General features: G+C 47.8%; 126 protein-coding genes, 1 tRNA gene, 1 riboswitch and 1 other annotated feature (2 of these 129 running past the window's edge). Of the genes, 103 read left to right on the forward strand and 24 right to left on the reverse strand.

What is annotated here, in order from left to right; translation table 11 throughout:
* The 22 genes from minD to SPTER_RS07220 all read left to right on the forward strand — a co-directional run.
* A protein-coding gene (gene minD, locus SPTER_RS07115; RefSeq protein ID WP_144349689.1) for a septum site-determining protein MinD crosses the window boundary here: on the forward strand, window positions 1-775 show its 3' portion. It extends 17 nt beyond the left edge of the window; 775 of the gene's 792 nt are visible here — the last part of the coding sequence; its start codon lies beyond the left edge, outside the window; the stop codon is at window positions 773-775.
* A 24-nt stretch (window positions 776-799) separates the two neighbouring features.
* Window positions 800-1,078 carry a cell division topological specificity factor MinE gene (gene minE, locus SPTER_RS07120; RefSeq protein ID WP_144349690.1) on the forward strand — a complete coding sequence of 93 codons (279 nt, stop codon included), beginning with the start codon at window positions 800-802 and terminating at the stop codon, window positions 1,076-1,078.
* 122 nt (window positions 1,079-1,200) lie between these two features.
* Complete coding sequence (gene rodA, locus SPTER_RS07125; protein WP_144349691.1) at window positions 1,201-2,307, forward strand: rod shape-determining protein RodA; 1,107 nt, start codon at window positions 1,201-1,203, stop codon at window positions 2,305-2,307.
* Window positions 2,308-2,445: 138 nt separating this feature from the next.
* The gene (locus SPTER_RS07130) at window positions 2,446-3,204 is read left to right on the forward strand and encodes a M23 family metallopeptidase (protein WP_144349692.1); all 759 of its coding nucleotides are present in this window, start codon (window positions 2,446-2,448) and stop codon (window positions 3,202-3,204) included.
* Window positions 3,205-3,216: 12 nt separating this feature from the next.
* Window positions 3,217-4,098, forward strand: a complete 882-nt coding sequence (locus tag SPTER_RS07135) for a M50 family metallopeptidase (RefSeq protein WP_144349693.1) — start codon at window positions 3,217-3,219, stop codon at window positions 4,096-4,098.
* Window positions 4,099-4,154: 56 nt separating this feature from the next.
* Window positions 4,155-6,014, forward strand: a complete 1,860-nt coding sequence (locus SPTER_RS07140) for a TIGR03960 family B12-binding radical SAM protein (protein WP_144349694.1) — start codon at window positions 4,155-4,157, stop codon at window positions 6,012-6,014.
* A complete protein-coding gene (locus tag SPTER_RS07145; RefSeq protein WP_144349695.1) occupies window positions 6,014-6,718 on the forward strand; it encodes a TIGR03936 family radical SAM-associated protein in 705 nt (234 codons plus the stop codon). The genes SPTER_RS07140 and SPTER_RS07145 overlap by 1 nt, the downstream gene beginning before the upstream one ends.
* 21 nt (window positions 6,719-6,739) lie before the next feature.
* A complete protein-coding gene (locus SPTER_RS07150) occupies window positions 6,740-8,179 on the forward strand; it encodes an Rne/Rng family ribonuclease (protein ID WP_144349696.1) in 1,440 nt (479 codons plus the stop codon).
* A 132-nt stretch (window positions 8,180-8,311) separates the two neighbouring features.
* On the forward strand, window positions 8,312-8,623 hold the full coding sequence (gene rplU, locus SPTER_RS07155; RefSeq protein ID WP_144349697.1) for a 50S ribosomal protein L21: 312 nt from the start codon (window positions 8,312-8,314) through the stop codon (window positions 8,621-8,623).
* Between the two features lie 9 nt (window positions 8,624-8,632).
* Window positions 8,633-8,953: a ribosomal-processing cysteine protease Prp gene (locus SPTER_RS07160; RefSeq protein WP_144349698.1), complete on the forward strand. Its 321-nt coding sequence runs from the start codon at window positions 8,633-8,635 to the stop codon at window positions 8,951-8,953.
* 22 nt (window positions 8,954-8,975) lie between these two features.
* Window positions 8,976-9,269 carry a 50S ribosomal protein L27 gene (gene rpmA / locus SPTER_RS07165; RefSeq protein ID WP_144352792.1) on the forward strand — a complete coding sequence of 98 codons (294 nt, stop codon included), beginning with the start codon at window positions 8,976-8,978 and terminating at the stop codon, window positions 9,267-9,269.
* A gap of 254 nt (window positions 9,270-9,523) precedes the next feature.
* Window positions 9,524-9,739, forward strand: a complete 216-nt coding sequence (locus SPTER_RS07170; RefSeq protein WP_246105518.1) for a Spo0B domain-containing protein — start codon at window positions 9,524-9,526, stop codon at window positions 9,737-9,739.
* 214 nt (window positions 9,740-9,953) lie between these two features.
* Window positions 9,954-11,225, forward strand: a complete 1,272-nt coding sequence (obgE, locus tag SPTER_RS07175) for a GTPase ObgE (protein WP_144349699.1) — start codon at window positions 9,954-9,956, stop codon at window positions 11,223-11,225.
* Window positions 11,226-11,236: 11 nt separating this feature from the next.
* Window positions 11,237-11,545: a ribosome assembly RNA-binding protein YhbY gene (gene yhbY / locus SPTER_RS07180; protein ID WP_144349700.1), complete on the forward strand. Its 309-nt coding sequence runs from the start codon at window positions 11,237-11,239 to the stop codon at window positions 11,543-11,545.
* A gap of 20 nt (window positions 11,546-11,565) precedes the next feature.
* A complete protein-coding gene (gene proB / locus SPTER_RS07185; protein ID WP_144349701.1) occupies window positions 11,566-12,693 on the forward strand; it encodes a glutamate 5-kinase in 1,128 nt (375 codons plus the stop codon).
* 16 nt (window positions 12,694-12,709) lie between these two features.
* Window positions 12,710-13,963 carry a glutamate-5-semialdehyde dehydrogenase gene (locus SPTER_RS07190; RefSeq protein WP_144349702.1) on the forward strand — a complete coding sequence of 418 codons (1,254 nt, stop codon included), beginning with the start codon at window positions 12,710-12,712 and terminating at the stop codon, window positions 13,961-13,963.
* A gap of 263 nt (window positions 13,964-14,226) precedes the next feature.
* Window positions 14,227-14,841, forward strand: coding sequence for a nicotinate-nucleotide adenylyltransferase (gene nadD / locus SPTER_RS07195; RefSeq protein ID WP_144349703.1), 615 nt, complete (start codon window positions 14,227-14,229; stop codon window positions 14,839-14,841).
* Window positions 14,842-14,950: 109 nt separating this feature from the next.
* Window positions 14,951-15,202 (forward strand): RNA recognition motif domain-containing protein, encoded by a 252-nt coding sequence (locus SPTER_RS07200; protein WP_144349704.1) that lies wholly within the window; start codon window positions 14,951-14,953, stop codon window positions 15,200-15,202.
* Window positions 15,203-15,341: 139 nt separating this feature from the next.
* Entirely contained in the window at window positions 15,342-15,926 is a 585-nt protein-coding gene (yqeK, locus tag SPTER_RS07205) for a bis(5'-nucleosyl)-tetraphosphatase (symmetrical) YqeK (RefSeq protein ID WP_144349705.1), read from the forward strand.
* Between the two features lie 33 nt (window positions 15,927-15,959).
* On the forward strand, window positions 15,960-16,952 hold the full coding sequence (locus SPTER_RS07210; RefSeq protein ID WP_144349706.1) for an LCP family protein: 993 nt from the start codon (window positions 15,960-15,962) through the stop codon (window positions 16,950-16,952).
* Window positions 16,953-17,090: 138 nt separating this feature from the next.
* Entirely contained in the window at window positions 17,091-17,441 is a 351-nt protein-coding gene (rsfS, locus tag SPTER_RS07215) for a ribosome silencing factor (protein WP_144349707.1), read from the forward strand.
* A gap of 8 nt (window positions 17,442-17,449) precedes the next feature.
* Complete coding sequence (locus tag SPTER_RS07220; RefSeq protein WP_144349708.1) at window positions 17,450-18,334, forward strand: CvfB family protein; 885 nt, start codon at window positions 17,450-17,452, stop codon at window positions 18,332-18,334.
* A gap of 215 nt (window positions 18,335-18,549) precedes the next feature.
* Here the strand turns inward: SPTER_RS07220 and SPTER_RS07225 are convergent, their stop codons facing one another.
* Entirely contained in the window at window positions 18,550-18,741 is a 192-nt protein-coding gene (locus SPTER_RS07225) for a hypothetical protein (protein WP_144349709.1), read from the reverse strand.
* A gap of 384 nt (window positions 18,742-19,125) precedes the next feature.
* Between SPTER_RS07225 and SPTER_RS07230 the strand changes: the two genes are divergently transcribed.
* Window positions 19,126-19,314 (forward strand): hypothetical protein, encoded by a 189-nt coding sequence (locus tag SPTER_RS07230; protein WP_144349710.1) that lies wholly within the window; start codon window positions 19,126-19,128, stop codon window positions 19,312-19,314.
* An 89-nt stretch (window positions 19,315-19,403) separates the two neighbouring features.
* Here the strand turns inward: SPTER_RS07230 and SPTER_RS07235 are convergent, their stop codons facing one another.
* The 3 genes from SPTER_RS07235 to SPTER_RS07245 form a co-directional block, all read right to left on the reverse strand.
* The gene (locus tag SPTER_RS07235) at window positions 19,404-20,651 is read right to left on the reverse strand and encodes a hemolysin family protein (protein WP_246105519.1); all 1,248 of its coding nucleotides are present in this window, start codon (window positions 20,649-20,651) and stop codon (window positions 19,404-19,406) included.
* Window positions 20,652-21,015: 364 nt separating this feature from the next.
* Window positions 21,016-21,603: a YqaA family protein gene (locus SPTER_RS07240; protein ID WP_144349711.1), complete on the reverse strand. Its 588-nt coding sequence runs from the start codon at window positions 21,601-21,603 to the stop codon at window positions 21,016-21,018.
* A gap of 297 nt (window positions 21,604-21,900) precedes the next feature.
* Window positions 21,901-21,976: transfer RNA gene (locus SPTER_RS07245), tRNA-Ala, on the reverse strand.
* Window positions 21,977-22,161: 185 nt separating this feature from the next.
* Here SPTER_RS07245 and SPTER_RS07250 point away from each other — a divergent pair.
* The 5 genes from SPTER_RS07250 (at window position 22,162) to SPTER_RS07270 (ending at window position 26,610) form a co-directional block, all read left to right on the forward strand.
* Window positions 22,162-23,355, forward strand: coding sequence for a metal-dependent hydrolase family protein (locus tag SPTER_RS07250; RefSeq protein ID WP_144349712.1), 1,194 nt, complete (start codon window positions 22,162-22,164; stop codon window positions 23,353-23,355).
* Complete coding sequence (locus tag SPTER_RS07255; protein WP_144349713.1) at window positions 23,348-23,536, forward strand: SemiSWEET family sugar transporter; 189 nt, start codon at window positions 23,348-23,350, stop codon at window positions 23,534-23,536. The genes SPTER_RS07250 and SPTER_RS07255 overlap by 8 nt, the downstream gene beginning before the upstream one ends.
* A gap of 101 nt (window positions 23,537-23,637) precedes the next feature.
* Window positions 23,638-24,510 (forward strand): AAA family ATPase, encoded by an 873-nt coding sequence (locus SPTER_RS07260; protein WP_211367512.1) that lies wholly within the window; start codon window positions 23,638-23,640, stop codon window positions 24,508-24,510.
* A complete protein-coding gene (locus tag SPTER_RS07265; RefSeq protein ID WP_144349715.1) occupies window positions 24,507-25,877 on the forward strand; it encodes a VWA domain-containing protein in 1,371 nt (456 codons plus the stop codon). The genes SPTER_RS07260 and SPTER_RS07265 overlap by 4 nt, the downstream gene beginning before the upstream one ends.
* Window positions 25,878-25,959: 82 nt before the next feature.
* Window positions 25,960-26,610: a TerC family protein gene (locus SPTER_RS07270; RefSeq protein WP_144349716.1), complete on the forward strand. Its 651-nt coding sequence runs from the start codon at window positions 25,960-25,962 to the stop codon at window positions 26,608-26,610.
* A 14-nt stretch (window positions 26,611-26,624) separates the two neighbouring features.
* Here SPTER_RS07270 and SPTER_RS07275 read toward each other — a convergent pair whose 3' ends face one another.
* Window positions 26,625-27,593, reverse strand: coding sequence for a metal-dependent hydrolase (locus SPTER_RS07275; protein ID WP_144349717.1), 969 nt, complete (start codon window positions 27,591-27,593; stop codon window positions 26,625-26,627).
* 97 nt (window positions 27,594-27,690) lie between these two features.
* Window positions 27,691-29,025, reverse strand: a complete 1,335-nt coding sequence (locus SPTER_RS07280) for an amino acid permease (protein ID WP_246105520.1) — start codon at window positions 29,023-29,025, stop codon at window positions 27,691-27,693.
* A 542-nt stretch (window positions 29,026-29,567) separates the two neighbouring features.
* Here SPTER_RS07280 and SPTER_RS07285 point away from each other — a divergent pair.
* Both SPTER_RS07285 and SPTER_RS07290 read left to right on the forward strand, forming a co-directional pair.
* Window positions 29,568-30,251, forward strand: a complete 684-nt coding sequence (locus SPTER_RS07285; RefSeq protein WP_144349718.1) for a TerC family protein — start codon at window positions 29,568-29,570, stop codon at window positions 30,249-30,251.
* The gene (locus SPTER_RS07290; RefSeq protein WP_246105521.1) at window positions 30,178-31,329 is read left to right on the forward strand and encodes a sugar diacid recognition domain-containing protein; all 1,152 of its coding nucleotides are present in this window, start codon (window positions 30,178-30,180) and stop codon (window positions 31,327-31,329) included. The genes SPTER_RS07285 and SPTER_RS07290 overlap by 74 nt, the downstream gene beginning before the upstream one ends.
* A gap of 103 nt (window positions 31,330-31,432) precedes the next feature.
* Here SPTER_RS07290 and SPTER_RS07295 read toward each other — a convergent pair whose 3' ends face one another.
* The 3 genes from SPTER_RS07295 to SPTER_RS07305 form a co-directional block, all read right to left on the reverse strand.
* Complete coding sequence (locus SPTER_RS07295; RefSeq protein ID WP_144349719.1) at window positions 31,433-32,755, reverse strand: (Fe-S)-binding protein; 1,323 nt, start codon at window positions 32,753-32,755, stop codon at window positions 31,433-31,435.
* 1 nt (window position 32,756) lies between these two features.
* Entirely contained in the window at window positions 32,757-34,139 is a 1,383-nt protein-coding gene (locus tag SPTER_RS07300; protein WP_144349720.1) for an FAD-binding oxidoreductase, read from the reverse strand.
* Window positions 34,140-34,308: 169 nt separating this feature from the next.
* A complete protein-coding gene (locus SPTER_RS07305) occupies window positions 34,309-34,965 on the reverse strand; it encodes a response regulator (protein ID WP_144349721.1) in 657 nt (218 codons plus the stop codon).
* Window positions 34,966-35,774: 809 nt separating this feature from the next.
* Here SPTER_RS07305 and sdaAB point away from each other — a divergent pair.
* From sdaAB to SPTER_RS07320, 3 genes are all read left to right on the forward strand, one after another.
* Window positions 35,775-36,440, forward strand: coding sequence for an L-serine ammonia-lyase, iron-sulfur-dependent subunit beta (gene sdaAB / locus SPTER_RS07310; protein WP_144349722.1), 666 nt, complete (start codon window positions 35,775-35,777; stop codon window positions 36,438-36,440).
* A gap of 15 nt (window positions 36,441-36,455) precedes the next feature.
* Window positions 36,456-37,343, forward strand: coding sequence for an L-serine ammonia-lyase, iron-sulfur-dependent, subunit alpha (sdaAA, locus tag SPTER_RS07315; RefSeq protein ID WP_144349723.1), 888 nt, complete (start codon window positions 36,456-36,458; stop codon window positions 37,341-37,343).
* A 61-nt stretch (window positions 37,344-37,404) separates the two neighbouring features.
* On the forward strand, window positions 37,405-37,785 hold the full coding sequence (locus SPTER_RS07320; RefSeq protein WP_144349724.1) for a RidA family protein: 381 nt from the start codon (window positions 37,405-37,407) through the stop codon (window positions 37,783-37,785).
* 99 nt (window positions 37,786-37,884) lie between these two features.
* Here SPTER_RS07320 and lgt read toward each other — a convergent pair whose 3' ends face one another.
* Window positions 37,885-38,679 carry a prolipoprotein diacylglyceryl transferase gene (lgt, locus tag SPTER_RS07325; protein ID WP_144349725.1) on the reverse strand — a complete coding sequence of 265 codons (795 nt, stop codon included), beginning with the start codon at window positions 38,677-38,679 and terminating at the stop codon, window positions 37,885-37,887.
* A gap of 202 nt (window positions 38,680-38,881) precedes the next feature.
* Here lgt and SPTER_RS07330 point away from each other — a divergent pair, with 202 nt between their 5' ends.
* Window positions 38,882-39,415, forward strand: a complete 534-nt coding sequence (locus tag SPTER_RS07330; RefSeq protein ID WP_144349726.1) for a TlpA family protein disulfide reductase — start codon at window positions 38,882-38,884, stop codon at window positions 39,413-39,415.
* Window positions 39,405-40,109 (forward strand): cytochrome c biogenesis CcdA family protein, encoded by a 705-nt coding sequence (locus tag SPTER_RS07335; protein ID WP_144349728.1) that lies wholly within the window; start codon window positions 39,405-39,407, stop codon window positions 40,107-40,109. The genes SPTER_RS07330 and SPTER_RS07335 overlap by 11 nt, the downstream gene beginning before the upstream one ends.
* 5 nt (window positions 40,110-40,114) lie before the next feature.
* On the opposite strand, the gene SPTER_RS07340 is transcribed toward SPTER_RS07335, so the two are convergent.
* Together SPTER_RS07340 and SPTER_RS07345 are read right to left on the reverse strand one after the other, a co-directional pair.
* On the reverse strand, window positions 40,115-40,807 hold the full coding sequence (locus tag SPTER_RS07340; RefSeq protein ID WP_144349729.1) for a metallophosphoesterase: 693 nt from the start codon (window positions 40,805-40,807) through the stop codon (window positions 40,115-40,117).
* A gap of 205 nt (window positions 40,808-41,012) precedes the next feature.
* Entirely contained in the window at window positions 41,013-44,306 is a 3,294-nt protein-coding gene (locus tag SPTER_RS07345; protein WP_246105522.1) for a DEAD/DEAH box helicase, read from the reverse strand.
* A 122-nt stretch (window positions 44,307-44,428) separates the two neighbouring features.
* Here SPTER_RS07345 and SPTER_RS07350 point away from each other — a divergent pair, with 122 nt between their 5' ends.
* Window positions 44,429-45,805: an aminotransferase class V-fold PLP-dependent enzyme gene (locus SPTER_RS07350; RefSeq protein ID WP_144349732.1), complete on the forward strand. Its 1,377-nt coding sequence runs from the start codon at window positions 44,429-44,431 to the stop codon at window positions 45,803-45,805.
* Window positions 45,806-45,875: 70 nt separating this feature from the next.
* Here the strand turns inward: SPTER_RS07350 and SPTER_RS07355 are convergent, their stop codons facing one another.
* Window positions 45,876-46,280, reverse strand: a complete 405-nt coding sequence (locus SPTER_RS07355; RefSeq protein WP_144349734.1) for a hypothetical protein — start codon at window positions 46,278-46,280, stop codon at window positions 45,876-45,878.
* Window positions 46,281-46,389: 109 nt separating this feature from the next.
* Window positions 46,390-46,600, forward strand: a binding site (T-box leader).
* Window positions 46,601-46,653: 53 nt separating this feature from the next.
* Here SPTER_RS07355 and leuS point away from each other — a divergent pair.
* The 18 genes from leuS (at window position 46,654) to SPTER_RS07445 (ending at window position 65,322) form a co-directional block, all read left to right on the forward strand.
* A complete protein-coding gene (gene leuS, locus SPTER_RS07360) occupies window positions 46,654-49,137 on the forward strand; it encodes a leucine--tRNA ligase (RefSeq protein ID WP_144349735.1) in 2,484 nt (827 codons plus the stop codon).
* A 27-nt stretch (window positions 49,138-49,164) separates the two neighbouring features.
* Window positions 49,165-49,488, forward strand: coding sequence for a thioredoxin (gene trxA / locus SPTER_RS07365; protein WP_144349737.1), 324 nt, complete (start codon window positions 49,165-49,167; stop codon window positions 49,486-49,488).
* A 413-nt stretch (window positions 49,489-49,901) separates the two neighbouring features.
* Window positions 49,902-50,984 carry a radical SAM/SPASM domain-containing protein gene (locus SPTER_RS07370; protein WP_246105523.1) on the forward strand — a complete coding sequence of 361 codons (1,083 nt, stop codon included), beginning with the start codon at window positions 49,902-49,904 and terminating at the stop codon, window positions 50,982-50,984.
* 4 nt (window positions 50,985-50,988) lie between these two features.
* Window positions 50,989-51,981, forward strand: coding sequence for a putative heme d1 biosynthesis radical SAM protein NirJ2 (gene nirJ2, locus SPTER_RS07375; protein ID WP_144349740.1), 993 nt, complete (start codon window positions 50,989-50,991; stop codon window positions 51,979-51,981).
* Between the two features lie 273 nt (window positions 51,982-52,254).
* On the forward strand, window positions 52,255-53,385 hold the full coding sequence (locus SPTER_RS07380) for a hydrogenase small subunit (RefSeq protein ID WP_144349741.1): 1,131 nt from the start codon (window positions 52,255-52,257) through the stop codon (window positions 53,383-53,385).
* A gap of 22 nt (window positions 53,386-53,407) precedes the next feature.
* Window positions 53,408-55,300, forward strand: coding sequence for a nickel-dependent hydrogenase large subunit (locus SPTER_RS07385; protein WP_144349743.1), 1,893 nt, complete (start codon window positions 53,408-53,410; stop codon window positions 55,298-55,300).
* A gap of 204 nt (window positions 55,301-55,504) precedes the next feature.
* Window positions 55,505-56,227, forward strand: coding sequence for a Ni/Fe-hydrogenase, b-type cytochrome subunit (gene cybH, locus SPTER_RS07390; RefSeq protein WP_144349745.1), 723 nt, complete (start codon window positions 55,505-55,507; stop codon window positions 56,225-56,227).
* Between the two features lie 11 nt (window positions 56,228-56,238).
* A complete protein-coding gene (locus SPTER_RS07395; protein WP_144349746.1) occupies window positions 56,239-56,721 on the forward strand; it encodes a HyaD/HybD family hydrogenase maturation endopeptidase in 483 nt (160 codons plus the stop codon).
* A gap of 25 nt (window positions 56,722-56,746) precedes the next feature.
* On the forward strand, window positions 56,747-57,070 hold the full coding sequence (locus SPTER_RS07400; RefSeq protein ID WP_144349748.1) for a hypothetical protein: 324 nt from the start codon (window positions 56,747-56,749) through the stop codon (window positions 57,068-57,070).
* Window positions 57,071-57,155: 85 nt separating this feature from the next.
* Window positions 57,156-57,515, forward strand: coding sequence for a chorismate mutase (gene aroH, locus SPTER_RS07405; protein ID WP_144349749.1), 360 nt, complete (start codon window positions 57,156-57,158; stop codon window positions 57,513-57,515).
* 149 nt (window positions 57,516-57,664) lie between these two features.
* Window positions 57,665-58,624 (forward strand): glycosyltransferase family 2 protein, encoded by a 960-nt coding sequence (locus SPTER_RS07410; RefSeq protein ID WP_144349751.1) that lies wholly within the window; start codon window positions 57,665-57,667, stop codon window positions 58,622-58,624.
* A gap of 98 nt (window positions 58,625-58,722) precedes the next feature.
* Window positions 58,723-58,859, forward strand: a riboswitch (cyclic di-AMP (ydaO/yuaA leader).
* 4 nt (window positions 58,860-58,863) lie between these two features.
* Window positions 58,864-59,532 carry a C40 family peptidase gene (locus SPTER_RS07415; protein ID WP_144349752.1) on the forward strand — a complete coding sequence of 223 codons (669 nt, stop codon included), beginning with the start codon at window positions 58,864-58,866 and terminating at the stop codon, window positions 59,530-59,532.
* Between the two features lie 117 nt (window positions 59,533-59,649).
* Entirely contained in the window at window positions 59,650-61,374 is a 1,725-nt protein-coding gene (locus SPTER_RS07420; protein ID WP_170233188.1) for an ABC transporter ATP-binding protein, read from the forward strand.
* Window positions 61,375-61,574: 200 nt separating this feature from the next.
* Window positions 61,575-62,306 carry a metal ABC transporter ATP-binding protein gene (locus SPTER_RS07425; RefSeq protein WP_144349755.1) on the forward strand — a complete coding sequence of 244 codons (732 nt, stop codon included), beginning with the start codon at window positions 61,575-61,577 and terminating at the stop codon, window positions 62,304-62,306.
* Window positions 62,307-62,320: 14 nt separating this feature from the next.
* Window positions 62,321-63,166: a metal ABC transporter permease gene (locus SPTER_RS07430; RefSeq protein WP_144349757.1), complete on the forward strand. Its 846-nt coding sequence runs from the start codon at window positions 62,321-62,323 to the stop codon at window positions 63,164-63,166.
* Between the two features lie 67 nt (window positions 63,167-63,233).
* Window positions 63,234-63,803, forward strand: a complete 570-nt coding sequence (locus SPTER_RS07435; RefSeq protein ID WP_144349759.1) for an HDIG domain-containing metalloprotein — start codon at window positions 63,234-63,236, stop codon at window positions 63,801-63,803.
* 68 nt (window positions 63,804-63,871) lie between these two features.
* Window positions 63,872-64,468 (forward strand): spore protease YyaC, encoded by a 597-nt coding sequence (yyaC, locus tag SPTER_RS07440; RefSeq protein WP_144349760.1) that lies wholly within the window; start codon window positions 63,872-63,874, stop codon window positions 64,466-64,468.
* A gap of 395 nt (window positions 64,469-64,863) precedes the next feature.
* On the forward strand, window positions 64,864-65,322 hold the full coding sequence (locus SPTER_RS07445; protein ID WP_144349761.1) for a sigma-70 family RNA polymerase sigma factor: 459 nt from the start codon (window positions 64,864-64,866) through the stop codon (window positions 65,320-65,322).
* Between the two features lie 16 nt (window positions 65,323-65,338).
* Here the strand turns inward: SPTER_RS07445 and SPTER_RS07450 are convergent, their stop codons facing one another.
* From SPTER_RS07450 to SPTER_RS07465, 4 genes are all read right to left on the reverse strand, one after another.
* Window positions 65,339-66,814, reverse strand: a complete 1,476-nt coding sequence (locus SPTER_RS07450) for a recombinase family protein (RefSeq protein WP_246105524.1) — start codon at window positions 66,812-66,814, stop codon at window positions 65,339-65,341.
* A gap of 418 nt (window positions 66,815-67,232) precedes the next feature.
* Entirely contained in the window at window positions 67,233-67,685 is a 453-nt protein-coding gene (locus SPTER_RS07455; RefSeq protein WP_144349765.1) for a hypothetical protein, read from the reverse strand.
* A 5-nt stretch (window positions 67,686-67,690) separates the two neighbouring features.
* The gene (locus SPTER_RS07460; protein WP_144349767.1) at window positions 67,691-68,023 is read right to left on the reverse strand and encodes a hypothetical protein; all 333 of its coding nucleotides are present in this window, start codon (window positions 68,021-68,023) and stop codon (window positions 67,691-67,693) included.
* Window positions 68,024-68,174: 151 nt separating this feature from the next.
* Entirely contained in the window at window positions 68,175-68,567 is a 393-nt protein-coding gene (locus SPTER_RS07465; RefSeq protein WP_144349769.1) for a helix-turn-helix domain-containing protein, read from the reverse strand.
* A gap of 184 nt (window positions 68,568-68,751) precedes the next feature.
* Here SPTER_RS07465 and SPTER_RS25850 point away from each other — a divergent pair, with 184 nt between their 5' ends.
* Entirely contained in the window at window positions 68,752-68,931 is a 180-nt protein-coding gene (locus SPTER_RS25850) for a helix-turn-helix domain-containing protein (RefSeq protein ID WP_425474360.1), read from the forward strand.
* A 2-nt stretch (window positions 68,932-68,933) separates the two neighbouring features.
* On the opposite strand, the gene SPTER_RS07475 is transcribed toward SPTER_RS25850, so the two are convergent.
* Together SPTER_RS07475 and SPTER_RS07480 are read right to left on the reverse strand one after the other, a co-directional pair.
* On the reverse strand, window positions 68,934-70,313 hold the full coding sequence (locus tag SPTER_RS07475; protein ID WP_144349771.1) for an MFS transporter: 1,380 nt from the start codon (window positions 70,311-70,313) through the stop codon (window positions 68,934-68,936).
* 319 nt (window positions 70,314-70,632) lie between these two features.
* Entirely contained in the window at window positions 70,633-70,860 is a 228-nt protein-coding gene (locus SPTER_RS07480; protein WP_144349772.1) for a helix-turn-helix domain-containing protein, read from the reverse strand.
* 539 nt (window positions 70,861-71,399) lie between these two features.
* Here SPTER_RS07480 and SPTER_RS24630 point away from each other — a divergent pair.
* The 13 genes from SPTER_RS24630 (at window position 71,400) to SPTER_RS07540 (ending at window position 77,881) form a co-directional block, all read left to right on the forward strand.
* Window positions 71,400-71,540 (forward strand): hypothetical protein, encoded by a 141-nt coding sequence (locus tag SPTER_RS24630; RefSeq protein WP_170233189.1) that lies wholly within the window; start codon window positions 71,400-71,402, stop codon window positions 71,538-71,540.
* Window positions 71,541-71,567: 27 nt separating this feature from the next.
* Window positions 71,568-71,924: a LysM peptidoglycan-binding domain-containing protein gene (locus tag SPTER_RS07490; RefSeq protein WP_144349775.1), complete on the forward strand. Its 357-nt coding sequence runs from the start codon at window positions 71,568-71,570 to the stop codon at window positions 71,922-71,924.
* A 99-nt stretch (window positions 71,925-72,023) separates the two neighbouring features.
* Window positions 72,024-72,338, forward strand: a complete 315-nt coding sequence (locus SPTER_RS07495) for a helix-turn-helix domain-containing protein (RefSeq protein WP_144349777.1) — start codon at window positions 72,024-72,026, stop codon at window positions 72,336-72,338.
* A 64-nt stretch (window positions 72,339-72,402) separates the two neighbouring features.
* A complete protein-coding gene (locus tag SPTER_RS07500) occupies window positions 72,403-72,633 on the forward strand; it encodes a hypothetical protein (protein WP_144349779.1) in 231 nt (76 codons plus the stop codon).
* Window positions 72,578-73,510 (forward strand): YqaJ viral recombinase family nuclease, encoded by a 933-nt coding sequence (locus SPTER_RS07505; protein ID WP_144349780.1) that lies wholly within the window; start codon window positions 72,578-72,580, stop codon window positions 73,508-73,510. The genes SPTER_RS07500 and SPTER_RS07505 overlap by 56 nt, the downstream gene beginning before the upstream one ends.
* Window positions 73,511-73,522: 12 nt before the next feature.
* On the forward strand, window positions 73,523-74,410 hold the full coding sequence (locus SPTER_RS07510; RefSeq protein WP_246105525.1) for a recombinase RecT: 888 nt from the start codon (window positions 73,523-73,525) through the stop codon (window positions 74,408-74,410).
* Complete coding sequence (locus tag SPTER_RS07515; RefSeq protein WP_170233190.1) at window positions 74,403-74,747, forward strand: hypothetical protein; 345 nt, start codon at window positions 74,403-74,405, stop codon at window positions 74,745-74,747. Before SPTER_RS07510 ends, SPTER_RS07515 begins: the two co-directional genes overlap by 8 nt.
* Entirely contained in the window at window positions 74,716-74,940 is a 225-nt protein-coding gene (locus tag SPTER_RS25855; protein ID WP_425474361.1) for a DUF6011 domain-containing protein, read from the forward strand. The genes SPTER_RS07515 and SPTER_RS25855 overlap by 32 nt, the downstream gene beginning before the upstream one ends.
* A 15-nt stretch (window positions 74,941-74,955) precedes the next feature.
* Window positions 74,956-75,198 (forward strand): acyl carrier protein, encoded by a 243-nt coding sequence (gene acpP / locus SPTER_RS07520; RefSeq protein ID WP_144349784.1) that lies wholly within the window; start codon window positions 74,956-74,958, stop codon window positions 75,196-75,198.
* A complete protein-coding gene (locus tag SPTER_RS07525) occupies window positions 75,195-75,467 on the forward strand; it encodes an AbrB/MazE/SpoVT family DNA-binding domain-containing protein (RefSeq protein ID WP_144349785.1) in 273 nt (90 codons plus the stop codon). The genes acpP and SPTER_RS07525 overlap by 4 nt, the downstream gene beginning before the upstream one ends.
* Before the next feature lie 68 nt (window positions 75,468-75,535).
* Window positions 75,536-76,669, forward strand: a complete 1,134-nt coding sequence (gene dnaN, locus SPTER_RS07530; protein WP_144349786.1) for a DNA polymerase III subunit beta — start codon at window positions 75,536-75,538, stop codon at window positions 76,667-76,669.
* 34 nt (window positions 76,670-76,703) lie between these two features.
* Entirely contained in the window at window positions 76,704-77,717 is a 1,014-nt protein-coding gene (locus SPTER_RS07535; RefSeq protein ID WP_211367515.1) for a hypothetical protein, read from the forward strand.
* A 20-nt stretch (window positions 77,718-77,737) separates the two neighbouring features.
* On the forward strand, window positions 77,738-77,881 hold the full coding sequence (locus SPTER_RS07540; protein WP_144349789.1) for a DUF4428 domain-containing protein: 144 nt from the start codon (window positions 77,738-77,740) through the stop codon (window positions 77,879-77,881).
* Here SPTER_RS07540 and SPTER_RS07545 read toward each other — a convergent pair.
* On the reverse strand, window positions 77,878-78,489 hold the full coding sequence (locus SPTER_RS07545) for a hypothetical protein (RefSeq protein WP_144349790.1): 612 nt from the start codon (window positions 78,487-78,489) through the stop codon (window positions 77,878-77,880). The two genes, SPTER_RS07540 and SPTER_RS07545, sit on opposite strands and share 4 nt — an antisense overlap.
* A 117-nt stretch (window positions 78,490-78,606) precedes the next feature.
* On the opposite strand from SPTER_RS07545, the gene SPTER_RS07550 reads away from it, so the two are divergent.
* The 6 genes from SPTER_RS07550 to SPTER_RS07575 all read left to right on the forward strand — a co-directional run bounded on the left by SPTER_RS07550 (window position 78,607) and on the right by SPTER_RS07575 (window position 81,679).
* A complete protein-coding gene (locus SPTER_RS07550) occupies window positions 78,607-79,380 on the forward strand; it encodes a DnaD domain protein (RefSeq protein WP_144349791.1) in 774 nt (257 codons plus the stop codon).
* A 76-nt stretch (window positions 79,381-79,456) separates the two neighbouring features.
* Entirely contained in the window at window positions 79,457-79,972 is a 516-nt protein-coding gene (locus SPTER_RS07555; protein ID WP_144349793.1) for an ATP-binding protein, read from the forward strand.
* A 21-nt stretch (window positions 79,973-79,993) separates the two neighbouring features.
* Window positions 79,994-80,350 carry a RusA family crossover junction endodeoxyribonuclease gene (locus tag SPTER_RS07560; RefSeq protein WP_144349795.1) on the forward strand — a complete coding sequence of 119 codons (357 nt, stop codon included), beginning with the start codon at window positions 79,994-79,996 and terminating at the stop codon, window positions 80,348-80,350.
* 2 nt (window positions 80,351-80,352) lie between these two features.
* On the forward strand, window positions 80,353-80,658 hold the full coding sequence (locus SPTER_RS07565) for a hypothetical protein (protein ID WP_144349796.1): 306 nt from the start codon (window positions 80,353-80,355) through the stop codon (window positions 80,656-80,658).
* Window positions 80,659-80,815: 157 nt separating this feature from the next.
* Complete coding sequence (locus SPTER_RS07570) at window positions 80,816-81,151, forward strand: hypothetical protein (RefSeq protein WP_144349798.1); 336 nt, start codon at window positions 80,816-80,818, stop codon at window positions 81,149-81,151.
* Between the two features lie 72 nt (window positions 81,152-81,223).
* Window positions 81,224-81,679: a sigma-70 RNA polymerase sigma factor region 4 domain-containing protein gene (locus tag SPTER_RS07575; RefSeq protein ID WP_144349800.1), complete on the forward strand. Its 456-nt coding sequence runs from the start codon at window positions 81,224-81,226 to the stop codon at window positions 81,677-81,679.
* 124 nt (window positions 81,680-81,803) lie between these two features.
* On the opposite strand, the gene SPTER_RS07580 is transcribed toward SPTER_RS07575, so the two are convergent.
* Together SPTER_RS07580 and SPTER_RS07585 are read right to left on the reverse strand one after the other, a co-directional pair.
* The gene (locus SPTER_RS07580; protein WP_144349801.1) at window positions 81,804-82,238 is read right to left on the reverse strand and encodes a type II toxin-antitoxin system HicB family antitoxin; all 435 of its coding nucleotides are present in this window, start codon (window positions 82,236-82,238) and stop codon (window positions 81,804-81,806) included.
* Between the two features lie 26 nt (window positions 82,239-82,264).
* Entirely contained in the window at window positions 82,265-82,459 is a 195-nt protein-coding gene (locus SPTER_RS07585) for a type II toxin-antitoxin system HicA family toxin (protein ID WP_342787123.1), read from the reverse strand.
* 549 nt (window positions 82,460-83,008) lie between these two features.
* On the opposite strand from SPTER_RS07585, the gene SPTER_RS07590 reads away from it, so the two are divergent.
* The 27 genes from SPTER_RS07590 (at window position 83,009) to SPTER_RS07715 (ending at window position 113,095) form a co-directional block, all read left to right on the forward strand.
* A complete protein-coding gene (locus tag SPTER_RS07590; RefSeq protein WP_144349803.1) occupies window positions 83,009-83,299 on the forward strand; it encodes an anaerobic ribonucleoside-triphosphate reductase in 291 nt (96 codons plus the stop codon).
* A gap of 37 nt (window positions 83,300-83,336) precedes the next feature.
* The gene (gene terS, locus SPTER_RS07595; RefSeq protein ID WP_144349804.1) at window positions 83,337-84,203 is read left to right on the forward strand and encodes a phage terminase small subunit; all 867 of its coding nucleotides are present in this window, start codon (window positions 83,337-83,339) and stop codon (window positions 84,201-84,203) included.
* A 1-nt stretch (window position 84,204) separates the two neighbouring features.
* The gene (locus SPTER_RS07600; protein ID WP_246105526.1) at window positions 84,205-85,479 is read left to right on the forward strand and encodes a PBSX family phage terminase large subunit; all 1,275 of its coding nucleotides are present in this window, start codon (window positions 84,205-84,207) and stop codon (window positions 85,477-85,479) included.
* 13 nt (window positions 85,480-85,492) lie between these two features.
* Window positions 85,493-85,741, forward strand: coding sequence for a hypothetical protein (locus SPTER_RS07605; protein WP_144349807.1), 249 nt, complete (start codon window positions 85,493-85,495; stop codon window positions 85,739-85,741).
* A 15-nt stretch (window positions 85,742-85,756) separates the two neighbouring features.
* Window positions 85,757-87,838 (forward strand): portal protein, encoded by a 2,082-nt coding sequence (locus SPTER_RS07610; protein WP_144349809.1) that lies wholly within the window; start codon window positions 85,757-85,759, stop codon window positions 87,836-87,838.
* A complete protein-coding gene (locus SPTER_RS24635) occupies window positions 87,831-87,974 on the forward strand; it encodes a hypothetical protein (protein ID WP_170233191.1) in 144 nt (47 codons plus the stop codon). The genes SPTER_RS07610 and SPTER_RS24635 overlap by 8 nt, the downstream gene beginning before the upstream one ends.
* A gap of 35 nt (window positions 87,975-88,009) precedes the next feature.
* Window positions 88,010-89,086 (forward strand): hypothetical protein, encoded by a 1,077-nt coding sequence (locus SPTER_RS07615; RefSeq protein ID WP_144349811.1) that lies wholly within the window; start codon window positions 88,010-88,012, stop codon window positions 89,084-89,086.
* 36 nt (window positions 89,087-89,122) lie between these two features.
* On the forward strand, window positions 89,123-90,085 hold the full coding sequence (locus SPTER_RS07620) for an SU10 major capsid protein (protein ID WP_170233192.1): 963 nt from the start codon (window positions 89,123-89,125) through the stop codon (window positions 90,083-90,085).
* 63 nt (window positions 90,086-90,148) lie between these two features.
* A complete protein-coding gene (locus SPTER_RS07625) occupies window positions 90,149-90,448 on the forward strand; it encodes a hypothetical protein (RefSeq protein WP_144349814.1) in 300 nt (99 codons plus the stop codon).
* Between the two features lie 2 nt (window positions 90,449-90,450).
* Entirely contained in the window at window positions 90,451-90,996 is a 546-nt protein-coding gene (locus SPTER_RS07630; protein WP_144349816.1) for a hypothetical protein, read from the forward strand.
* Window positions 90,997-91,011: 15 nt separating this feature from the next.
* The gene (locus SPTER_RS07635) at window positions 91,012-91,503 is read left to right on the forward strand and encodes a hypothetical protein (protein ID WP_144349818.1); all 492 of its coding nucleotides are present in this window, start codon (window positions 91,012-91,014) and stop codon (window positions 91,501-91,503) included.
* A 2-nt stretch (window positions 91,504-91,505) separates the two neighbouring features.
* The gene (locus SPTER_RS07640; protein WP_144349819.1) at window positions 91,506-94,019 is read left to right on the forward strand and encodes a tail fiber domain-containing protein; all 2,514 of its coding nucleotides are present in this window, start codon (window positions 91,506-91,508) and stop codon (window positions 94,017-94,019) included.
* A gap of 13 nt (window positions 94,020-94,032) precedes the next feature.
* Window positions 94,033-94,716, forward strand: coding sequence for a hypothetical protein (locus tag SPTER_RS07645; protein ID WP_144349820.1), 684 nt, complete (start codon window positions 94,033-94,035; stop codon window positions 94,714-94,716).
* A gap of 15 nt (window positions 94,717-94,731) precedes the next feature.
* Window positions 94,732-96,180, forward strand: coding sequence for a hypothetical protein (locus SPTER_RS07650; protein ID WP_144349821.1), 1,449 nt, complete (start codon window positions 94,732-94,734; stop codon window positions 96,178-96,180).
* A 2-nt stretch (window positions 96,181-96,182) separates the two neighbouring features.
* The gene (locus SPTER_RS07655; RefSeq protein ID WP_144349823.1) at window positions 96,183-97,241 is read left to right on the forward strand and encodes a hypothetical protein; all 1,059 of its coding nucleotides are present in this window, start codon (window positions 96,183-96,185) and stop codon (window positions 97,239-97,241) included.
* Window positions 97,234-97,932 (forward strand): collagen-like protein, encoded by a 699-nt coding sequence (locus SPTER_RS24640; protein ID WP_170233193.1) that lies wholly within the window; start codon window positions 97,234-97,236, stop codon window positions 97,930-97,932. The genes SPTER_RS07655 and SPTER_RS24640 overlap by 8 nt, the downstream gene beginning before the upstream one ends.
* Window positions 97,933-97,937: 5 nt before the next feature.
* Window positions 97,938-98,891 (forward strand): hypothetical protein, encoded by a 954-nt coding sequence (locus tag SPTER_RS07665; RefSeq protein ID WP_144349824.1) that lies wholly within the window; start codon window positions 97,938-97,940, stop codon window positions 98,889-98,891.
* A 13-nt stretch (window positions 98,892-98,904) separates the two neighbouring features.
* Window positions 98,905-99,612 (forward strand): hypothetical protein, encoded by a 708-nt coding sequence (locus SPTER_RS07670; RefSeq protein ID WP_144349826.1) that lies wholly within the window; start codon window positions 98,905-98,907, stop codon window positions 99,610-99,612.
* A gap of 42 nt (window positions 99,613-99,654) precedes the next feature.
* Window positions 99,655-99,963 carry a hypothetical protein gene (locus SPTER_RS07675; protein WP_144349828.1) on the forward strand — a complete coding sequence of 103 codons (309 nt, stop codon included), beginning with the start codon at window positions 99,655-99,657 and terminating at the stop codon, window positions 99,961-99,963.
* Window positions 99,953-100,642: a hypothetical protein gene (locus SPTER_RS07680; RefSeq protein ID WP_170233194.1), complete on the forward strand. Its 690-nt coding sequence runs from the start codon at window positions 99,953-99,955 to the stop codon at window positions 100,640-100,642. The genes SPTER_RS07675 and SPTER_RS07680 overlap by 11 nt, the downstream gene beginning before the upstream one ends.
* On the forward strand, window positions 100,643-100,963 hold the full coding sequence (locus SPTER_RS07685) for a hypothetical protein (protein WP_144349832.1): 321 nt from the start codon (window positions 100,643-100,645) through the stop codon (window positions 100,961-100,963). It begins immediately after the preceding gene.
* A complete protein-coding gene (locus tag SPTER_RS07690) occupies window positions 100,963-101,544 on the forward strand; it encodes a hypothetical protein (RefSeq protein ID WP_144349833.1) in 582 nt (193 codons plus the stop codon). Before SPTER_RS07685 ends, SPTER_RS07690 begins: the two co-directional genes overlap by 1 nt.
* A gap of 13 nt (window positions 101,545-101,557) precedes the next feature.
* On the forward strand, window positions 101,558-103,087 hold the full coding sequence (locus SPTER_RS07695; RefSeq protein WP_144349835.1) for a hypothetical protein: 1,530 nt from the start codon (window positions 101,558-101,560) through the stop codon (window positions 103,085-103,087).
* 9 nt (window positions 103,088-103,096) lie between these two features.
* Entirely contained in the window at window positions 103,097-111,265 is an 8,169-nt protein-coding gene (locus tag SPTER_RS07700) for a MuF-C-terminal domain-containing protein (RefSeq protein ID WP_144349836.1), read from the forward strand.
* Window positions 111,266-111,344: 79 nt separating this feature from the next.
* On the forward strand, window positions 111,345-111,938 hold the full coding sequence (locus SPTER_RS07705) for a phage holin family protein (protein ID WP_144349837.1): 594 nt from the start codon (window positions 111,345-111,347) through the stop codon (window positions 111,936-111,938).
* Window positions 111,939-112,009: 71 nt separating this feature from the next.
* The gene (locus SPTER_RS07710; RefSeq protein WP_144349839.1) at window positions 112,010-112,573 is read left to right on the forward strand and encodes a GH25 family lysozyme; all 564 of its coding nucleotides are present in this window, start codon (window positions 112,010-112,012) and stop codon (window positions 112,571-112,573) included.
* 93 nt (window positions 112,574-112,666) lie between these two features.
* Window positions 112,667-113,095, forward strand: a complete 429-nt coding sequence (locus tag SPTER_RS07715) for a hypothetical protein (RefSeq protein ID WP_144349841.1) — start codon at window positions 112,667-112,669, stop codon at window positions 113,093-113,095.
* 134 nt (window positions 113,096-113,229) lie between these two features.
* Here SPTER_RS07715 and SPTER_RS25860 read toward each other — a convergent pair whose 3' ends face one another.
* Window positions 113,230-113,352, reverse strand: a complete 123-nt coding sequence (locus tag SPTER_RS25860; protein WP_144352800.1) for an arylamine N-acetyltransferase — start codon at window positions 113,350-113,352, stop codon at window positions 113,230-113,232.
* A gap of 21 nt (window positions 113,353-113,373) precedes the next feature.
* Here SPTER_RS25860 and SPTER_RS07725 point away from each other — a divergent pair, with 21 nt between their 5' ends.
* Both SPTER_RS07725 and SPTER_RS07730 read left to right on the forward strand, forming a co-directional pair.
* The gene (locus SPTER_RS07725; RefSeq protein WP_170233195.1) at window positions 113,374-114,243 is read left to right on the forward strand and encodes an Abi family protein; all 870 of its coding nucleotides are present in this window, start codon (window positions 113,374-113,376) and stop codon (window positions 114,241-114,243) included.
* 181 nt (window positions 114,244-114,424) lie between these two features.
* Complete coding sequence (locus SPTER_RS07730; protein ID WP_144349844.1) at window positions 114,425-114,670, forward strand: hypothetical protein; 246 nt, start codon at window positions 114,425-114,427, stop codon at window positions 114,668-114,670.
* Between the two features lie 52 nt (window positions 114,671-114,722).
* On the opposite strand, the gene SPTER_RS07735 is transcribed toward SPTER_RS07730, so the two are convergent.
* On the reverse strand, window positions 114,723-115,343 hold the 3' portion of the coding sequence (locus tag SPTER_RS07735; RefSeq protein ID WP_144349846.1) for a helix-turn-helix domain-containing protein. Its footprint extends 9 nt past the window's final position; 621 of the gene's 630 nt are visible here — the last part of the coding sequence; its start codon lies off the right edge, out of view — the gene reads right to left on this strand; its stop codon occupies window positions 114,723-114,725.

Raw genomic sequence — 115,343 nt, forward strand, 5'->3', positions numbered from 1 at the left:
TATTACATCAGGCAAGGGTGGCGTAGGCAAAACAACGACAACAGCCAATCTTGGCACTGGTTTTGCCCTGCAGGCCAAAAAGGTGGTCCTGGTAGATGCCGATATTGGTCTGCGTAACCTTGATGTAGTCATGGGGCTTGAGAACAGAATTGTGTATGATTTAGTGGATGTAACAGACGGCAACTGCCGTTTAAAGCAGGCACTGATCAGGGACAAGCGGTATGAAACGCTCTATCTGCTGCCGGCGGCTCAGACCAGGGACAAAAATGCCGTAACGCCCGATCAAATGCAGCAGCTTTGCAAGGAACTGGCCCAGGAATTCGATTATGTTATCATCGATTGCCCGGCCGGTATAGAGCAGGGCTTTAAAAATGCCATTGCCGGCGCTGACCGGGCTATTATCGTTACCACACCGGAAGTATCTGCCGTCCGGGATGCAGACCGAATTATTGGTTTGCTGGAATCTGCAGGCAAACATAATCCCAAGCTGATTGTTAACCGCATTCGGCCCCTGATGGTTAAAAAAGGCGATATGATGGATATTGATGATATTATTGAAATCCTGGCTGTTGATTTACTGGGGGTAATTCCGGAAGACGAGTATATTGTTATTTCGACCAACCGGGGTGAACCGGCAATCGCCAATACGACAGCCCTGGCCGGTATTGCTTACCGCAATATCATCCGGCGGCTGATGGGGGAAAACGTGCCGCTTATGTCGTTTGAGGTTAATGACAGCTTGTGGGGTAAGTTTAGAAAAGTGTTAGGGTTTTAAATAGTGTCAGGGAGGGGAACAAAGGTGTTTGAGCTTATACAAAAACTGTTTGGCAGAGAGCCTCAGGGATCGAAAGACATTGCCAAAGAACGGCTCAGATTTGTGCTGGTACATGATCGTGTCAATGTATCGCCGCAGTTTATGGAAGCCATTAAAGATGACATGATAAAAGTAATTTCAAACTATATGGATATCAATGAAACCGATATGGAAATCAGCCTGACCAAGACCAATACACAGGTGGCTCTGGTAGCTAATATTCCGGTCAATCGCATGAAGCGGGGGACCATGGCAGGCGAGTAAATTTATGAAAGCAGAGTAGAACAAAAGTACTCTGCTTTTTTCTTTAGGTCCGCAATACTGGACGCAGGCGGGAAATACTATTATAATATATAAGACATTGTTTAGAGAGAAGGATGGTCTGTATGCTTAACCAGCGCCTGTTGCGGAACCTGGACTTTATACTTATTGGTGTTACAGTCCTCCTGGTCCTTATTAGTCTGGTTATTATTGGCAGTGCTACTCACATTAACGGACCGAGCGAGGACCGCTATTGGTATGTTGAACGCCAGGGGCTGTTCGCTTTGGCGAGTATTATTATAATTTTTTTCATACTCAATTTTGATTATCGGTCACTAGAGAAATTTGCCGGCTTTCTTTATATCTTCAACCTGATCATGCTGCTGGCGGTTATGTTTGTCGGCCAATCAGCTCTGGGGGCTCAACGCTGGATTCAGATTGGCCCGATTAGTCTGCAGCCGTCAGAGTTCTCTAAATTGATTATGATTATTGCCCTGGCGCAGGTCCTGGACAAACGTACAGGCCGGCTTAACAGCTTTAAAGAGATTATCCCGGTGTTTATTTTTGTCGGGATACCCTTTTTCCTGGTGTTAAAACAGCCGGATTTGGGAACTTCGCTGGTATTTTTGGCAATATTATTTGGCATGATTTTTGTGGCTGGTATAAGTACCCGCCATTTACTGTCAATTATCGGCGCTGGTCTTGCGTTCCTGCCAGTTTTCTGGCACTTTTTAAAAGATTATCAAAAAAAGCGCTTAACCGTATTTATTGATCCGAATGTTGACCCCTTGGGGTCCGGCTACCATATCATCCAGTCCAAGATTGCCATTGGTTCCGGTATGTTGTTTGGTAAAGGCCTGTTTAATGGCACTCAGAGCCAGCTAAACTTCCTGCCGGAAAACCATACCGATTTTATTTTTGCAGTTATTGGCGAGGAACTGGGTTTTGTCGGCGCAACCCTGATTTTGCTGTTTTATTTTATTTTACTTTATCGGGGGATAAAAATTGCCGGGGCTGCCCGGGATAATTTTGGTATGCTTGTAGCAACAGGTATTACATCGATGCTGGCTTTCCATCTCCTGGTTAATGTGGGTATGACAGCAGGTATTATGCCTGTTACCGGCATTCCGCTGCCACTCATGAGCTATGGTGTAAGCTCACTGACGACTAATCTGGTCAGTATCGGCATATTGTTAAATATTCATATGCGAAGGCAAAAGATTTTGTTTTGACTGCAGCGAGCCGAGGGCTCGCTTTACTTTTTTTATTGCTTTTATTGGATTACATATAGTTATAAATAGTTATAAATCTGCAGTTTTATCATATATATTCCATAAGATACTTTAGCCGGTGTTTATGGAGGGCTTAACATGACGACAAGGCTGTGGAACCGTTTGAAAAACCGCTGGCAACTCAGCCGGCGGAGCCGCAATAATGAAAAAAACTGGCAATTATATTATGAAGACACACCTGATTATACCTGGCTAAAAAAGACTGTTGCCGCTTTGGCGCTGTTTGTCATGATTTATGGTGCGCATGTGTCAGACACCCGGATTGGACAGGAAGTCACAGGTGCTGTGCGGAAATTGCTGACAACACAGACTGATTTTGTTTACTATTCGGTGAAAACAATAGATTATATTAATTCCTATTGGCCCAATGCCATTCAACTTTCAGAAATTCCGGTGCTTAAACAAGTCCAGGCCACTGTTTCCCGGCCGGCCGACCCTTTAATGTATATGACGAAACCTGTGGACGGTCAGGTGATGAGCGGGTATGGCTGGCAAACAAATCCAGAGCTGCAGAAGGATCTTTTACGGGAAGGCATTGATATTGCTGCTCCGGCCGGGAGCAGTGTGCATGCTGCCGCCGCCGGCAGGGTCAAGATAGTTACAGATAGTACTCAGTTTGGCAAGATATTAATCATCGACCATGGACAGGAGGTTGAGACCTTTTACGGGCATTTAGCCGATGTTTTAGTGAAAGATGGCGATTTGGTAAGTCAGGGACAGGTAGTCGGACGGGTTGGCAAAACAGGTGCAGCTGCGCCTGTACTATATTTTGAGCTGAGAGAAAACGGCAAGGCCATTGATCCTCTCCCCAGAATAAAAGGTGAAACTGTGAAATAAAGGATGTGAAATATGCGGGCCGGTAAAGTGGCAGGGGTCGAGATTATTTTTAACAATTGGTTTTTAGTATTGCTTGCTTTGTTTACGGCTGCCGGTCTTGGTGGCAAAATACTGCTGGTGTTCAGTGCGGTATTATTGCACGAACTTGCCCATATGCTAATGGCCGGCGGTTTAGGCTACAAGGTTAAGCAGGTCGAATTGCTGCCTTTTGGCGCAATGGCACGGGTTGAGCGCCTGGCTGATGCCGGCGCGGCCAGTGAAATAATGATCGCAGCCGCCGGACCGATGGCAAGCCTGGTTCTGGCGGCTTTATGTTATGCCCGATTGAATGAAGCCGGTGCCTGGCAGGAGGTAGTACGTTTCTATGGTGAAGTAAATCTTACCCTGGCTCTGTTTAATCTGCTGCCGGCTTTGCCGCTGGACGGGGGGAGAATTTTACGGGCCCTGCTGTCCCGGCGCCGTGATTATCGTGAGTCTACGGCAATTGTTGTCACTATCAGCCATATCATTGGCTGCTTACTGATACTATTGGCCGGGCTCGAATACTGGCTGCAAGGCATTATCAACCTGACAATGCTGATAGCAGCAGGTTTTCTATTTATTACCGCCCGGGCCGAAAACAACCTGGCCGGGCTGCGGGGCATGAGGATTCTGGCCGGCAAAAAAGCAGAACTGTCAAGTCGTGGCGTTATGCCAACCAGCCACCTTACAGCGATGGAGAATACTGCCGTGAGTGACGTTATCCGGCTGTTAGGCCCAGAACAATATTATGTGATCCATATTGTTGATCGCAATTTCCATCTGAGCGGAGCTCTTACCGAGACTGAGGTGTGGGAAAAGCTGCTGGAGCGGGGAATTAAGGGAAAAGTAAATGATTTTATAAATAAAGCTTGATATTTCCCCTGGAAAAATACATAATATTTTTTATAGCTATTCATTTGGAGGTACATATGCATTTCTTAGATCCTGTCAGTCCTGCTATTCTGAGCAAGGTAATGAAACCAGCCCGTTATACCGGTTATGAATGGAATAGTGTGGTTAAAGACCTCAAGCCGGCTATGGTAAACTTTGTTCTGGCTATGCCTGATGTATATGAAGTCGGCATGTCTAATCTGGGGCTAAAAATATTATATCAGATCCTTAATCAACGTGCAGACACGTTTGCCGAACGTACCTACGCTCCCTGGGTAGATCTGGAAGCCGAGATGAGAAATGCCGGTATTCGGTTATATACACTGGAAACAAAGCGGCCCGTAGCTGAGTGTGATATTATCGGTTTTTCTTTACAGTATGAACTAAGCTATAGTAATGTGCTTAATATGCTCGATTTAGCCGGTATCCCCCTGTTAGCGGCTGAACGTGAGGCAACACAGCCCCTGGTGGCCTGCGGCGGACCCTGTGCTTTTAATGCGGAGCCTATGACCGACTTTGTAGACTTCTTCATTCTGGGCGAAGCGGAAGAGGTTATCAGCGAGGTTGCGGCGGCCATTGCCGATTGGAAATTATCTGGGAAATTAAATGGTAAAGCAGGTATTTTACGACAGCTTGCCGAATTACAGGGTGTTTATGTGCCGGGTTTTTATGAGGCAGAATATGATGCCGCCGGCCGGTGGGCCGGTATCTGTACAGATATTCCCGAAGCTAAACAGACCATTAGCAAACGTGTAATCCCTGATCTTGATCAAGTGATGTTTGCGACCAAGCCCATTGTTCCGTTTATTGAAATTGTTCATGACCGTATCATGCTGGAGTTATTCCGGGGCTGTACCCGCGGCTGCCGTTTTTGTCAGGCCGGTGTACTCTATCGGCCTGTACGGGAGCGTAACATAGAAACACTGTTAGGCTACGTCCAGGCGCTTATCGATAACACCGGTTATAATGAGATATCCCTGGTATCTTTAAGTTCAGCTGATTATTCATGTCTGAGCCCTCTGATTAACCGCCTTACCACCCGCTTTAAACCGCAGGGAGTAAGTGTGTCGCTGCCGTCTCTCAGGATTGACAGCTTTTCTATTGATTTGGCCAATCAGGTACAACAGGTAAGGAAAAGCGGTTTGACTTTTGCACCTGAGGCCGGGACGCAGCGGCTGCGGGATGTAATTAATAAAGGGGTTACTGAGGCCGACCTTATCGAGGCGGTAAGCGCTGCTTTTAGAGCAGGCTGGTCAACAATTAAACTCTATTTTATGATCGGCCTGCCGACGGAAACGGATGAGGATATAGCCGGTATTGCCGCCTTGGCCCAGCAGGTTGCCGATCTTTATAAACAGATAAAAGGCCGCAGGGGGGCAAAAGTCACTGTCAGTGTATCCTCGTTTGTGCCTAAGCCGCATACTGCTTTTCAGTGGTTTGGCCAGAATTCTGTTGAGGAAATCGAACGCAAACAAAGGCTTTTACGGTCCCTTATTAAAGACCGCAGCCTCTCGCTTAGCTGGCATGATGCCCGCACCAGTTTTCTGGAGGGGGTATTTTCCCGAGGTGACCGCCGACTGGGCAAGGTGCTCCTCCGGGCGTGGCAGAATGGCGTAAAGTTTGACGGTTGGTCTGACCATTTTAGATATAATATATGGATGGACGCTTTTGCCGCTGAGAATGTTGATCCTGCAGCTTATGCCAGTCGTAACCGGGATATAGATGAGGCTCTGCCCTGGGAACATTTATCATCAGGCGTGGACAAGTCTTTTCTGGTACGGGAATGGCAGGCTGCGCAGCAGGGGGCTTTTACACCTGACTGCCGTCATAAAGAGTGCGGTGCCTGCGGCGTTTGCCGGAATCTTGACGTTAAAGTCGTAGACTGGGGGCAGGCATAATGGCAAAGCTGCGGCTAAAAATAACTAAGGGCAATGAAATACGCTATGTGTCACATCTGGATTTTGCCGGCACAATTGAACGGGTTGTCCGCCGGGCCGGGCTGCCGGCCGCCTATTCTGAAGGCTTTAACCCACACCTGAAAATGGCCTTCGCATCAGCGCTGGCGGTGGGAGTGACAAGCGAGGCCGAATATCTTGATCTCGAACTGACGGCAGCGCCGGATGTTGCCGGTATTGAGGCCCGGCTTAAGGCGCAATTGCCCGCAGGGATCGAACTTAAAGCTGCCAGGTATGTGCACACTCCCAGTCCGGCCCTTATGGCAGTTGTTAACCTGGCCACCTATGATATTATGGTTCCTTTAATGCCGGCGGCTACCTTGGCGGCGGCAATGACGAGTCTCAGCAGTTTCAACAGTGAAGTCGAAATCCTGTATATCAAAGAATCACCCAAGGGCCGTCGCGAGATTGATATTACAGAATTTCTTGCTGGCCCGGTTACTGCCAGCCTTGCCGCAGATAATCAATCATTAACAGTACGCCTAGCCATTAGGATTACCCCCAGCGGCAGCGTCAAGCCTGCTGAGGTGCTGGCCGTGTTAACAGGTCGTTATGGTTTACCTGCTGATGGCGGCAATGCGCTTATTCACCGCACCGGGTTGTTTGTCTGGGACGGACGGGGGCAGAGATCACCGCTTGAACTATAATTAATGATAAAGGAAACAGGTATGAAAAAGAGTATTATTGCCAATGTTATGCCGGAAGAAACCCGGGTTGCGGTCCTGGAAGACAGCCAGCTTATGGAAATAGCGGTGGAACGCAGCGACAGCGGACATTTGGTCGGCAACATTTATAAAGGGAAAGTTAAAAATGTTTTACCAGGCATGCAGGCTGCCTTTGTTGATATCGGGCGTGATAAAAATGCATTTTTATATATGGGTGATGCCGGCCGCCAGGCTGCCTGCCGGCATTTAACGGTTGGCCAGGACATCCTGGTACAGATCGCCAAAGACGCGATGGGGGAAAAAGGGCCACGGGCCACCATCAGCCTGACCTTGCCAGGACGATATATCGTATTTATGCCAACTGTTGATTATATTGGCATTTCACGCCGCATTGAAGATGAACCGGAACGGGAAAGATTAAGGCAGCTGGCTGAAAAAATACGACCGGCCGGGATGGGGGTCATTGTCAGGACGGTGGCTGCAGGCAAAAGCCAGGAAGAACTGGTCAATGATATGGCCTATCTGACCAATATGTGGTCAAGCCTGAGCGCCCGGGCTAAACGGATTCAGGCCCCGGCGCTCATTTACCGGGATGCTGACCTTGTCGTGCGGATTGTCCGCGATTACCTGACCAGTGATATTGCGGAATTTATCATCGACAGCCAGGAAGCCTATACCCGGGTTATTGATTTATTGAAGTATACATCACCTGAGCTTGCTGGGTGTGTCAGGCTGTACGAGCAGGCCAGCGGACCGGACAATGACCTGTTCAGCCGCTTTAATATTGAGGCGAAGCTGGAAAGCCTGCGTAACCGGCGGGTAGAACTGGCCTGCGGCGGCTATCTTGTTATTGACTATACGGAAGCATTGACGGTTATTGATGTCAATACCGGCAAGTTTATCGGCAACACTAATCTGTCTGAAACCGTATTTCAGACCAACCTGGAGGCGGTGGCCGAGATTGCCAGACAGCTTAGGTTAAGAGACATTGGTGGTATTATTATTATTGATTTTATTGATATGGCCAAAGCCGAGCAGCGGTCAGCGGTATTAACAGCGCTGGAGCTTGAACTCAAAAAGGACCGTACGAAATCAAATGTTTTAGGAATAACCAGCCTGGGGCTGGTTGAAATGACCCGGAAAAAGGCCAGACAAAATATTAATGGCATGCTTTATGACCAGTGCCCGTGCTGTTGGGGGAGAGGCCGCATAAAATCACCGGCCACTGTTGTTATCGATATCAAACGAGAACTGAGAAAACTGAACAAACGGCCCCGGACGGGCGGGAGGCTGGTCATTCAGGTTCATCCCCAGGTAGCCCATTTTTTAAACAGGCAGGGAGAGCTGAAAAGGCTGGAGCAGGAAACGGCCAGAGCCCTTGCTGTCGAAGCTGCTCACACGCTGAATCCGGAGTTGTTTTCATTGCTTTGGAAACCGGATTGACAAACTATTACCATTATGGTAAAATTTTATGATGTAGGCATTAAGTCTATTGTAACCGCGCGGAGAGGTCTTAAAACAAACTGTGCTTTGTTACCGTATCCGGCGAGTCCTAGGCAGGGGAGGTGCAATATTATGTACGCTATTATTGAAACAGGCGGTAAACAATACCGTGTTACTGAAGGCGATGTTCTTAGTATCGAAAAAATTGACGTGGCTGAAGGCCAGACTGTTGATTTTGACCGTGTTCTGACTGTAGTCAAAGACGGTGAGGTTGTTATCGGCAAACCGCTGATAAGTGATGCTAAAGTTACTGCTGAAGTAGTGTCTCATGGCAAGGGTAAGAAGATTTTGGTTTTTAAATACAAAGCAAAATCCAATTATCGCCGCCGTCAGGGTCATCGCCAGCCTTTTACAAAAGTCCGCATTGACAAGATTTTTGCTTAAGGTCCAATAATGATTACGGTTACATTAATTCGTGATAACAAGCAGGCAATTACCGGGTTTATGGTAAACGGACATGCCTACGCCGCCCCGCCTGGTCAGGACATTGTTTGTGCAGGCGTATCTGCTCTTACTCAGTCCGCCGTCATGGGAATTGAACGCCACTTGCGGCGGGAAATTGACCTGGTGCAGGACCGCAGCGGGCTTATGGTTGAGCTTATCAGCCAGCCTGATAGTCTTACGACGGCAGTCTTTGAAACCATGCTGCTCGGTTTAACTGAAATTGCCAGACTATATCCTAAGCGTGTGCGGATTATTGAGCACAGGAGGTGAAAGCAACATGGAAAAATTTAAACTGCATTCTTTTGACTTACAGTTATTTGCACATAAAAAAGGCGTGGGTAGCACCCGTAATGGCCGTGACAGTGAGGCTAAACGCCTGGGCGTTAAACGTCACGCCGGCGAAGTGGTTACTGCAGGCAGTATTCTGGTACGCCAGCGTGGTACTCATTTCCATCCAGGTAACAATGTCGGCATTGGCAAAGACGATACTTTATTTGCCAAAGTTCCCGGCAAAGTCGCTTTCGAGCGCAGAGGTCGTTATGACCGGCAAGTAAGTGTGTATCCTGCAGCTGAAGAAGCTATCTAATGAAATGCCTGCGGCCCACAAAGCCGCAGGTTTTTCTAACCCTATCAGAATTTACAAAGTTCAATGTTATGATTTGCGGCGGGATAAAAAAATCTTTACTTTAAAGGGCACAGGCGGCTTGTGCCGGCGGCCTAAAGGACTTGGCAGAAGCCAAGTTTTTCTAATTTTTGCCCGACCTGTCGAAAGCCGACAGGTATTTTGGCTGGCCGGGGCGAAAGACATATCATTCTGCAGTATACCGGAAGGATGATTGTATGACAAACACAAGCTGCTCTGAAGTAATGACATGTACTGACCTAGTCAAGCTGCTCCGTATTCAGCGTCATGATTTCTTAAACCACCTGCAGGTTATTCACGCGATGATTCAATTGGGACGTGGTGAGAAAGCAATACAATATATAGAAAAACTTGCGCATGATCCTGAAATGATATCAAATGTGCTGGCTGCTTATCAAAATAAACACCTTTGACCTTAGCTAGCCAACAGCTTACTAGTTAACAGGCCACTGGTCAGAAAAACTTGGCTTCTGCCAATCCCTCAGGTTGCCGGTAGCAGCCGCCTGGGTCCTTTAGGGTAAAAGATTTTCTCTAGCCCGTAGATCATAGCTTTGAATTTTTATAATTTGCTGGGGTAAAAAACGGCGCGGCAGCGCATATTACTTATAAAACGCAAGGGGATTTTCTATGTTTATCGACAGAGCTAAAATAACCATAAAAGCCGGCAGCGGCGGCAATGGCATGTCCGGCTTCCGCCGGGAGAAATATGTTCCCAAAGGCGGACCAAGCGGGGGGGACGGCGGCCGGGGGGCCAATGTTGTCTTAATTGGTGATGCCAGTCTCAATACCCTGATTGATTTCCGTTATAAACGGCAGTTTAAAGCCAATAGCGGCGCCCACGGGCAAACCAGCAATATGCATGGCCGGGGCGCGGAAGACCTGCTGATTAAGGTGCCGCCAGGAACCCTTATCAAAGATGAAGCCACCGGTCAGGTGCTTGGTGATATTACCGAGCCGGGGCAGACAGTCGTGGTGGCTAAAGGCGGCCGGGGTGGCCGCGGCAATGCCCGCTTTGTTAACAGTGTCAACAGGGCTCCTACTTTCGCCGAATTAGGCGAACCGGGTGAAGAGCGCTCGCTACTGCTGGAACTGAAGCTGCTGGCCGATGTTGGCCTGCTGGGCTATCCCAGTGTAGGCAAGTCAAGTATTTTATCTATGGTATCGGCAGCTAAACCCGAAATTGCCGCCTATCACTTCACTACCTTATCGCCGGTTCTGGGGGTTGTTAGTATTGCCGCAGGACAGAATTTTGTGCTGGCTGACATTCCCGGGCTCATTGAGGGAGCCCATGAGGGCGTAGGGCTTGGGCATGATTTCCTCCGCCATGTGGAACGTACCAAAGTTCTTATTCATGTACTTGATGTCTCCGGTCTGGAAGGCCGTGACCCGATTGATGATTTTCATAAAATTAATAATGAGCTCAAATTATATAATGAACGGTTGTTTAAGCGCCCCCAAATCATTGCCGCCAATAAAATGGATTTGCCTGAGGCCCAGGCCAACTATCAGCGGGTGGCAGAATATATGACTGGCTTAGGTCATGAAATCTACCCTGTTTCAGCGGCAACCGGTGACGGCTTAACTGCCTTGATGCAGCGAGCCGTACAGCTTTTGGCGGAGTATGTGGAAGAACCGGCGGAAATTGAGGCCGCCAAGGTATACGAGGCCAGGCCGGAAGAGGCATTTGCTGTTAAACGGGATGTTGACGGTGCCTTTGTTGTCGAGGGCGAAGGAATTGAAAAGCTGGTGGCGATGACCCGTTTTGGCGATGAAGAAGGGTTGCGCCGGTTTCAGTCGATCTGGCGCAAACTGGGAATTGATGCCGAACTGAGGACCCGCGGCATTCAGGAAGGGGATACTGTACGGATTCATGATATGGAATTTGAATTTAGGCCATAGGAGGAAAGATTTTGCTAGCAAAGGAAACTACACTAACAGGTAAGCAAAAGCGCTTTTTAAAAGCCCTTGGGAGCACGCTTGAACCTGTTGTTCAGATTGGCAAAGGCGGTGTACCGGCTTCCGTCATTGAGAGTACCGTACAGGTGCTGGCTGCCCGTGAGCTTATTAAGGTCCGGGTATTGCAGAACAGCCCGGAAGAACCGAAAACAGCCATTACCGCCCTGGCCGGAGCCACTGGTGCCGAACTGGTCCAGGTAATTGGCCGCAACGGCTTACTATATAAGAAAAATGAGGAAAAGTCTAAGATCGAACTGCCGTGAACTATGGGGGAGTCATCATTATGCTTACCAGAGAAAATTTGGGCAATGCGAACCGCATAGTGGTTAAGGTTGGTACCAGCACCTTAACTCACGCCACCGGCAAACTTAATCTTTTGCGAATAGAAAAGCTGGTCCGTGAATTATCGGATCTGGCCAATCAGGGAAAACAGATTATTCTGGTTACCTCCGGTGCTGTTGGTGCGGGGATAGATCGACTGGGGCTGAAAGACAAGCCAAAAACAATTCCGGAAAAACAGGCTGCTGCTGCGGTTGGTCAGGGAATCCTGCTCCATATTTATGAAAAATTGTTTGGCGAATATGGCCAGATTGTTGCCCAGGTGTTACTGACCCGGGCTGACTCTGTTAACCGCAAGCGCTATACCAACTCCCGCAATACACTCATGGCGCTCCTGAACCAGGGCGTCATTCCCATTGTTAATGAAAATGATGCTGTGGCTATTGATGAACTGAAAATTGGTGATAATGACACCCTGTCAGCAATGGTCGCCAGCATCATTGATGCTGACCTGCTCATCATTTTATCTGATGTGGAGGGTGTCTATACGGCTAATCCTCAGACTGATCCGGAAGCCGTACTGCTTAGTGAGATTACCGATATCACCCCGGAGATCGAAGCTTTAGCCGGAGGCCCGGGTACCCTGCGGGGAACAGGCGGTATGTATACCAAAATTCAGGCGGCAAAAATTGCTGTCAATTCCGGCGTGGCCATGGTGATTGCTTCCGGCGGCCGGGATGGTGTGGTACGGGATGTATTGCAGGGGCGTAAAGTAGGCACCGTTTTTGTCTCCAAAGAAAACCGCCTGCAAATCAGGAAACGCTGGCTGGCTTTTGGCGTGAGCGTGAGTGGCCGGGTAACCGTAGACAAGGGCTGTGAACAAGCTCTCTTGAATGGCGGTTCCAGTCTGTTAGCGGCCGGGATAACTGCAGTTGAGGGGAACTTTGAATTAGGCAATACGATTAGTATAAAAAATGCTGCCGGCCGGGAGATGGCCCGCGGCATCACTAACTACAGTGCGGAAGATATACAGAAAATCATGGGGGCCCATACCCCTGAAATCAGCAATATATTAGGCTCTAAGCCTTATGATGAGGTTGTGCATCGCGACAATCTGGTACTTTTAGTGTAGGAGAGGAGAGGGGAGTATGGACTGCATAACTGAACTTGCCGGCAAAGGCGCGGCCGCCAGGCAGGCCGCACGCCGGCTGGCTACGCTGTCAACCGCTGTTAAGGACAAGGCTTTGCTGGCTATGGCTGATGCTTTGGAACAGGAGCAGGCTGAAATTATGGCCGCTAATGCTACCGATGTTGAGCGGGCTGCGGCTAATGGAATGGCTAAGCCACTGATTGACCGGCTGCTGTTAAATGAGGCCAGGATTGCATCCATGGCTGCCGGGTTACGGCAGATTGCAATGCTGCCTGACCCTGTTGGCGAGGCTGCAGCCGGCTGGATTCGTCCTAATGGTCTTGCCATTACGAAAGTACATGTGCCGCTGGGTGTTATTGGTATTATCTATGAAGCACGGCCCAATGTTACTGTTGATGCCGCCGGCTTGTGCCTCAAAGCTGGTAATGCTGTAATCTTGCGCGGCGGTTCGGAGGCCATCGCCTCTAATACGGCGGTTACGGCGGTTATTGCCAGGGCGGCGGCTGCTGCCGGTATACCGGCAGCAGCCATCCAGCTTGTTGAAACAACAGACCGGCAGGCCGTTACGGCTATGTTGAAGCTGAATCAGTATCTGGATGTAATTATCCCCCGGGGCGGGGCCGGCCTTATCAAGACTGTTGTTGAGAACAGCACCGTGCCGGTGATTGAGACCGGTACAGGCGTTTGCCATACCTTTGTAGACGCCAGTGCTGATCTCGTGATGGCCGGAGATATCGCCTTCAATGCTAAAGTGTCCCGCCCTGGTGTGTGCAATGCAATGGAGACTTTGCTGGTACATAAGAGGATTGCGGCTGCATTCCTGCCGGCTCTGTTAGAGCGCTATCATCAGGCCGGTGTTGAGCTGCGGGGCTGTCCTGAGGCTATGAAATATCATCAGTCCGTCAGGCCGGCGAGCCAGGAAGACTGGGCGGCCGAGTTCCTGGATTTGATTCTGGCCATTAGAGTGGTAGACGATTTTGATACTGCGCTTGCGCATATTGCGGCCTATAGTACCCGCCATTCTGAAGCCATTGTCACTAGCGAGTACAATAATGCCAGGCGCTTTCAACAGGAAGTTGATGCTGCTGCGGTTTATGTTAATGCCTCAACCCGTTTTACCGATGGCTTTGAGTTTGGCTTTGGCGCTGAAATCGGTATCAGCACCCAAAAGCTTCATGCCAGGGGGCCGATGGGCCTGCGTGAGCTGACCAGTATTAAATATTTGGTAAACGGCTCCGGGCAAATCAGGTAGTCATATCTGCCATGCTGAGTAAAATGAAACTGATAACAGGTTATTGCTTTGCTGTCAGGAACTATTTGCGCACGCCTAAAGGCAGCCACGATGCTGGCGACTATGCCCGGGCAGCGGTTATCATTGCTGGTGCTTGCCTTTTTGTGTGGTTCACTGCAAGTTTATTGTCAACACCCTGAGGCGGCGTTTCCTATTAAGAGGCATTTGTTATAATAGTAGAAAAGTTATGGAATATTTTGGATATTATTGAAAGGCAGATCAATATGGCACAGGCAAAAGCTAAAGTTGGTATTATGGGCGGGACATTTGACCCCATTCACATCGGTCATTTAGTCACAGCCGAAGCTGTCCGGATTGAATACAATCTGGATAAAGTCTTATTTATTCCGGCCAGTAACCCGCCGCATAAACTGCAGTCCCTGGTTACACCGGCCATTCACCGCTATATTATGACAATACTGGCCACTTATTCCAACCCTTATTTTCTAGTGTCCGCCCTTGAACTTGAGCGCTCCGGTCCCTCCTATACGGTAGATACGGTCAGGGCCTTAATTGACTGTTATGGTGCCAGCACAGAGCTTTATTTCATTACCGGCGCCGATGCGGTTAAAGACTTACCCAGCTGGCAGAATATTGACGAGTTGCTGGAATTGTGTTTTTTTGTGGCCGCTACTCGGCCAGGCTCTATCAGCTATATTGATCAGGTAATCAAACAATTCGGTACCAAGGGGCGGCACAGTATTCAGCGACTGGCCACGCCGGAGCTGGAGATCTCTTCCACTGATATTAGAGAACGGGTAAAAAAGGGCCGTTCTATCAAATATATTGTACCGGAAAGCGTGGAAGACTATATTTATAAAGAAGGCTTATACCGGTAAGTACCAAATAAAGGCAAGCCGGGGGAAGCATAAATCTTCTGTTTTTGCAGATAATGTTAACGTAAAACTTGTTTTGGTTAGTATCCTGATGTAACGGAGGTGATTCCCTATGGCAAAAACACTCTATGTCGGTAACCTGCCCTGGAATACTACAGACACCGCGCTTGCGGATGCATTTAGCCCGCATGGTTCTGTGATATCAAGCCGGATCATTACAGACAAAGAAACAGGCCGTTCCCGTGGTTTCGGTTTTGTGGAGGTTGAGGACGCTGACGCCGAAAAAATGGTTGAGGCCATGAATGGCTCGCAAATTGCAGGCCGGCAGATTGTCGTTAATGAAGCTAAGCCGCGCCAGGATTAATCCCAGTGGCGTTGAGCGTGTAAATCATACATGTTTTTGATGTACTCACCTCCTAGCTTTAGGAGGTTTTTTATTTTATATAAAAAAGGATATCCTCATAAATTGACGAATTTTAGTAGTAAAGAGCAGGTGATGTAAGATGCTGGATCTTAGCCAGCTTACCGAAAAACTGTCGCAAAATTTATCAGCAAAGCGATTTCACCACTCCCTTGGTGTAAGCGAAACTGCGAGCGATTTGGCGGCCCGCTACGGCGCCGATATAGATAAAGCCAAACTGGCCGGATTACTTCATGATTGCGGCCGGGCAATACCCAGCAATAACCTATTGCCAACAGCAGCGGCTTTTGGTATAGTGGTGAGTGATGTTGAACATTGTCAACCAGTGCTGCTGCATGCTCCGCTGGGAGCCTGCATGGCCCAAACCGAATATGGGATTACGGACCAGCAGATTCTTAAAGCCATTGCCCTGCACACTACCGGCGGGCCCAATTTATCAAAGCTGGAGAAGATAATTTATTTAGCTGATTTTATTGAACCAGGCCGCAGTTTTCCCGGCGTGGACAAGCTCCGCCGCCTGGCTGCTGCTGATTTGGATGCGGCGATGATTGCCGCTTATGACGAGTCTGTTACCTATATGCTTGAACAGGGAATGCTTATCCATCCGGCCTCAATTGGCGGGCGTAATTTTTTACTATTACAAAGACAAAAAACTCAATGTAAATAAAGGGTGTTGTCTTTCGGGAGAGGAGATGATACCATGAGCGAACCGCAACGGCAGTCGCGCAAGGTACGCTGGGACAGGGTTCTGCTGCTGCTCATTTTGTTGCTTATTGCCGTAGTTGCCTTAGCCGGGGCTACCGTGTATGCTTACCTTAATATTGTTCGCAGTGCGCCGGTAGCACCGGTAGTTAAGCAGAGTGAACGGCCGCCGGAAACATTAAGCAACAGGGTCAACATCCTGCTCCTGGGGGTGGATGACAAAGATCATGAGAACCCCAATGACCTGGCCAGACGATCAGATACGATGATGGTGGCAAGTATCAACCCCCAGCAGGGGACGGTTAATATCCTGTCATTACCCCGTGATACCAAGGTTACTATTCCGGGCCGTAAAGGCTATGACAAGCTTAATCACGCGTATGCTTATGGCGGAGCCGAACTGGCCCGCAGCACAGTGGAGCAGTTTTTGCATGTGCCGATCAATTACTATGTGGTTATTGACTGGCAGGCGTTTATAAAGGTGATTGACATTTTGGGCGGCGTAGACCTTTACGTTGAACATAACATGAATTACAGAGACCCTTATGCTGACCTTGAGATTCATATTAAGCAGGGCTATCAACACCTTGATGGTGAAAAAGCCGGGAAGTATGTCCGTTTTCGCAGCGATGAACTGGGGGATATCGGCCGGGTGCAGCGCCAGCAGCGATTTATTAAAGCGTTGGCCAAGGAAACGCTGCAGGTAGGTACTATTTTGAAAGTACCGGCTCTGGTGAATACCCTTAACGAGTATATCGAGACCGATATGTCGGCAATGACGATGGTTAAGGTTGCCAATAGTCTTAAAGGCTTCAACTCCGAGGACCTGTATGCGGAAATGCTGCCTGGTGATTTTGCTACAATCGAGGGGCTGAGTTATTGGATTCCTGATAAGGAAATGACAAAACAACTTGTTGAAACCATGTTTATTGCTACAACCAAAGTGAGCGGGATATACCAGGAGGGGCCCGGTTCCACCCGGAAAAATTAAAAATACCGGAGCAAAGCGTATTTTATTGCGCTTTGCCTTTTTTTTTGCAGGATAATTGCCAGCAAAGTCCGAATAAAATAAATCCGGAAAGAAAAAGATAGTTTATAGAAGCGGATTCCAGGAGGTATTTTTTAACGAATGATTCAAACTGACAACAATTTAGCAGAATCAGTGGCCAAGGCTGCCAGCGATAAAAAAGCAGGCGATATTGTAATTATGGACTTAACCGGCATTTCACCGGTGACTGATTATTTTGTTATTTGCAGCGCTAACTCAATCACCCAGGTCCAGGCAATTGCCGATAACATTGAAGAACAACTCAGCGAACAGGGGATCAGGCTGTTGCGCCGGGAAGGCTATCGTGACGCCCGATGGGTACTTCTTGATTACGGCAATTGTGTAGCTCATATTTTTCTTGATGAAGACCGTCAGTTTTATAAGCTTGAGCGTTTGTGGGGCGATGCCAAACAAGTAGTATATCAAGGTTAGGTGTAATAATGGATAACCGTAAGCACAATTATCAGCCCGGTGATGTAGTTGACCTGACTGTAGTCCGCAAAAATGAAATGGGAGCATTTCTGGATGCCGGTACAGGCAATACCAGTGATGATATATTACTCCATAAAGCGCAGCAGGCTGAAGAAGTAACCATAGGCCAGACGCTCAAGGTTTATCTTTATAAGGACCCTAAAGGCCGGCTGACAGCCAGTATGCGCCTGCCACAGATGCGGGAAGGGCAGGTGGCCAGGGTGGAAGTGATTAATACCACACGGGACGGAGCCTTTGTTAATATCGGGGCAGAACGGGGTGTCTTTATGCCCCATGCCGGCAGACGGGGCCTACCGCGCCGGGGCGAGAAAATATGGGTTAAGCTGTACCGTGATAAATCAGGGCGCCCTGCAGTTACGATGGAGGTTGAAGATGAGCTCAGGCAAGCTTCAAGGCCGGCAGAAGGCCTAAAAATCGGCGACACTGTCGTTGGTTCAGTATATAATTATAGCGATCAGGGGGCTTTCCTTTTTACTAAAGAACGGTTTATTGCCTTTCTGCATAATGATGAAATGACTGAGCGCCCCCGGGTTGGCGCCGAACTAGAGGCCCGGGTTACCTACCTGAGAGAAGACGGCCGGCTTAATGTGTCGATGCGTCCTGTCAAAGAAGCGGCCATGGATACTGACACGGAAAATATTCTGGCGGTGCTCCGGGCCCGCGGGGGCCAAATGCCGTATAGTGATAATTCCCCGCCCGAAATTATTAAGGAGAAGTTTAATATCAGTAAAGCTGCTTTTAAGCGCGCTCTGGGTCGTCTGCTTAAGGACCGGCGAATCGAGCAAAAAGAGGGCTGGACGTATCTGAAAAAAGAGGCTGAAGACGGTGAATAAGCCGCCTTCAGCTCTTTTACACTTTAACTGTCTATCATGTGGGGAGTGAATTTTTGCAGGGCATATTCTTTTTCTGGTCGCCTGCATTCCCATGTTTTTCGGTATCGATGTTTGCTTTCTGTTTGTTTTTTTTGTCTTTGTTAGCCATATTATCACGCCTCCCTAATTTTGATTGCAAGCGAACTAGCTGCTTAGTGTCCAGATGTCAGCCGCTGTTATTTCGTTTCCTTGCCCGTCGCTTTGACAGCCGGCTGGAGGTCTGCGGCTGCGAGGGTTTCATTGCTCACTTCATACTTTGCCTGGCTGGACGTTGTCCGCGGGCCTTCGGCAATTAAGTTCTGGGAACCTGCTTGTGATTCACCCGCAAAATTTTTCCCATTCCAGAAAGCAGATTTTTTGCTTGTCATAGTATCACCTCCCCTGGTGAATCATAATGCGAGTACCGTGCGTCACCGAAAAGTTTGGCTTATATTGCGGTCTTTTGCCGCCCTGCTTCGTTGTCGGCGCCTTTGCCTATATCCGATATGCAAGGCCCGCGCAAGTAATAAGAGATCCATCATCTGCCGGTTCATTAAAGCAGATTTTAATGAATCAATTAGCGTCTCGCCTCGCAGGACAAAAAATTCTCCAATCTAATCGCAAATTTTTAAGCGGCGCACGGTACTAGTTTTCCCGCATGAATGCTTCACATGAGCGGCAATGATTGCTAGCTTTTTACGTATGGGCGGCCAATACATGATTTTCAGATTTTAGTGGTACACTATAAAAAACATGAGTGGGAGGTACACTGCGTGGATCAACAGTTACAGACTATTACCCAGCAAGTTGCAGCGCTTAGACAACAACTGAGCGACCTTATGCAGAATTCTAATTCAGCTGATGCCGAGCTTATAACAGCCAGCAGTACGCTGGCTGCCCAGCTTGAGGATTATGCACATACAATCGCGGAAAAACGCATACCGTCAATGCGGACCTTCTAAGCACAACACCGCTTGGGGACGGGACCTGGCCAGCATTACATTTTATAAATCTAAAGAAAAAAACCTGCGGAGGTTTATCCGCAGGTTTTTTATTCAAACTCAATGCTATCGTCCATAACCAGCCGGGTAATAAGGACTTTGTCAACCCGGGCCTTATCCATATCGACAACCTCAAACCGGTAACCATTCCACTCAAAGCATTCGGCAGCAGTGGGAATATGACCGAGATAAGAGACCATAAAGCCGCCCAGGGTTTGGAAATAGCCTCTTTCATCACCGGGGAAATGGTCGATGTCGAGCAATTCTTTCAATTCTTCCACTGACAGCATACCGTCGACCAGCCAGGAACCATCTTCTCTGGCGATTACATCGGGATCGTCATCTTCACCCAGGTTAGGCATGTCGCCCACAATGTGCTCAGCAATATCATAAAGGCTGATTAACCCGGAAATACCGCCATACTCATCGACGATCAGGGCTACATAAACTCCGGTTTCGCGAAATTTTTCCAGCACTTTAAGGGCCGGCGTATGTTTAGGGATGTAAAGTGGCTGGCGGGCCGTCTGCTCAAGCTGCAGCGGACTGCCAGCCACATAGTTAGATAAAAGCTCATTCGAATAAACAACACCGATTATATCATCCAAACTGCCGCGGGCCAGGGGGAAAAACAGATGATGGGTATTTCTGATGATGCGGAGATTATATTGGTCGTTATCTTCAATATCAAGCCACTTGAGCTGGGTACGGGGGGTCATCAGCGCACCTACACGCATATCGCCGAGCACAAATATATTCTCAACCATTTCCCGTTCAGCCTTTTCAAACACTCCATGCTGTGCACCCTGGCCGATTAACACCCGGACCTCTTCTTCTGTAACCGGCGGCTCTGACGCTGGTTTAGCCCCTATAAGCTTCATGACCACATTAGTGGAAGCACCAAGCAGCTGAACCAGCGGCCGGTTGATACGCACAAAGGCTGTCATCGGTATGGCAACCGTTGCCGCAATTTTTTCCGGATTATTAAGGGCCAGTTTTTTGGGGACCAGTTCGCCGATGATCAGTGACAGGTAAGTAATAGTGCCGACGACGATAGCAAGACTGACAGCCTCGCTGTAACCCCTGAACAAGGGAATCGTATTCAGGAAGGACGCCAGCAGCATGGAGATGCGGGCGCCGCCGAAAGCACCGGTGAGAATACCGATCAGCGTAATGCCAATCTGAACGGCAGATAAAAGCGGCGTCGGTTCTGCGGTCAATCTTAGTGCTGCCTTGGCCCCTTTACTGCCGGAAGCGGCCATGTTCTCCAGCCGGCTCTTCCGGGAGGACACAATAGACATTTCTGTCAAAGCAAATAACCCATTAGCAAAAATTAGGGCAAAAATAATCATGATTTCGGTACTAATCGAGGGTGTATCCAAGGTTACAATAACACACTCCCTGTAATAAATTGTATAATTTAATGATTATATCATATCCTGTTAGGCCGCAAATCAAACTCGTGGCCGGTACATACATAACACCAATGAGTGCAATCAGGCCGCCAATCATGCCAAGCTTGCGCGGTGTTGCGTTTTCAACTACGGCACAATAAAAACACCGCCATATGCGGTATAACCGGCCAAGGTTCGCTGTCGGCAGCACAGGGCAGGAGGAACCTCCGCAAATAAATTGCCTGCTGGCAATAAAGCAGCAGGCAATATGTCATAATTTATCGGCCACGGTCTCCGTTTTTCTGCTTTTTTTTATAACATACGCAATTAGTCCGACAACTGTTATGAGGATCAGGGAGATAATCAGCAGATCATCCTTATGCTGGGTAAACATTTCTACCGCCTGAGGGCCAAAATAGAAAATCAGTATCCCTTCAAGTAAAAAGCGTTTACCCCGTCCCAGAAAAGAAATGAGCAGAAATAGGGGCAGATTTATTTTTAGCGCTCCGGCGGTTATACTGATAAACTTATAGGGGATAGGTGACAAGGAAGCCAAAAATATGGCCCATAAGGCATTTTCTTTAACTACACCGTAAATTTTATCTATATAGCGGGCAGGTATAAATCTGCGGGCGGCCGGCAAGCCAATCTTGAGTCCGAGCACGTAGCCGATCAAACCGCCCATTACGGAGACCACAGTTGCAGCTAAGCCATAATAGATAGCATTTTGCGGGTGAGTCAAGGCCAAGGGTATGAGAAGCAGGTCTGGTAATACCGGCGAAATAAAAGACTCTGTGAAGGCCGCAATCAGCAGACCGGTGAGCCCCCATTCCAAAAGTATTTCTACGATTGCGTCCATTGCCACGCTCCCTCTAGTATCGTTTGCTAACGATTTCTATATAATACTAAATAAAAAGCGAAACACTTTAGCATGGTATAGTCAAGCCATACTAAAGGTCTCGCTAATTGGCTGATACCAATGGCCGGGCCAGGCAGATGCCGTGTGTTGACCCAGCCTTACAAGCTACTCCCCTTTAGAAAACAACGCGAGTTGATTCTAGTTTAGCGCACCGATGGTATATCAGTCAAGTTATTGTATGCGATTAAGAACAGATTTACACAAATAAAAATAGAACTTATTTATAAGTTCTATTTTTGGTGGAGATAAGCGGGATCGAACCGCTGGCCTCTTGAATGCCATTCAAGCGCTCTCCCAGCTGAGCTATACCCCCATAGGCAGACTAAACATACTATATTAGCAATTATACTTAGATAGTGACATCATGTCAAGAGCGGGGGCGGCAACAGGTTGTAAATTTTCTATCCTGATTTGGCAGGTACTTACAGGTTTTATGCAGAATATTTCTGCATAAGCTCTGTAGTCGTGGAGAACTAGTGAAAGAAGGAACCTGACATTATGCTTATAAAAACCGGGTTATTGATTGATGGTACAGGGCGGGACGCTCAGGCAGCCTGTTACCTGGCCGTTAAAGACGGCTTCATTGCCGGGATTGGCAAAGCAGAGGATTTTGCTGTTGATCAGGTGAACGCAGCGGTTGATTATTCTACTTGTACGGTTATGCCCGGTTTGCTTGATCCCCATGTACATTTATTTCTGGAAGGTATTTCTGATCTTAGGACCCGTTCGTTAAGGTGGAAAGAAGATAAAGATATTACGCTGATCAGAGCGGTCAGGAACCTGGCTCTGACACTAAGCAAGGGCGTCACTACGGTTCGCGATTTAGGCGGGCCCTATGGGGTAAATTCTCTTTTAAAAAAAGCTGTCAGGCAGAAAGTAGCACCTGGTCCGGGGGTGTTGAGTGCCTGTCAGGCTATCTCCGTCACCGGCGGTCATTTTCATTATGCCGGCGGGCGGGAAGCCGACGGACCGGGAGAAATGCTCAAGGCCGTACGCGAGCAGGCCAAGGCCGGTGCCGACTGTATCAAAATTATGATGACAGGCTGTGTGAATTTTGTTCGTCAGGATGCCGGCATTGTTGAGTTATCCCCGGCCGAGGCGCAGGCGGCGGCCAACGAGGCGCAGCACCTGCAGAAACCGCTTGCGGCTCATGCCAATGGTGTGGCTGGTGTACGCCAGGCATTAACTATTGGGGTTACAACCCTGGAGCATGGCGCCCTTATCGATGAGGCTACGGCGGATTTAATCGCCGAAAAGGGGGTATATTGGATACCAACCCTGGTACCCTTTGAACGGATGCTGGCTTATGGCCGTCAGCATCAGACCCGGACTTTGCCGCCGGACGGGATTGAGGCCGTATACTGCCGGCACCAGGCCATGGTAAGGCGGGCATACCAGGCCGGCGCCAAAATTGTTGCCGGCACCGATGCCGGCGCTCTTGGTGTTGAGCATGGGGATGTGTGGCGGGAAATTTGTTTATTGGTGGAATGCGGCTTGCCGCCGTTGGCAGCTCTCCGGGCAGCGACCGGGCTGGCGGCTGAGGCCATGGGTTTAGGGCAGGAGCTGGGAACGCTCGAAACCGGCAAAAAGGCGGATTTCCTGATACTGGCAGGCAACCCGTTAATAGATATAACCAGTATCAGGAATATTGTTAAGGTAGTTAAAGAGGGGGCGGAGTACCCGGATGCTTGAAGTTATTGGTAGCCTGGCCGGAATTTTTACTACCATGTCTGTTTTCCCGCAGGTATATAAAACAATTAAAACTGGCTCGGCCGGGGATTTTTCGACTGCCGGGATGATTATGATGACTACCGGCGTGTTTTCTGATGGTATACGGTTATTATATCAACAGTATGCCTGTAGTTTTTGCTAATATGGTAACTTTTTTTTGTTTGGCGGTATAGTCCTGGATTAAGTTCCCCTGCCGGCAGGATGTTAGGCTGGCAAATAAGCACAGTGATGGAGCTGGTGACAATGAATGAGGCAATTGCTGCAATAAATGACTGTCAGACCGGGTTGTCTGCCAATGGCTATCTGGCCGACGAAAAGCTGGCTGCCGCCCTGTATTTGGCGGAAAGACTGGAAAAGCCGCTGTTGCTGGAAGGTCCGGCCGGTGTTGGCAAGACCGAACTGGCCAAAGCCTGGGCCCGGTGGCGCGGCTGCCCGCTGATTCGCCTGCAGTGTTATGAAGGCCTTGATGAAAGTAAAGCCTTATATGAATGGAATTACCAAAAGCAACTGCTTTATATCCAGATAGAAGCCCTGGCGCAGCAGGGCTGGAATACTGGGCGGCAACAGATTTTTGAGCAGGAATTTTTGTTAAAACGCCCATTATTAACAGCCCTTACCAGCTCTGAACCGGTCGTGTTGTTAATTGACGAAATTGATAAAAGCGATCAGGAATTTGAAAGCTTTCTGCTGGAGGCTTTATCGGACTGGCAGGTGACAATACCCGAGCTGGGTACGATAAAGGCGGTGGCCCGTCCCCATGTTGTGCTGACCTCCAACAGTACCCGGGAGCTTGGCGATGCCTTGCGCCGCCGGTGTTTGCATTTTTATATTGATTACCCTGATTTTGAGCGGGAACTTGCCATTGTCGAACTCCATGTGCCTGGTATTGACCGTGTTTTTGCCAGTAAGCTTGTCGAGTTTATTCAGAATATCCGTAAACAACCGCTGAAAAAGCCGCCCAGTGTTACTGAAAGTATTGATTGGGTACAGTCCATAAATATGCTGGGAGGTGAGTTGAGTATTGAGGCGGCCCGGCTTACCTTAACTGCTCTGCTTAAATACACTAAAGACCGTGATCTTGTTACCGACAAGCTGACCTATTTACTCAAGCCATGAAGCAAATGATCGTTGATTTTGTCCGGTTGTTGCGATCAGCCGGGCTAACGGTAACAACAATGGAAGCCGCTGATGCCCTGAAGGCAGCTGAAATTACCGGATTTTCGCCGGTACTGCTGCGGGGTGTATTGGAGGCAACTCTTGTTAAGAGCCTGTGGGAGCGTCCGGTATTTACGGCGTTATTTGATTTATATTTTGACCTGGCGTCACCGGCAGAATTGACCGGGACTGAGCCGGATCTGCTGATAATCAAGGGCGCGACCGCTGATGGCAGCGGCCGGAGCGCCGCCGGTGCCGGCGGCAGTGCCGAACAACTGCTGGAAACAATCGATAGCCAGCCGATAGCTGTTTTAGAAGCGCTGGCCAGGGAAATTACCGCTTCAGTGCAGCTTGACAATGCGCAGCCTGAGGAAATTTCCGGCAAGCTTCGCCAGCTGCAGGTAAAGTTTAGCTGGTTTGAGGCTGTCAACAAAATCGAGCGCAGTTATGTAACTCAACAAATTACAGAAAACGCTTTTCAAAAGTGGCAAAAAACCTTTGCCCAGTTGAAAGCGCTCCTGCGGCGGGAGCTGGAACGAAAGGCCGTCAGCCGGTTTGGCCGGCAGCATATCGTTAAACTGGCGGAATATGCCAATATCCGCCGCCGTGAATTTGACTGTCTGGCAACAGCTGAGATTGCTGCCGTTGAACAAGAGATTGCGAAACTGGCGAAGAAACTGGCTGAGCGTCCGGGAATACGGCTGCGCCGGGCTAAAAGCGGCACCCTTGATATGCGGCGTACTTTTCAGGATGTGGTGCGGACAGGCGGCTGGCCCCTGCACCTCAAATACCGGGATAAAGTTAAAAGTAAAGTGGATTTGTGGCTGCTGTGTGATGTTTCTAATTCCGTAGAGCGCTTCAGCCGGTTTATGCTGCAGTTAGTGCAGGCCGCTCACCGGCGTTACGCCAATATTCGCTCCTTCGTCTTTGTTGATGAGGCGGTGGAGGTTACCGACTGGTTTAAAACCCAGGACGTTAATGCCTTTTTAGAGGCCCGGCACCTGCGGGAACGGTTTAACCGCCGGGTGGGGCTGTCGCGCTATGATTTAGTGTTTGAGCAGATTGCCAGATATGAGTCAGCCGCAATTACGGCCCGGACCAAGCTGATTATTTTAGGGGACGGCCGCAATAACTGGCATCCGGGCGGGGCGGAGGAATTAGCTAAACTTGCAGACCGGGCCCAGGCCGTTTATTGGCTGAATCCCTTGCCGGCCGATAAGTGGCTGGAGGGTGATTGTCTGATGCAAGAATATCAGCGTTTTTGTAATCAGGTTTTTGAATGCCGCAATCTAGAGCAGCTGACAGATGTAGCCAACCGGATTTTGTAAACCGGTTGGCTACATCTGTCAGGCACAATTATCGCAAATCCGGTAATACTATCAATGTATAAACCATAATTGAGGTGAAGCTGTGGAGTGGGCAGTAGCGCTTATCGGTATTATTACTGTTAATCTGCTTTTAAGCGGTGATAATGCATTGGTTATTGCTTTAGCCAGTCGCAAACTGGCACCGGCACAACAGAGGCAGGCGATCCTCTGGGGCGGGGCCGGGGCGATCGGTATGAGAATAATTTTAACTTTTGCCGCCATAGTTTTGCTCCGGATTCCTTACTTGCAGCTGGCTGGCGGCCTGGCTCTCTTCGGGATTGCCATAAAACTCCTGGCCGGCGAAGAAGAGCCTAAAAAATTAGAGGCCAAAAGCAGCCTGGGCGATGCGGTGAAAACAATTATTATTGCCGATATGGTGATGAGTATTGATAATATTATCGCTATTGCCGCAGTTGCGAAAGGTAATATAACTCTGCTGGTTGTGGGGCTGGCAATCAGCATCCCGATCATTATCTGGGGCAGCAAAGTGATTCACGCGCTGATGGACCGCTGGCCGGTCATTATCACAATCGGTGCCGCTTTTTTAGGCTGGACTGCCGGTGAGATGGCCATTGCCGATAAAAAAATTTTCCCATTACTTGCCCCCTATGCATGGGCCTACTGGGCAATACCTGCTGGTCTTGCAGTTGGTGTCATCCTTGCCGGTTCACTGCTTGCCGGCCCAAAAAAATAAATCAGGAAAAAATACTAACCGGTAAGCGTCTTTTCGCCGCAGGGTATTTTAATTATGCGGCCATAGGTCTGAATGTATGAGTCACATGGCTGCTCATCCTGTCCGTAGATTATTGTGGCGCTATGGAGGAAGCTATGATTAAAGAAGTAGCGCAAATCATAAATACGTACAAGTTTTGCCTGTTGTTCTGTTGCCTGGAATTCAGTGAAATAGCTAAAAGGTGTAAATGCTGAAAAAAATTCGCCCAATACTGTCTTGTGGGCACCTGCCAGTGCCGGTGACAATCTTTGTTTCCGGAGTTTGGTATGAAGGGTTAATGCGGGCTGGAGGGTACCAATGGAGCCGACAAAATAATTGCTTTGGGTCTCAATTACGAAATCCCAGTAGAGTACACTCTTAAGCGAGGGCATAACCAGGGTGCGGATGATGTCGCTTTTCGTAAAGTAGTGCCCAAGAATAACTATTGTTCGCAGTTTGAGCAGATACCGCAACAGGATGTACATACCGGTTGTTGTGAAAAACAGCAGCGCTGTCGCCTGTGGTGCCAGCCCCTGCATGAACACCGTCAGCATAATTGTCAGCAGTACCGGGTCAAAAACATTGAGCAGGCTGAAGCTTTTGCGTTCCCGGCTAAACGGGAATAAAACCGCTGCCCCGTGCGCGTTAAAGAAGTCAATACAGATATGGGACAGGCCGCCTAAAAATGACCAGAAAAAAATCTCGATGATTGAGACTGCGGGCAGGTACACAAAAAAGCCGGCGGCAATTAAACCTGACCACATAACAAGACCGGAGAGGGAATGAGAAAATGCCCGGTGTTGCCTGAGGTAGGAAAAATTGCCGCGAAGTTGGGCAAGTATGTCCAAATCAGGCGCCTGAGCGCCGATCATACTTGCTATATACAGCGGATCGCTCATGCTAAACGGGTGCCCTGATAAACCGGCAACAGCAATGCCCACTAAAGCATGTGTCAAAGTATCCATAGAGAAAAAAGCCTCCCCGCTAGGTGACATAACATATCATACCTGATAATTATATCACACCAGCCGGGGCGGCGGTCTAATGGTAATTGGTGGACTGTTAACGCAGCGGCAGCGCGTTGTTGTGCTGCCGTTTATCCAGAAAGAGCCGGTAATAAGCATAAATGCCAAACAAAATAGGAAACCCGGTGTAGATTACAATCCGTTGTGATTCATCAAAATAGAGGCTGACAATTACGATCAGATTAAGAGCAAAGGCGACAATCGGGACCAGGGGGTAGAAGGGGGTTTTAAAGCCCAGAGCTTCGATTTTTCCGCCTAACTTTATGTATTCGCGGCGGAAGTTGATCTGGCACCAGGCGATGATCATCCAGATTAAGCAGCCTGTTAAACCTGTGCTGGACATAAGCCACAGATACACGGTATCAGCGGCAAAGCTTTCGGTCAGGAGCGACATACAGGCCAGCAGCAAGGTGATTAAGACACCGTTGTACGGGACACCGCCCGCATTCAGCCGGCCGAGCCAGGAGGGGGCCTGCCTATCCTGGGCCATTGACCAGAGCAGCCGCGAACAGGCATATAAGGCGGAGTTGCCGGCCGATAAAGCCGAGGTTAGTACAACAAAACTCATAATATCTTTGGCAAAGGGGATGCCGGTTTTCCCGAAAACATGGGCAAAGGGGCTTTCCAGCACACTGGCTTCCGCAGCCGGGATATTGCCGGCCAGGACAATCATGGCCAGTACATAGAACATAATAATCCGGATGGAAATGCCTTTGATAACCCGGGGGACATTTTTGCCGGGTTCTTTGCATTCACCGGCGGCTATGCCGACAAGTTCAGCGCCCTGAAAAGAGTAGATAACCGCAATCATCGTCAGAAATACGGCGCCGAAGCCATGCGGGAATAAACCGCTGCCGGTGTTGAAATTAGAAAAACCGAGTCCGGCTTGTCCGCTGCTAAAACCAAAAATTAAGCCTGAACCGGCAATAATAAAGGAGACAATGGCAGCAACCTTAATGCTGGCAAACCAAAATTCAGTTTCACCGTAGGCCTTAACTGACAGCAGATTAAGCCCGGCCAGGGCAATCGCAAATACTGTACACCAGATCCAGACCGCGACGTCGGGAAACCAGTTGTGCATAATGATGCCGGCAGCGGTAAAGTCGGCGGCTATGCAGATCGCCCAGTTGAGCCAGTACAGCCAGCCGGTGGTAAAACCGGTACCGGGGGAAATAAACCGGGTAGCATAGCTTTGAAAAGACCCTGATACCGGCATGGCGACAGTCAGCTCTGCAAGGCATAATAATACCAGGTACATAATAAGCCCGCCGACCATATACGCCAAAATGGCGCCAAACGGGCCGGCCTGATTGATTGTCTGGCCTGAACCCATGAACAATCCGGTGCCGATTGTGCCGCCAATAGAAATCATAAGCAGGTGGCGGGATTTCATATCACGCTTAAGACCTTGCTTTTCCGGGCACAATTGTGCTAAATTAACGGGGTGGCTTGATATTAAAGTTCCTCCTATAGCGATCAAATTTGAAAAATGTCCTCTATCATAATACTCCATGGCATTAGGATTAGCAAGATTATTAGACAGTAGTGGGAATGTTACCATAGGATAATTTGTATTGACTGGATACAATTTCTATACTATGATAAGCTATATAGTCTATTACGGTTTTCGCATAGTTAAATATAATATAAGTACCCTAAGGGGGAGTAACTGACAGGCACTGTCAACAATCCTGCATTCCCGTGCATGGCTGTGCCATTGGCATAGTCCAATAGTGAGACCTTTGGTATATCCCTACTATATACTACACAAGGTTTTATTGCCATTTTACTCGGAAAGGACCTTGCCGTTGCTGCGGACAGGTCCTTACTTATTGAAAGGGGGCTGGCAGAATCACAAGAGGGGTTGAATAAACGAAATATCAGCAGGCAATCTATTTTTAGGGGGTTATTTCGATGGAACTATTGATAGCGTTAGGTAGTATTACTCTTATCAACCTAATACTAAGCGGTGATAACGCTGTTGTCATAGCTCTGGCTAGTAGAAACCTGCCCCAGGATCAGCGGAAAAAGGCTGTATTGTGGGGAAGCGCCGGAGCTGTTGTATTGCGGATTTTACTTACTATGGTGGCTGCGCTTCTACTGAAAATTCCTTACGTACAGTTTCTTGGCGGAGTAGCTCTGGTATATATTGCGGTCAATTTGCTTGGTGATGAGCATAAGGAAGTTTCCCTGGAAGGCGCCAATAGCTTTGGGGAAGCATTAAAAGTTATTATTTTTGCTGATTTGATTATGAGTCTGGATAATGTACTGGCCATTGCCGGTGTCGCTGACGGTCAGCTGGGACTATTAATCTTTGGTCTTGCCCTCAGTATACCGTTAGTGGTATTTGGCAGTCAGCTGCTAATGAAGCTCATGGATAAATACCCGGTTATTATTTATGTGGGGGCCGGAATTCTTGGCTGGACAGCCGCTAAGATGATGGTTGCCGACGCTGTACTTGGTGTCTGGTTTAAACCCTATTCGCTGCTGCTCGAAGCAGCTGTAACCCTGGCAGTTCTGGCTATTGGCTATTGGCGTAAAAATCGTGGCCGGCAGGAGGCTGCCGCCCAGTCCGGTGACAAAAATCATGGAGCTTGACCCACGGTTTGCCCAGTCTTTAGTTGATATTGTAGCAGCAGAGCTTAATAAAAATGTTAATATTACCGACAATCATGGCGTTATTATTGCTTCTTTCAGCAAAGAGCGTGTGTCTCATATTCATGAGGCGGCAGCCCGGATGCTGATCAGCGGCCCGATCCGGGAATTTTCGGTTACCGCCGAGCAAGAGATGCAGCTAAAGGGAGTCAGGCAGGGTTTTAATGTTCCGATTATGACCGGTGCCGGCTGTGTGGGGGTTATTGGTGTTTCCGGCGCTCCTGATACCGCAGCTCCTTATGCCCGCCTGGCCGCTAAATTTGTGGAGGCCGCTTTAGAATCGAACGCCAGGCAGGAAAAATTAGTGCGGGCCCTGAAGGAAAAAGAAGAACTTCAGTCCATTCTGCTCAATAAAATGATTAGCGTCCAGGAAGAAGAACGGAAGAAAATCTCCCGGGAGCTTCATGACGAAACCAGTCAGGCTCTGACGTCTATCATTGTTGGTCTCAGGGTATTGTCCGAACATGTTCATAGTGAGAGCGAGCGGGAAAAAATCCTGGCGATGCGGGATTTGGCTGTAAAAACACTGGAAGATGTTCATCACTTGGCTGTGCAGCTCAGACCGGCGCTGTTAGACGACCTGGGACTGGTGGCTGCTGCTCAGAAATATGTGGAGAATTACTCCCGGCAATATAGTATTACTGTGGATCTTAATGTCGTTAATCTGTCACGCCAGCGGTTTTTACCGGAAATTGAGATTACGTTATATCGTATTTTACAGGAAGCTTTAACCAATATTGCCAAGCACGCCAAAGCTACCCAGGTCAGAGTGCTGCTTAAAAAGCAGCGCGATAAGCTTGTACTCACTATCAAAGATAACGGGATTGGGTTTGATGACGATATTTTAAACGGTGTCGGCAGTGATACCTGTCTTGGTATCCATGGCATGCACGAACGGATCGCGCTGTTGTCAGGTGAATTTTATATTGATTCAGCGCCAGGGAAAGGCACAGTGATTACTGTAGAGATACCACTTGACCGGCGTAAAAAAACAGAAAGCGGTTTGGGACAGGCCCATTAACCGCTTTCTGTTTTTCATCAAAGGAAACTGCCAGCTTATTGCCTGTAAGAAGTATGGGGGTGAGTCAGACCATCCCAGCCATCTCAAGCAGCAGTAGTAAAAATCACTTCTTTTGGCCTGCTTTATAAGCCTTATCCAATAACTGAATCACATGCACAACATCCTGATTCTGATTGTTTTGGACTAGACCGTCAGTGATATGCATCCGGCAGGTACCACAGCTGGTAGCTACCGTGTCAGCTTTAGTTGCAGTAATGTTTGCGATTTTACGGTCATTGATCTTGCGGGAGAGTTCATAATTGCCCAGGCTGAAGGAGCCGCCTGAACCGCAGCAGCGGTCGGCTTCTTTCATTTCCACAAACTGTAATCCGGGAATGGATTTCAGCAGCTGGCGCGGCTGCGCCGTAACCTTGATACCGCGGGCCATATGGCACGGGTCATGCATGGTAACGGTGGCATTAACCGGGCCAAGTTTATTTTTGTCAATTTTAACAACATCAACTAAGAATTCGCTGATTTCATAGGTTTTTTGGGCGAGTTTTTCGGCCCGGGCCTTCATGGCCGGGTCATCATGGAATAGTTCAACAAATTCAATTTTCCAGGCTTCCGTGCAGGAGCCACAGGCCGCAATGATATAATCGACTTTATATTGCTCAAAAACCTCAATATTGTGTTTGGCCAGGAGTTTGGCGGCCTCCACATCACCGGACATGTAAATTGGCGTACCGCAGCAATGCTGCAGGGCGGGAATTACAATTTCAATGTTGTTGGCTTTCAGGACATCAATGACAGCCTGGCCAACATCGGTATAGATATAGTTGATGGTGCAGCCGGTAAAGAAGCCAACCTTAAGTTTTGGTTTATCGGCTTTAATGACCTCGGGATGCCGGTTTCTTAACGGCGAGGCGGCAAAAGGGGCCGTTACCCGGCGTTTATCAAGTCCCGGCATCGGAAAACGGGCTACGGCCGCCATCGGCCGGGGAAGTTTTTTAAAGCTGAGCGGACCGAACAGTCCGGCCAGCCGCAAGGCTAAGTCAAACATAGTCCGGTTTTTCAGCAGCTTAAATACATAGTTTTTAACCGGATGCAAGCCGCGTGCTTTGACGGCAGCCTGGCGGCCGCGCACAATAAGTCCATCGGCCGGTACGCCGCAGGGACATTTTACAGTACAGGCTTTACAGGACACACATTTACTCATCCATTTATCAAAGTTTTCGCTAATCGGAATTTTGCCGCTTAAGACGGCCTCCATCAGCGCCAGCTTACCTCTGGCAACTGCGGTTTCGGTGCCCAATTCTTTATAAATGGGGCAGACCTCCATACAGTTGCCGCACTTCATACAGTTGGCAAGCGCGTCCTGGAGATCGGCTAACAACTCTTTATCGTGCTCGTTAATTGCTTGCGCAGTAACAAGTTTATCACTCATTTTAACACTCTCCCACTAGTTTACCAGGATTCAAAATGAGATTAGGGTCAAGGGCGCGTTTGATACTTTTCATAGCTTCCAGCGTGACCGGGCCAAACTGATCTTCCATATATTTAAGCTTGCCCAGACCAATACCGTGTTCACCCGAAAGGGTGCCGCCCAGCTTGATGGCCGTACTGAAGATTTCGTCCATAGCTTTATACACACGCTCCATCTCTTCCTTGTCGCGAATATCGCAAACAATGGTGGGATGCATATTGCCGTCGCCGGCATGACCAAAGGTGCCGATGGTCACGTTGTATTTCCTGGCAGTTTCGTTTACTGCACGAATCATATCAGGTACTTTGTTACGGGGAACAGTAGCATCTTCGACAAAGGTGGTCGGACGGAGTTTGGCCAGTGCCGGCAGTGCAGCCCGGCGGGCAGCCCATAACTTATCACGTTCGGCTGCGTCTTTGGCCAGCTTGACCTCGTCGGCCTGATTGGCCGTTAAGACCTCCATGACTTTAGCCGCTTCTTTTTCCACAACCTCCGGAATCCCGTCAACCTCAATCAGCAAGACCGCTTCCGCATCAACCGGCAACCCCACTTTGGCATAATCCTCAACAGTGCGGATGGTGGGATTGTCCATGATTTCCAGGGTAGCGGGAATAATCTTGGCGGCAATAATTGCGGCAATCGCCTGGCCGGCATGATCAAGATTTTTAAAAATAGCCATCAGACTCTTTCTGGCCTCGGGGGCGGGAACCAATTTAACAACAATTCTGGTAATTACCCCTAAAGTACCTTCAGCACCGGTAAAGAGCTTAGTCATATCATAACCGGACACATCTTTTACATTTTTTCCGCCAACATTCATAACCTGGCCGTTGGCAAGGACAACCTCAAGACCCATTACATAGTGTTTGGTTACCCCGTATTTGAGTCCGCGCAGCCCGCCGGCATTTTCAGATACCGTGCCGCCCATCGTTGCTGTAGTAACTGTGCCGGGATCAGGCGGATAAATGAGGCCGTAAGCCTCGACTGCTTTATTAAGGTCAGACACAATAAGACCGGGTTCAACCACAGCCACCAGGTTTTCCGTGTCGATTTCAATTAGTTTGTCCATCCGGGTCATAAGCAGGACAATACCGCCTTTGGTGGGGACAGTGCCGGCGCTCAGATTGGTGCCTGAGCCACGGGTATATACGGGAATCTTGCCAGTGTTGGCCAGGGCTAATATTTTGGCAACCTCTGCTGTGGTTGCCGGTTTAACCACCACATCGGGCATGTGAGAAAAGCCGGGAGTAGCGTCATAAGAATAGCAGTGCAGGTCTTCCACACTTGTCAATACGTGTTCATCACCAACAATCGTTTTGAGCGCATCAATATGCTGCTTTTCCATTTGCTCAGGCTCCTTTAATTTTTTAAATTTTCACAACTTATCGGATATAGTACTTTATCATTATTCTCGCTAAATTTGGCGTAAATGTAAATCAGGTACTTACCTTAAAATAAAGTAAGAAACTGCCGTAAATAAATGTAGGATATCCTCCGACAAGAAGTGCTATGTTTCACGTGCTGATCAATTTGTACTGCAAGGCATAGTTTACAAGCTCTGATTTTTTTCGTACATTCAATTTATTCATGATGCGTGAGCGGTACGTATCCACTGTCTTGGTGCTCAGCGACAGGTGCTCTGCAATCTCGCTGTTAGTATGTCCTTGAGCCAGCAGCCTAAGCACTTGCCGTTCCCGGCTGCTTAGTAAAATATAGGGGTCGCGCTGGTCGCTTTTCTCATTATTTATCCGCAGGAGACTGGTTAACAGCGTTTGCGACATGGTTTCATTCAGATATTTTTTCCCGGAATGGATTTTTAGAATGCCTTCGACAAGCTCAGTATCGGCCGATTTTTTTAAGACATAGCCATCAGCGCCGGCGCGCATAACTTCTTTAATATATTCATCATCATCATACATTGTGAGGACAAGAATACGGCAGGACAGTCCTCTGGACTTAAGTTCTTTAATACAATCGACACCGCTCATGACCGGCATGGATATATCGAGCAGCAGCACGTCAGGACGCAGTTCCTCAACCATAGCAACCGCCTGTTGTCCGTCACCGGCTTCACCTATCACCTCAAATAACGGCGAACAGTTCAGCAGAGCCTTAAGTCCGGAACGTAACACGGCGTGGTCGTCGGCGATAACAATACGAATTTTTTCCATTGCGTATTCTCCCTTTTTAAATGATAATATCCTCATTATATAAATTTGCGTTTTCTTCCATATAGTACATTATTATGTTACAATGAGATCGTATTAAATATCAATTATTATTTGTAAAAACAGACTTGGCTTGTGCCAAGTTCTTCAGGACGACGGCAGAGGCTATAATCGTTCTTGAGTTATCAGCAAGGGACATACTTTCTGATAATGCAAAAAGGCTTTGCTGCTGGTGGCCACAGCCTGCTGGCTGCCTGTAACACAATAGTCACTATGGTGCACATGGAATGGCAGTGCCGGCGGTCCGGCGATTCTATGTGCAATTTCTATTCTTGGCCGGCAAGAGGGTTTCCACTGAATGAGTGATTAGACCGGTAAAAGGGGATACTAGTACCTTGACAAAGTCAAATGTTAGGTTATACAACGCATCTTTTCCCGCACTGCTTCGTTGTCGTCGCCTTACAGATTGCCGATCTGCGCGGCCCGTGCAAGTAATAAGAGGCCCCTATCATACAGGATCATTAAAGCAGATCTTAATGAATCAGTTAGCGTCCTCCGCCTTGCATTGCGAAAAAATCTACATTGTCTAAAACTAACATCTAACTTTGCCAAGGTACTAGTACCTTGGCAGCCCTAATCCCGTGAATAATGACGGTCTATTTTCCGCAACCCTTCGTTGTCGTCAGTCGGCATACGTCCGGTATGCCGCCCTCCTCCGCCTTGGTTTGCGAAAAATAGCCTCGCCATTATTCTACCGTTTTAGAGCTGACAAGGTACTCGCCAAGGCTGACTGAAGAGGAGGTAATGTAAGCATGAACATTTTTGATATTATCGGACCGATAATGGTCGGACCGTCAAGTTCACATACCGCCGGCGCGGTGCGACTGGGAAATGCTGCCCGGGCTATTTTGGGTCAGCCAGTGGCCAAGGCTGTGATTGGGCTGCATGGTTCCTTTGCCCAGACCGGCCGGGGCCATGGCACCGACCTGGCCCTGGTGGCAGGCCTTATGGGCTGGGCGACTGATGACCTGAGAATTCCCCAGGCCTTTGCCTTCGCCAGGGAAGGCGGGCTGCAGTATTCTTTCCGCACCATTAATGCCGGTGATGCTGCCCATCCTAACTTTGTCCGGTTTTGGCTGTCCGGACAGGCTGGGGCCGAAAGCCAGATTGCCGGCGCGTCGATTGGTGGCGGGCGAGTGGTAATCAGTGAGGTGGACGGTTTTCCGCTGGAGTTTACGGGCGATTTTCCCACCATTCTCACCCTGCATGAAGACCGTCCCGGTGCAGTGGCAGAGGTAACCGGTATCTTATCCAAACGGGGGGTTAATATTGCCCAGATGCGTGTATTCAGAAGAAATAAAGGTGGTTTGGCCAGTATGGTGCTTGAGACTGACCAGCCGGTGGACGGGGCGGATATCTCAGCGGTAGCGGGGTTGCCGATGATTAAAGCGGTGCGCAGCATTACGGCCATCGGCTGACAAGGAGCGATAAATATGTCATTAGATAAGTTATCTCTTGAAGAATGGATTCGGTTTGCTGATGAACAAGCAGTTTCTTTTGCCGACTTTTGTGCGGAATTTCAGTCTTGTCAGCTGGAGGTGACGGCGGGTGAGATAATCACGCGCATGGCAGCAATACTTGATGTTATGGAGGCATCAATAGCTGCCGGGCTTACAGGACCGCGTTCCAAAGGCGGTCTGGTTGGCGGTGATGCCCTCCGGCTGCAGCAATATAGCCAAGGGCAAAAAAAGACCGTCTTGGGGAGTTTTCTCGGTAAAGCTGTGGCTTATTCACTGGCTGTCGGCGAGGCCAATGCCGCCATGGGCCGGATCGTGGCTGCGCCCACGGCCGGTTCAAGCGGCGTATTGCCGGCCATCCTGTTTACCCTTAAAGAGGAATTCGCCCTTAGTCAGCAGGAACTGGCTAAAGGGCTGGTTGTTGCCGGTGCGATCGGGATGGTTATCGCTTCACGGGCCTCTTTGGCCGGAGCCGCCGGCGGCTGTCAGGCGGAATGCGGCTCAGCCGGGGCCATGGCTGCCGGGGCCATGGTAACACTCCTGGGCGGTACCCCGGTTCAGACCGGTCATGCCGTCGCCATTACCATAAAAAATATGCTGGGGCTGGTGTGCGATCCTGTGGCCGGGCTGGTTGAGGTGCCCTGCGTTAAGCGCAATGCCGGGGCTGTGGCGCAGGCCGTTGTCGCGGCGGAAATGGCGCTGGCCGGTATTGCCAGTGTTATTCCGGTGGATGAAGTGATTGATGCGATGGAGTCGGTTGGCCAGTCCATGCATTGTTCACTGAAAGAAACAGCGCAGGGAGGTTTGGCAGTTACACCTACCGGCTTAGCCTTAACAGAAAAAATTTTTGGTGATAGTAAATAGGCAGGTTTTTACCAAATAATATAGAATGTCCTAGAAAACAAGATAAAAAGGAGGCTGCAGCATGAAAGCAGTTGTTAGCTCTGACCGTGCCCCGCAGGCCATCGGACCCTACTCACAGGCCATCAAAGCCAATGGATTTTTATTTGTTTCCGGCCAGATCCCTCTTGACCCTGTTACCGGCCAGATTGTTTATGGCGGCATTGAGAATCAAACCCATCAGGTATTGGCTAACCTGCGGGCTATTTTGGAAAAAGAGAACCTGACCTTTGCTCATGTGGTAAAAACATCAGTCTTTCTGAAAGACATGGACGATTTTGCGCTAATGAACAATGTCTATAGTCAGTATTTTACGGAGGCACCGCCCGCCCGGGCTTGTGTCCAGGTCGCAAAACTGCCGCGTGATGTCAGTGTGGAAATTGAACTGATTGCTGTATATCCGTAAATGATAAAAGCCGAAACCTCTATGGTTTCGGCTTTTCCAGTATATCGGCAATGTTTTGGCAAGAAATCTCAAGCGTTGGTCCCGGCAGGATATGGCTCGTTACTTATTCTGTCCGGCAAGGCCGATGCGTTCGGCATAGTAGCCCTGCCGGATGAACAGGATTAAGCCAATAACGATAATGGCCAGGCTGGTAAACTGGGCAGATTTTAAACCAAACAACAGTGTGCCGTAATCCCCGCGGAGAAACTCGAGAAAGAAACGGGCTGTCGAATACAACACAGCATACAGGATAAATACCTGGCCTTTGGCATGATTGGTGGTCCTAAAGATCAACAGGAGAACAAAGATGATAACATCAATTTGGCCTTCCCAAACCTCAGCCGGCCACAGCGGTTGATCGCCATATACCTGATAGGCCAGGGTGGTTGAAGGATAAACAATCCCGAAGTTGCCGCCGGTAGGATGGCCAAAAGCATCGCCGTTCATTAGATTAGCCATCCGGCCGATTGCCTGGCCGATAATAACGGCCGGGGCCGCAACAATATCAGCAAAGGCCCAGGTATCAATTTTATGGATTTTGGTATAGATGATCCCCGCAACCGCCCCTAACAAAACGCCGCCCTGGATGGCCATCCCGCCCTGCCAGACAAACGGGATCTCCAGCAGGTGATGCTGGTAATATTCCCAGTCAAAGAAGAAAACATCCCACAGGCGGGCGCCGACAATACCGGCTAAGCCACAATAGATGCCCATGTCCGGCACATGCTGATGCCAGCGGCCATCCTGCCTGGCCAGAAAATAGGCGGTGCCTGTCGCCAGGATTATGCTCAGGCTCAAAATCAACCCATACGCCCTGATAGGAAAATCACCGATAAAAAAGAGGTACTGATGCATAGTGTGTTGAACCTCCACAATTAAATAATATAATACTAAGAAAAGACTTGGCTTGTGCCAAGTCCCTCAGGACGCCGGCAGAAGCCGCCTGTGCCCTTTGGGTATAGGCGTTTTTACTCATGATCAGAAAATGATATACTTTCTGATCATGTTAAAAAGCAGTAAAACATATATCTGTTATATCAGGTGAGAGGAGACTGTCATGCCGAAAAGACTTATTATTTTGGCAATAACCGTAATTGCGATGACGATTGCGATTGGTTTTGTTGCCATGCAGCCTGCTAACGTGCTTCCCCCTGAGACCAATAAACCAGCAGTGGATACCGGTGTAATTGTTGGCAAAGTCCTGCCGGGATTTACATTGGCCGCGGTGGATGGGAAGCCGGTAACCGTTACCCCGGCCGGCCGGATTATTGTCCTGAATTTTTGGGCAACCTGGTGTCCGCCCTGCCGGGAGGAAATGCCTGAGCTGAATGCTTTTTCCGAAAAACATGGTGGCAATGTATCCGTCTATCTTGTTAATGTGCAGGAAAGTCAGGCGACGGTGGCCAATTTTTTAAACCAGAACCAGTATAATATGAGCTGCCTGCTGGATACTGACGGCACCGTAGCGAAAACCTTTCGTATTAATGCGATACCCACAACCCTGGTGGTCGATAAACAAGGGCTGATTAAATACCGGAAGTCCGGCCCGGTCACCATGGCCGAACTGGAAGGAGTGTTGAATGGATTATAACCTTACCCTGGTAACTGTCTTTGGTGCCGGTGTAGTCTCTTTTTTATCCCCCTGCGTACTGCCGCTGCTGCCGGCCTACACCGCCTTGCTGGCCGGCAGCCGGGAGCAGAGCACGGCCGATTCGGGGCGGCGGATCTTCATGATTAACGCCATCAGCTTTCTTAGCGGCTTTACCTTAGTATTTGTGGCTATGGGGGCAACGGCTTCTTATATTGGCGAGCTGTTTTTTGAGTACCAGGAGCTGATCCGCAAGGGCGGGGCGGTTTTTATGGTGCTTATGGGTTTGCAGATTGTTGGTGTGCTGAAAATTCCCGGCTTGGCGCGGGAATTCCGGCCGTTCCTGCAGGGCAACTTTGCCGGTCCCCTGGGGGCTTTTCTGTTGGGGCTGGCTTTTACTGCCGGCTGGACACCCTGCACCGGCCCGATTTTAGCGACTGTGCTTATGTATGCCGGGGCGATGGCGACGGTTGGCCAGGGGGCCTTGCTGCTATTTATTTATGCAATGGGTTTTTGCCTGCCTTTTTTAATCATGGCCATTGTAATCAACCGTTATTGCAATAAGATTCAGCGGGTGTACCGCTGGCTGCCGCTTATTCAGAAGGCGGCGGGGGGCATATTGATTGCCGTCGGCCTCCTGATTTATTTCGATCTGCTGGCAAAGGGCATGGGTGTGATCTGGGGCATTTTTGGCTAAGGCCGTTATATAAGCTGCCTGACCTTAAAGTTTAGGGCATCACAGGATACCAGATAGTGAGCGGCACCGTTAATCATACCGGTAGCCGCATTTTTTATTGACTCGCCATGGAGGTGACCATAAATGCAGATCGCAGCCTTATATTTAGCAATCAGGCCGGCAAAGCCTGTCTCGGTATTATGGTCATAAAAAGGCGGAAAATGCAGCATCAGGAGTATGCGGGAAAATCCGGCAGTGCGGGCCGCCGCCAGGGAAGCCTCAACCCGCAGCAGCTCCCGGTTAAAAATAGGCTGATCGGCAGTCTTGAACAGCGGGTCCTCCGGGCATGTCCAGCCCCGGCTGCCGCAGATAGCCCATTCACCGGCGCCGGCAAAGCTATTATTGAGAAACTCAATTTTACCCTCTACGGCTTTGGTCATTTTGCTTACCGACTGCCACCAGTAGTCATGATTGCCGCGCACAACAATTTTTCTTCCCGGCAGGCCGGCGATGGCATTCAAATCAGTCAGGGCCTCAGGCAGTTTCATGGCCCAGGAGATGTCACCGGCAATCAGGACAACATCTTCCGGTGCTACCTGCTCCTGCCAGCTTGCTCTGATTTTATCCCAATGGCCTTCCCAGTGCCTGCCAAAAATACTCATTGGCTTCGCCGGCGGCAGGCCTGACAAATGGGTATCGGCTATGGCAAATATCTTCATAATTACAGCTTCCTCGCGTTTATCTTAGTTGATAGTCAAAAGACTGCCGCTCCTCATAGGCCGGAGTGGGCTTTCCCTTCTGAATTTCAGCTATGCTGAAACGGTTCGTTTGTGGCAACACCTGGAATTATTGTATCCAATATTGGTGTGAATAGCAATGCAGAACGCAATAAGTCCGATAAATTGCCCACAGCGGCAGCTTGGCCTAAAGACTGAACAGATCCCGGATCTCGGTTTCATTCATCTTGGTTAGGAAGTTTTCTCCGGGCTTGATCAGGCTGTCAATCAGCTCTTTCTTTTTTTGTTGCAATAGATATATTTTTTCTTCAATTGTATTTTTAGTAATGAGCTTATATACCTGTACCGAATTTTTTTGACCAATCCGGTAGGCCCGGTCTGTGGCCTGATCTTCAACCGCCGGGTTCCACCAAGGGTCATAATGAATGACCATATCGGCCCCGGTCAGATTTAGCCCTGTGCCGCCGGCTTTAAGCGAAATCAGGAAAACTGATTTTTCACCACTGTTAAAAGACCGGACCAGATTGAGTCTCATATCAGCCCTGGTGGCACCATCTAAATAATGGTAACTGATTTTCATGGTCTCCAGTTCCTGCCTGATTAACGACAGCATGCTGGTAAACTGTGAAAATAACAGGACCCGGTGACCGCCGGCTGTTGCATCGCGAATTAATTCCTGCACCATCTCCAGCTTGCCGCTGCCGCCCTGATAGTTTTCAATAAATAAAGAGGGATGACAGCAGATTTGCCTGAGCCTGGTCAGCAGTGATAAGATCTTAATTTGACTCTGTTCAAAGCCATGGACGCTGACCTCGGCTTCAAACTCGGTCTTGGCTTGCAAGAGCCAGGCCGCATATAACCTGGCCTGGGCCGCAGTCATTTCATTCACCATTTTACTCTCGATTTTTTCCGGCAGTTCTTTTAGCACCGCCTTTTTCATGCGCCGCATGATAAATGGCTTAATGTGGCGGTTTAGTTCCTGCAGTGCTTGTTGGTCATTATCTTTGACAATGGGAATTTCGAAGCGGCTCATGAAGGCTTTGTGGGTACGCAAATAGCCGGGCATTAGAAAATCAAAAATTGACCATAATTCTGTCAGTGTGTTTTCAATGGGGGTTCCGGTGAGGGCAAAATAATTTTTAGCTTTAATTTGTTTTACTGACTTAGCATTTAAGGTATTCGGATTTTTTATATGCTGGGCTTCATCAAGGAAGCAATAGTTGAATGTGCGCTGTTGGTATATATCGATATCCCGTTTGATAAGGCCATAGGAGGTGATGACGATATCGGCGTTGTCAATATTCTTAAACTGTTCTAACCGCTCGGCCGGTTGGCCGGCAATTACGGCCGCCTGCAGGCTGGGGGCGAATTTCATTATTTCTTCCCGCCAGTTGTATACGAGTGAGGTCGGGGCAATGACAAGTGACGGACCGGCGGCAGTTTCTTTTTCGGCCAGGATAAAAGCAATCACCTGTAAGGTTTTGCCTAAGCCCATATCGTCGGCCAGAATACCTCCCAGTCCGTAATTTGCCAGCGATTTAAGCCATTTAAAGCCTGTTTTCTGATAATCCCTGAGTTTGCCCTGGATACCTGGCGGTATTGGATACTCAATATCCTGAGGTTCACGAATATCCTGAACCATATGCCGGAAGGCGCTGCTGCGCTCAACCGTAAAGTCCGGCGATTCGCGGGCCAGGCTGTCCAGGTATAAGGCCCGGTATTTTGGCAGTTCCACAACCTGATTTTCCAGGTCAGCCGGACTCAGGCCCAATTCAGTAATCAGGCTGGCGGCTGTTTGGAATTCGGGAACATCAAGGGGAATGAAAGAACCGTCCGGGAGGCGGTGATAGCGCTTCTTTAACCTGTAGGCAGCCAGCAAATCAATTAATTCCTGAGTAGATATATCTTCAAGCTGGAGGGAGAATTCCAGCATGTCTGTTGACTGATTGAGTCTGACGCCGGCGGTAATTTTACCGGCCGGCTTAATTTTAGGCTGGTGCAAGTCCGCGGCATACAGGATCTCGGCCCTGCTCTGCAGTTCCGGCAAGGCCTGATACAAAAAGGTATAAGCAGACGCTTCATCAGCCAGCACCAGCCGGTCGGCCGACCAGGTAAAACCGTACTGCTGAAAAGTATTCAATATTTCTTTTTCCTGGGCGGTAGCGCGGAGCAGCCATTTGCCGGCAAGCGTAGCGTCACCCGGTCCGGTGTCGCCAAAGGGATTTATCATGGTGTCGCCATACCAAAACTCAAGCCGGGCGCTGATGCCGCTGCCGAACCGGTCCAGGTAGATACGTTTTTCCAACTGCTCTTTGTGGAACTTAGCGTAAATGGAATCATCTACTTTTATCGTGGCAATTGTTTCCAGAGCAGGCAGTGCGCCTGACATAAAATCTGACACGGTAGCGGCCGGGATGTGCATTTCAGGCTTTCTGTTTTCGTTAAAACAGTTTAATAACCGCTTGACATAGCTGGCAAACAGAGCATCAACATGGTAAATTGTCTGGCTATGATAGATATACCGGAAATCGGCATCAAGCCCGTAAAATACATCGCCGGCCAGATTCATCGACAGCCGTAAGCCGCCCTCGGCCGCCTTAACCGCCAGGTCAACCGGTGGCCGGCCATGCTGAAGGGTAACACCGGGGATTGTCTGATCATTAATTACGGCTGTAAATGGCTGAGACTGCATGATTTCAAAAAAACGCACAAGACTTGAAGAGAGCAGTTTAAAGCGGCGGGGTTCACTGAGGGCAGAATTGGCGTGAAGCCCGGAGTAGACATGGAAATTCCAGGCCGAACGCTGCTTCTCTTCCTCATAGACAGAGGTAAGCAGGCTGACCAGGGCCGCCGATACCTCATCGAACACAACCTCGTCCGGCTTTAAGGCAAAATTTTTGCCGAAAACTATTGTCTGCCGCGAGTGTAAAGCAGTAAGCAGTTGCGGGATATCCTTCAGAACATACATCCGGTCTGTGCCAATCATGAATTCAAGATAACTTGTCTTTTTATTATTGGCCAAATAAAAGTGATAGACCGGTAATATTTTTGTCAGCGCTGCTTTACCCGGTTTGGCTGTTAGGATATTCTTGCCGGTACCTTGGAAAAAATCCAGAAATTCCCTGAGGGAGCGGGTTAACGTCATAGGGCCGGGAGTACTGAAATATTGCTGCCAGGCGTGCTGGATTTTTTTTAAAACAGCGATAATATGTTTACAGGCACCGTCACAATTATAAAAGGCCGGGCAGTCACAGGCATAATGTTTAATTTTCTGCTGTGGTGAGAACGTCACCGCGACACTATACAGGTGCTGGCCGGCAACCCGGGCGGCAAAAGTACTGTCTTCAGGCAAAAAATTTAGGGTTTTAACCCGGTTACTATGATGATAATGACAACCCCTGATATAGGAGGCGTGAGAATCTGCTTCCGCTTTAATTTTTTCTTCTGTTAACATCCTGGCTCCTTTCCACTTTTTTTGCATCTACTATTAAATTATCTTAATAACGATAAAAATCCTGCCGAGTGATTCCGCTGGCTGGCCGGCAGGCATAGATTATATCGACGGCGTATTCGCTTAGATTATTTGTAAAGCGGGGGTGAACTATGGTTTATCGTAACTCAGGCAGCAGTTTCCGGCAGTTAGTAGCCGGCACTGATGCTAAAGTACCATTAGCAAATGGGAAGTATGTCAGGGGGATTAACTTTGACAATGCGGCCACCACGCCGCCGCTTTGCGCAGTATTAAGTGAGATTAATCAATTTGCTCCCTGGTATGCATCTGTTCATCGTGGCAAAGGCTATAAGTCAATTATATGCTCCGAGCGTTATGAACAAGGCCGCGAGGTTGTCAGGGAGTTTGTCAATGCCGGCCAGCAGGATGTTGTGATTTTTACTAAGAATACGACCGAATCAATCAACATGCTGGCGTATGCCTTAGCCGGCGAGCGAGATCAGGTTGTTTTAACGACCGATATGGAGCATTTAGCCAATGACATGCCCTGGCGGGATAAATTCACTGTCGATTATATCGGTTTAACCAAAGCAGGCAGATTATCTTTACAAAGTCTCGAGTCAAAGCTGCAGCTGCATGCAGGTAAAGTAAAGCTAGTCGCTGTTACCGGCGCTTCCAACGTTACCGGTTATATCAATCCTATTGCAAAAATTGCCCGGCTGGTCCACCAGTACGGCGCCGCAATTTTTGTGGACGGCGCTCAGTGGGTACCGCATATTGCCGTTAATATGCGGCCGCCGGATGCAGCCGAGCATATCGATTACTTAGCATTTTCGGGACACAAAATGTATGCGCCCTTTGGTACCGGGGTTCTTATCGGGCCACAAGCGGCTTTTGCTAAGGCTGTTCCGGTATACCAGGGCGGCGGGGCGGTTGGTTTAGTGTCGCAGGCAACGATTGAATGGGACGCGCCACCGGCCAAATGGGAGGCAGGTACGCCCAACATGATGGGCGTGTTGGCTCTGATTACGGCCATCGAGACTTTGTCCAAGCTAAATCTTAATACGATTCACCGTTATGAACAGCATTTGATTGATTATACCATTGACGGATTACGCACTATCCCCGGGATCACGCTATACAGTATCAGGGACGGGCGGGAAGCCAGGGTAAGTCTGGTATCTTTCAGTCTGGAGGGGCTTCATCACAGCCAGGTGGCGGAAATTCTGTCACAACAAGCCGGTATTGCTGTGCGCAACGGTTTGTTTTGTGCTCACCCTTATGTGGAAAAACTGCTGCGGCTGAGTGCGGAAGAGATCAAATATTATCAAACCCATGATGATAAAAGCCTGCCAGGGTTAGTAAGGGTTAGTTTCGGCCTGTACAATACAATCAATGAAATTAAGATATTTCTGGCAATATTAGCTCATATTGCCGGCCACCGCCAACACTATGCCGATAAGTACAGCTACGTACTGGCACCTAACCGCCCGGGCGATAAAGGCCAACGGGAATATCCCTACTGTTAATGACAAAACCACTTAGATTCCGGTTGGCGGATTCTGAGTGGTTTTGTTGTTTAGCTAACGGAGCATTCATTTACGTATTAGGACTGGCTGATTTAATCCATTCCTCTAACTTGGTCAGGACTTCCGTACGGGCTTCGTCTACCTCTAGCCCGCGCCATTCCTGTCCTGTCTGGCCATCAAACCATAACTCTTTTTGTGAAAAAGTCCCGGTGGGATAGAGTTTTTCTCTGGCCGCATCCATAATCCCATCAAACATGCTTTGTTTGATGTTTTTCCTGATCATGCGGCAACCGGCCTTTTCGGTACTGTCAACCTCTATGCCGTCCGGACCGGCACTAAGCACAACATGGGAAAGCAGCTTGCCCTGCTGGCCGGCGGCGGAAATAGCCTGCTTGGCATATGCGGCGGCCTGCTCCCGCTTAATGCTGTCGTCATTTACGGTGACTCTGACATTGCCGATAATAAGCTTATACATGACACACCTCCTTATGAACTATTGTATGACTGTTTGCCTGATATAGAACAGTTTTTGTCAATACCGGCATAAGTTGACTTTTCAAATGTATTGCTATATAATGGAACATGCAAATCTGGAGAGGCAGAATAGTAAGCCTATATGTACAGTCCAGAGAGCTGGCGGCTGCTGGGAGCCAGTCTGTACTATACCTGAACTCACTGCTGAGGAGCGATTGTGAACTAGTTGCAGCGGTCGTCGCAGGCCTGCGTTACAGGCTAAGGAGTGGATGACTAACAGTCATCAAGCAGGGTGGTATCGCGAGAAATCTCGTCCCTGGCGTTAGCCACGGGACTTTTTTTTACTATCTGTCCAAGGGGGATTGAATTACTCGATGAATGAAAAATATTCGCCGCGCGAGATTGAGTCCAAGTGGCAAAAATTCTGGGTTGACAATGCTGCATTCAGCACTGCTATTAACCGTCAGCGTCCGGAATACTATGTTCTGGAAATGTTTCCTTATCCTTCAGGCAACCTGCACATGGGGCATGTACGTAATTACTCAATTGGTGATGTTGTTGCCAGATTTAAGGTAATGCAAGGCTATAATGTGCTGCATCCTATGGGCTGGGATGCTTTTGGCATGCCTGCTGAAAACGCCGCTATCAAGCATGGCATTCATCCATCGTCCTGGACATGGGACAATATTGCCAACATGCGCCGCCAACAGCAAGAACTGGGTTTATCTTATGACTGGGACCGGGAAGTGGCTACCTGCCATCCCCATTATTATCACTGGACCCAGTGGTTGTTTTTGCTGTTCCTGGAACGGGGACTGGCCTATAAGAAGAAGGCTGCTGTAAACTGGTGTAATGACTGTAATACGGTATTGGCCAATGAGCAGGTTGTTGATGGCCGCTGCTGGCGCTGTGACTCGGTTGTTATCAAAAAAGATCTTGAACAATGGTTCTTTAAAATAACAGATTATGCCGATCGTCTCCTGGCTGACCTGGCTGACCTGAAGGGCTGGCCTGAGCGTGTTAAAACCATGCAGGAGAACTGGATCGGCCGCAGTGAAGGGGCTGAATTCAGCTTTGCCGTGCCTGAGATTGATGAGAAAATTTCTGTATATACGACCAGGCATGACACGGTTTTCGGTGTAAGCTATATTGTCCTGGCACCGGAACATGCGCTGGTGGACAAGCTGATCGCAGGCAAAACGGAAGCCGCGGCTGTTAAAGCCTTTATTGAGCGGGTCCGGGGCCAGAGCGAGATTGCCCGCACCTCCAATGAAACGGAAAAAGAGGGAATTTTTACCGGCGCCTACGCACTCCATCCCTTTACCGGCGAGCAAGTGCCGGTCTGGGTGGCAAACTATGTCCTGGTTGAATACGGCACCGGCGCTGTTATGGGGGTACCGGCTCACGACCAGCGCGACTGGGAGTTTGCCGGCAAGTACGGATTGACCAAAAAGGTGGTCGTTCAGCCAACCGGCAAAGAGCTTACCCTGAGTGAAATGACCGGGGCGTTTGACGGCCAGGGCACGATGGTGAATTCCGGCGAGTTCAGCGGTCTGGATAACGAAGCAGGTAAGGTTAAAATTGCTCAGTGGCTGGAAAAACAGGGGATTGGCAAACGCCGTGTCAACTACCGGCTGCGGGACTGGCTTATTTCCCGCCAGCGTTACTGGGGGGCTCCCATTCCGGTTATTTATTGTCCGGTCTGCGGCACAGTACCGGTGCCCAAAGACCAGCTGCCTGTTTTATTGCCGGAAAACGTTGATTTCTCCAGTGGATCTGTATCGCCGCTGGCCAAAGCGGAAGAGTTTATCAACTGTACCTGCCCTAAGTGTGGCGGCAAGGCGCGGCGGGAAACAGATACCATGGATACTTTTATTTGTTCCTCCTGGTATTATTTCCGCTATACCAGCCCGCATAGCACCGATGAACCGTTCAATCCGGACAAAGCCAATTACTGGATGCCTGTGGACCAGTATATCGGCGGTATTGAGCATGCTATCCTGCATCTTTTATACTCGCGCTTTTTTACCAAGGTATTAAAGGACGCCGGTTTGGTTAATGTCAATGAACCGTTTAAGAACCTGCTGACCCAGGGGATGGTTATTAAAGACGGGGCTAAAATGTCGAAGTCCAAAGGCAATGTTGTTTCACCGGAGGAGATTATCGGCAAATACGGTGCCGACACGGCCCGTTTATTTATTCTGTTTGCGGCGCCGCCGGAACGTGATCTGGAATGGAGTGACCAGGGGGTTGAGGGGGCGTACCGGTTCCTGGGCCGGTTATGGCGGATTGTCGGCTACTATGCACCGCTGGTTAAAGCGGAGGCAGAAAGTGCCTATGATCCGAAGCAGCTCGGCAAAGAAGAGAAAACCCTGCGCCGTATCCTGCACACAACCATCAAGCGGGTAACCGAAGATATTGGACAAAGATTTAATTTCAATACCGCGATTAGCGCCATTATGGAACTGGTCAATGCGATGTATGCGCTAAAAGAGCAGGGCGTACCCCCGCAACCGGGTCTGGCCCGGGAAGTTGTGTCAGGACTCCTAAAAATGCTGGCGCCGTTTGCACCGCACATAACCGAGGAACTGTGGCTCGAAACCATAGCTGAGGGCAGTGTGCACAAGCAGACCTGGCCAACCTTTGAGGCGGCAGCCCTGGAAGTGGAAGAGGTAGAAATAGTACTGCAGATCAACGGCAAGGTTCGTGACAAAGTTGTTGTTCCGGTCGGATTGAGTGCTAAAGACCTGGAAAAAACAGCCCTTGGACAGGAAAAAGTGCAGGCGCTTATTGCTGGCAAGCAGGTGGTTAAAGTAATATCCGTGCCGCAGAAACTGGTTAATATTGTTGTAAAATAGCAATAATAATATGAGGAGGCGGAAAAGATGAGTGAATTAACGATTACCAGTACCGGGCAGTTTAATGATGCCGTGCTCAAAGCGGACAAACCTGTGCTGGTGGATTTTTGGGCACCCTGGTGCGGCCCCTGCAAAATGGTAGCCCCGGAAGTGGCGGCAATTGCCCAAAAATTTGCCGGCCGGGCTGTTGTCGCCAAAGTAAATATTGATGAACAGCAAGCGCTGGCCAGTCAGTACAATGTTATGAGTATTCCTACTCTGATCATTTTTAAAGCCGGCAGTGAGGTCGGCCGGATTACCGGTTTCCGCCCGCAAAAAGATATTGGCGATATGCTGGAAAAAGTATTATGAGATGCCTTGAAACTCCCGGACTGCAGTCCGGGAGTTTTCCTGATTCCATCAGAATGTTAGGCATTCAATGCTATGTACCAAGGGCTAGGAAAAATCTTTATTCTAAGGGGGACGGGCCGCTTCTGCCGGCGGCCTGAGGACTGGCTAGAGGTTTTCTATTCTACAGGCAATTTGTATTTGGGAATAAAAGCCCACAAGGGTAAATCCGGTAGCGCCGAAACTGATTTTGCAATACTATGAAAATTTTCATGCCGGCAGGTAAGATTCCCCGGTATGTCGAAAATATCACTGCAAACTTAATTGCGAAGGAGACATAAGTAAAGATGATAGGTTGCACTAAATTGCTTTGCGGCACAGCTACAGTGTCGGATATCGTAAAATATGGCCGCAGCTCTCAGCACTTACCGCCGCAGATGCTTCAATTTTCCTCAGACGCAACCCCGATTGTGGTATGGAACTCGACTAACCGCTGCAACCTGAATTGTCAGCACTGTTATATTTGTGCTGAAGACCGGGATTATGCCGGTGAATTTACAACCGCAGAGGCGAAGAATTTTATTGATGACCTGGCAGCCATGCGGGTGCCGGTATTGCTGTTTTCCGGTGGTGAACCGCTGGTCAGGCGCGATCTGTTTGAACTGGGGGCCTATGCAATAGAAAAAGGAATTCGCCCGGTAATTTCAACAAATGGTACTTTGATTACGCCTGAGCTGGCGAAAAGAATCAAAGCTACCGGCTTTCAGTATGTTGGTGTCAGCATTGACGGCAGCGAAGAAGTGCATGACTATTTCCGGGGCAAAGCAGGCGCATTTAAGGAAACCCTGGCCGGTATTCGTAATTCCATTGCGGCCGGTAATAAGACCGGGATCCGGTTTACTGTCAATAAACTCAACTATCATACGCTGCCGGCTATTCTGGATATTGTTGAGCGTGAGAAAATCCCCCGTTTCTGCATGTATCATCTGGTATATGCCGGACGGGGGCGGGAAATGGCCGCGCTTGATACCACGGCGGAGCAGAAGCGCCAGACGATTGAGCTGTTAATTGAGCGCACGCTTGATTTCCACAAGCGGGGTATCGAAGTGGAGATTCTTACGACTGATAATCATGCGGATGGTATTTATATCCTGCAATATTTTGAGCGTACCCAGCCTGAACGGGTGCCGGAGATCAAGGAACTGCTGTCGATGCATGGCGGCTGCTCCGCCGGCCAGAAAATGGCAAATGTTGATCCCCAGGGCGAGGTACATGCCTGTCAGTTTTGGGGGCATAAATCGCTGGGTAATGTTCGTAAACAGCCATTTAGCGAAATCTGGCATAATAAACAGGATAAATTTTTGTGTAAACTGCGTGATAAACCAAGTTATGTGACCGGCCGCTGTGGTGAATGCCGGTACAAGGGCTTCTGCGGTGGCTGCCGGATACGGGCCGAAGCCGTATCCGGCGACCTGTGGAGTGAGGACCCAGCCTGCTATCTTACTGACTACAAGGAGTAACTACATGATCATCTCATGGAATACCACCCAGCAGTGCAACATTAACTGTGTACACTGTTATCGTGATGCCGGTGCCAAGCGGGCAGACGAATTAAGTACAGCCGAAGGCAAAAAACTACTTGGCGAGATCGCGCAAGCCGGCTTTAAGATTATGATCTTTAGCGGCGGGGAGCCTATGCTGCGGCCTGATATTTATGAATTGATCAGCTATGCGGCTTCCGTTGGCCTTAGACCTGTACTCGGTACAAACGGTATTATGCTTACCGGTGATGTGCCCGGCAGGCTTAAGGCGGCCGGATTGATGTGCGCCGGTATCAGTGTGGACAGCCGCGACCCGGAGCGTCATGATATTTTCCGCGGCCTGCAAGGGGCCTGGCAGCAGACGATGGCGGGGATAAACAGCTGCCGGGAGGCCGGGCTGCCTTTCCAAATCCATACCACCGTCAGCAACTGGAATGAGCATGAAGTGACAGAGATCACCGACTTTGCTGTTGAACTTGGGGCAGTGGCCCATCACATTTTTTTTCTGGTACCGGCTGGCCGGGGGAAAGATATTGAGGACACGACATTAAAAACAGCCCAGTATGAAGCGCTGCTGACCCGCATTCTTGATAAGCAGGCGAACACACCTATTGAGTTAAAGCCAACCTGTGCGCCGCAATTTATGCGTATTGCCAAAGAACGGGGTGTGCCGATGCGCTATAGCAAAGGCTGTCTGGCCGGAACTACCTATTGCGTAATCCTGCCGAATGGTGATGTTCAGCCATGCCCGTATCTGCCGCTGAAAGTCGGCAATGTGCGGGCAACCACTTTTGATGCCATCTGGCAGGACAGCCAGGTATTTAAGAAACTCCGCCATGAGCCGCTTAAGGGCGGCTGCGGTTCCTGTGGCTTTGACAGTTTATGCGGCGGTTGCCGGGCCAGGGCCTATTATTACTCGGAGGGGGATTATCTGGCCGAAGAACCCTGGTGCAGCCGGGGCCGCAGAATACCTTAACCCTGAAGAGCGTGTTTTGTAGAGGCTGTTGACCTGGTCAGGCTGCATAAACTTTTGCCAACAGGCTAAGCGAATAGAAAATAATGAGCAGGATTGTTTTATACCATGCACTGACTAAGAAGCCGGGCCAGTGCCTATGCTATAACGAACGATCCTGCTTATTAATAAATAATATTAACTATTATCCGGAACAAGACAGGAAAAGCAGCTTGAAAACAGAATACTTAAACAAGGATTAATTTACCATACAATTATTTTTTAAGGGGGGGGACTATGGAAAAGCGGGATACCCTTTGGCAATTGTTTCAGAAAAAAAATGTCAGCCGCCGCGATTTTCTCAAAACGTGCGTGGCCCTGACCAGTATCATGGGTTTATCCACTGAATTTATACCCCGGGTTATTGAAGCAGCAGAGAAAAAACCGTTGCTGCCGGTTATTTGGCTTCACGGCCATGAATGTACTGGCTGTGATGAAACCTTTATCCGCTCGCAGACACCACTGGCATCTGATCTGGTATTGAACATGATTGCTCTTGAATATATGGACGTATTAGCGGCTACCGGCGGCGACCGGTTGGAACACCAACTGGAAGAGACCATTAAAAACTATCCGGGCCAGTATGTCCTGATCTTTGAGGGGGCTGTGCCTATTGCCGAGAATGGGATATACTGTATGGTCGGCGGCAAACCAATCCTGGAGACCGTTAAACATGTTGCCAAAAATGCGGCAGCTATTATTGAAAATGGCTCCTGCGCGGCCTGGGGCGGTATTCAGGCTGCCAGACCCAATCCTACTAAATCAGTGGCCGTCAGTGAAGTGGTGAGCGGCAAGCCGATAATCAAAGTACCCGGCTGTCCGCCAATTCCGGAGGTACTGACAGGCACGATCATGCATTATGTTTTATTCGGCCAGTTGCCGCCTGTTGATAATCAGGGGCGTCCGAAGCAGTTTTTTGGCAACCGGATTCATGATACCTGTTACCGGCGTCCGTTTTTTGATTCCGGTATGTTTGTCGAGAAGTTTGACGATATTGCCAGTAAGGCTGGCTGGTGTCTGTATAAGGTGGGCTGCCGGGGGCCGGAAGCCTATAATTCCTGCGGCAATATGCGCTGGTGGAACGGCATGAGTTATCCCATCCAGTCCGGTGCGCCCTGTGTGGCCTGTGCGGCCAACAACTTCTGGGATAATGACCCGTTTTATGAGCGTCTGCCTAATATCCCTGTACCCAATACCATTGTCAATGCCGATAAGGTTGGCGCTATTCTGGCCGGGGTGACTACTGCCGGGGTTGTGGCTCATGGTGTGGCTTCCTATGTTCAGCATAAGCTGCATGAGGCAAAAGCGGAAAAATCGCAGGACGTTACGGCGGAAGATAAGCCTGAACAAGATAAGGATAATGAATAGGGGACAAGGAGGAAGGGCTTAGATGAAACATATAGTTGTTGACCCTATAAACCGGATTGAGGGCCATCTGCGGATTGAAATAAAGGTGGATGAGGCCACCGGCAAAGTGGAAGACGCACTGTCAAGCGGCACTGCCTGGCGGGGGATTGAACTGATCGTGAAAGGCCGTGATCCGCGGGATGCCTGGATGTTTGCCCAGCGGATATGCGGCGTTTGTACTACCGTGCATGCCTTAGGCTGTTTACGCGCGGTCGAAGACGCCCTGGGGATTGAGATACCTAAAAACGCTAATTATATTCGCAATATCATGGCCGCCTCGCAAACGGTGCATGATCATACGGTCCATTTTTATCATTTGCACGCCCTGGACTGGGTAAGTCCGGTTGCCGCTCTCAAAGCCGATCCGGCAGCCGCCGCGGCCATCCAGAATACCGTTTTGGAAAAATACAGCCTGAATTTTACCGGTCCTGTTGGTTTTGACACCAGTGCATACCCCAAGGAATTCCCTAAAGCCACTACCGCCTACTTTAAAGAAATCCAAAACCGGATCAGCAAGGTTGTGGAAAGCGGGCAGCTAGGAATATTCGCCGGTCATTACTGGGAGCATCCGGACTACGATGTCTTGCCGCCTGAGGTCCATCTTATGGCTGTTGCCCATTATCTTAACATGCTTGACCGTCAGCGCGAGATTGTCATCCCCCATGTCATTTTCGGCGGCAAAAACCCCCATCCTCATTATATTGTCGGCGGCATGCCCTGTTCGATATCCATGAATGATATGAATGCACCGATCAACACCGAGCGTTTGGCTGTAGTGGATTCATCTGTTAATCTGAGTATCGACCTGACTAATAATTTTTATGTGCCTGATGTGCTGGCGATTGGTGATCTGTTTGTCAAAGCCGGTTTTGTTGACGGCGGTGGCTTAGCAGGACAGCGGGTATTGTCGTTTGGCGATTTCCCGGACGAGCGTTACACCGGGATTGCGAACGGCGACTATTTTAAGAACTTATTGATCAAATCGAACGGTGTTGTTGAAAACTTTGGGCAGGGGGTAGCTAAGGCTGTATTCCATCCGCTGGAAGGCCAAGACTTAAGCGATCCCAATGTATTGGCCGAGGGCGTGGAACATTCCTGGTATAGCTATCCGGAGGCCGGTAAAGACCTGCATCCGTGGAGCGGGGTTACCAGTCCCCAGTATACCGGGCCTAAAGAAGGGACTAAGACCAACTGGAAGTATCTGGACGAGGCCGGCAAATACTCCTGGATTAAAACCCCCAAATGGAATGGCAAAATGGCGGAGGTAGGACCTTTGGCCAAATATATTGTTGTGTACACCAAAATTAAACAAGGCATTATTCAACAGCCGACCTGGGCGGAGCAAATGATTGTTGATCAGATTGAGGCTGTATCGAAACTATTAAATCTGCCGCCGGAAACCTGGATGCCGACTACTGTCGGCCGGACCGCAGTCCGTGGTTTAGATGCCCAGTTAAACGCCTTTATCAGCAAGTATTTCTTCGATAAGCTGATTAACAGCATTAAAGCCGGTGATACTACCGTAGCGAATAGCGCTACCTGGGATCCTGCCACCTGGCCCAAAGAGGCTAAAGGTGTTGGCCTGCATGAAGCGCCCCGCGGCGGTCTCAGTCACTGGGTTACTATTAAAAACGGTAAGATCGACAATTATCAGGCTGTCGTGCCTTCCACCTGGAATGCTTGTCCCCGTGACAGCAACGCCGGCTACGGCGCTTATGAATTAAGCATGATCGAAACGAAAGTGAAGATTGCCGACAAGCCGCTTGAAATACTGAGGGTTCTTCATTCATTCGACCCCTGCCTGGCCTGCGCTACCCATTTGTATGACAGCAAAGGCAAGGAGCTTACCGTAGTCCGCACAGACCCGTATTTGTAAAGAAAACACGGCTTGCGCCGAGCCGTTGGCGAAAGCGGAAGCCGATGTTGCCTTTATCCAGGGAAAGTTAACCTTTCTATCAGGATAAGAAAAGACTTGGCTTATGCCAAGTCCTTTAGGACGATGCCCTTTCGGTATAGTCGTTCTTATGTCCACAGAATTTATAAATAAATTCTGGTAGACTAAAAAAGGAGGAATACGGTCATGCGTCAAGGCGCTATGAAACCCTATTACCTGTTTAGCCCGTGGACGCGGATTTTCCACTGGGTCATGGTAATATGTGTATTTATTCTGTTTCTTACCGGGCTTTATATTGGCAATCCTTTTTTTCTGGGAACCCAGGGAATGGAGCCAACCTTTGCCGTTAATAATGTTTTGTCCATGGAAACGATCCGCTATATCCATTTTATCGCCGGTTATGTGCTTGTAATCTCTTTTATTCCCCGGATCTATGGCTTTATTATTAATCCTGGCGACAGATTGCTGCCCAAACCCTGGAGCAAATTGTACTGGACCGGGATGATCGATACCCAGATGCATTATATGCTCCTGCGCGGCAAGCACCGGCCATATTTACGGAATTCGCTGGCCCGGTCAGGCTATCTGGCCGTGTACCTCATGTTTTTCATCGAAGCCGTTACCGGTTTTGCCATGTACTACATGATTGAGCCCAACCGGTTTCTGGCGAAAATATTTGGTCCTTTTAACAACTGGCTGATTAATGAGTATATGGTACATATGATTCACCATTTTGTTGCCTGGTTTATTATACTGTTTGTCATTGTCCATGTATATATGGCGATCAGGGCTGACTTAACCGAAAAAGGCGGCGAGATTTCAGCCATGTTCTCCGGGGTTAAATATATGGAGGAAGAGCCGGACGACCTGGGCGATATCACAGATACTAAGAAAACTCAGGCAAAATAGGAGCTGCCGCGATGGAGAAAATTATTATTCTGGGTGTCGGTAATATCCTGATGCAGGATGAAGGGTTTGGTGTCCGGGTGGTTGAGGAACTTACCCGGCGCTATCGCTTTCCGGACAATGTGCAGGTACTGGATGGCGGTACCCTGGGGATGGAGCTGTTGCGGTTTGTGACCGGCGCGGACCGTTTGCTGATCATTGATGCCGTAAGCGGCGGCGGCAGCCCCGGCGACCTGTACCAGTTTGCCAATGAAGAGGTTAAAGCCTATTTTAAAAACAAGGTATCGCTGCACGAGCTGGGGATTCAGGATGTTCTGGCCGCCCTGGAACTATTGGCGCAGCCTGTCCGGGAAGTCGTTATCCTTGGTATTCAGCCGGCAGTTATTGATGTTGGTCTGGAACTGAGTGAGGCCGTGCAGCCGGGGGTTGCTGCCACTGCCGACCGGGTGCTTACTATTTTGCAAGACTGGCGTATAAACAGCCTGCCGCTGACATAGGTATTAGCATGCGGGAGGTGGGGTTGTGAATTACAGTGCCCTCAATGTGGTTCTTACTCTGAAGGAAGAGCCTGAGCTTTTTCCGGCTGAAGATTACCGGTTTAATCAGGAAAAAAGCTGCCATGAGCTGTTAATTACTGTTTTAGGTCAAAAACTCTGGGTGAATACACGGGCTGTTAAGTTGAAGAAAGTAACAGGGGCAATTTTTTGCTGGCAGGAATACAATCAAGGCCAGTATGTGGAATTGAATCCGGCTAATTCCGTCTGCCCCGAATGCGGCTGGTGGCGGTGCCACCTGTGTGCTTCCTGCCGCTGTAACAAACCAGCTAAAAAAAATAATTGCAAGTAGTTTACAGTAACGGCAGGAAAAAGATGTTTTTGCACGTATAGTGTAACTTGTGGCCTGTTTAATTCTTCTCTAGGAGTGGTTTATTATGCTGCGCGGCATTCGTGGTGCAACAACTGTTACAGACAACAATCGTGAAGAGATTTTTGAACGCGTGGCTGAGCTGCTTGCGGCGATCATCCAGGAAAATGCGGTCGAAACGGAGGATATCGGGGCCGTAATCTTTAGCTCCACGCCGGACCTGAATGCGGCTTTCCCGGCGGCCGGGGCCAGAAAGCTGGGCTGGACCCAGGTGCCCCTTTTCGGCACCCAGGAGCTAGAGTGTCCGGATGCGCTGCCGCTTTGTATCCGGGTATTAATTCTTCTGAATACTGATACCCGCCAGTCGGATATCAGGCATGTATACCTGCATGGCGCGATGAGTTTGCGCCAGGATATCAAGCTATAAAATGGTGCATTAAAGCCTGCTTTGTCAAACGACCTAGCAGGCTTTAATAATTACCTACCGGATGTTAATGCTATTAAAATATATGAATTTTATTGCAAACAAAGGCTGACAGTGTAATAATAAATGGGTGGCAACAGGGAGGGACGGGTATGGAACTGAGTAAGCAAGTGATTTCAATTGTTGTACCGGTATTTAATGAACAAGACAATATTGATAACTTTTACCAGGAAGTTGTTAAACATATGGCACCGCTGGCCTATTCTTTTGAGCTGATTTTTATTGATGATGGCTCAAGTGATGCCACGCCTCTGATATTAGAGCGGTTAGCGCAGGCGGACGAGCGGGTACGGGCTTTGATTATGGCCCGGAATTTCGGCCATCAGGTGGCTTTGACCTGTGGCTTGGATTATGCCAGAGGCCATGCCGTCATTACCATGGATGGCGATATGCAGCATCCGCCGGATATGATTCCGCTGCTGATTGCTGAATGGGAAAATGGCTTTGAGGTAGTACAAACAGTCAGGATCAACACAGAGGGCGTTTCCTGGTTTAAAGGCTTTACTTCGGGTATGTTCTATAAAATGATGAATGTTATGTCCAATGTACAGGTAACTGAAGGGGGGTCTGACTTTCGTTTACTGGATAGAAAAGTGGTGGACAGCTTCTGCCGTTTCCGCGAACGGGCCCGGTTCATTCGCGGCATGATCAGTGCGATCGGGTACCGGCAGACTTACATAGAATTTGTTGCCCCCAAGAGATTTGCCGGACAATCTAAATTTTCCTGGCGAAGAATGCTGCATTTTGCTCTTGACGGTATTACCGCCTATTCAAAAACCCCGCTGCGCATTGCCTTTTATGTGGGGATAGCCATGGGCTTTGCCAGCATTGTTCTGACCCTGCAGGTTCTGTATATCCGGCTGTTTACCAATGAGGCTGTTCCCGGCTGGGCAACAATTACTGCCAGTATCTTGCTTTTAGGCGGCTTGCAGCTATCCGGCATCGGGATTATTGGCGAATATATCGGGCGAATCTTTGAGGAAGTGAAACAGCGGCCGCTTTATTGGCTCCGGGCGGAGCTCACCCGGCAAAAGGAAAAGGACGGCAGGTAAATGGTGGAGAAAAAACTTATTTTTTGCCCTAATAATTGTAAAAAAAACACGATTTTAGGCAGGAATTTTTAATTTTAAACAGAATATAACAAAAGTGAGCGTATAGAAAGCCGAATCCAGCTCCAGTACGGGGGAACCACTTTACGGGGGTGAAACCGGAGACTGTTATGTCTCCGGTAGGGTGCCTGCAACCCTAACCCGGCAGCTAACCTCGGAGGCCAGCGAGAGGAGAAACCAGTTTGCGCAAGTTTTTTGGGTTCATTGTCGTTTTCTGTCTCTTTTTTGGAACCACTGCTTTCGCCTTTGCTTCTGGTACATATGAAGCTGGCGACCAGGGAGAAGAAGTAGCCGCAATTCAATCACAGCTTAACAGCCTTGGCTTTAACGCCGGTGCGGCAGATGGTGATTTCGGCGACGTGACGGTCAGCGCCGTGAAGGCTTTCCAGAAGGCCCGTGGCCTTGAAGCCGATGGCGTAATCGGGCCGCAAACCTATCGGGCCCTGATGGGGCGGGATATCCCTGTCAGCCGTGATTCTTCCACTACTTCGGTACGGCGGATCATTCAGACCTCAATGCGTTATACTGGCGTGCCTTATGTGTTTGGTGGGACAAGCCCTAATGGTTTCGATTGTTCGGGTTTTACACGTTATGTTTTTGCTCAGAGCGGTGTTTACTTGCCGCGGATGGCTGATGAGCAGTTTGGGATTGGGCGGGCCGTATCACACAGCAGGCTCCGGCCGGGTGATCTGGTGTTCTTCAGCACTTACGCTGCCGGGGCATCTCACAGTGGCATCTATCTTGGCGACGGCAAGTTTATAAGTGCTACGTCCAGCCGCGGTGTTGCTATTAACGGCATGAACAGTAGTTACTGGGGGCCGCGCTATATTGGTGCCCGCAGGGTGATGTAAACTGACAGCAGGGAAGGCAATTGTCGGCCTTCCCCTTTTTATTTAATAATGCTTGTATTCTATAAATGGATTTGCCACAATAGAAGTGGTCACCCGATTATGCCATGGAGATATATTATGTTTAGTTTTTACTGGCGAAAATTTATCATTCCCTATTGGCTACTGGCTTTAACAGCGGTAGTTTGTTTTGTTATCGCCAGTGCTGCCGGTTTAGCGGCACCGTTGGTTGTGAAGCTGTTGATTGATGATGCGTTGTCTGGCGGTAATATTGCATTTTTACACTTTATTACGGTTGGAATTGTCCTCCTCTATCTTATCCGCGGTTTGTTTTCCTATGGTTATGGTTATGGCATGGCTAAAGCCGGTAATAAAATGCTGGCCAGGCTGCGCGAGGATATGTTTAATAAACTGCAGTCACTGGATTATGCCTACTATATGAAGATGCCTTCGGGAGAGATCCTCTCATTATTTACCAATGATCTTTTGTTTATCCAGCAGGCAGTTACGGCAGGTATTCCTGACGTTATTGTCGAGTCACTTAATCTGCTGGCTATTATGGCAATCATGATTTATTTTGACTGGGAACTGGCAATGGTTACCTTTGGCACTTTACCGTTTATTATTGTGGCAATCAGCGGTTTTAATCATAAAATAGGCCGCCTGGGGGCGCTTGTGGAACATCACCTGGCCAAAGTGACGGCCATTATTCAACAGTCGGTCGTAGCAGTTATGATTGTGCAGAGTTATGCCCGGGAAGATTATGAATATCGAAAATTTAGTGATAAGATCCGGCTGGCTGCCGGTGATTTGCTCAAGGCCCAGCGGTTAAGCGCGATTCTGGAGCCGCTGGTTGAATTTCTGGCTGCTATTGGTTTAACCATTATTGTCTGGTACGGCGGGCGGGAGGTTATTAACGGGGACCTTACCGTCGGCGGCATGTTTGCCTTCCTTGTCTACATTATCAATGTACCGGCGCCTGTCCGCAAAATTAGTCAGGGCCTGACTCAGCTTAAACTGGGAGTGGTCGCCTGGGAACGGATTAGCAGACTGCTTAATGAACAAAGGCCGGCTGTGGCAGACGGCCGTCTGGAGCTGGCCCAGGCCCAGGGACGGGTAGAGTTCAGGAATGTTTCTTTTGCGTATCAGCCAGGGCAACCGGTGCTCAACAATATTAATGTGACCGCGTACCCGGGCGAAGTTATTGCCATTGTGGGGCCGAGCGGGGCCGGTAAATCATCCTTTGCCAATCTGCTGCTGCGGTTTTATGACCCGGAGAGCGGAGCTGTCTTGCTGGATGGTATTAATATCAGGGAGCTTAAAATTAGTGCCCTGCGCAGGCATATTGGTTTTATTCAGCAAGAACCGATATTATTTAACATGTCAATACTGGAAAACATCCGTTATGGCCGGCCGGCGGCCACAATGAGTCAGGTTGACCAGGCCGCCAGGCTTGCTAATGCCTATGATTTTATTCGGGAGTTGCCGGCAGGTTATGATACTGTGGTCGGCGAATTAGGCGGCAACCTTTCCGGTGGTCAACGGCAGCGCATCGCAATCGCCCGGGCCATCATCACCGAGCCGGCCATATTACTCCTCGATGAACCGACTGCGGCCCTTGACGCCCATACGGAAAAGCTGGTTATGGCTGCAATCAGACAGGCCGGAGCCGGGCGCACCACGTTTATCATTACCCATCGTATGTCTACCATTATGGCCTCTGACCGGGTCCTGTATTTGTACGGCGGCAGGATCGCCGAAACCGGCACCCATCAGGAGCTTATCGCTCAGGGTGGTGCCTATGCCCGGGCCTATGAGCTTGGCAAATTTTGCATAAGTGAGTAAAATATTGGTAATAATCATAACACCATTCTGCCGGCCAGTCTTTATTGGGAGAGTAATAGATTGGCCGCTGTATTTTTTCGTAGCATTGTCTTAGTAACTGCGGCAAGAATTGACAGATGCCAGTCAGACTGATAACATCTAGATAGGAATATTCTTATGTAGAGTACGAAACGAGCACAACGCTGGCTGAGGAGGCTAATATGGCTGAAGTTAAACTGCATAATATTACCTTTGGTTATAATAATTCGGAAATGGTTCTGAGCAACATATCCTTTACTGTACAGCAAGGAGAATTTGTTGTAGCAGTAGGACCAAACGGGGCTGGCAAAAGCACGCTGTTGAAAATTATTGCCGGCCTGATTGAACCTGCTGCGGGCCAGGTCCTGATTGATAATGGCAGCATCCGGTCTGCCGCCCGGCAGGGAATTATGGCCTATGTACCCCAGCATTATTCTCAGAATACGGCAGCCTTTCCGGCGACTGTCGAGGAGATTGTTGCCCTGGGGTTTGTCGGCATGCGGGGGCGGTTAAAAGCGGCTGCTAATAAGCAGCTTGTTGGCCAGATGCTGGAAATGGTGGGGGCAGAGCAGCTAAAAGGCCGCCGGATTGGTGAACTGTCAGGCGGCCAGCAGCAGCGGGTGATGGTAGCCCGGGCTCTGGCGGGTGAGCCGCGGCTGTTATTGTTGGATGAACCAACAAGTGGTATTGATTATGCTGCCAGCAGCCGGATCTATGAATTGCTGGGCCAGCTTAACAGTACCCTGGGCATTACCATTATCATGGTGTCCCATGATATCGAGAACGGGACCCGTTTTGCTGCCAAAGTGGCCTGCATTAACCGGCATCTGTGTTTCTTTGGCGACAGTGAAGAATTCCGCTCCAGTCACGCCAGTATGCAGCATTTATGGTATTATTCCGGATTTACCGGTTAAGGAGGGGGCCTACTATGCCATTTCTAGAGATGTTTCAGTATGATTTTATGCAGCGGGCTTTTTTGGCCGGTATGATTACAGCGATTATCTGCCCGCTGCTGGGGATGTTTGTGGTTGTGCGCCGCCAGGCCATGATTGGTGACGGGCTGGGACACATTGCTTTTGCCGGCGTGACCGGCGGTTATCTGGCCGGCATCTATCCGGCGGCCGGCGCTTTTGTGCTGACAATTGCCGGCGCGGCCGGCATTGAACTGGTACGGCGCCGGCGGGCCCAGATGGCTGATACGGCTTTGGCTGTTTTTTTCTATGCAGGCATTGCCTTAGCCATCATCTTTAGCACTATTACCCGGATGCCCAGCGCAGGTTTGCTAGGGTTTCTGTTTGGCAGCATCTTAACAGTCTCCTGGCAGGATGTAATGGTTATTGCCGGCTGCGGCCTGGTTGTGCTGGCCTTTGTTTTCACTAATGTTACCAGGCTGATGCTGGTTGCCTTTGACGAAGAGGTGGCCAGGGTTGCCGGTATCCGTACCGATGCCGTCAATATGGCATTAAGTATTGTTACTGCCATAACGGTTGTTACAGGCATGATGGTGGTGGGGATTCTGATGGTAAGCGCGCTGATGATTGTGCCGGTGGCAGCGGCGGAGCAGCTGGGAAAGGGTTTTAAAGCTACCATGACCTGGGCGGTAGGGTTGGCGGTCCTTGCTGTTGTTGGCGGCCTGACGGCGGCTTTTTATTTGGACATTGCCCCGGGCGGTTCTATCATTATGACGGTTATAATCTTTTATATTCTTATTGCCGCTGCCCGCCGCCTTAGGTATACATGGCGCTCCGTCCGACGGACACAATCTTACACATAACTGAATGCAACCTGTTTAATTTGGTATAATTAGGATAAATTACTATACATAATAAGGAGGCTTTACCTTGGATACCTGCAGAAAACAAGCCTGGGGGGTATTACGACAGCATGTACAAAGCGAGGTGCTGTTAAAGCACTGCCTGGCAGTCGAAATTGCTATGCGGGCGTATGCCGCCAAATTTGGTGAGGATATTGAATACTGGGGTGCCATAGGCTTGCTCCATGATGTTGATTTCGAAAAATATCCTCATGATCATCCTAACCATGCCGGGGAAATCCTGCGTGCTGCCGGCTATGACGGTCAGTTTGTCACCGATGTTGAAAGCCACGCCCGCGACTGGGAACCGGAACGTACGCTGCTGCAAAAAACACTGCTGGCAGTTGATGAATTGACCGGTTTCATTATTGCCTGTGCATTGGTGCGTCCTGATAAGAATCTGGACAATCTGGAAGTAAAATCGGTAATGAAAAAAATGAAGGACAAAGCCTTTGCCCGTGCGGTTAACCGTGAAACCATAATCACCAGTGCCGCAGCGATGGACGTCGAACTAAAAGAACATGTTGAATTTGTTACGAAAGCTTTGGCACAGGCGGTTAAAAAGCCTGAATATCAGGAACTGCCGCTGGTAGGCTGACGGAATTAAACATAAACCGGAGAGGCGGTGCATAAAGATTAATGAGGACAGCTAAGAGGAGAGGGATAATGGCCAAAAATATTCTGAATAAGCTTACCGTTAATCTTTATGACACTGACAACATCCGGGGGAAAATTTATGAACATCTGATAATGCTCTTAAAATGCCAGGAGGGCCATGCCATAAGGCCCCTTGTGGCGTTGTGCATCGGCTCTGACCGTTATACCGGCGATGCATTGGGGCCGCTTATCGGCACTCAGCTCGAAGAACACACGGACTGCAGTGTTTACGGAACACTTGATCATCCGGTTCATGCCGGTAACTTTGTTGAAACTGTAAACATTATTAATCACCGTTATCACCACCCGCTGATCATTGCCATTGATGCCTGTCTGGGGAAAGCACATGAAATCGGCAATATTGAGATCTGGCAGGGCGGGCTGGCGGCAGGTATTGCGGTGGGCAACAGGCTGCCCACTGTCGGTGATATTTCGGTAATTGGGGTAGTCAATGCCCAGAGCCAGATCGGTTATCTTGACCTGCAAAGCACCCCCTTGTCAAAAGTAATGAAACTGAGCAAAGCGATCAGCGAGGCGCTTGTTGATTGCGTCAATACGGCAATGGTCGAGGCCATGCCGGCCTGCACGCAGTCTGCTGCCAAATAACAAAGTTAGAAAACCGGCTATGCCAAGTCCTTCAGTACACCGGTAGAAGTCAAGACTCAGCCTGAATTTTTATACATGTTGATAGGGATAAAAAGCGGGCTTGCTCACGTAAAGTGACAAGCCCGCTTTTTCAGAATTGCTTCAGTCCTCAGGAAATAATCTGTTCCACAACATATACAGGATAATTAAGGTCCCGGCAAAAAACAAGCCAATATCGGCAATGTAACGTTCCACAGCCATCCACACTCCCCGACTTAGCATTTATTCTTATCTGGATTATATGCTACTTGCGGACAGGGTGCAAGGGATCCAATAAATATTTTTTGCTGCCAGGCACATTCAGCTTGTCCCGCCCATAAAATTTAACCGACAGACTTTTGGGGGTGAGTGACTGAATGGGCCTTTCGTTTCTTATGGTATTGGCAGCTTCGGTAATTAAAGGCATCACCCTGTTAGTGTCTTACATCGCCAACAATACTTTTCCTTTGCCGTTATCGGAAAAAGATGAACAGGTTTATCTGCAACGGCTTAAAAGTGGGGATGAAGACGCTCGCAATGTCCTGATTGAACGGAACCTGAGACTGGTAGCACACATTGTCAAAAAATTTGACAACACCGGTGAAGATGTTGATGACCTTATTTCCATTGGTACAATTGGCCTTATTAAAGCCATCAACACATTTGATCCATCCAAGAAAATCAGGTTGGCTACATATGCGGCCCGGTGTATTGAAAATGAAATCCTCATGCACTTAAGGAGCACTCGCCGTATCCGGACCGAAGTTAGTCTGTATGATCCTATTGGCGTCGATAAAGAGGGCAATGAGTTAACACTTACTGTTTATCTGTTTTGACTCTCTAAGCCGCGAATTACTTGGGTAAAATCGGGTATAGCACCAGTGTGAAATCATCGTCGCGCTGGTGCTTTTCTTTTCGGTAAGTGGCATTTTCAAGAACAGATTTTAGCATTTGATTTTTAATTGCGGGGTCTTTGGTTTTATCATACACATCAAGTACCTTTTCTAATTTAGGGATAATATCCTTCCTGGCTTTCTCGCGTTTGGTTTCATTTCTAATTGCTTTTTCCGTATCTGCAATATTCTTCTCGGCTTCGCTGATTCGTTCGGAGAGATTTTGCGACCGATCTAAATAAGTGGCTTCATCGTATATGCCGCGTTCTAATAAATCGTGCAATCTCTCTTTCTGCTGGACCAGCTCTTTTAGTTCTTTGGTAAGGTTCTGCTGGACCTTTTTCTTAATGTTTATGACATTATCTTTTTCTTCAGCCGGCTTGGTTTTGCCCCACTGAGTACGGTACTCTTCCAGCCAGGCGCGTAATCCCGCTATTACTTTGACTTCGACATATTCGAAGCGGCTGCTTTTATTGGTACATTGCTTGTTATAGCACATCAAGTGAGGGTATTTCTGGTGTGAGTAAGGCCTGTAAATCATAGATGCGCCGCACATGTCGCACTTAACTAAGCCGGCCAGGGGGTTTGTGATTCCATTGATCATCGGATAGGGAACATGGTATTTACCTTTTAAAATAGCTTGAGCTTTGTTAAAAAGTTCTTTGGACACAAGCGGCTCATGTTTACCTTTTATATCAATCCACTCTGATCTGGGGCGTGTTTTGGTATCGCGCTTTTTGTTGGGATCTTTAGATTTCTTTTGCTCTTTCTTTTTCCATTGCAACTGTCCAGTATAGACTTCATTCTTGAGAATAAAAAGAACTGTCGATGGCTCCCAGGGCTTGCCGGTGTAAGTCGCATGCCCTAAGCGATTTAGTTCCGTGGCAATCTTATTAGATCCCATTCTAATACTAGGATCATCGTTAGCGTATAAATCGAAAATTAGCCGCACTACAGGGGCTTGTTCGGGGTGGGGTACTAATACCCTGCTCTGCTCTTTTTTTTCAACCAGATAGCCGTATGGCGGTCTGGTGCCAATATAATTGCCGTCCTCAACTGAACGTATCCGGCCACCTTGCAAACGCCTGGTGATGATCTTCAGTTCTTTACGCGCCATGAAAGCTTCAAACTCAGTGTACTCTTCGTCAAACTCATCGTTTAGGTCATACACCTTGCGAGGGGTGACAATCAGCGTCTTTGACTGCTTAAAGGTCCGCAGAATAAGCCCTTGGTCTTCCATATCGCCACGGCCAAGACGGTCAATCTCCACACAGAAGACAGAACGCCACTTATTTTCGGAAACCTCTTTAAGTAATTGCATCATTTCCGGACGGTGAATAACGCTTTCACCAGATACGACTTCCTCAAAAACATGGGTGATGTTAACATTATAGTCTTTGGCCAGCCTGAATAGGTCCCGTTTGTGTTTGGCCATTGTTTCACCTTCGCCGCGGGCTTCTGCCTCGCGGTCCTCACGCGATTTGCGGAGGTAGAAGGTAGCTGGCTCTAAATCTGTGCGAGTGTGCCTCTGTCGCAATGGTATCACCTCTAAGGTGTAGTATAACAAAATGCCCTTCCGGGCAAGCGGTAACACAGTATTTTTTTAAAGGTGGCGTCACTTTTTTCGGGCTTTTGCGCTTTATGCTAGAATTAAATAAATACTAAGCAATAAGGAGATGAGGCGCATGGCTATCAAGCTTTGCAATAGTCCGTAAACACCGTCCATAAGGGCGGTGTTTTCCTTTGCTTGTCGAATTATAGCGCATTATGAAGAACGTTCGGTAGTTGTCCAAAGCAGGAAAAAGGAGTATAATAAATATCGAACATATATTCGATGCGGTTTGAATCAGGGACTAAACTGGCCTTCTGGTTAAAGTACGAATTTTAACTTCATGCTCGCCAGCAATCTCAAATAACGACTTCATATCATCGCGAATATTAGTTTCAATCTGAGATATATTTTCTTTTAGTTCCGTCCGAATAGCATCGATTTCATCGATTACGTGAGTTCTTAGTTCGGCGACATCGTCCTTTGTAGCTACTTTAGCATTCATAATAGTGAGCATTTTCTCTGTTCTTTTGACGGCTTCCAAGTTAGCAGTAGTAACCTTTAAGCCGTTAACTTCAGCACTAATAAATTCGGTGTTATGCCGAACAGCTTTAACGATTTGATTAGTTTCAAGCATCTGACCTTCAAGATTAGATACATCGGGTTTGATCTCCGAAACATCAGTTTCGATTCGATCAAGCCGACTGTCCATTTTATCTAGTTGAGAAATAATTTGTTTTAAGAGTTGTTCACTCATTGGTTTTACCTCGCTTTTTTAAGCAATCGAATGTCTGCCTCATGTTCGAAGGTCCGGTCATTCAGGGCATCAAGTTTAGCTTCCACACGGGATATGGTTTCGGTTTTTTCGCCAAGTAAATTGACCATATTGACAATATCGGTAAAACCTTGTTCGGTGGTTTGCTTTAAATCGGTAATATCCTGCCTCAAAGTAGTTGTATCCTGTTTTAAAATAGTTACGTCCTGCTTCAAAGTGGTGACATCCTGGCGAAGTTCTTCGATGGAAGCATTATTGTTGCCAACCATTTTAATTAATTGTTCGAGCATGGAGTGCATTTGATTAAGTTGTTCACTCATATTATCAACTCACTTATATATATTTGATTGGAGGGAGAGTTAGTGGAGAGGAAAGGTAGTATTGCTGACGACGATAGACCCAATAACAATTTAAGCGAAGATGATATTAGGCCAATAAAGGACTTTTTTGTATTAGTATTACTACAAAGCCTTATCGACGAGGAGCAATAATTGAATTCATGATTTTGTCTAAAGCCTCTTGGTTTTCTGCCGAGAGGCTTTTAAATTTTTGTAGTAACTCTTGGATTTTCTCATCTTTATTATCATCAGTTGAGGTTTTAAACTTATCTAAAATCTGTTTTTGTTCTTCGTTGAGATCCAGTTTCTCGGCATGGTCAATTATTTCATGTGCATTTTCAAATAGAGTATCAATAGGGATTTCTAATAACTCTAGATACTGCTCTATCTTAGAACTAGGGATATTTATAGATCCATTCTCCCATCTGGTCACAGTAGGGACTTCTACGCCTGTAGCGTCAGCAATATCTTTGGCTGTCAAATTCTTCTTTTTTCTTAATTCTCTTAGATGTAACCCTATTTTCATTGCTTTTTCTCCTTATATACGTGTCAAGTATATAATAAACTTATTTTCATTAAAAAACTACTACGTTACACGTATTTTTATATTGACAGTATATACTTATTAGGTATATACTTAATACGTAAGGGGGTGAGGTAAAATAAACGCCAAGCGTAATAAAATTAAGGAAATAAGAATTTCAAAAGGTATTGGACAGGAAGAGTTAGCTTCTGCTCTAGGCGTTTCTCAAGCAGAAGTAAGCCGAAAGGAAAATGGAATTACATCAATTGACCTTGAACAATTAGTGATTATAGCAACGGTTTTAAAGGTCTCAGTTGGCGAGCTAATCGGCGGTCCAGATCAAACCACGCTGCCGAGGACAGGGTAGTTTTAGTTAATATCTGACCATATTTCATCTTGCTTGGCTAATTGTTCCGAAGGGTAGATAATTATTCGAATATTACCAAGTTTTCCATTAGCTCCAAACGACCACATATATATCAACCAAAGTCTTGACTTATCAAAATCAAGTTCAAGTAGTTTAGCTCCATGGTCAAAGCTGCCATTTTCAAGTTTAACTTTATAGGGAACTCCCTGATAGGTTAAATAATTCTTAATAGAAAGTTTTGTCCACTCTCCGAACAATTCTTGATTTATAGCAAACGGACTTCGATTTTGAGAAATTATCACCTTGTTGATATAAATAAGAATGTCCCATGTTTGAGGTGAAGGCATATCACTATTGGTAGTTAGATACACTTTTTTCAAGGAAATAAGAGAATATGCTTTCAGTACATTAGTTGCACCTTGATTAGACTCCCAAATGATTTTGCCAGATATACTAGGACTAGTAGCAATATTTTCATAAAGAGTAGTTCCCGCCTCCTGTAAAGCACAAACCCAAAATAAATCTATTAATTCGAGTGGTTTCGGTTTATCTAACTGTAATGGCAACTCATTTGAATTAAATGATACGTCGTTTGTGGTTATTTGTTTTTTGTTTTGAGTGGCAATCTCTTTGTGGTATTTCCATTTAGCGTATTCTTCTTCCATTAGTGGTATATCACTAAAATCTATTGATATATTTGGATATTCTTTAGATTGTTCGTGCTCATATCTTTCGGCAAAAACATCTTCTTTTGTTTTAGGAATGCAAGGGTGTTCGATATAATCACTGCATTCGTCAATTTTCATGGCTGTAGAAACTTGAACAATCATTATTAATTGTGCAAAAACTCCCAATGCCATTATGCCTATAAAAACGAGATTTCCTGTTTCGGGGTGGATGTTAAATATCAGCGATAACATAAACACCATACAGCCTACCATCGTACAAAAGGTTGCAATCATGGTAGCGGGAGAATCACTTTCTTTACTAGCCAAATGTCCAACGGGTGCCGTAGCAACAGAATAGGCCATGATCATTAGCGGAATTATTCCGGTACCGCCTGGACCTATATACGAGACATAAACTCCAAAAATAAAAATTGACCAATACCATAAAACACCGAAAACATAGACACTTGAACAGAAAAAAAGAAAATAACCTATAAATCCAGTGCCCTTATTTATCATTTTTGCAGCCGGTATAGAGAAGATCATTGCAGGAAGCATAGCAAAACCGATTACAAAGGATGACACAAGTGCAGTTGCAATGGCTATTCCAACAGGTGCCCATTTCCCAATGATAATAAGCCAAATACCTGCGATTATACCGCCAAACATATTCAGAATCATAATAGGTACAGATAGGGCGCTGATGATTTCCATAATTACCTCCTATCCGGCTTTGTCAGCCAAATAAAATAGTGGTCCCAGAACGAACAGAGTGAGAGTGTTAATTTAAAAAACAATAAGGACAGGGATAACCAACAGCCAGCTAGTATTTCGAGGACGGGGTAAGGGAGGGTGTGATACGCAATATGAATCGCCTAAATGATAAAAAAGATGTTTTCTTTTTAATTTTGATTGGTTTTAGCCTGGGATTCTCGTTATGTGCTTTTTTGTCTAGTCTTTGATTACTGTAAAAACCCAATAACACCTAGGCTGATAATTAAGCCTAATAATGAAATCCATATAGCATCCACAGTTACCTCCTTTCCGGCTTATCGCTTCGCCCAACCAAATAATCAAGACTGACATTGAAGTAGTCGGCCAAAGCAACAGTTAGATCAATACTAGGGGACTTTTTTCCGCATTCCAAATTACTCAAGGAAGCTCTGTGAATCTTAAAGGTATCAGCAAATTGCTTGGCTGGAATTGCATGAAATTCCCTTAATTCACGGAGTCTAGAGCCAAATAAAGCCTTCACAAACATATTAAAGAAACTCCTTCTTTTAGTAGGCAATTCCATTTAGTGGATTTTCGCTAGATGGAATGTAAATTCCTGTAATATGGATTAAAAAATAGGTGGATTTTGGAGAAAGGATTTGAACCTAAACCGCTATTGCCGAAGATCGGTAGCGCCACCGAGCTGCGTCGCAGCAGATAGAGAACAGAAACCAATTATTTCCAGAAAATACTACATAAAACAAAAGTAAGAGGAGGGGAGGATTTTGGCAGTTACCAGGGCCGTCCCAGGCAATCGCCGGCATATACATAGTGCTAGAGGTGATCGTATGGAACCGAAATACGCGGCCACTTATAAGTTTGGTAAAAGCACTGTGCATGTGGTAGCGCCTCCGCCAATGTCAGAGGAACAAAAGGAGCTAGTACTTGTAAATCTGCATAAAGCTGCCTGGACTGCTTGGAACTCTTTACCTGTTGAGGAGCGGCTTAAAATTAATTTAGGTGTGGATTTGACAAAGATTCTTCAACGGCGGCTTTTAATGCTCATGGCCGAGTAATTCGGCTTAATTGAAATATAGACAAGCGGGGGTGACGGCATGCGGTGCACAAACTGCGGAAAGGAGTTGTCGGTTTGGGATCTTATCGTCAGAAGAAATAAACGCCGGCCGGTGTGTCGCCGGGGTTATGATTGCTATCGGCGGCGAGTAGCAGTTAATAGCCGCATGGTCAAGGTTCGTGAAATTGCCGCTAGGTATTACAATTTTGCGGGGTGAGGGAGTGGACAAAAAGAGGTTCTTTACGATTTCTTTAATGGCTTGGCTTGTAATTGTATTGGCTGTCAGCTGTGGCAACAGTGAACCGGTGGCAAAAGGGAGGCTGGTGACTGAAACTTACACGGTAGTCACGGGCGATACCTTAGATGTTATATCTTATCAGTTTATCAAAAAATCTTCTGTTAGGCGGGATGTTCGGGAATTCCGCGAAGGTATTATTCAATTGAATTGGGAGGAGGTGTTTAAAAATCGCTATCCTCATGGATTAATCCGGCCAGGGGACAAGCTCAAGATCAACTACTGGGTCGAAGAAAAATAGCCCTACCGGGAGAACGGCAGGGCGAATGGAGGTGGGTGACAGACACAAGGAGGCTCCTGATTTCATGACTATTATCTCACGAAAAGGAGGTGAGAGGGGATGCCAAAATTGACGGAGTTAGTGCCATTTTTGGCGGAGCAGGGATTGCCGAAAACTTTACCCGGGATATTGCGTGGTCTCCGGCTATACCGTGGCTTGCCGACCTGGCGCGTAGCGCAGGAAGCGCATATGAGTGAGAGGACTTACGAACGAACCGAAGCTGGGAAAAGAGACGTGACGCCGGATGAATTGCGAAAGCTTGATGAAATCCACGATTGCAATGACGAATTGATTATGTTTCGTTTCGGCAAGATCAAGTTTAGTCTTGGAAAAAAGAAAAATCGCCTGTGCGCCAACACAGACGAAGTAAGTTAAAACAAATTATATCATTGCCATTGTACCATGCCCGGTTATTGGCAGTCAATTGGAGGGCGTTAAAATGTACGGTGAATACTGCGATATTTGCAAAAGTTATGTGCCCGAACATATCCGTTTTGTTGAGGACAAAGACGGAAAGCCGCTGGACGTATGCGGTTTGTGCTTAGATAACCTGCAGGCGGACGAGCTTGTAGATGATGACGGATACCTGAAATTTAGTTTCGAGGTGAAGAATCGTGAGTGTGTCGATATTGGCCAAGACGGCAGACATTGGTCGGGCCGAGTGGCTTGAGCTTAGAAAACGGGGAATAGGTGGCAGCGACGCCGCGGCGGTAACCGGGGTTAGCCGGTGGAAGTCCGCCGTAGGGGTGTGGCTGGAAAAAACTAGCCAAGTCCCGGACGAGGAGCCGGGAGAGGCAGCATACTGGGGTACAAAACTTGAAGATGTGGTTGCCGGAGAATTTACGATTCAGACTGGGTTAAAAGTCCGCCGGCGCAATGCAATCCTTCAGCATCCGGTACATACTTTTATGTTAGCCAATATAGACCGGGAGATAGTCGGCTCAAAAATAGGCTTGGAGTGTAAGACTACCAATGCATTTATGCGGGCAGAGTGGGACGGCGACACATTGCCGGACGCCTATTATATCCAGTGCCAGCATTATATGGCCGTGACCGGATATGAGGCATGGTGGATTGCCTGCCTGATCGGTGGCAATCGGTTCATATATAAACTAATTGAGCGCAACGAAGAATTAATTCAGCGCCTGATAGAGATAGAAGAAGCGTTTTGGCAACACGTTGTAAACGGCACTATGCCGCAGATCGATGGCACTAATGCCTGCACAGATGCGTTGCTAAGGATGTATCCAGAGGCCAATGGCCGCGAGGTAGAACTGCATGAAACAGCTGAGTTGTGGATTGGTCAATATGAACAGGCCAGTAAAGAGGAAAAAATTGCCAAGGAGCGCAAACAAGAGGCTCAGAATGCGCTGATCAAGATGCTGGGCGATGACGAGCGGGGCCGGTCCGGTGAGCGTTTAGTGAAGTGGTCTAATGTGGCTGGCAGGATCGGGTTTGACACCGAACTGTTTAGGACAGAGCACCCTGAACTATACAAGCGGTATGTTAAGCAAGGCAAGCCGTCGCGGCGGTTTAGCGTGAAGTAGGGAGGAATGACAGTGGCCAGTGTTAACGGCAGCAATGCTGCTCTTGTAAATAGAATGGCCGGGGCTAATCATGCTCCGGCCGCCGGGGAAAAAGAAGTTGGTTTAAAGGCAATGCTCGGCAATGCCAACGTGCGCAAGCGGTTTGAAGAGTTGCTTGGCAAAAAAGCGGCCGGCTTCATGTCCAGCCTGATATCGGTAACTAACGGCAATGCTCAACTGCAAAAAGCGGAACCGCAAACCATTATTGCGGCCGGCGCCATAGCCGCGGCCTTGGATTTGCCGGTTGATCCTAATCTGGGGTTTGCTTACATCGTGCCATATAACACCAAAAAGAAACTGCCGGATGGCTCGGAAATTTGGGTTAACCAAGCGCAGTTTCAACTTGGTTATAAGGGATATATTCAGCTGGCAATGCGTACCGGTCAGTACAAGACGATTAATGCCTGCGAGGTTTATGAGGGCGAGATCAAAGGCATTAACCGCTTTACCGGCGAGGTTGAGTTTGGCGAACAGACGTCAGACAAAATTGTCGGATATATGGCCTATTTTAAGTTACTAAATGGCTTTGAAAAGTACTTGTATATGACCAAGGGAGAAATCGAAAGGCACGCTAAAAAATTCAGCCAGACATATAAAAAAGGGTTTGGTAAGTGGGCTGATGATTTTCATGCCATGGCTATTAAAACGGTCTTAAAGCGGCTGCTGAGCAAGTATGGCATATTATCCATAGAAATGCAGACAAGCCTACAAGCTGACCAGGCGGTGGTAAGTCAGGATGCTGATGGCAATACCTCGTTTGAATATACGGACGGTGCGACGATTGATGCCGAAGGAGTTGTGGTTGATGACCAGCCTACTGATGATGAAATCCTGGCGGCTGCTATCGGAGGTAATGCGTAATGGCAATACAACCAAAATCCGTGGAGGTGCAGGTTGCGTGACAGAGAATTGGTACGCTTTTGCACTTGCCCTGATGAGTCCGCGCTTTATAACAATAGAGACCGCATTTGAACACCTTGCCCGGGGACGCTATGCCGGCGATAGGAAATTTAATGTGTTAAGCGAGTCAGATGTCCAGGATATGGTCAATATGCGTGCTGGCGGAGAGACATGGAAAGCAGTCGGCATGGTGTATGGATTAAGCATGGATGTTGCAAGACGTAGAATACTTCGTTTCTTAGAATCCCGTGAGAGGTCTATGTGTGATGAAATGCAAACGATGCAGACGGCTACTTAAAGACCCGTTATCCATCGACCGCAGTTACGGGCCGGTCTGCTGGGCGGCAAGCCAGGCTCAGAACCCGGCGCCATCCCGGCCGATATCCAGACAATTAGAATTGGAGTTTGAGCTGCCGAGCCGGCTCTTTACTCCCGGCTTGAGTCTTACAGAGCAGTATAAGATCGTGAAGCGATTACTTGATATGAAATAGTGGGGAGGAATTACAGTGAGTATGTTTGACAAAGTAAAATCGATTATTGTTGAACAGCTTGGCGTCGATCCGGCTGAAGTCACGATGGATGCCAATATTATTACCGACCTGGGCGCAGATTCTTTTGATATGGTTGAGTTAACTATGTCATATGAAGAGGAGTTCAGTATTGAAATTCCGGATGATGTCGCATTGAACCTTAAAGCTGTCCAAATGGTTGTTGACTATATCAAGAAAGAACGGGGGGAAGCCGCATGAAATCGACAGGCATAGTGCGCAAGGTTGATGAGCTTGGCAGGATAGTGATTCCCCGTGAGTTACGTAGGACCCTGGATATCGAAGAAAAAGACCCTCTGGAGATCTATGTGGAAGGTGACCGGATCATCCTCCGGAAGTATCAGCCGGCCTGCATCTTTTGCGGGGAGGCGAAAGATATTGCAACTTTTAAAGGTAAAAACGTGTGCCAGGGCTGCCTAAGTGCCTTGGCCGGGAAACCGAAGGTATCTGAAAATGAACGATGCGCCTAAGAAGTGCCCGGACTGCGGGGAAGTGCATCCACCGATAACCATGAATTTATTTAAGGAGGCTGATCTTGATGGAAATCCGGTTCAACGGCAAGGAGCTGGAGCGAGCGGTCCAGGCAGTAAACAGGATAATCTCCGGCCGGCTTCCTAATCCGATTCTTTCCGGGATATTGATAGCAACCGATGGTGACAAGGTGCAGTTTACGGCGACTAACTTTGAAACCTCGATTCGGTATGCTGCCGAAGCAGAGATAAGAGAGCCGGGGACGGTATTGGTCTCAGGCAAGCTGTTTCATGAGTTGATTAAACGGATGCCCGGCCAAGACATTACGATAACCACTAGAAAAAAAGATAAGATGTTGACCGTGATCAGTGGTCGGGCTGTATATGACATTTTAACAATGGATATAGATGATTACCCAGAACTTGAGGTCAAAGCTGACGGCAATCCGGTTTACATTAAGGCTGAAATGCTGCATGAAGTTCAGAAAAAAGTAGCTTTTGCAACTATGCAGACGGAACTAACGTCCCCCGTATTCTCAGGGGTGTATTTACACATCAAAGACGGGTTTATGTCGGCTATCGCTTCGGATAGAAAAAGGTTGGCTCGGTTAGTTTTTGCTATGGCGGGCGAGGGGGCAGTTATTCTGCCTCCCAAGGCCTTAGGGGAGATTACTTCTTTGGTAGACGGAGACAAAGAGGTTTCTGCTTTTTGGGACAACGGTAAAGTGGTTTTCCTGACCGATAGTATCCGCTATGAGTCCCGGATCATTACCGGTACCTTTCCTGATATAGAACGGGTTATTCCCAAAAGTCCGGTAGCAACAATACGTATAGATCGGATGGAGTTGGTACAAGCAATTGAACGGCTATCGCTCATAGGCCTGGAGCGGCAAAAAGATTTCACGCTAAACAATATCTATATCACGATGGATACCGACATGATCCATATCAGGTCAAGCAAGGCGGATAAAGGGGCCGCTCGTGAAGAAATACCGGCTGTGATCGAAGGCGAGTCAATGGAGATATGTTTTCACGGGACGCAAATCAGTGATTGCCTGAAAGTGCTTGCTAGTGATAAGGTGGTCCTGTCTCTGACAAGCACGAAGGCGCCTGCAAGTATAACTGGCACGACTGAAGCTGATTACATTTATGTCGTTAGCCCCATAAGTATGGGGCCAGCTCCAGCGCAGGCGGCAAGTTGAGAATGAGATGACACCACAAGAGTTTCTGCAAAAGATGAGCCTACCGTATGAGGCAAAGGTCAATTACGCCTATAACATGGCATGGGAGTTTTACAACCGGTTAAAGGGAGAGGTGTTTTGCAGTGTCGGCGGGTTAGATAGCCTTACCTTGCTAACCTTTCTCCGCAAGGAAGTCTCCAAAGACATTCCCGGTGTCAGCGTATCGTGCCTTGAAGATAAGAGTATTAGTGCAATCCATAGGACCTTTGCTAACTTTGTAATGCTGCGGCCGTTGAAAAATAAGGCACAGGTTATTCGTGAACATGGCTATCCCGTACTATCAAAGGAAAAGGCCGGTAAAATTCAGGCGTTGCAAAATCCTACTCCGGAGAATGCTACTGTACGCCATGCAATTATGACGGGAGAAACGGGGGAATATGGCGGCTTTAAGACTAAGGAAACCGGCAGTAGAATGCAACTGCCAATGAAATGGCTTTGGCTGTTTGGCGGTCCTGAGAATGAGCAGTATGGCACCAAATACAAAACTGCACCTTTTAGCGTAAGCCCAGATTGTTGTTATTGGATGAAGGAAAAACCGGCCGATAACTATGCAAAAGAAACTGGCCGTAGCCCCTATATGGGCCTGATGGCCAGCGAGGGTGGTCAGCGAAGGTTTGCCCTGGTTAAGCATGGTTGCAACCTTTATGGTAAAACTGTTACTCGTTCCTGCCCGTTCGCCATCTTTAGCCGGCAAGACTTGCTGCAACTGGCTTTGGACCTCAATGTTCCGGTGCCCAGAATATACGGTGAAATCAAACGTAAAGATGACGGTACACTTTACACCACAAGGGCCCAGCGGACCGGCTGCAATATGTGCGGGTTCGGCATCCATTTTGAGCCACGGCCTCACCGATTTGACCGGCTGAGAGAGGATAATCTTAAGGAATGGCATTTCTGGATGTATACCATGGGTTGGGGAAAAGTCCTAGATTATATCGGGGTTCAGTGGGAAGACGAGTATGTGGTATATGAGCAGACAGACTTATTCGATATGGTGGCAGGGGCTTAGGACAATAAGGAGGTGTTGAAATGAATAAAGATGTGGATATAAAAGAACGTGAAAAACATATTTGCTATGTATGTAAAAAGAAAACGGCACTGCTGCCGCTAGAAGATGGAATTTATATTTGCAATTCCTGCGCCCAGGTAATGGCCGAAATGTCACCATCCTAAACCTTGTCCCATAAATGCATAAAAGACATTGCTTCACCTTCTAATCCAAGTCGCATGTCAGTAGTAACCTTAGTTTCAAGTGGATACATTTTTCCTTTTTTAATACTAAGGACAGCATGCGTAGCTTTGGGATATGGGGTTAAATATGCGGAATCTTCCATGAGAGTAAGTAGGGAGTTTGCTTTACGCTTAGTAAGTGTTTCCTTATGCTCCTTAAAATACATCTTAATAACAAATGGAACTCCATTTATGATTAACCCCATTTCTGGTGTAGAACGAACGACTAATCTGTCAAATGCCCAAAATGATCGATCAATGTCAAACCACTCAATGGATTTACCTTTGCAGAATTTTTGATATGCAGATATTGCTTGAGTATACTGATTTATCTTTTTCTCATGTAGACCATCTAGAATTTCTGCGAGTGTAGAGATATCAAGATTATTCTGATGGATGTTCTTTATTTCATCTCGAAGTAATTTCCAGAAGTCTAGTCCAGGATGATATTCCGGTTGAGCTTTAAGTGACCGAACGTAACTAACCCGTGCAGTGCTACCTTTGAGTATAAAATCCATAAATTGAGTAAATCCAATTTCTATTTTATCCAAAAGCACATCTCCCTTTTTTACAAATTGTTACATGGGAAATTCTTCATTTGTTTAAAATCTCCTTCTTAGAGAAAATAAAGTGCTTCGCACAGGAAAGTGTCTATTAGGCGGTGGGATATGAACTATGCAAAACTACTAAACGCGTTCGAGGATTATAGTGATAGAACCGGGTTGCCAACATATGCCCAGTTGATTTATTACAAACTTTTTGCATTAAATAACAGGGCAGGATGGGCCGAATGGTTTGACGCGACCAATCCTTACGTTATGTTTAGGGCCAATGTCAAAGATGAGAAGACCTTTATTCGTCACCGCAATCTTTTACAACAACATGGACTGATTAAATTCCAGTCTGGCAAAAAAGGGCAACCGACAAGATATAAATTAATTCCCATTTATGAAAACACTGGGTTAAACCCAGTAAATAATCCAGTGATTATACCAGGGAATAATCCAGTAGAAACGCCAGTAAATCCTCCAGTGAAAACGCCAGACATATATAAACATAAACAGAAACAGATAGATACAGCTGTAGTATTTGGCGCGCGCGAGGCGGACAAGGTCCTGCTCGCATATCAAAACAACATCGGCGTGCTAAATGACATCGCGGCAAACAAGCTGGATACTTTGACTGAGATGTATACGGCGGAATGGGTATTGGCCGCCATTGAGGAAGCGGTTATGGCCAATGTGCGTAAACTTGGCTTTATCGAATCTGTGCTCGGTAACTGGGGGGTAAATGGCTTTAAAATAAAGCCGTGGGAGGTTGAAAAATGTGGGAGAGGGGATAAATCCAGCCATAGCGGCGGTAGTAAACAAAGCCAGAGAGGCGGCAGGGGCAGCCCGTCAAGGTCAAGTACGGACTGGGAAAACGAACCAGACACCCTCTGACCGCGATCGGGTTTCGTATGCTGAGCTTGAAAAGCGTGGTATTTACCGCCGGTACTGGCATTGTACATTTGCGGAAATGGAGCGAAAGGGGATTCCTGTGCAGGTGCAAAGCCAGTATGCGCAGGTTAAGCAATATATAGCCAATATGCAAGAAAACCGGGAGTCTGGCATTGGTATGGTACTCAAAGGCCCGGTCGGGACAATGAAAACGAGCATGGCAGTAGCCGTGTTGGTCGAGCATTTAAAGGCTGGTCATAGTGGGCTGTTTGTGCCGATGGTTAGCATGCTTGACAATATCTTCACCATGAAGGCCAGGAATAAGGAGGAGTGGCTGGCCTATGAGGAGCGGATACGGAATACCGGCTTGCTGGTGTTGGATGATTTAGGCGCCGAGTACCACCAAGAGTGGGTATTGTCTAAGGTGGACGCCATTATCAGCGAGCGGTATAACCGGATGCAGCCGATTATTATCACCACGAATCTGAGCGCGGATGAGTTAAAGGGCAAATATGCGGAACGGGTTTATGACCGGCTGAAAGGTACGTCAAAGGTGATTAATTTCTCTGGCAAGAGTTTGCGAGAGAGTGCATGAGGTTAGCGGAGCGTGAGTGGTATGGATAAAGTGTTGATTAAACTCACCGTCCCAGATGTGCCGCCCAGTATTAACCGATGGACACGCCTACACTGGACAAGACTGCGTCAGTTTAAAAAGCAATGGGAGCTTGAAGTTTGGGCAACTGCGGTCAAGGCAAAGGTTAATAATAAGCAGCTCGCTAAAGCCGTGATACGCATTACTTATTTTTTCACAGACAGCAGGCGTAGGGATAAAGATAATTATGCTCCTAAGTTCATTCTGGATGGTCTAGTAAAGGCTGGAGTGCTGCAAGATGATAACGCAGACGCAATTGACGTTGACTGGTGTTTTGCTAAAGGGGCTAAGAGGACTGAGATTGTAATTTGGGAGGAATGACCATGGAATACTGCAGCGTGCCAATTAACTGGGTGAAGCCGGTTAAGGAAGTTATCAAGGACCAGGAATTATATTTTGCTACCCAGCATGGCGACGTAGTGACCCGCAAGGCTACAGCCGCCGATATAGCCCGAATTGAGGCCGAGATTGCAGCAAAAGGCAAGCGGGTGAAGTTGGATATATGCGGGGAGCTAGAACTGAACAGGAAGCCTGAAATACCGGATATGCCTTTTGAGGAGATAACTAGGAAGCCGCGGCGGTTGGAGCCGCAGTATAACCCGGTGGAGTTTGGGGATAAGGTTGGATAAGGCTTCCTGCATGGTATGCAGAAAGCCAACACAAATAACGGAGTGAATTCTCGTTTCTGTTTTAATTAAATATAGGATGTCTATAGTAATAAGTTTATATCAAAAAGGGCAGCTAGTCTGCCCTGGTAACAATAAAGTAATGGGGGGCGGTAGAAAAATGAGCGACAAGGCAATTGAAATATTGGCAAATAAGCTGGGTGTGGCGACTGACCAGCTTATACAGGTATTTATCAATCAGGCAACATTAGTGCCGTGGATATATGGGGTGCAAATTGGGGTATGTATATTGGTGCTTTGTACACTAGGTAAGGTGCATATGTGGCTAACGGAATCTGATAGATACTACGGAGCGGACGCCTTTACTTTTACAGGGATGGTTATTGTTAGCATACTGACCCTTGTAGTTGTTGTTTTCGGGATACACGACATACTAACTTCAATATATAACCCGCAGGCATGGGCCATAAAGGAGATATTAGGGAGTATAAAATAAGAGATAAAAAAAAGAGCGACGTTTTGCCGCTCTTTTGGTGCATATTTATATTATTTGGGGGTGGGGTTGAGCATGAATTGCATTAGAGAAGCAGAGAACTACCTACGGTATTACCGTGAATTGCATCAAAGTATTAATCATGCCAGCCGTATGATTGTCCGGCTGAGAATGCAAACTGCCCCAGGTGTGGTTTCAGCCGTAAACATAGATGTAACCGGTATCCGTTCTTCTAAGACTGTAAACACGCTGAACCAGATGTATCAGCTGCAGAAGTGGCAGGAGATGAAGGACCGGACACTCGAAGAGATTGAGAAGATCGAGGAGGCTCTTGCCGGGATCAGCCAGGCGCAGGGGTGTGAGCGGTACCGGGATGTGCTCTTTATGTGGTATGTGGAGAGGCTGGATAAGGATGAGATTGCGGAAAAATTGGGCTATAGCACAAGGCAATCTGTCTACGATATGAAGAATAAAGCTATTCGGAAGTTTGCAGTAGCTTTATTTGGTGTAATAGCATTAGAAGCCATATAAGAGTAGACAAAAAGTAGACACTTTTTTGACTTTGGCTGTGATAAAATAGTAGCATGAGATAGGAACGCAAGGAAAGCCGCTCCGGCAAAGGGCGGCTTTAAGTATGCAAAGGAGCTGACAGCCGTTAAGGCTGTTTTTTTATAGGTTTTTTCTTAGCCTGTAAACCGAGATGGTCTTTTAAGGCAGACTGCAGTACTTTGGAGAAGTTCACATTTTGTTTTTCTGCTATATCATTGAGATAGCGGGGAATAGTAAGGGTTTTCTTGACAGCACGATTGTCAAGCTCAGCCCGAATCGGCAGCATCCAGACTTCAATTAGGCCGATTACTTCGCCGTCTGCTAATTCGATGCTATCAATAGAGGACGGTGCGGGGATATCATCACCGTCGCGTTCCATCCCCCACAGATGAAGCCCTAATGCTTCTTTAGCCATTTCATGAGCATGCTGGAGATTATCTCCTATTGATATACAACCGGGGAGATCGGGAAAGGAAACGCCGTATTTACCTTGTAATGATTTCTCAAAGATTGCCGGATAAATATAAGAATCACGCACCACATAAACCTCCTTTGCAAGCAGCGCTATTAAATAAGCCCTGCTTGTTTTAGTATTGATTTCTCCGTTCTAGGCGTCAGGTCATCGTTTTTGCTATGAACAGGCACGGTAACTTTGCCTTTTTTAACAGGATGCTTAAACTGCCGATGTGAGCCTTCCTGTTCCACTTCATACCAGCCATCTTGTTTTAAGAGTTTAAGTATTTCTCTGACTTTCATCGGCATGACACGAATCCCCTCCTGATAGTTTGAGTATATCATACGTGTTTAATACGTGTCAAAGCTGGATTTTACGAAAATAGGGATTTTTGCGAGGCGGCAAAGAATTTACTCTCTTCGTCGACATTCCGGGTTTTGACAAACATGTATTACCGTAAAGTCTGGTCGGCGAACCATTCTCATTATGCTGCCACACTTTTTGCAGTGTCTGATAAATCTTAGTCTCATTTAAATCAATCCTTTCACAGTTACTCATTGGCAATATTACGGGTCTATAGAGCTTTATTAAACATTAACGTCCTACTTGGACATTTTTATTTTAATTAAAACTTGGAGATGACACGTATGCCCCGATCCAAACTAACTGTCGGTTTAATAACGCCGACCAGCTATTCTGCCAGATCGAGCCTACCTGGTTGACAGGCGGTGCATCACTTTCAAGCGGCGACCGCGGGAGCCGGATTACCGGGAATTCATGCGGACTGATTTGCCGGTGGCTCCCAAAGAGCGCCGGTGCCGGAATAATAAAGTAACTAACTTGGCGAGGTGATAGCAATGATTATCGATAACACTCTTGGTATAGATGGGGTAATTGTGAACTATAGCGATGGCATCAGTGTGGGCGAGGTTCGGCAGATCCTAGCCGAGGAGCAGGCGCTGTGGCTGGCCAAGGGTAAAACACTGGGCAAGCTGGAACTGGTAGTAGACGGCGATGAGATTGTCGTTAGGGCTGTTGAAAGGTCTCCGATCAAGCGGATTCGGCGCATTACCGGTTATCTCAGTACCGAGGACCGTTTTAACTCCTCGAAGCAGGCTGAGTTGGCAGATCGACGATCACAGTTGTAAAGCAGTACAATATGCCCGGAGGTGGTGACTATGTAGTATGGCGCGAGAACGAAACCCCAACCGTGACAAAGCATTTGCAATATATAGAGAACATGGCGGCAAAATCTCTAACCGCCAGATTGCCGAATTACTTGGTGAAGACGAAAAGAAGATTGCGGTATGGAAACAGCGTGATCGTGATAAGTGGAGTGTTGTACAACATTCAGAAAGCGTTGTACAACAAAATCCCGATAATGTTGTACAACAAAAGAAAAAATGCGGTGCCCCTAAAGGTAATAATAATGCAAAAGGGCATGGCGCTCCCAAAAAGAATAGAAATGCCGTTGGAAATCGCGGCGGACCAGGCGGCCCACCTGGTAATAAAAAGGCTGAGAAGCATGGTTTTTTTGCGCGCATATTTCCGGATAATGATGAAACCCGTGAGATAGTCGAAAGTATTAACCTGAAAAGTCCGCTTGAGATGCTATGGGAGAATATTGTTATTCAGTACACGGCTATTGCCCGGGCCCAGAAGATCATGTTCGTCAAAGATAAAGAGGAAATGATTAAGGAATTGAAGCGGTCTTATGAGAAAAACACAGAGAGAAGTACCACCAAAACTAAGTCTGATTCCCAAGAGTGTGAATATGAGTATGAATTCCAATTCTCCTGGGACAGGCAAGCAACCTTTCTAAAAGCGCAAAGTGCAGCTATGAAAACGCTGGAGGGATTGTTGTCCAGGTATGACGAAATGCTACGGAGCGAGCTGGCCACCGAAGAGCAGCAGGCCCGGATTGATAAGTTAAGGGCCGAGGTTGCGCGGATTAAGGGGGATGATGGCACTGAAGAACAGGGAGAAGAGGACACTTTCCTTGCTGCTTTAAAAGGAAAGGCGTCGGAAGTGTGGGATGACCATGGCGCTTAAGGTGAAGCCATTTAAGTTTGAGCCCTTTTCCAGGAAGCAACTTCAGGTATTAACATGGTGGCTGCCGAATTCGCCAGTCCGGCAGAAAGACATTCTCATTGCTGACGGCGCTGTCAGGTCGGGCAAAACGGTATCAATGTCGCTTGCCTATGTTCAGTGGGGGATGGACGAGTTTGACGGCGAAAACCTGGGTATGGCCGGAAAAACGATTGGCTCCTTCCGGCGCAATGTGCTGGCGCCCCTCAAGCGGATGCTTAAATCCCTAAGATACAAGGTCAAAGAGCATCGAACAGAAAACATGTTGGAAATCTCCCGGCGCGGCCGGGTTAATTTTTTCTATATGTTTGGCGGTAAGGATGAGCGAAGCCAGGACCTTATTCAGGGGATTACGCTGGCCGGTATGTTGTTCGATGAAGTGGCGCTGATGCCGCAATCCTTTGTTAATCAGGCGACGGCCCGCTGTTCTGTTGAAGGCGCCAAGTTATGGTTTAACTGTAATCCGGCTGGACCGTATCATTGGTTTAAGGTCGATTACTTGGATAAGATTATTGAGCTGAATGGCATTTATCTTCACTTCACGATGGACGATAACCTAAGTCTGAGCGCGAGGGTGAAGGAACGCTATGGCCGCATGTACACCGGGGTTTTCTATAAGCGGTATATCCTGGGTCTGTGGGTGATGGCGGAAGGGGTGATCTATGATATGTTCAGCGAAGAAAAGCATAAAGTCAAAACTATTCCCCGGTTGATGAATGAATGGATTGCCATTGACCATGGAACCGGTAATCCGACGGCTTTTCTTCGCCAGGGATTTGATGGCGAAAAGTTCTATACTGCCGCTGAATATTATTACAGTAGCAAGGAAACGGGCCTTCAGAAAACAACTGGAGAATATTCCAATGATCTTCAGGCCTTCACTGTCAACAAACGATTACCGATAATTGTGGACCCGAACGCCAAAGCTCTAATCGTCCAATTGCGAAAAGATGGTTTCCCGGTCATTGAGGCGGAGAACGATGTTCTACCAGGCATTGAGCATGTCGGTAACCTGCTTAATGATGGATTGTATTATATTCATGAACGCTGCATCAATTTGCTTAAAGAAAAGTCGGCTTATTGCTGGGATGTTAAAGCCCAGCAGCGCGGCGAAGATAAACCACTGAAACAACAAGACCATGCCTCCGATGCTGAGAGGTATGGTCTTTATACTATGCGATACCTGATTGATGCCGCAAGGCAGAGAAAGGTCAAAATTCCCAAGGCAGGGCGCCTATAAGGAGGTGGTAAGAGTGAAGAATTATCCTGGTGTTATGTATGACTCTTTTGCCGGCAGTGCCGATATAAGCAAAACCTATGACTTCACGATCAGAAGCATTGCCCTTATCAATGCTGGATCGGATGCAGTCACTATTACGGTCGGCAGTATTACGGCAACGGTATCGGCCGGGCAAACCTTTAATGAACTTGTCATTCCGACTAAAACATTCTCTATTGCGGCAACAGATAGTTTTGTTTGTTATGTGCGCGCTGATGGCTAGAAAGGGGTTGATACTATGGCCAAGGCGCTAAACCTTAAGCCGGAGCAGGAAGAAAAACTGCTGAACTATCTTAAGAATCGTCACCAGGCAGCGCAGCGGTACTACGAAGAAGAAATTGAACCGAAGATCGCGGACCGTATTGATATTTACTATGCCAAAGAAGCGTTCTACGCCAAGATGTTTGAGCGTCTGTCGGAGGTGTCCAGCCTCACGGCGTCCGATGTGGCCGATACAATCGAATGGGTTATGCCTTCGCTGATGAAGATATTCTTTGGCGGCCAGTCGATCATCCAGATCCAAGGCACGCAGGCAGAGGATGTGACGAATGCCGAGACTATGCAGGAATTGATTGACTATCAGATTCAGCGGCGGAATAAAGGTTTCCTGAAGTTCCATAACTGGATGAAGTATGCGCTCATTACCAACATGGCCACGACGAAGTGTTATTGGGAACGCGAGACAAAGCCGGTGGCCTATGTGCAGCAGATGACAGCCGCAGAAATGGACTTGCTGCAGGCACAAAAGAAGAATGTCCAGATACTTGAGGCCGAGGAGATTGCTCCCGGTCTTTTTAATGTCCAGTGGCAGGATGAGAAGGTAATTAAAAACCAGCCGGTAATTGATTTCCTCCTGGCCAGCGAATTTCGTTTTGCGCCTGATGCCCGGGATGTGGATGAACTGGACTTCTCCGAACACGTACAGGCTGTGACCCTGGATGCTATTCGGCGCAAGGTGAAAGCCGGCGAATATCGGAAGCTGAGTGAAGACGATGAGAAGAAACTGGATGCCCTGACATATACCCGGCTTGATGAGGCAACACGGCGGTTCACATACAAGCAGAGTTGGGAGGCAAATGACGATACGCCGAACAAGAAGGTTGAGATCCGTGAGACCTACGTTAAGTATGATGTAAATGATGACGGCTTGCTAGAGGATATCATTGTCTGGTGGTCCGGCGACATCTTGCTCCGGATTGAGGAAAACGCTGTTGGCCGGCATCCGTTTTTTTCGTTGTCACCGACGCTGGACCCGCATCAGTTATTTGCCGAGCGCGGCTTCAGCGAGATGATTGCTCAGATTCAGCATTTGAAGACAGCTCTGCTCAGGTTGCTGGTCTACAATATCACGCTGGCCAATACGCCGCAGGCCGCGGTGGATATGACGAAGTTCCAGGATATTGATGACCTGCTGGAGGGGCGGCAGTACTGGCGTGTCAACGGCGATCCCCATAACGCGGTATTCCCGATTCCCAACAGCCAGATCCACCCGCTGACTATGCCTTTCATGGAATACCTGGAAGGGCAGAAGGAGAATAAAACTGGGATTACCCGGTATAACCAGGGGTCCGATGCCAACAGTCTTAATAAGACAGCCACCGGCATGAGTATGATTATGGGCGCCGCTAACCAGCGGCTGGAGCTTATTGCCCGGATCTTTGCCGAGACCGGGTTTGTGCAGTTGTTTCGCTATATTGCGATGCTTAACCAAATGTACATTGACGATGATACAACGATCATGTTAACGAACAAGACGCTCCGCATCAATCCTGCAAACTTGGCCGGTGATTTCGATTTTGTCATTTCGGCCGGCATAGGCACCGGGACGAAGGAGACGAATGTTCAGCAGTTGCAGCTTCTGTTGGGGATGTACCCGCAACTCCTGCAGATGCGCATTGCCACTCCTGTCAATGTGTATAAATGCGTCAAGAAGCTGATAGAGGAGATGGGCTATAAGAATTCTGATGACTATGTGACGGACCCTGAACAACTTATGCAGCAAATGGCACAAGAGGAGAAGGGGCCAGAAGTCAAGACGACACAATCGCTTCGTATTGATTTCGATAACCTGCCACCAGGCATTAAGGCGCAAATTCTGCAAGCTCAAGGCATTCAGGCCACTCCGGATGAGTTTGTAATGAATATGGATTTACAAGCAGCGGCCAAGGCGGCAGAGAAAGGAGGGATGGCAATTGGACAGGGAACAGAAAGCCAAGCTGGAGTCCCAGGTGCTCCAGGGGGAGACGGCGGCGCAGGTCTTGGCCTGGACGCGCTCTTGGCTGCAGGAATACCGCCAGGGGCTGCTCAAGGTATTGCCTGATACACCGGATGAGCAGGTGTTGGCGCTGAAATATAAGGCGGTGGCCGTCGGGGATTTTGTCCATGCGCTGGCTGCAGCTATAAACGGGGGGAAGGTAGCGCAACAGGTTTTGGATGCGGATAAGGGCGGCGAATAGCTGTTTAATTTTTATTTGGGGAGGAATGAACAATTATGGAAGAATATAAGCTTAATTTTTTTGAATTACAGCTTTTCGCCGAGGGCGAAGGGGATGAAGACACGGACACCGGCGATCAGGAGGATATTGATGATACTAACATTGGCCCTGACGACGATGCAGGGGAAGATGGAGAGCCTACCGGCGACCCCCTGGCGCTGCCTGGCAAGCTTGGCCTTAAAGATGGTCGCCTGGAATATATCGACGAAGACGATGACGGTGACGCCGGCGAAGGAGGTGAGAAAGAAAAGCAAGAGACTGGCACCGAACAAAAGAAAACAAGCGGCGATGATGACGGCGAAAAGAAGCCGTCTTTTTATTCGCCCGAAGAACTTTCGCTTGCCGACATAACCAAGCTTGACCCTGCGCGGATTCCCCCGGAGGCTATGCCGTTCTACCGGGCTTTAGTTGCGAGCCAGGTTAAGCCGCCTGAAACCAAGGAGACGGAGAAGAAGAAAGAGGAGCCTGCAAGAGATGACGAAGCGGAATCGGATAACACGGCCGCGCTGCAGGAAGTAGCCAAGATTCTTGCTAAGAAAGGCGAAGAATATGACCCGTTCTCAGCCGAGCACCAAGCGCTGCTTTTCCAGCAGATCGCGAAGATGGACCGGGCAAAGACTGATGTTGCTACTCAAAATCAAGTCCGGGAGGCCGAACAAAAGCAGACATATGAATTGTTTGCTGCCGAAATTGCTGCCGCTCAAAAAACAGACGGCGCTGATTTTGAGGGCATTGACAAGTTGGCCGCAGAGCACCTGCAGACGCTGCCTTATCAAAAGGCGGCCCCCGTAGCTGCGGCCATTCAGCGGCTCAGTCAGAATCAGCTTACCAAAGAAGATATCCCCATAATTAAGGGTTACTGGGAAGATTGCCGGCGGGAGTATTTCGCCAAAAAGACAGGTGTCTCTAAGGAACCAAAAAAGGTTCCGCCTCAGACTCTCAAACCTGGCAATGATACCAAGGAAACCAAAGAACGGTTCAATGCCAAAGATCTTGGCGATATGAACCAGGATGAGCGCATTGAGTATTACAAGCGTACTGGCTTTGCTGATAGGATTGCCAATCTCGGCTAATGCCGGGAACAAAATATAAAACGATAATTAGGAGGAATGACAATAATGGCTAAAGGTTCTCATAGTTATACCACAGTCGGGACGGTCGAGGATATTTCGGATATTATCACCAATATTGCCCCTGACGACACGCCGCTCTTGACCATGTTTGGTAAGGGAAAGGCGGACAATACCACGGTATCTGAACTCAACGACGCGTTGCCGACGCCTCAGAATGACCCGCAGTTGGAAGGGTCCGACTATGTGCCGGAAGAAGTGGACGCCCGGTCCAGAATCGACAACCATACCCAGATTTTTGACCGGGTGTTTTTTATCACTACCACGCAAAAAGCGGTCAAAAAATATGGGGTCAAGGACGAAGTGCTGTACCAACTGGACAAATACATGAAAGGAATTGCCATGGACCTGGAAGCCGTTTTAGTCACGTCGGATTCGACTGCCCAGCATACCGCGTCTGTCCCGGGCCGGATGGGGGGGATTCCGTATTTCAATACGGTCAATGTTATTGACACGTCCACCCGAACGCCGGCCAGCGTGTTCGATGAAGAAGGCTTCAACGATGCTATTGAAAAGGCATGGACGGCCGGCGGCAATCCCAAAATCGCTGTCATGTCGATGAGTGAAAAACGAAAAGCCAACAATACCTTTGGGGAAGATTCCAAAACCTCGAAACAACGCGGACAAAAAGATAAAAAGGTGATTGGCCCGATTGATTTCTATGAATCGGATGCCGGTGTTATTAAACTGATGCCGCATCGGATGATTAACCGGGCGGTTGACCCTGAAACGGGTAAACTGGGTACGCTCAAAACCACCGGGCGCCGAGTGGAAATCATCGATCCGCAGTACTTCAAACCGGCTTTCCTGATTCCTTTCCATGTCGAGGAACTGGGCAAAAAGGGCAAGCGCTTTGAAAAGGCGATCAGCGGTGAAGTGACGCTCCGTTGCCGGTCGAAAGAAGCGCATGCGGCAATGACTGGGATTGGTACTGCCGGTTAATTTTATCAGTGAGTATGGGAGGGGAAACCCTCCCTGTTAATTTATTAAGGAAGGTGTTTGCGATTGATTATCGGCCAAGACATCCAACAAGAAGGCAATAAGATCATCCTAACTAACCATATCGATGATACCTTATTACGGCAGCAGAATTACGAAGAAAAGAAACTCGTCGGCAGGGGGTTTACGCCAGATAAAAAGCTGCGCAAGTTTGGCTCGGTTACGCCGGCACTGATACAGGCCGATCCGCTATTAAGGGAAGGCCTGCAGGCTGAGCTTAACGGCGACGCTTCGTGGGCAGACCGCTGCTACCGTTTATTTTTCCGGCTTAATCCGGAGTATCGTTGCTCTGAAGGTGGTATATAGTCATGACTGTTGATCAGCTTTTAAATAAAGCCCGGTTTAAGCTGGGTGACACATATAAGGCTAAAATCAGTGATTATAGCCTGCTTGATGCTCTGGAAAGTGTATTGACATTAGTGTCTACAGCGCTTGACAGTATTACTTCCAATCTCTTAGTTAAAAGAATTGCAGTGCCTCTGGTGGCAGGAGTTGGGGAGTTGCCGGCAGACTTTCAATCGTTGGTGGCAGTTGAGGATGGCTGGCGGCATGCGCCGCTCAATCGAAAGCCGGGACGCGGTGAATATCAGCTGCTAGGCAATCAAATATATGCGGACGCGGCAACAGTAAACATCCTGTACAAACGCCACCTGAAAGTCACATCTATATCAGACAGTGTGCCATTACCTGATGCTTTTACTGAACTCATTATTCAATTTATGCAGCTTATCCTTGACGATCCTGCTTCAAAATCCAACGATGAGTTATTATCTATGATCGCTCCGGAGGTTTATCGTTTAGCTGCTGGCCGGGAACGGACCGAGCTACGCCAGAACTTAATTTTTAAGGTGTAAAGGAGGTAAAACCCTATGTCAAAAGCGAGTACACTCATAACCCGTGCCCGACTGCGGTTAAAAGATCCGGGCGAGAAAACGTACTCCCGGTATGAAATGCTCGATTACCTTAATGACGCCGTGGATTTTGTGTCCATGGAGCTAATTGCCCAGCAGGACCTAGACATGATTTATGAAATCAACCACACCAGCGGCGAAGCTCTGCCCGATAATTTTGTGGCGTTCGCCGGCCAGCATCCTGTTTACACGAAAAACGGCCTGACCTATGCTACGGATACGGCTGCTACTTCGACAACCATCCGCTATTTTGGCAAGAAGGACCGGGTAGAGGATGTCGAGGCCAATTCCCCGTTTCTCTCTATGTACGATCCGGTACTGGTGCAGCTGATGGTCATATTCGCCATGAACCGGGATACTGGCGGCATACCGGCTGATGCGGAAATTCTGAACCAGATCCGGCAGAATATCGGTGTGATTAAGCAACAGCAGCAGAAGGCCCAGGGGTAGAGATGGCGACATGGATTAAAAATTTTAACTTTCGCGGGGAATGGAGCGATGCGGCTACTTATACCGTGAATGATATAGTGCTGTATAAAAATGCCTTGTATATTTGCCGGTCGCAAAATGTGAATGTAGTGCCGACGACGGAACCGACATGGCTGCTGTTTATTAAAGGCGGGCCTGGTGATTATGTTATTGTGGATGAAGAAACAGGGACCATTGCGGTTGGAATTGATGTCGAGTTTGAGTCTCCTGGAGCACCAGCGACAAAGGATAGTATAGTGATGGGTACTAGGAGCAGGGGGGTAGGGACATCTGACTCAGTTGTGCTAGGGACCAACAGCCATGTTACTGCCTCATTAAACTCAGTAGTGATCGGCCCAAATGCAGGGGCGAATGGGATGTTCGGTGAGGATGGAGGGAGTAATGTAGTTATTGGGGACACTGCAGGAACCTCACAATCTGGAGTAGTGGTTATTGGTAAATATGCGAGGGCAAATGGAGAGACTAGTATAGTCATTGGTAGAGATGCATCAGCCAGTACGGAAGCTGCGATCACTATAGGTCGGAATGCCATGGTTAATACACCGAATGGCATAGCCATCGGTACTTATGCAAACGCTACTCATGATGATTCTGCAATCGCTATAGGTCGTGAGTCTTTTACTTCTGCCGGCCGCGGTGTGGCATTAGGAGTTAAATCATACTGCGTTTCTAATGACAGTGTCGCTATAGGTTCCGAAGCTTTCTGTGCAAGTGAGCAAGGTATTGCGATTGGGTATAAATCCTATGCGGCAGGGGACCATGTTGTAGCCATTGGTATAAATGCAAATATCACAGGTTCCTACGCAATCGGTCTTGGCGCTGAGAATATATGTAGTAGTGAGGAAGGTATTTGTGTCGGACGTAATAATGAAAATCGCGGGGTGCAGACTGTATTAATTGGTAGCGGTTTAAAAACTTATGGCCCTACTGGAGTGGTTATCGGTAAAGACAGTACGCACTTTCAAGGTAATGGCGTGGTTATTGGCGTGGGTAACGCTGTAGGCCAGGGTGGAGGGATGTCTTGTGTAGTTATCGGGGACACATCAGCGGTTAATTACGGTGGGGAGCGTTGCGTTGCGCTCGGTAAAGAAGCCCTATCCGGTGGACCTGGGTCAGGTAGTAATAACGGGGCTGACAATATCGCTATTGGGTATCAGGCCATGGGCGGAGAACGAACTGAGAATATAACGGGGAGTAATAACATTGCTCTCGGAAAAGAATGCCTAAAGGATTTGACGACAGGATCAAATAATATATTCCTGGGCACGAATACAGTTGATGATAACGGGTCCTATGCCGATAAATCGGCGCGTGTTGCTATAGGGCATGAAGTTTCGTGCGAAAAGAATTATGCTATCGCTATTGGGGCAAATTCTTCTGCTGTGAGAGGCGAGAATGCAATAGCCCTTGGGAAGTCTACTCATACGGGTGCGGATGATGCTATCGCTATTGGCACTAACGCATCGGCATATTTTGAAGCTGCAGGGATAGCGATAGGGAAAAATTCGGCAGCTGGTACTTTAAATTCCATTGCCCTTGGCGTAAATAGCTACACTGGTGCGGCAAGCGCAATCGCATTCGGGCAGCAGGCAAGAGCTAACGGTGTTCAAGCGTTATCCTTAGGGGTTAGTGCTAATGCTGGTTATGATAATTCAATTGCGCTTGGTACTGGAAGTAATTCTGATAATCAAAGCAGTATTGCCATTGGCCATGGTAGCAATTGTACAGGTGAAAAGGCAATTGCTATAGGATATGGGGCAAACACATCAGGTGCTAACAATATTACGATAGGTAACATTAAATCAGCAAATTCTATAGGTGGAGAAAGCAACGTAGTTATTGGAAATGGCTCATCTTCTTCGGGAAATCAAGCGGTCATTATAGGTAACGACATTTCAGCATCAGCTTATGATACAGTTTATATTGGAACAGGTGCCGGACATAACAGTTATGGCGAGAATACTGTAGCAATTGGCAAAAATGCCTTATCATCTGCAGGAATGTACTCCAACTGCACCGGCCTAGGTGCCAACTCCGCAGTTACCGGCAACAACCAAGTCCAACTCGGCGACTCCGCCACAACCGTATACGCCTATAGCGCCGTCCAGGATCGATCAGACGAGCGCGACAAGGCCGACATTCGAGACACCGAACTGGGTCTCGATTTTATTTTGCGGTTACGTCCTGTTGATTTCCGCTGGGACTACCGGGAGGATTACCCGGAAGACCAGGAAAAAGACGGCAGCAAGAAGCGCGACCGGTATCATCACGGCCTGATTGCCCAGGAAGTGCAACAGGTCATAGCCGACACTGGCAATGACTTTGGTGGTTTCCAAGACCATAGTGTAAATGGCGGCAAGGATGTACTGAGTATCGGCTATACAGAGTTGATTGCGCCGCTCATTAAGGCCGTGCAAGAACAACAGCAGATAATAGCGGCACTGACTGTGAGACTTGAGGCATTAGAAGTTAAGTAAGGGGGGTGATACCTTGCTGTCAGATTCTTTTTTTGGGACAGGAAATTTCTCCAAAACTATTTCATTTTACGGTACGGCGGTAAATGCGTTTAATAACGGCGACGTGGAAATGATCATCGTCGCTGGCGAGAACAATGAATTTCGGCTCTATCCGGGCGTAGAGCTGAACGCAGAAGAATTATCCCCCTTTACTACTGTAGAGATTACGGCCACAGGTCCCTGGGAGTGCATCATCCGGGGCCGGCCGGCCTACGATACCGGCACTTCCGACCTTATTAGCGAAATTCGCATTCTTATCCATGATGTTGACAAGCTGGAATACCCGACAGATGAAGATTTGCTGCCCCATATCAATCAGGCCATTACCTTTTTGAGCAAGCAGCTGATTGCCGCCGGCAGCTTGATCATGGTGCAGGAAGCGGTCTTTACCGACGATATGCCTGTGCCATTGCTTTTTGAAAAGACTTGCGGCGAATACCCGCTGCGGGTGTTGGGTGGCAAGATTAAAATGCGGTCTCCGGGCGACATGACGGTGCAATACTATGCGCACAAGCCCCGGATTAAGGCGGTGACCGACAGTATTGACTTCCCGGCGCAATATATTAGTGCGCTAGCCCAGTTAGCAGCTATGTTCGCCATGAACAAGAACGAATTCGAGGTTCAGCAAGACGAAACATTGCTGGCCAAATTGCTGTAAGGGAGGTGGAGGTCTATGCCAAAACTGAGCAATAAGCATGGCGAGAGGGCGCAAGTGCTAACCTTCGCCGACTTTACCGGCGGGCTTAGAAAAGACATTGCCCCTAACTCAGAAAAGTTTCTGCCGAATATGCTGCAGAAAGCCACCAATGTGGAAATTGACTATTCTTCCGGCAAATTAAAGGTAGCCGCGGGACTGGTGCCGGTAGTTACGCTGCCGGCAGCGGCGGATACGTTGTTTTACAACTATAAGGATAATTATTTTTTGACGAATTGCGGTCAAAGTTTATATAAGCTCCGGGGGTATTTGTCGCCCAATACAACGCCGGAACTGATCGGACAATTGAAAGGGATTAAGCGGCCGGCGTATGCGGTGTACGGGCCGTATACGGCGATTGTATCCGGGAACAGGGTTCAGTACGTGGACTATTTTAATGCGTTTAAAATGGCGTCTGGTTCGCCGGTCTCTGACATGTGCTATGTGCGGGGCGGCCGCCTGGCCACAAGCAATACTGGCAGCGATATTGTTTATTTCTGCGGGGTCGGGGACATTGAAAATTGGAATTATGGCACAGATAACCTCCAGGATGCTTGGTATGCGGAGGTCGGCTACCAGGACGGCGGCGGCATTGTGGCCGTTAAACAATTGTTTGGTAATGTAGTTGTTATAAAACGATCAGGCAAGACCTTCCGTTTAGTCGGTGACTATAACTGGGATGTGTACGATGGCCCGGAGGGCGTATATGTGGCGGGACCGGAGGCGATTCGTTTTGCCGGCAATGGCTTGTATTATGTTGGTAAGGACGGGTTTTCGGTCATGGGCTTTAATTCTGGAGAATATGGCACACTCCGGTCGTCGGAGGTAGGGGCTGCAGTTAACCAGGATTTGATGCAAGGGGTTAGCCAGAATGCAAAGATATGGGATATACAGCCCAAGAAGCAGCTTTGGGTACGGACGGATGATATGGGTACAACATACCTATTTCACTATTTCTCCGGGGTGTTTACGGTTCGTAAGTTCAGTATGCCGATTTCTGATGTGTGCCTTGTAGGCAACACAGTTTATGTGCTGTCCGGGGATACCATTTACCGGCTGGATGAAACAGCGGACACGGAGGTTGCCGGCAATCCGATTCAGGTTGACGTGGAGGGCAAGCTATACACCACAATCAATGACTTTTTGATCAAGCGCATTGCGGTGGCGGTCGATGCGAAAAGCGCGGCAGCAGCAAATGTAGCAGTCAGTAAGGTGCAACTGCCGATTGGCTATACGGCGGAAAGCCCTTATGTGCATGACGCTACGGGTTATTTGCATGATGCCAATTACCCGCTGTGGACGCTGGCGAGGACCACGCCGGCCAGCAAACGGCAAATCTACCGGACCAAGGAATTTTCCATGCGGCTTACCTCTACAAAAGGCGCCTTTGCTTTGAACGATGTTAAAGTGGAAGTTGTGGAGGTGTAATTTTGGCAACAAAACTTGATACGCATATTACGGCGGAGTCGCTGGAACGAAATTTCATTCTTCTTAATCGGGCGCTAAAAAATTATGATGACCAAATTGCCGCCCTGCAGGAAGCAGCGGGAACCGGCAATGGGGAACCAGAAATCACCGAGGAGATCAATCAGCTAATCAATCAAAAGATGACGGAGATTAAGAAATATGCGGCTAATCTGCTGCAGGGAAGTTTGTCCCTAGATAATTACCTGTGTAGCCGTGCCCAGATATCCGCAAAGGATTTTATTGAGTTAAGTATTGCTGGTGACAATGACGAAAAGCAGCTTGTTTTTCAGATGGCCGGTGACGCAGGGGAAGATATAGAGCGAGGTTTCTCGTTTCGAGATCAGGAGACAGAAGACGGTCCGGTTTATGGCAAAATCCGTTTCGGCAGCGCAGATCATGAATTCTTACTGGAGTTTCAAGATAGTACCGGGCAAACAACCATGTTTAAGCAGGACGCGGCCAGCATGTCCTTGGCCGTACAAACAGAATCCAATGTTGCAGCTTTTTTCTATGACGCTGTACATCAAAAGTGGAAGATCTCTTATAATGATACTGCTTTTGAAATAGGGGACATGTTGAAAGCTGTCTATGATACTAACGATGATGGTAAGGTAAATGCTGCAGATGAGGCTGATTTTGTACCATGGGCAGGCGTACAGGATACACCGACAACGCTAGAAGGGTATGGGATAACGGATGCCTATACAGCAGGGCAAGGGGAAGCCCTGGAAAGTATTGTCGCCGATCTGGGAATGACACTAGGGAACGAAGTGAATAGGCTTAATCAGGCTGATACCGAGAATACCGCGGCTATTGAGCGTGTGGCGGCGGACCTTGCCGCGTTTGAATTAAGTGATTTACAGGATGTGGATGAAACGGTTTTGCCGGCTAAAGGCCATGTGCTTGCTTTTGATGGCGTGAAATGGCGGTCGAGGGCCGTTGAACGTAATATTGACGGTGGAACCAGTGCAAGTGTGTATTTGCCAATACAGAGGATCAACGGAGGTGGAGTTGGTGGCTGATATTATACAACTAAGGCGCGATACGGAGGCAAATTGGACTGCGGTTAATCCCGTATTGGCGCAGGGTGAGATAGGGATTGCCATAGACTTAGTACCACCTAAAATGAAGATAGGTAACGGTATTAACGTTTGGAATGCTATTGATTATTTTGCGGGTGGCACGGCTTCCAGTCTAGCTGATTTGACTGATGTTGATCTTGCAACGCCACCGACTGCCAGTCAAGTACTGGTTTATGACGCCACGACAGAAACCTGGAAAGCGGGAACGGTATCCGGTGGCGGCGGTGTCGGGATATCCAGCGCAGTGGTGAACGAGAATGGTGATCTGATCATCACGCTGACGGACAGCACGACGATTAATGCCGGACATGTGGTAGGCGAGCAGGGGCCGCCGGGGGATACTGGTGCAACTGGTGCCGATGGTGCGCAGGGCTCCCCTGGTACTCCCGGTGCGGACGGTAAAAGCGCCTATCAAATCTGGCTGGATAACGGAAATACCGGCACAGAGGAGGATTTTTTGGCCGCACTGAAAGGCGAACCGGGTGATGGTGGCGCAGTTGATTATATTGATTTAACTACAGCGCCGGCTGACGGTGAGATTCTTGTGTATGACGGTACGTCTGGCAAGTTTAAGCCTAATAACATTTTAATTGGCCTGGAGGCTGCTCTGGCCGCTATAAACGGAGTGTGAGAGAAGTGAGTATTGCTAATGAGCTGATAACTCTGAATACAGCAAAGCAAAACATTAAACAGGCGATTATCGATAAGGGCGTTGACTTAACAGGTGTGCCGTTCACAAATTATCACACCAAGATTGCGGAAATAAATTCTTCCTCCTCGTTTCCACGCGTAGAGGGCAGTAATGAAATAGTTTATACTACTGCAACATCCCAAACGGTAGCAATCCCGTCTACAGCGCAAGTCGGTGATATGTGTCTTGCTGTGGTAGGGCATCGAGACGTACTGACTCCGCCTTCGGGATGGAACTTAATTAATACCGCACTTGCTGCAGAAACTGACCCTAATCAACAACAGTCAATATATTATAAGATATTAGACCTAAGTAACTTAGGTACTTCTGTTACGTTTACCCAAGCCAGTTCGCAGAGAATATGGGTTCAATTGGTCATAGTGCGGAATACGGATGCAGAAGTACCCTTAGAAATTATTGATCAAACCGCTATGTCTACATCCACCCCCACTCAATCTGAGTATTGCGTATTGCCTGAATTAGTGGCTGTAAAACAATGTTTAGCAATAGGGTGTATGAGTAACAACCTCGCAGCACCCTCAGGTAGTACTCATTGGATAAAAGCAACACCGGGTTGGCATCAAATCAGTGAAAAATATTCTTTCGCAGCTAACCAGCAGGCAAGATGCGGAGTGGCAGCAAGAATGCTGCAAAGTGGAGAAAAATCTGTCGGAGGATTTTGGAACGATATATCTGGCCCATCCACAGCCAATAACGCTGTATCGGCTGTGGTTTTGATTTCTTCCTCTGGAAATTTAGGTGGCGGCGCTAGCGCGGGTAGCAGTATGCCGTCAATCGCGGTTACCGCTGTTGTCCAAGCGGGATCAGACGCGGGGAATAGACAAACGACGTTGGCGGTGCAATCGCCGGTAATATCCGTCACGGTGGCGGTAGAATAAAGGAGGATATGAGATGTTGAATGTAACAGAAAAGGATTACGACGAAATCAGGCGGTTGGGTAAAAAATTACACATTCCGATACCAGAAATGTTTTGGGGATTTAAAGTGGAAAGTCTGGACGGGGGTGTACTACATGATCATGACGAAAGAGGTCATAGTTGGGTGCGAAATGCGTATAACTGGCTAACATCGCAGATGTGTGCGGTAAATGCTGCAAGTACAACGTATGGAGCGGGATATTTAGCTATGAAACAAATAAATGGAACTGTCTCTGGAAGTGGTTATGCAATCGGTATGCCAACGGTTAATAATTCGATAGAGCTAGCTGGGCAAGGTTTTAGTGGAGCAGTAAACACTGCTACAGGATTGGTTGTTGGTACAGGCACAGCGGCGTTTGATTTTGAGCAACACACATTGGAGGCTATAATTAACAACGGAACCAATGCAGGAGAATTACTCTATTTAGCATTTAATCCAATTGTTAAAAATTATGATAGCTCAACATCCACCTATTCCGTGACGCATTCACGGTATTTTACAAACAACAGTGGAGGCGATATTGTCGTTTCCGAGGTTGGGATTTATACGCCAAGAATCTATGTTGCGAACGGTACTGGGATAGCAATGGTAACCCGTGACGTACTCGAAACACCCGTGACAGTGCCAGATTTAGCAAGGCTGACGGTAACATATACGATAGGGGTTGCATTTCCGGCGTAGGTGCAAAGAATTGTAGTATGTTGAAATATGGAGGTGTAAACTATGCCCTTTTCACCAGGCTTTCCCGTAGATACTGGACCGGGCCCGAATGGGGATACCGTCCGCGCGGCAGCCGAAAAGTTTATCCAGGAGTTTTCCAAGGTCTACGGCGATATGACTGCTTTTGAACAGTTGATCGCCGTTTTGATTGAGCACGGTAATGTCGATATGGTTGACGGCAAGCACGCGGATGGTACGGCCAATAATATTCCTTTGCTTAATGGTAGCAGCAGGCTAACCAATGACACGGAAGGTACTGCCTGGAATATCCCGACCAGCGATGTCGGCGGCAATATCTGGATTGCGAAGTGATACTATGGCATTGAGTGAGTATAAACTCAACATCCGCGTAGTAGAGAACAATAGTAAAAAGATTATTGCCCATGAGCTGTATGATGCCTCAACGGACATTGCAGGCGGTATGTATGCCCAGTTAAAGGACCCTGATGATAATCCGTTGTATTTGCCGATTACTACAAATGTAGCGAATTACTTTTCCTCGCCGCTGCGGTTTAAGAATAAATCAACCGGTCAGATTTATGCAGCTAAACGGGTCTATGTCCCTCCTTCTCAAGAATCAACGCTTGAATACGATGCCTATTTATATGATTTACGAGGCAGCGTAGCTTGGCAGAATTACACATTGGGGAACTTCCCTTTTTATGTGCAAAACAAGAGTTTGCCGATTAAGGTTACGTTAAGACTTACTGGGTGGACAAATACCTGGGGTGGTTGGGCCAATGACGTGTATACCAAGATTGGGGTGCACATTGATGGGGAACCTTATCTGATGAATGAGGCTGCCTCTTACGGTAAAAGTGGGGTAATCAACTACAATAACGCAGTTATCGGTGATCGTATAACTTATATCCTTGATGCCGAAGGGGTCCATACCATCGGTCTCTGCATTGCCGCCAACTGTTCATCGAAAGACGGCAATGCGTGTTATGTCACATCGTTTGAAGTCAGAGTGGAAGTAGAGGGGGATTAAATGACTCTCTACGGCTGGTTGAAGCTCTATCATAGAAAGACAGGCGAATATCCTAATTCATACCCCGGTTCCGAATTCGTATTTGATGAGGAGCGCGGGTTTTGTGTTTCTATCCAGGATGGAGATGCGTTGATTGTGGGTGAGGTGTGCGGCGATGGCCGGTTTTGGCAATCCTGGCTGAATCAAAAGGCCAAGGAATTAGGCTGCAGTAAACTCCGGTTTTGGACAAAGAGAAACCCGGCAGCATTTGCCCGTAAATTCGGGTTTACGCTGACCGGGTTTTTAGATGGTCATTATGTTTTAGAAAAGGAGGTTGTTTAATGAGTGGAGTGAAGAAGGCTCTGTTTGGGTCTAAAGATAAAGTGAAAAGTGTCAGTGCGCAGGTATACCCGGAAACGGATTATCAAAAGGCGATGCGCGAGCAGCTTACGGGGACTGCTACGGGTTTACTCGGTTCAGCCTCGGGTTTAATCGGACAAGGCACTGATCTTATGAGCCAAACAGCATCAGGTCAATTAAACTCAGAAGTCGCTTCTAATTTGCAAAGTCAGGCGATGGACAATTATAGCAAGCAGGTTGGCAGCCTGGTCAACAATATGGCGCTTAAAAATTTGGGCGCCAACTCAATGACACAGAACGCGTTAGCCCAAGCCGGGACGGATGCGAATAACTGGATTATGAACAATTATATGACAGCTTTACAAAATCAAGCATCAAACGCACAAGGGCTGTATGGTATGGGCTATCAAAATATGGCTCCGGCTACAGGCCTTTATTCAGACTGGCTCGGGTTCCAGCAAGCGCTGAGCTCGCCGGCCCAGACTGTTGTACAGAAAGGCAATACTGGGTTGTTAGGGTCGGCAATGCAGGCTTATGCCACGTATGCAGGCGCGAAGGGCTAAAGGAGGTAGAGATATGGCTATCATACTAAACGATCCACGCTATCAGGCATTGGACCAAGTTAGTTATGCACTTGGACAAAAGTTGGGGCAAGATTATCAAAATAAAAAAGTATATAACGCGACGCAACAATTCATTGCTGAACAGGCGGCCAATGCTCAGAAGGCCAGTGAAGCACAGGGGTTATTTGGGAATTTCCAAAAGAAATATGGCTATCTGAATGAGTATGAAGGACTCAAGAAAGGCTATGAGGCTCCCGGGTTGACCGATGAACAACGTGCTGAAATTGTAGACAAGTCGAAGAATCTTCGCCAAAGGGCCTTGGCCGATGGTGTTGAGTTGCCAGGTGAGGAACTTAACTACAATGATATGCGGATTTCCAATGATGACTTTGCCCGGTCCAATATTGGACAAATTGCTTCGCAAATGGAGAAAACGGGCCTTTACGGGCCGGCCCTGGCAAGGTTTCAGGCTGACCAGGTTTCGGATATGGGTCGGGATGCCGGGGCAAGTCCCCGACCGGAATTACAACCGGTACAAGGTCTGCTATCGAGCATTGATGGGTTAATTAACGAGCAGGTCAGAAAGTATTCAGACCCCAAGCAACGTGAGGCAGCTAACGCCGCATTTATAGCTAAGCACTCTTTCTCTCCGGAGCAGGCGAAACGGGTTGAAACGATGCTGCAGCCGCGGGTAACAGATGCCAAGACGAAGCGCAATGCCCAGCTTCTGAGAACGCTGTACAATCCTTTCGCTGCTGATGAGGATAAGATTCAGGCAGCGCAGGAGTACTATCAAGTAAATGGCTTGAAGCTGGATGGTATATTAGAGAAGCTGGCGCCGGGGTACAAGACGTTTACTGAGGATACTGGTGCTAATATCAATACGGTTTCGCTCAAAACTCCGAATGCTTTGGGCATTGGTTCATATGAAGCCGGGGTGCCTCGGACTACTCAGAAGGAAATACCGCCAGGTACACAGGCGCAGATGAACTTGCAGGGTAAAATTCACGAAGATAATAATGCTCTTAACTGGGCTAGGTTCCGACAGGATGCTAATGGGATTAAGCAAATCATTACCGGTGATGATGGCACTGTGTATGGTATCAGCAACTCTGGGGACGTCAAATCGCTTGCTAATATCTCGACTTTCTCAAAAGAAGATGCGGCACGAGTAAGGGCACTCCAGACGCGCATGAACAATGCTATTCAATTTTACAAAGCGTCACAGCATTCGTATGATGCTGAAGCTGAGACTCCTGGTATGAAGCAGGCAATGGATGATTATAACAAGGCGGCGGCTGAGCTGGATGCTATATTTACGAAAGGGCAGGGCGGGCAGCAAGGGCAGGGGAGTGGGCAAGGCAAGGTTGTTAATTACAATTCCGCCATATCTGAAATAACATCCGCTCTGGAGCGAAATGCTAAAGCACCTGCCGGTCAAAAGTGGAATCGTCAACAGATAGAAGCTCATATTCTTCAAAAATATGGAGATATGGGTGAAAAGCTCATTGCAGATACTGATTTTAGAGCTTATGGAATGTAGGTGAGAATTATGGCATTTAATCCGTTTGAAGATACCTCTCCAATAACAACAGGATTTAATCCATTTAATGAAAATATAGATGAGGTGGGTAAAGTGGACCCGCCTCAAGATTCATTAGGCAATGCTTATCTTAATCCGCAGGGGGTTAAGTCCGACAGACTGAACGCATACAGTCAAGCAGCGCAAAGCGGGGCCATACCGGCCAATCCATCACAGCCAGTGACAAAGGAGACTGAGGGCAATGGTGCTTTAGGCTGGTTCAAGGATGCCATAGATTCAGGCGCGGCAGGTGCATTAGCCGGGCAGGCGCATTTCATGGATGCAAACTTTGGTATTGGCGGCGATACAGCTAAATATCTTGATAAAGTTACCGAACGCAATAAAAGAGAAAAGCAATACAGTGCTAAAGATATGATCCCCTTTGCTTCAGATTATTGGACTAATCCGCAGGGAGCTGTTTATGATGTCGGTAACATGGTTGGTTCTGCCGGCGCATTGGGAGTTGAAGCATTAGGGGCAGCGGGATTGGCCTCTATGCTTCCTGGTGGCGCTGTCGCCGGCGGTGCGGCTGCTATTGCAAGTCGTTTTCCTACGCTTGCAAGATTTGCTAGTACTCCTCTTGGTAAACTTGCTGTGCTTAATATGGCCAGTAAGCCGTTTGAAGCTATGTCAGAAGGCGGCAGCATTGTTCCAGAGATGCGCAAGGCTGGGTATTCGGAAGATGAGATAAAAAGTGCGACTAGAGAACTAGCTGCTTATAACGCTCTATTTTTAACAGCTACTGGTCTTACTGAATCGGCCGGGATGGGATGGTTGGGCAAAGGCGTTAAAAACGCTGGGCAGCAGGGGTTAAAGGAAGGTGCTAAGACCATTGCAAAACGTAGTGCTATTGGTGCAGCCGGCGGCAGTTTGCAGAATGCTTTTGAAGAAAGGACGCAAACTGCCCTTTCCAATGATGTTATGGGCGAACCAACGGGTAACTGGTATAATCCGTTTAGTTGGACTCAGGAAGAGATCGATGCTGCGGCAGTTGGCGGCGTAGGTGGTGCGGTATTGGGCGGCGCAGGCGGCGCTTTAGGCGGTGCAACGAGCAACCGGCAAGCAAACAGTGTTGCCAGTGGCCAATCACAAGACCCCTATCAAGCCATGGCTCAGAGCGTAGCCGCCAAGACTGGCATCCCTGCCGAATTAATCTATGGCCAGCTTTACCACGAAAGCGGCGGATTCAATAGTCAGTTAGCCAGAGAAAACAATAATTTCGGCGGGCTGACGCAAGTAGAATTTAATGGCGAGGATAACAAGCAGCCGGACGGCAGCAATTACTATATGAAGTTTGACAATCCGGAGAAATTTGCCGATTACTATGCGAATTATCTTAAAAAGTATGCGGAAGATGGAATACTTGAGGCTAAAACTCCGGAAGAATACGCTGCCGCCTTGAAGCGTGGCGGGTATTATACCGATAGCGTAGAGAACTATACTGCTGGCATTAAGGGCGGCATGAGTAAGTATACCGGCGCCTCCGGGCAGGTAACGGCTAGACAGCCTGATACTGCTATTCCGGAACCTCCGAAAGTCGAGTTTACACCGGAGGAAACCCAACAGGCAGTAATCTGGCTGGAGGATCAGATCCCCAAACTCCAGACCAGCGATATTGCTAAAGCCAACTATATCGAAGAAGAGCTTGCCAAAAGAAATGTCAGCAAACTCCTGGATGAATATATGGTGCCGGATGGCGAGGGTAATCAAGTGCCACTGGGGCAGCGGTTGTTCCCAGAGAAGTTTCAGCAGCAATTACAGGTTAACCAGCAAGAGCAACTTTCTCCAGATCAGCCGGCCGGAATGGAGAACCAGGAACAAGTAACTGATATAAAACAGGCCCGGCTGGCCGTGGATGGCGCTCGGTCTGCCCTAGATGAAATCAACGCAAAACAGATGCAGAGCTTTGTGCCATCGGGTAAAAGGCAGCAAGGGCAGAATTTGGTCAATGTACTCAATGCTGCTAATGCGCAAAAATTCGACCAGGCTGCCGCCGCTAAGATGCCGTTGCCGGCACGCACTGAACCTGTTAAATCGCAAACTCCTGTCAGCGGTCCGGAAACGATGCAGAGATTAACGCAACTTACCGGCCAGCAGCCTGCGGCGTTAAATGTTCCCGCTGCTTCGCCTAATCAAGCGGGTATAGAAGCTGTTAATCAATTGCGGCAGCAGGTTATGCCGGCCCAGGAAACCCTGCCCACTGCGGAAGTCGCCAATTTAAAACGGCGTCTTTTTCGGGCTGTTAACAGTAAGGATTACCCGCTGGCCATTAATCTCGCTAAGCAATTAGGCCTAGATAAAAATGCTCAAATGTATGAGAATGCTTTGGCGGCGCAACAAGGGAACGGAAGTATAAAGTTTAGTTCAGGGCAAGGTGATAACCGGAGTCACGCTACTGAGGGTCATGGGAATGAACAGTCTACGATCAATGATTTTGTAGAGAAGGCATTATCACACAAAGAATATGCTTGGCTTAATATTAAAAAAGTAGAACCTAATACAGCCGAACGTATTCAATCCTTGATCGGTGTTGATGTAAGTGATTACATGCACAATATTACATCGGATGATCTAAGGCATATTATTAAGCAGCATGGCGACCCAGCTAAGGAACACCAGCGTGGACAGTTGCCGGTAACTGATGTCGACTTAAAACGTATACCGGAGATAATCAGCAACTATGATAGAATTTTACCGGGCGAGGAAATAAATAATCAAAAGGCTGTTGTTTACGAAAAACGGATGGATGACGGAACTGTTAACTATGTCGAAACCGTTTTAACAGGAAGAAAGGTTTTGCGCACAAAAACAATGTGGAAGAAGCCGTCTGCGCGGATCGTGCCGGATAAATCCGACCCTCCCCCTACGTCCTCATCAGGTGGTTTACACCCTATAAGTCCCGAACGCAGCTCGACTTCTTCCATTAATAATACTATACAACAGAATCCGGATTTATTCAAATCAGATATTCGCTATTCTGCCGGCCAGTTCCGGCCATTTTCTTTTAAAGAGAAAGAACTGGAATACGGTGTTACTTACGAAGTTGATTTGAAAGAAGGTCGTAAGGAGAAACTCCGCTTTATCCCGGAAAAAAGCTATACAAAAGAAGAACAAGCCATATCCGAACTGGGCAACTTTATGGGCGTGCCGGTTCGGTTTTTTGTTGCCCGCAGAGAACTGAGAGGCTTCTATGATCCTGAGAATGGCATTAGTTATATCAACCGCAGCGGCAATCGGGGACCAGAATGGGCCTTTTGGCACGAAAATATGCATTGGATGAAGCAGCAGGATCCGGCATTGTATCGTGACCTACTGGCTCATATTCAAGGGTCTGATGCTATTACGTCAGAACAGATAGCCCGGTACCGGGAGACTATTGCCCAGGGCGACACATTGACAGACGCTGAAGTCATCGAAGAAATGCTGAGCGACGAGTTTGCCGATACTGCTATGAGGCAGCAATTGCTCCGGAATCTGCAAAGCCGGGATGTTAACCTGTTTGACAGGTTGGTTGAATGGCTTAAAGCGACTATTGCCAGGATTAAGTATTTCACCCAGGCCGGGGGGAATAGTAAACTGACTGAGCAACAGGTGGTAGCATTCGAGAATGCCGCCAGGAGGACGCTGCTTTCGCTCAAAGATGCGAACGGGGACCGGCTGTTTCAGGACCGGACGGAGTTTCCGTATCAGAAGCTGCCGGTCGAGTCTGTGCAGTTTAGTCAGAGAAATAATAAACCTCCGGCCAAAGCCGAAGGTTATCGAACTGAATCGGGAGCAGATATTCAAAATGCTAAGCCAGATGAGTTCATTGTGAAGCCTGACGGTTCGATTGACTTTGGTGAAATTACTCAGGGAGAAGCAGCAAAGATGCGAAGGCAAGGTGGTAAAATCCGTTTACAGGTTGGGCAAGAACAGGCATCTGGACGCTATGGCTTAGTGCATGTTTTAAGCAAGCACGAAAAACAAATTAGAGATATAGGTTATGCAAGCCCTGCCCGCTTTATTGAAGAGGTTGTCAGCGGCTTCAATGAGATATGGCAAGGGGGCGGAACAGGATTAATTTTGGCTAAGCGATCATCACCAAATCACATCGCAGTTGTTGAATTAAAGCCAGGAGTGGGAGGGAATAACGATTATTACACTGTCAGCACAGCTCTTCCAGTTACTGGAGAGAGGTACTTTAAAAATAAAAAACCACTTCTGGTAAGGACCGAACCCTTAACGTCTGTTTCCGAAACAGACTCTGGTTTGCGCACATCTCCTCAACAAGTCGGAGAGGAGCAGCCAATCGGTTCCAGCAGAAGTGATTTTATTACTAGTATAGTACCGCAGGAACAGAAAAATGTCAATGAGGATGAACAGTCCAAAGTCGACATGGCGAGTGATTCCGATCTAAAGGACATTGTAAAGCCTGAGCAGACGACGGCAGCAGTACAACATAGTGCTGGCGGCCAAGGATCGTTTGCTAAGCAACTTGATCAATGGGCGGCCGGGAGCTTACATCCACGTGCGATGTTGACATTAGGGAAAACGCCGGATGTGCTTATCAAAGTTGGAGCTAAACAATTACCGATAGAAATAAGTCAAAAGGTAGTTGCTAAAATAGTCAACACTAAAGGTACTGACGGCGGTAAACATGGGCTGGCAATGGATGTGCTTAAACAATTGCCAGAAAACCTTGATAACCCAGTGATGGTGTTCAAATCCGCCACAACAGAAAATGCGGTTGTTGTGTTGACTGAAATGGTTGACAAAAATGGTGATAACGTAATAGCAGCTATTCATTTAGAACGGCAGCACGGACGTAATGTAGTCAATGCAATGGCAAGCGTATATGGCAAAGAAAACACTACTAACTTTGTGCAGAAACAAATTGAAGCTGGACGGCTTTTATACCCAAATAAAAAAATAAGTCATGATTGGCTGCGGTCAAGGGAGGCTCTAATTGCCTCCGGAGCGCAAACTTCCAATCACGACTCTATTACTAGTATAGTACAACAAAGCGAAAAAGATGTCAATGACGGTCAACCAAAAAATGACATTAAAAGGAAGAAGTCTACTGCGTACATCATGCCAGATAAACCCAGCCCTCAGTATACGTCCACATCGCCCGAGCGCAGTACAAAGACTTCTTCCAATGAGTCTGTTCAGGCTCCGTTCCAGAGGGCTACAATTGCCCAAGGAGGTGGCTCAAAACAAGACTCTATTGATAGTATAGTAGCGCCGGAACAGAAAAATGTCAATGAGGGCAAAAAGGAAAACAAGCCTTCTGCTGATAGCGCAGACAAAATCAGATACTCCGCCGGCCCTAAAGGCAATCATATCTGGTCGCTGTCCAAGCTGCTAAAATCTCTTGGTTTTAAGACGAATAGCAATATTGAAATCCTCAATCGCGCTATAGAAGGGGCTAACCCCATACGGCTGCTGATGCAATCGCCTTCGCGCCTGGCGGAGTTATCTCCTAACATAAAAGCTTTTGTCTACCAAACTATTCGCGCTCATGAAAAGATTGACCAATTCAGGAATAAGGCCGACCATACACTTGGGAAAATTGAAAAATTGCTTACTGATAAAGAGGATATGGCCGATTTCCAGGGAGTTATGCTTATGGGCGATCTTAACCAAGAAGAATATACCACTCAGGAGCTCAGACATGAAGGTTATTCGGATAAGGTTATCCGTGCTTATAAAATGGCGCGGAAATTACTAGATCAGTTTTATGAAATGGCCAATGATGTCCATCAACGGACACAAACGGTCAGCAAAAGGGCAACTAAGGCAGAACTGCAAGAAATCAAAGATAGTCCCTTCACTGAGATTATCAGCGAAAAGGCATTAGACAAAGGAGATACATTAGTCACTTATAAAGAACGGGCTAACCGATTAAGAGAAGATGTGCCTGTGAATGGTGATGCTTTGGTGCTCATGGCTCAAAATCCTAATATTCAAATAGTGCGTGTGCAAAATGTGACCGGGGCTATATTAAATGATTATAGCACATTAGCTCATGGTGATAATCAGTTGTATGTGACTTATCGGGAACAAACACCGCCTATTAACAAGCTCGAAGGGCATGTACGTCATTTCTTTGGGGACTGGATGGTGTATGAAAAGACCAAAGACGCTGACGGGAAAGAACAGTTGGTTTCTGTTGCAAGTGCAAATAGCCGCAGAGAGGCTATAGTCAAAGTTAATGAGCTTGACCCCGGCAAAAAATATTTAATAAAGCCGAAAGCTATTGAAATCCCTAATGCTAATCAATATGCAGCTGTAGTTGGTGATAGAGAATTCTTCCGTATCATGCAAAAGTTAGAAGATGAGTTTCAAATTACCCCCGGTGAAGCACAGCAGATTCTTGACGGCAAGGTCAGTATGAAAGCCAGGGGACGTTTCTATGGTGGTAAAATGCACCGTACTGGTGCCCAGGGCTATGAAACAGATATTTTCAAGGTTATGCGGCGGCAAACTTACGAAATTGCCAGATTCGCCGCTCTTGACCCTTGGAAGCGAGAAATGGTAAGTCGGTATGAAAGATTATATGGCCGCTGGGATAGCTGGACAAAGCACAGTTTGGAAGCTATGTACATTCACAAATACATTTCAGATGTGAATGGTGATATATCCATACTGGAGAAAGTTCTTAACCGGATGATTGCAGGAATACCTGGAGTGTCAAATGTGCTTGATACGTATGGTATTAATCGTCCTGCTGTTGCGCTCGGCAGTACAGTAATGAAGTGGACGGCGGTCGCTAAGCTTGGGTTTCGCATAAAAACAGCTTTGGTGAATTTGGCGCAGGCGATTAACAGCGCCGGCGCAATGAATGACTGGGGCGCAATGGGGGAGGGATTAAAGAGAACATCTGGCAAAGTGTCAATTAGTGATCGGAAAGTATTAATTCAATCGGGCGTAGGGGCGGACATTGGCGTTGCGGATGTTGGTGCCGGATATTCTCAGGCCGAACGGTTTTCTAGTGGGGTAGTTAAGACGGCAATGTGGCTGTTTTCAAAAACAGAAAAGCGTGTCCGTGCCGCTACTATTCTTGGCGCCTATCATAAAGCCAGAAAGGAAGGTATGACTCATGGCGAGGCGTTAGAGTACGCAAAAGAAATCAATCAAAAGGCTAATGGAAACTATGCTATTTCCGATACCCCGTTGTTTATCCGTGCCGGTGGTCCGGTAACGCAAACGGCATTCCAATTTAAGAAGTATCCCGTTAAGCAGCTGGAAATGATCGGGGAAATATTGTTCGGCAAAGGCAATTTGTTTAACCCGATGACCTGGCGGCCGAACGCTGGACAAAACGCCCGGTTCTGGCTGCCGTATCTGGCGTTGTCCGGCGGATGGGGCATTCCAGGCTTCAAGGCGCTTGCACTGCCGGTGGTTGCCGGGATACTAAGAGCGTTCGGCTATGAGGGCGACGATGATGAATTGCTTGTTAAGCAGGCAACCTTTAAAATGGCTGATGAATTTTTCAAGGATATTTCGGAGGTAAACGCGCTGATGAAGGGAGCCGTCAAAACCGGGTGGTACGGCATTTTGGGCGCCATTCCGAAATATGGGGTTGATGTGTCAAAGAGCACGGGTATTGGTGATTTTGGTTCCGCCGACAATATGCCTAGAAACGCCTGGGAAAGGTTCTTTTCTGCATTCGGCCCCGGTGGATCTACCATCTATAATACAGGGGTTAAAGTGGCTGAAGGCGATCCGATCGGCGTGCTGAACGCCATAGCTCCTGCCTTAGGCGATATGGCCGCGGCCATTACGGGGGAGAAGAAAGGCAAGCGGGACAGGGTGTTGAACCGGTATGAGGAGATGCACGAGCGGATTCTTAAAGCGGCGGGGTTCCGGACTATGGAGGAAGCGATAGCGAGTGATCGGGGGCAAATAGAAAAAGATGTGTTGAGAGCCAAGCGCGATAAGGTGGCCGCGGCCATCGATGCCTACCTCGCAGCGGAGGCTGCCGGCAATCAGAAGGAAAAGGCGAAAGCTGGCCGGGAATTAGCCCGTTTGCGTGTAACGGGTAAGCAGCTCGATGATGAGCGGCAGCGGAAACGGCAGACAAGCCTTGAGAGAACAGAACAAAACATACCGAGGAAATACCGGCAGGAGTTTTTAGGGATTCAGCAGTTTCAATAGAGATGAGGTGATAACTATGCCGCGAGAGCCATGCCGCTGAGGAGCGGTATTTTTATGTTTATTTTATGGGGGTGGGGAGTTGGATTATATTTTAAAGCTCTGGGTACTGATCCGGCGCAGTATCGACATGATTACTGATTGCTGGCCCTATAAAGCAGCGGCAGCCGGCTTATCAACCTTGATTTGTTTTCTATTCGGTGGCAGTGAAATAATTTTGCTGATTGTTATGGTGTTTGTCTGCCTGGATACTCTGACAAAATGGGTGGCCATCACGAAACGTTATCTAATTGACCAGGGCATACAGCCAACTACAACCGCATTACTATGCGGATTTTTTTATGCCTGGAAGCCAGGGTACTTATCTAGTACCGCTTTAAAACAATGTTGGGGCGAAAAGATTTTTACCTATGGTACCCTAATTGTTTTTGCTGGTATGACTGGTAAATTGCCCGAAATTCTCATTGCTGGCACACAACTGAATAAGGCAATTGCTGGCGGCATATATGCTTATATTGCCATGACTGAGTTATTCAGCATTCTGGAAAATTTTCAGGATATGGGCAACAAGAAAGTAGCGCAGTTAAAGCAGTATTTTTGTACAATTGTTAGTAAGATTACGGGAACTAGTTTTTCTGTGACTATATCAAACAAGGAGGACAAAAAGAATAGCTAAAGCATATATTAATCCCGGACATGGGGGCCTTGAATGACTAAAAGTCTCAATTTTAGGGAGTGTGATTATAAATGAAAGGCATTGACGTAAGTTATCACAACGGCATGGTTGATTGGCAAGCTGTGGCGGCTGCCGGTATTGAATTTGCGATTGTCCGCAGTTCGTATGGCCTGCAATCACAAAATTTGATGTTTGTCCAAAACGTGGCCGGAGCAAAAGCCGCAGGACTTAGGGTGGGCGCTTACCATTACTCTTACGCGCTGACTGTATCTGATGCAATTCAGGAAGCTATTCATTGCCAGGAAACGATTGCCGATGCTGGGGTACTGCTAGAAATGCCGGTATTCTTCGACATGGAAGACGCGGACGGATACAAAGCGCGTAAGGGGTTTGTCTTTGACCGGGCCGTGATAACAGAGATGTGCCGGGCGTTCATTTGCAATATCGGCCTTGATTGCGGGGTTTACGCCTCCTATTGGTGGCTTGAGAATTACATTGACTGGCGTAGTATCGGTTGCGCGGTGTGGAATGCTCAGTGGGGTAAAAATGACGATATTAAGGGGTATATGTGGCAGTACACGGACCGCTTGGAGATCGGCGGCAAGTATTTTGACGGTAATATCAAATATGAGTAGTAAGAAAAAGCGCCGTCCAGCAATGGGCGGCGTTTTAATGGGAGAGGAGACAATACATGTTTATTTTAACCAGGATAAAGGAGATGATTCTCAATGCTAAAAAGACTATTATTATCGGTGCTGTTGGCCTGTTTGCTGGTTTTGGTATCGGCTGGTACCTGTTCGGCTCAGTACATCATGACCGATCAGGAGCTGACCAGGTTAGAACAGATATTTCAGCAGCTGGACGAGAACAACAGGCAGCTGTTGACCGAGTTGGACGAGTCGAAAACGGACTTGCAGACAGCGCGGCTGAAGCTGGCAGGGTATCAGAGGGACTTGGCGGCGTTGCAGAATCAGTTGCTGGTGCTGAAAGCCGAATCGACAGCAGCCAGGGAAAGCTTGCTGTCAGCGCAGGACTTATTGCAGAAGGCCAACGAATCCTTGCAGACATACGAGCACGAGGTCCGGTCGGAGATTAGGGGGCTGAAGCTGCAGCGTGGAGTGTTGGTGCTGGGGTTAGGGTATCTGGCGTTTAGGTAGGATGGGGGCATGGACTTCGGTCCGGGGCTTTTTTTTATAGAAAATGGGTATTTTGACTATATAACTAAAAATAGATTAAAATAACCTAAAATAGCTAAAACAGAATAAAACTGGATTAAAGTGGATAAAACTAGCTAAAAACAGAAGAATACCATCCTTGTCAAATATTCAGCTAATAGTTTATTATAATAATAACAGAACCCACCACGCCTCTCCTTGTGCTTTACAAGTGATGCGGACCAGGGTGGGGCTTTTATTTATCAGGGGTGATGGCTTTTATGAACCCGCTAAAGCCTCCTTGTACATTTAAAGAACAAATCGAAATACTAAAAAGCAGAAATCTTATTATTATTGATGAAAACTATGCTGAAATGATTTTATCTCGTGTAAACTATTATAGGCTGAGTGCTTATGGTTTGGGATTACATGAGAATAATCAGTATAAGGAAAACATAACTTTTGAAATTATTTACCGTTTATATGAATTTGATGTGAGATTTAGGTATCTGTTCCTTGAAGTAATAGAAATCATTGAGGTAATGTTTAGAACTAAAATAGCATATCAAATGGCAAATAAATATGGTAGTGAATGTTACTTGAATGATAGTTTATTTCAGGTGAAAAAGTATCATGACAAATTTATTGAAGAATTCGCTCTAGAGAAATATCATCAAAGAAATGCCGCGTTCGTTAAACATCATGAAGATAAATATGGTGGGAAAATGCCCATTTGGGTAGCGGTTGAATTATTTTCTTTTGGAATGCTATCTCGTTTTTATGGGAACATGAAAGTCGATGATCAATGGAAAGTAGCTGAGCACTTTAAGACTTCACCAGTGTTTATTCGAAGTTGGTTAAAGTGTTTAGTTGAAGTTAGAAATATATGTGCGCACTATGGACGAATTTATAATAGGATTCTCAGTAGTGAACCAAGGCTATATAATGAACATAAATATATTAAAAAAGATCGTGCATTTGCAGTGATAATTGTAATAAAACGGTTGCTTAATGATGACTCTTTTAGGAAATCATTTGTTTTAAACCTTAATACTTTAATCGAAGAGTTCGAAGATACAATAGACCTTTCTTATATTGGATTTCCGACTGAATGGGGAAAAATGTTGGGTGAATATATTGAATCAAAATAAAAATCCGCATCCTTAGTACGGCTTTCCGCTTACTAATTCTACGAAAAAAGTGTCACTTTACTTTCAAAGCCCATCTCTCAGCCAAGGCCGGGATGCGGCTTTTTCTATTTATTCCCACTTTACAACCCAGAACATTTGTTCTAAAATTACTACAAACAAATGTTCTAGGAGTGTGAAGCACATGGAAATTAACAAACATAAAATATTCGTCAAAATAACCGCCGAACACGACGAAAACGGAATTGTCAGGCCTACAATCTTACATTGGAAAGATGGTCGGAATTTTATCATCGATAAAGTCTACGACGTGCGCCGGGCTGCAGCTCTCAAGGCTGGCGGGACAGGGTGGAGGTATAATTGTCTGATTTCCGGCAAGCAAGTGTATTTGTTTGACGAAGATGGGCGTTGGTTTGTGGAAGGAAAATAGAAATGCCCCTGGCACACGCCGGGGGCTTTTTAATCGTTCATATATGAGGCGGCTAGTCCGCCTCTTTTGTGTTGTCATCAGTTTCTGCCAAGATTTCAATAGCTTTTCGTTTTTTGGGGGGAAGTTTTTTTAGTTTTCTAATTAATTCAATGTCTTCTGGAGATATATCCGCAGGGAGTAATTCTCTAGAAGAAGTAGCGGCAGCGACTATCGGGGATAGATTTGAATGAACTACTAATTCATTCTCATTTAGAATTTCGATGTCTGATATTAGGGACTTAATTATTTCGATCTGATGCGGTGAAACCTTACCATTGGTTAGTGCGAGTGTTTCAAAGATTTTTTGATAGAATTCGGTTGTTGAAAACTCCTCTGTCTCTTGGAGATGAGGAAGAGCTATTTCAGCTAAGGTTTTAATCAATGCTATGTATTGTTCATGAGTAAGTGTTTCGATTTTTCGCTCCAATGGTAGATGCCCTGCAGCTTGCATTAACTCTTTATATGTGATATTTAGTGATGGAGCTAATTTCTGAAGAATGGTAGGAGTGGGTATTCTTTTGCCGTTCTCGATTTGAGATATGTATGCATTAGAGACACCAGATTGTTTTTCAAGTTGCCTAGTAGTGAGTTTTTGCTCATTACGTAAATCCTTAATGTATTTTCCAAATTCTTC

Origin of the sequence: Sporomusa termitida, assembly GCF_007641255.1 — a bacterium.
Taxonomy (GTDB): Bacteria; Bacillota; Negativicutes; order Sporomusales; family Sporomusaceae; genus Sporomusa; species Sporomusa termitida.

Coding starts and splice junctions, on each gene's coding strand:
- lgt (WP_144349725.1), bottom strand. CDS start 38,679: ATGCATCAGTACCTCTTTTTTATCGGTGATTTTCCTATCAGGGCGTAT.
- SPTER_RS07465 (WP_144349769.1), bottom strand. CDS start 68,567: ATGAAAATAGGGTTACATCTAAGAGAATTAAGAAAAAAGAAGAATTTG.
- SPTER_RS07610 (WP_144349809.1), top strand. CDS start 85,757: ATGGCCAAGGCGCTAAACCTTAAGCCGGAGCAGGAAGAAAAACTGCTG.
- obgE (WP_144349699.1), top strand. CDS start 9,954: ATGTTTATCGACAGAGCTAAAATAACCATAAAAGCCGGCAGCGGCGGC.
- SPTER_RS07285 (WP_144349718.1), top strand. CDS start 29,568: ATGGAACTATTGATAGCGTTAGGTAGTATTACTCTTATCAACCTAATA.
- SPTER_RS07280 (WP_246105520.1), bottom strand. CDS start 29,025: ATGATTTCTATTGGCGGCACAATCGGCACCGGATTGTTCATGGGTTCA.
- SPTER_RS07140 (WP_144349694.1), top strand. CDS start 4,155: ATGCATTTCTTAGATCCTGTCAGTCCTGCTATTCTGAGCAAGGTAATG.
- SPTER_RS07695 (WP_144349835.1), top strand. CDS start 101,558: ATGGCTATCATACTAAACGATCCACGCTATCAGGCATTGGACCAAGTT.
- SPTER_RS07675 (WP_144349828.1), top strand. CDS start 99,655: ATGCCCTTTTCACCAGGCTTTCCCGTAGATACTGGACCGGGCCCGAAT.
- leuS (WP_144349735.1), top strand. CDS start 46,654: ATGAATGAAAAATATTCGCCGCGCGAGATTGAGTCCAAGTGGCAAAAA.
- SPTER_RS07570 (WP_144349798.1), top strand. CDS start 80,816: ATGAGCGACAAGGCAATTGAAATATTGGCAAATAAGCTGGGTGTGGCG.
- SPTER_RS25855 (WP_425474361.1), top strand. CDS start 74,716: ATGAAATGCAAACGATGCAGACGGCTACTTAAAGACCCGTTATCCATC.
- rplU (WP_144349697.1), top strand. CDS start 8,312: ATGTACGCTATTATTGAAACAGGCGGTAAACAATACCGTGTTACTGAA.
- SPTER_RS07575 (WP_144349800.1), top strand. CDS start 81,224: ATGAATTGCATTAGAGAAGCAGAGAACTACCTACGGTATTACCGTGAA.
- proB (WP_144349701.1), top strand. CDS start 11,566: ATGCTTACCAGAGAAAATTTGGGCAATGCGAACCGCATAGTGGTTAAG.
- SPTER_RS07370 (WP_246105523.1), top strand. CDS start 49,902: ATGCTTCAATTTTCCTCAGACGCAACCCCGATTGTGGTATGGAACTCG.
- SPTER_RS07730 (WP_144349844.1), top strand. CDS start 114,425: ATGGAAATTAACAAACATAAAATATTCGTCAAAATAACCGCCGAACAC.
- SPTER_RS07620 (WP_170233192.1), top strand. CDS start 89,123: ATGACAATAATGGCTAAAGGTTCTCATAGTTATACCACAGTCGGGACG.
- rodA (WP_144349691.1), top strand. CDS start 1,201: ATGCTTAACCAGCGCCTGTTGCGGAACCTGGACTTTATACTTATTGGT.
- SPTER_RS07345 (WP_246105522.1), bottom strand. CDS start 44,306: ATGCAAAAAAAGTGGAAAGGAGCCAGGATGTTAACAGAAGAAAAAATT.
- SPTER_RS07395 (WP_144349746.1), top strand. CDS start 56,239: ATGGAGAAAATTATTATTCTGGGTGTCGGTAATATCCTGATGCAGGAT.
- SPTER_RS07725 (WP_170233195.1), top strand. CDS start 113,374: ATGAACCCGCTAAAGCCTCCTTGTACATTTAAAGAACAAATCGAAATA.
- SPTER_RS07355 (WP_144349734.1), bottom strand. CDS start 46,280: ATGTATAAGCTTATTATCGGCAATGTCAGAGTCACCGTAAATGACGAC.
- SPTER_RS07220 (WP_144349708.1), top strand. CDS start 17,450: ATGGATAACCGTAAGCACAATTATCAGCCCGGTGATGTAGTTGACCTG.
- SPTER_RS07590 (WP_144349803.1), top strand. CDS start 83,009: ATGATTATCGATAACACTCTTGGTATAGATGGGGTAATTGTGAACTAT.
- SPTER_RS07170 (WP_246105518.1), top strand. CDS start 9,524: ATGACAAACACAAGCTGCTCTGAAGTAATGACATGTACTGACCTAGTC.
- SPTER_RS07145 (WP_144349695.1), top strand. CDS start 6,014: ATGGCAAAGCTGCGGCTAAAAATAACTAAGGGCAATGAAATACGCTAT.
- SPTER_RS07335 (WP_144349728.1), top strand. CDS start 39,405: ATGGATTATAACCTTACCCTGGTAACTGTCTTTGGTGCCGGTGTAGTC.
- SPTER_RS07535 (WP_211367515.1), top strand. CDS start 76,704: ATGAGCCTACCGTATGAGGCAAAGGTCAATTACGCCTATAACATGGCA.
- rsfS (WP_144349707.1), top strand. CDS start 17,091: ATGATTCAAACTGACAACAATTTAGCAGAATCAGTGGCCAAGGCTGCC.
- SPTER_RS07330 (WP_144349726.1), top strand. CDS start 38,882: ATGCCGAAAAGACTTATTATTTTGGCAATAACCGTAATTGCGATGACG.
- SPTER_RS07685 (WP_144349832.1), top strand. CDS start 100,643: ATGACTCTCTACGGCTGGTTGAAGCTCTATCATAGAAAGACAGGCGAA.
- SPTER_RS07630 (WP_144349816.1), top strand. CDS start 90,451: ATGACTGTTGATCAGCTTTTAAATAAAGCCCGGTTTAAGCTGGGTGAC.
- SPTER_RS07550 (WP_144349791.1), top strand. CDS start 78,607: ATGAACTATGCAAAACTACTAAACGCGTTCGAGGATTATAGTGATAGA.
- SPTER_RS07525 (WP_144349785.1), top strand. CDS start 75,195: ATGAAATCGACAGGCATAGTGCGCAAGGTTGATGAGCTTGGCAGGATA.
- SPTER_RS07555 (WP_144349793.1), top strand. CDS start 79,457: ATGGAGCGAAAGGGGATTCCTGTGCAGGTGCAAAGCCAGTATGCGCAG.
- SPTER_RS07420 (WP_170233188.1), top strand. CDS start 59,650: ATGTTTAGTTTTTACTGGCGAAAATTTATCATTCCCTATTGGCTACTG.
- SPTER_RS07300 (WP_144349720.1), bottom strand. CDS start 34,139: ATGGAAAAGCAGCATATTGATGCGCTCAAAACGATTGTTGGTGATGAA.
- SPTER_RS07445 (WP_144349761.1), top strand. CDS start 64,864: ATGGGCCTTTCGTTTCTTATGGTATTGGCAGCTTCGGTAATTAAAGGC.
- SPTER_RS07690 (WP_144349833.1), top strand. CDS start 100,963: ATGAGTGGAGTGAAGAAGGCTCTGTTTGGGTCTAAAGATAAAGTGAAA.
- SPTER_RS07295 (WP_144349719.1), bottom strand. CDS start 32,755: ATGAGTGATAAACTTGTTACTGCGCAAGCAATTAACGAGCACGATAAA.
- SPTER_RS07635 (WP_144349818.1), top strand. CDS start 91,012: ATGTCAAAAGCGAGTACACTCATAACCCGTGCCCGACTGCGGTTAAAA.
- SPTER_RS07275 (WP_144349717.1), bottom strand. CDS start 27,593: ATGGATACTTTGACACATGCTTTAGTGGGCATTGCTGTTGCCGGTTTA.
- SPTER_RS07515 (WP_170233190.1), top strand. CDS start 74,403: ATGCGTAATGGCAATACAACCAAAATCCGTGGAGGTGCAGGTTGCGTG.
- SPTER_RS07585 (WP_342787123.1), bottom strand. CDS start 82,459: ATGCCGATGAAAGTCAGAGAAATACTTAAACTCTTAAAACAAGATGGC.
- SPTER_RS07240 (WP_144349711.1), bottom strand. CDS start 21,603: ATGGACGCAATCGTAGAAATACTTTTGGAATGGGGGCTCACCGGTCTG.
- nirJ2 (WP_144349740.1), top strand. CDS start 50,989: ATGATCATCTCATGGAATACCACCCAGCAGTGCAACATTAACTGTGTA.
- yyaC (WP_144349760.1), top strand. CDS start 63,872: ATGGCCAAAAATATTCTGAATAAGCTTACCGTTAATCTTTATGACACT.
- SPTER_RS07430 (WP_144349757.1), top strand. CDS start 62,321: ATGCCATTTCTAGAGATGTTTCAGTATGATTTTATGCAGCGGGCTTTT.
- SPTER_RS07200 (WP_144349704.1), top strand. CDS start 14,951: ATGGCAAAAACACTCTATGTCGGTAACCTGCCCTGGAATACTACAGAC.
- SPTER_RS07250 (WP_144349712.1), top strand. CDS start 22,162: ATGCTTATAAAAACCGGGTTATTGATTGATGGTACAGGGCGGGACGCT.
- nadD (WP_144349703.1), top strand. CDS start 14,227: ATGGCACAGGCAAAAGCTAAAGTTGGTATTATGGGCGGGACATTTGAC.
- SPTER_RS07135 (WP_144349693.1), top strand. CDS start 3,217: ATGCGGGCCGGTAAAGTGGCAGGGGTCGAGATTATTTTTAACAATTGG.
- SPTER_RS07380 (WP_144349741.1), top strand. CDS start 52,255: ATGGAAAAGCGGGATACCCTTTGGCAATTGTTTCAGAAAAAAAATGTC.
- SPTER_RS07475 (WP_144349771.1), bottom strand. CDS start 70,313: ATGGAAATCATCAGCGCCCTATCTGTACCTATTATGATTCTGAATATG.
- SPTER_RS07425 (WP_144349755.1), top strand. CDS start 61,575: ATGGCTGAAGTTAAACTGCATAATATTACCTTTGGTTATAATAATTCG.
- SPTER_RS07540 (WP_144349789.1), top strand. CDS start 77,738: ATGAATAAAGATGTGGATATAAAAGAACGTGAAAAACATATTTGCTAT.
- SPTER_RS07615 (WP_144349811.1), top strand. CDS start 88,010: ATGGAAGAATATAAGCTTAATTTTTTTGAATTACAGCTTTTCGCCGAG.
- SPTER_RS07190 (WP_144349702.1), top strand. CDS start 12,710: ATGGACTGCATAACTGAACTTGCCGGCAAAGGCGCGGCCGCCAGGCAG.
- SPTER_RS07650 (WP_144349821.1), top strand. CDS start 94,732: ATGCCAAAACTGAGCAATAAGCATGGCGAGAGGGCGCAAGTGCTAACC.
- SPTER_RS07700 (WP_144349836.1), top strand. CDS start 103,097: ATGGCATTTAATCCGTTTGAAGATACCTCTCCAATAACAACAGGATTT.
- SPTER_RS07500 (WP_144349779.1), top strand. CDS start 72,403: ATGTACGGTGAATACTGCGATATTTGCAAAAGTTATGTGCCCGAACAT.
- SPTER_RS07320 (WP_144349724.1), top strand. CDS start 37,405: ATGAAAGCAGTTGTTAGCTCTGACCGTGCCCCGCAGGCCATCGGACCC.
- yqeK (WP_144349705.1), top strand. CDS start 15,342: ATGCTGGATCTTAGCCAGCTTACCGAAAAACTGTCGCAAAATTTATCA.
- sdaAA (WP_144349723.1), top strand. CDS start 36,456: ATGTCATTAGATAAGTTATCTCTTGAAGAATGGATTCGGTTTGCTGAT.
- SPTER_RS07480 (WP_144349772.1), bottom strand. CDS start 70,860: ATGTTTGTGAAGGCTTTATTTGGCTCTAGACTCCGTGAATTAAGGGAA.
- SPTER_RS07235 (WP_246105519.1), bottom strand. CDS start 20,651: ATGTCTATTGTGTCCTCCCGGAAGAGCCGGCTGGAGAACATGGCCGCT.
- SPTER_RS07260 (WP_211367512.1), top strand. CDS start 23,638: ATGAATGAGGCAATTGCTGCAATAAATGACTGTCAGACCGGGTTGTCT.
- SPTER_RS07305 (WP_144349721.1), bottom strand. CDS start 34,965: ATGGAAAAAATTCGTATTGTTATCGCCGACGACCACGCCGTGTTACGT.
- SPTER_RS07455 (WP_144349765.1), bottom strand. CDS start 67,685: ATGAGTGAACAACTCTTAAAACAAATTATTTCTCAACTAGATAAAATG.
- SPTER_RS07460 (WP_144349767.1), bottom strand. CDS start 68,023: ATGAGTGAACAACTTAATCAAATGCACTCCATGCTCGAACAATTAATT.
- trxA (WP_144349737.1), top strand. CDS start 49,165: ATGAGTGAATTAACGATTACCAGTACCGGGCAGTTTAATGATGCCGTG.
- SPTER_RS07670 (WP_144349826.1), top strand. CDS start 98,905: ATGTTGAATGTAACAGAAAAGGATTACGACGAAATCAGGCGGTTGGGT.
- SPTER_RS07350 (WP_144349732.1), top strand. CDS start 44,429: ATGGTTTATCGTAACTCAGGCAGCAGTTTCCGGCAGTTAGTAGCCGGC.
- sdaAB (WP_144349722.1), top strand. CDS start 35,775: ATGAACATTTTTGATATTATCGGACCGATAATGGTCGGACCGTCAAGT.
- aroH (WP_144349749.1), top strand. CDS start 57,156: ATGCTGCGCGGCATTCGTGGTGCAACAACTGTTACAGACAACAATCGT.
- dnaN (WP_144349786.1), top strand. CDS start 75,536: ATGGAAATCCGGTTCAACGGCAAGGAGCTGGAGCGAGCGGTCCAGGCA.
- SPTER_RS07565 (WP_144349796.1), top strand. CDS start 80,353: ATGGAATACTGCAGCGTGCCAATTAACTGGGTGAAGCCGGTTAAGGAA.
- SPTER_RS07450 (WP_246105524.1), bottom strand. CDS start 66,814: ATGGCCAAACACAAACGGGACCTATTCAGGCTGGCCAAAGACTATAAT.
- SPTER_RS07340 (WP_144349729.1), bottom strand. CDS start 40,807: ATGAAGATATTTGCCATAGCCGATACCCATTTGTCAGGCCTGCCGCCG.
- SPTER_RS07410 (WP_144349751.1), top strand. CDS start 57,665: ATGGAACTGAGTAAGCAAGTGATTTCAATTGTTGTACCGGTATTTAAT.
- SPTER_RS07130 (WP_144349692.1), top strand. CDS start 2,446: ATGACGACAAGGCTGTGGAACCGTTTGAAAAACCGCTGGCAACTCAGC.
- SPTER_RS07495 (WP_144349777.1), top strand. CDS start 72,024: ATGCCAAAATTGACGGAGTTAGTGCCATTTTTGGCGGAGCAGGGATTG.
- SPTER_RS07225 (WP_144349709.1), bottom strand. CDS start 18,741: ATGACAAGCAAAAAATCTGCTTTCTGGAATGGGAAAAATTTTGCGGGT.
- SPTER_RS07710 (WP_144349839.1), top strand. CDS start 112,010: ATGAAAGGCATTGACGTAAGTTATCACAACGGCATGGTTGATTGGCAA.
- terS (WP_144349804.1), top strand. CDS start 83,337: ATGGCGCGAGAACGAAACCCCAACCGTGACAAAGCATTTGCAATATAT.
- SPTER_RS07255 (WP_144349713.1), top strand. CDS start 23,348: ATGCTTGAAGTTATTGGTAGCCTGGCCGGAATTTTTACTACCATGTCT.
- SPTER_RS07210 (WP_144349706.1), top strand. CDS start 15,960: ATGAGCGAACCGCAACGGCAGTCGCGCAAGGTACGCTGGGACAGGGTT.
- cybH (WP_144349745.1), top strand. CDS start 55,505: ATGCGTCAAGGCGCTATGAAACCCTATTACCTGTTTAGCCCGTGGACG.
- SPTER_RS07385 (WP_144349743.1), top strand. CDS start 53,408: ATGAAACATATAGTTGTTGACCCTATAAACCGGATTGAGGGCCATCTG.
- SPTER_RS07560 (WP_144349795.1), top strand. CDS start 79,994: ATGGATAAAGTGTTGATTAAACTCACCGTCCCAGATGTGCCGCCCAGT.
- SPTER_RS07150 (WP_144349696.1), top strand. CDS start 6,740: ATGAAAAAGAGTATTATTGCCAATGTTATGCCGGAAGAAACCCGGGTT.
- SPTER_RS07640 (WP_144349819.1), top strand. CDS start 91,506: ATGGCGACATGGATTAAAAATTTTAACTTTCGCGGGGAATGGAGCGAT.
- SPTER_RS07265 (WP_144349715.1), top strand. CDS start 24,507: ATGAAGCAAATGATCGTTGATTTTGTCCGGTTGTTGCGATCAGCCGGG.
- SPTER_RS07160 (WP_144349698.1), top strand. CDS start 8,633: ATGATTACGGTTACATTAATTCGTGATAACAAGCAGGCAATTACCGGG.
- SPTER_RS07715 (WP_144349841.1), top strand. CDS start 112,667: ATGCTAAAAAGACTATTATTATCGGTGCTGTTGGCCTGTTTGCTGGTT.